Below are 112503 nucleotides of genomic sequence, written 5' to 3' on the forward strand. Positions count from 1 at the left end.
CATCATGGTTTCCACCTTTGTAAATCTATAGCAATAATTCCTTTGCGCGTATTCGTCCTGGTATCAAATTGAAAAAAATCTATGTAGGCTGTACCAGAATCATTAGCTGGATAATTTGACGGAAAGATTTCACCCTTGTACTTAATTTTTTGTTCGGCACGCCGCAGCGCAAAATTAAATAAAGTAGGAGCAATAGATTCTAGGTAATTTATATCAACTCCATTGTCCTCCCAACAGGCATCGAAGTCTCCAGGTTTTTGTTTACTGGTGACGAAACTACCATCAATATAAATAGTTCTACAGCCAGCTGCTTTTAGTTGCGTCATTGCCAGTTCCAGACCGTCTATCATGCGCTGTCTAGTCAAATTTGTACCAAATATTTCTTGAAATTCTGACCATTCTGCCCAATGCACCCCTGGTGGTAAAATACCACTTTCGTCAAATTCTGGAATCATTTCTCACACCCTAACACAGCTTAATTATCGATAGGACTTACGCACGAGTTACGGAATAAGGAACCGCAGAGGCACAAAGAAGCCAGTGCGTTGCGGGGGTGGAGGAGTTTGTAGCAACTGGCGCGGCACGGAGAAATCAGAGTTTGAGAGATATTTTGCGTAAGTCCTAAAAGCCTTAGAGAATGTAGAAAAAGGTAACTTAATTTTTGTTAATTTAATTGTATTTGAACCACAAAGTTATAAAATTGAAATTGATTATTTTCACTTGTAAATACCATTAGGAGTAGTAAATTTTATTGAAGTGGAGATATTTTTTTAATTGAAGCGATCGCACTTTTTTAACTAGAGGATGGGAAGCAAAAGAAGAGAGCGATCGCAGATACAATCATAAGTAAAAAGCAATCTGGTAGAAAATGGCTGAAATTGTCACCCTTCAACTCCCTGAAACACTGGCACAAAAAGCAAAGGAAATCGCAGCTTTCACGCATCGGCGACTTGAAGATGTATTACTAGAATGGATTGACCGCGCTATTACCGAACTACCTATGGAGTCATTACCGGATGATCAGGTTTTGGCTCTATGCGATATACAGATGGAAACTCAGCAGCAAGAGGTTTTTAGTGAATTGTTAGCGCGTCACCGAGAGGGACAGCTTAATGATGCAGAAGTTCGTCAACTAGATGAACTCATGCAGGTCTACCGACGTGGCTTAGTAAGTAAAGCAAGAGCCTTAAAAGTGGCTGTTGAACGCGGCTTGAAACCAGCCCTCAATTAACAGCAATGGTCCGCTTTTATATTTCTGTAGAAATAGAACGTCGTGTCCGCACAGATGCTCAAAACCGTTGTGGCTATTGTTTAAGTCCTCAGCGTTTGGTAATGGCACGTTTGGAAATTGAACACATTATTCCCATCTCTAAAGGTGGTAGCAATGATGAATCAAACTTATGGCTAGCTTGTCCCTTGTGTAATCGCTACAAAAGTGATAAAACTACAGGGGTTGATCCAGAGACGAGCGAAACTGTAAGGCTATTTAACCCTCGTATTCAAGTCTGGTTAGAGCATTTTGGCTGGAGTGAAGATGGTCTACGTATTGTTGGCAAAACGGCGACTGGTAGAGCAACTGTTGTAGTTCTACATTTGAGTGATGATCCAGATGCACTGGAAGTTCGTAGTTATTGGGTACTTGCGGGTTGGCATCCTCCAGAAGATTGAACAAACCGCAGATCAGAGAGCAATCGCTATTTTTAATAAATTCAATTAACTAACAGCAAAATCTGTATATTTACGCACAGATGGTAACTGAAAACCTAAAACAATATCTTCTTTTGGGACACCTAATTCCACCAATTCATTAGCAATTCCTACCTCTGTTCCATCTTGCTGAATCCAGATTTTCTCGTCAATAATATCTAGATGAAGAACAGGCCCATATATGCGGTCTTGATCACGCCAACCTACATAAACTAATTGATAATGATCGTGTTCTGGATCAAAAATTGTCTGTGCTTGAATGCGATTATCCCAAACAGTGCTAGCGTGTTGTTGAAGCAAGTTCTTAATATATTGTCGATATTCATCTAGCTTTGCCATTCTGATATCGCCTCCTGTTCAATATTATAAATTAGTAAACAGAGTTGATTAATTTTAATAACAGATTGTATAAATGGAAGTATAAAAAACTCATTCTAAACAGTACTAGGAACTGCTAAATATAAAGTGCGATTTGCTTCTTGTTTTTGTAAAGCAATTCGGTAAATGATAAATTGTCCTAATGCAGCATAAAGCTCTGTGATTTTTGACGGACTCAGAAAACTTTTAATTTCAACAGCTATTTTTTGTCCTTGTTTTTCGGCGGCAATAACTTTTTCTGCTCCTAAATCAACATATAGCTCAAGGGTTCCCGCCTGGAGAGCATAAGGATCATGAGTGATTAACCACCCTTCTTTTTCAAGTGCTGTTTTGACAACTGTATGAAAAGCATCTTTAGCAGACACAGGTTTAATTCCAATTTATGGCGGTGCTTGATTTAAGAATTCCATTTCAAGAATACATTGACAACCTAGCGAAACAACCATTTGAAGTGCGCTTCTTTAATAATGAGCAAAAGTCATAAAAGAAAATATCATTCACAGCGCCGAACAATCATCTGTTTTTCCTATCTTCAATGCCCAATGACGCCAGTCGCTCATGGGGGAAACCCCCAAGACCGCGCTGGCTCCCCAATGCCCCATGCCCTAATTGCATACTTCTATGTGATGAGAAGTATCTACACCAACCCAAACAACTGTCACTAGCAGGTTAAACTAGGTCTGTTAACAGCTGCTCCACGTTCCTTATGAGGCTTTTATGGGAGCTAACCTCAAACAGATTGCCAACTATTTAGATAACCTTGGTTGGGACTACCGTTTAGATGATGAAGAAGAACGAATTATAACAGGTGTGGAGGCTGATAACCTAGAAGATTTTCTAATAGTTGTCCAACTGGATGAAGAGGGAAAATTTTTTCGGGTATTTGCCCCTCAAGTTCTGGCAGGAATCCAAGACCATCCTCACAAGGCGGCTATCCTACAGACAATGCTTGCCATTTCCTGGGAAACCAAAATGCTGCAATGGGAGTATGACCCATCAGATGGCGAAATCCGTGCCATTATTGAGTTCCCCTTGGAAGACTCGATTCTCACAGAAAGACAATTTCACCGTTGTCTGAGTGGGTTAATTCAGATTGTGGATGGCATAGCGATACCTCGCCTGAAAGAAGTGATGGACACAGGTCTTGATCCGGGGAATATAGAACTTGGGGAAAGACTGTTACTCAGCATCCAAGAAGAAGCCCCAGGATTGCTAGATTTACTGGAAAAAGCAATGGAAGCGCGAAAAAAGCGAGGAAGTTTTAAGAGCGAGTGAGCCGGATCATCACTTAAATAGCTATACTCCAAAGTGATACCCTCACTATATACACTGAAATTTTCTGGGGCTGGATATTATGACATCATATGCAACCTCCTCTGCCAAAGCGGAAATGAGTGAACTTCGGCGGTTGAAAGGCTTACTACCGCCAGAATTGCAAAGCTGGGTCACGGTTGAAGGCACAACTGAGGTCAATCCACCCCTGGTCCGCTGCGAAGAAATTGGTAAAGACCAGGTAGAAATTCAAATTGACTTGGTGAAATGGGATGCCCTCGCAATGGATCAGCGTAATCTGCTGTTCTGGCATGAAGTTGCTCGCGTTCAAAATGACACAATTCCTAAAGATGGTTGGGAAATGGCAGCACTAGCCATCGGTTTAGGTGGTGCTGTAGGCGAATTATGGGTACAAGATGGATTGCTGCTGGTGTTAGCTTTGTCGCTGTGTGGTGTGTCAGGCTGGCGACTGTACCAAAAGAATAATGGGGAAAAGCAACTAAAAGAATTGCTCAATGCTGATGAGAAAGCGATCGCTTTGGCAACTCGTTTTGGTTATAGCCTCCCCAATGCCTACAAGAGTCTTGGTAGCGCCTTGAAAACCCTGATTGACAATACTCCTGGTAAGCGCCAACGGTCGAGATACGAAGCAAGGCTCTCTGCCCTCAAACGCAGTGCGAATAAGGCAAAAGCTAAATCCAAAACCACAGATGAGGACTCACTGTAGAAACCAGAAATTAGGTTGGGTGGGTATTGCCCACCCCACAAAATACCTAAATTAGTTTTAAATAGACTTGAAACGCCGCTTTAATTAGAAGATACCCAAACCAAAAAGTATTAGTCCAGCCTTTGCCGTTGATTCTGGTACTTTTTTTGGTGGCACAAATCCCTTCAGACTTTCACCTCAAACGTTTTCCTCCTTCTCAGTCGCAGACTGGGAATGCCTACTGAGGGGGCTGCTGCCTCCCAGATTAGCAGCATCCCAATGACCTCATAAAATCTTACTTTTTTCTTGATGACATCTTTGTAAAACTGAAATTTTACAGTTGGTTCAGCATTTTATGCGTCTGGGGGATCACACGCACATGCTTGATAAACCGCTTCATTAAAGCTTGCCATGTCAAAACTTGATCGCTCGAAGGCGCAAGCACAGGGATTGGGGAAAATTGTTCAGATACTGCCAAAGGCGTAACAGGTTGTAAAAATACTGAGATATCTGGACTAACCTCTGCCACCAGCAAAGCTGAACGTTCCAACTCGGCGGGATCTGTGTTTTGAGACACAATTATCTTGACAAAAACATTTAAATATGAGTCATGACATAATTGGAGAAATTTAGCATGTTCTTGCCAATGACTTTCCCCGCTAACACTGGGCAATTTGAAGTCCATACCAACAGAGTCTAAGTAGGGGAGAATCATCGCTAGTTGTTCTGGGCGATGTCCGCCAGTTTCTAAGTATATAGGTAGATCTGTTATGGCTCTGACTTGGGGTAGAAACTGCGTTAAAAATGGGGCATGAAGAAGTGGTTCACCTCCCGTTAAGCTAATGCTATCGTGTAGACAAGGTAGATTTTGTCGTTCCACCCATTCCATTAATATTGGTAATGGGACAGGGTTAGAGTGGATTTCAAAGTCGCGCAATCCAGGCGATCGCTCTATCCGACAAGTCGCAGGTACATTCCAAGTCTGGGCACTATCACAAAAGTGACAGCGCAAATCACACAAAGCAAAACGAATAAAAATCTGACGTGTCCCTACATTCAGTCCTTCTCCTTGAATGGCAGAAAAGACCTCAATCAGGCGTGCAGTAGGTGTAACGGTAGTTTTAGCAATCATTTTGATCAAAACAACGCGATCGCGCTGCGTCGGCACAACAGCAAGGATGTTTTTTGGCTTCTTGTTCTATTGTGAATCGTCGCTAGCGATCTCCAATCTCAGCCCCGGTAAATAGCAATTAGTCCTTATTACTACTGATTCTGATATTAGATTAAGTAATTTTCGAGGACAAATAATGTTTGGCAGATTACATTATACATGGCAACGAAAGTGCAGAGCTTCATGACTAGCCAACCGACAGAGGTCGATTTTCCAGTTAATTCCCTAAACGACACGGCTATAGTGCAGATGCCGAAGCGGTTGAGCGTGCTGGAGGCTTTAGGCTTTAAGCAAACTTGTCAAGGCTTAATCCAGCCGAATTCACATCCTAAGCAAATCATCATTGACTTTCACCAAACTACTTTTATGGATAGTAGTGGTTTAGGTGCCCTGGTCAGTAATTTTAAATACGCCCAGGCGAAAGGGATTACATTCACACTGCGGAATGTAACACCTCAAGTAATGGCAGTCCTAAAACTCACCGGATTGGATCAAGTTTTTCCCCTTGAGTCTGTGGACGATGGGTCGCTAATAGAACAAGAAGACTTAGTAGATAATCGGAAGACAACTTCCCGTAGAGTAGAGCAGTTACCCACTACTCACCCTTCTGTGGCATCTTGGATGAAACGGTTATTAGACATTGTCGGGTCAGTAATTGGTTTATTAATTACAGGAGTTTTGTTTATTCCGATTGCGATCGCTATTCAAATTAATGATCCTGGTCCCATTTTCTTTAGTCAAACCCGTTGTGGTTGGATGGGGAAGCAGTTTAAGATTTGGAAATTCCGCTCCATGTGTGTGGATGCGGAAGCGAAGAAATCCGAAGTTAAAAACCAAGTGCAAGGTGCTTTTTTCAAGAATGAGAATGACCCCAGAGTTACTAAGATCGGGCGCTTTTTACGGCGAACTAGTTTCGATGAACTACCCCAATTTTGGAATGTCCTCAAAGGAGAAATGAGTTTAGTAGGCACTCGACCACCCACACCTGATGAAGTGGAACGCTACGAAGTACCGGAGTGGCAACGTTTCGATGTTAAACCGGGTATGACTGGCGAATGGCAAGTAAATGGACGTTCTACAGTCCGTAGTTTTGAAGATGTAATTCGCCTGGATTTGCAGTATCAAAAAAATTGGAGTTTGGTGTACGATTTAAAGCTAATTTTCAAAACTATAGCTATTCTATTTAATAGAAACAGTGGCGCTGTTTAGCTAATTACCCTTATTCACAATTTTTTGGTAACTCGCAATCACGATAATTATTGGATGTACCCAAGCCTAAAATAGGCTTGGGTACATTTTAGTGGCATGAATTGTAAGAAGATGTCTTTGACATAAACAATGTTAAAATCGCTGATTTCAAAATCTAAATCTAGGAAACCTGAATCACCAAAAAAGGAGAAAATACAAAGGCGATCGCGCATTCTAAATTAAAGACTGGATAATTGTTTAATATATTCAATAACTTGGTCTTTATTGATGATTCTTTCAACTGGCACACAATAAGATGGATAAATGTAATAAATTTCACCTGATATATAACTTTTACGCTGATCTTTGATGATCCCCTATCTATCAGGATAAATAAACCACTCAGTACTAGGACGTTTTGGTGTTATTGCTCCCCAAGCTACATTAGACTTTAAACAATACCAAATAATTAGGGGTTGCTGAAAAAGAAAGAGAAGCTTACAGTATATAGATTATCTGACCAAAGAAGTATATTTAGGTGCAAGACTTGAGGGTAGAATAGCCCAAAATGCTTGCATCACCGCGACCATCAGTACAAAAGTGTGCTGTTTGTAACTATGTACCGCAAACAGGGGCAAAATCCAATCTCACCAGAGAGCTTTGAACTGACTTTTGAAGGCAAGTTATCATCAGATAATCGTTGGGTAGTTCTGGCATCTTTAATACCCTGGGCAGAATTTGAAGACGAATATTCTGACGAATTCTCTATAAAGATGCGAGCGCCAGCAAAGCCATTTAGGATGGCATTAGGAGCATTAATAATTAAAGAATTAAACGTGGGATAAGCGACAGAGAAACAGTAGAACAAATTAAGGAGAACCCTTATCTACAGTATTTCATAGGGATGTCTTCTTATAGTAATGAAACTCCATTTGATCCATCAATGTTAGTTCATTTTCGTGAAAGAATCAGTGCCGAGCTAGTCAATAAATTGAATCAAACAATGGTGACGAAGATGCTAGAGTCAACCTCTTCGACTTTAGCAACTGAAAAAAAACATCAGAACCAGTAAAAGAAGGTAGTCCGCCAAAAAATCGTGGAAAATTGATATTAGATGCCACTTGTGCGCCAGGTGATATCAGCTATCCAACAGATTTAGGGCTACTAAATCAAGCCAGAAAACAGACAGAAAAAATTATAGACTTTCTGTTTGAGCTGGTGTTGGGAGAATTAAATAAAAAACCAAGAACCTATAGAGAAAAAGCGAGAAAAGACTACCTAGAAGTAGCGAATAAGCGTCGCGTATCACAACAAGAAAGAAGGAAAGCCATAAAAAAACAGCTTCAATATATTAAAAGAAACTTATCTCATATTGACCAGCTAATCAGATCAGGTGCAACTCTTTCAAGTTTAAGTAATAGGCAATATAAGATGTTGCTAGTAGTCGCAGAAGTTTCTCGTCAACAACTATGGTTGTATGAAAATAAAAAGCAGAGTATTGATGACCGTATTGTAAGTTTAAGCCAACCACATATCCGTCCAATTGTTCGAGGAAAAGCTGGTAAAGCTGTGGAATTTGGCGCAAAATTGTCGGCTAGCTGCTTTGATGGATTTGTATTTTTAGACCATATTAGTTGGGATAATTTTAATGAATCAGGAGACTTAAAAGCACAAGTAGAATCATTTAAAAGCTACACTGGTTATTATCCAGAATCCGTTCATGTTGATAAAATTTATCGCACAAGGGAGAATCGAGCTTGGTGCAAAGAACGAGGTATTAGAATTAGTGGTTCCCCTTTAGGTAGACCGCCAGCTAATATTAGTAAACAAAAAAAGAAGCAAGCTTTAGAAGATGAAAGAATTCGTAATTCTATTGAGGGAAAGTTCGGACAAGGGAAAAGAAGATTCAGCCTGGGTAGAGTGATGGCTAAACTTTCTCATACTTCTGAAACTGCAATTGCTATGACTTTTTTAGTGATGAATCTGTCTATTTATCTGTCACGCTTGTTGAGTGCTTTTTTATGTCTATTTTTGAAAAACACACCTTTTTTGCGACTTAATATTATCAAAAATTATAGTTTTGCTGCTTGCAGTCAATAAAAACTTATGTCTGCTCCTTGCTTGAATAACTAATTAATCCTTCTCTGGCTTTTTTATCACTTTTTCAGCAACCCCTACCTATCATCAAGACAGGAGTCGCAACGATTATCATATATATTTTTCAGCCTAATGCAAAGGCGCAAAGAAAAACTCTGCGCCTCTGCGTGAACTTAACCCACAACCTTACTCAACACCAACTAATTCAACCTGCTGTGCTTCTGGCAACAAACGCTTCATGCCTTGCTTAACAAACCCTTGCAGAAAAGCCATTTGCTGATTTTGCCCAAACACCTTTTGCAAGGTTTGCCGCAAATTCTCCAAATTTAAACCAGTCCCAGAATCTATTGCTATTTCCTGCTGTTGGAAATACTCAACTAGACTTAACCCTGCTACTCTAGTCAGATAAGCTGCACTTACTCCCTGCACTACCCCACCAGCAACAAAGGTAACGGCATTACTTTTCAGAACAGTACTAATCGCCTTTGTAGAAAGTTCAACTAAACCCAATTTCAGCATCAAACTTCCCATTGTTCCAGCGACAGTTTGTGCCTGTTCTAGGGAAAATTTCTGCTGATAGATATTACCCAAATCCATTACCATTTGAGCATTAATTGCCGCAGTCGCTAGAATATCAAGGGCTGGTACTGGGTTAGCAAAGGCCGCGGCAGCAGCTATCCACTGATATTGTTCAATAATTGGGGTGGCGCGATCGCATCTAGTTCCATTCAGCCAGTTTTTCGCCTCAGCTTTCAACAACCCGGCTTTCCTCATGGTAGTTACCCAAACTAGCCGTTGTCCTTGCTGTGCCAAAACTTCACCCAACTGCTGCGTCAACTGCTGGATATCCGGTGCTGGTTGTTCCATCCACTCTTGCACAGCACCATCAGCCTCATGCTTTCGGACTTTGATAGCAATGGGAGAGGCCGCAGTTGCAACTACATTTCCCTGCATTCGCTGTTTCAATGACAGCAAGACGCTGGCGCTTTCATCGGCTAAATACTGGTCTTGTTTGTTGAAAACCAGCATTGTGGCCTGATTTGCTGCCTTTAGCTGCTGTAAGGTTTGAAATTCTGAGTCCGTCAAATCACCATTTGTCAGGAATAGAACAAAATCTGATTTTGCTACTTCTGCTAAAACAGCTGCATCTGAATTCTCACTCGCTTCTCTAAACAAAGGTGCTGTCTCTTGTAAAGACACTAAATTTTGTGTCTCGACATTTGGCTTTAGGACTTGAATTAAAGTGCTTTTACCCACGGATTTACCGCCAGTCACAGCCACTTTAATTTCTTGTCTGTCTAATTCCAACAACAATTGGGCAACTTGTTCTCTGAGTGTCTCTAACGCCCGATGGTTTTCTGCTTCTTGTGCTAGTTGATTTATTACAGTTTCAGCAATAGCGATCGCACTTTCCACAGTCGCCCGATCAACGAGCATACCATCTAGCTGCTCTAAACTGTTTTTCGGGCGATTTTGTTGGAATAACCACAAACCCCCACCAACCGCTAAAGCACTCAACAAACCAAACTCACCCACCTGCACTATAGAATCGTGCCAACTGTCCAACATCCACAGGGAAAAGGACAGTCCCAATCCTCCCACTAAAATTGGTCGCTGCAACTTCACAACCATTATTCTCCGCGCTTTTTGGATGGCTATATCTTCCAGAATAGATCAAAAATCTGCTTCTCCGAATTGAACAGGCGATCGAACACAACTTTCTTTACCTAATAGATGCTTGTGAGATTAACTCCCAACCATCACAATGATCAGTAGGTCAACCTAATTCAACATAAAACGCTACAATTCTACGTAAATCTTTACTAAGCTAATATTGAGTTATCCCAAGAGTTTAAGATATACAGGAGAAATAAATATGAATATAAAACTGGTTGAATGTATAGCTGAGATTATTTTATCCTTATCTGAAGAAGAACGCCAACTTTTAGAAACAAAAATTACTGCCGCAACGCCATCTTTTAAAGTTCCTCAGTCAATTCATAAAAATATATCAGACTTAGAGAACCGCTTAAAAACATTTGAAGCACAATATAATATGTCATCAAGCAGTTTTTATCAGCAATTTAAAGCTGGTAAATTAGGAGATACAATGGACTTTTTTGAAATTCTGAATTCTGACTCCTGAGTTCTGAATTCTTGTTATAAAATAGGTCAAGATTTTCTATATAAACTAAAGCAAAATTAAAGTCTGCTGGCTTATACGCTTCTCGAAGCATTTGTCGCCGATTGGTTTTAGTGCGGCGATTATCTACAACATAATTAAGAGAAGCTTCATCAAACCAAGCATATTTGACTTGAATTTTAACTAGAGTTCCCTCAACATCAAATACTAAGTCATAAGGTAGTCTATCACCAACAGGTTTCAAAACTCCCCAACCACGCTTTAAGGCATGAAGAATAGCTGCTTGTTCTGCGATGTCTCCTCTAAGCTTTGTATCCATATGCAAAATAAAAATAATTAATTAAAACAAAACCCCGGAATCCTTTCAAATTCCGGGGTTTTGTTTTAATTTGGTGGCGGGAAGTGGATTTGAACCACTGACCTTCGGGTTATGCTTACCAACTACAACTTTCGTTGCCTGGATTAACCAGTTTGTGGTCTGGACTGTCCCTTCACCCTCGGCGTTACCGTTAGGGTGTCTGCCTTCCAGTCTCTACACCTTCTCCATTTCTGGAGCTTGGTTCGGGATTACCGCGCTATTGGCTTCCCCGAGTTTGACAGATAAACGCATATCAGTTTCTTTATATGCCGCCCATAGCAAACTTAACTAATAAGCGTCTAGTTAACTTTGCCCGTTGAGCCCGACGAGCTACCAGGCTGCTCTATCCCGCGTCGCTCTTGACTTTTATAGCATAACCTATATTCAAGAGTTTGGCAACTACAAAAATGATAATTCTCCAATTACTTCTAAACGCTTGTATTTTCCCAAGGTGACAAACTTTTCTGAGAGGCTTTGTGCGGCACTGGGACTAATCCAACCCATTTGCTGGAGTAAGTGAATAGCAACCGCATGTTTTGCCCGTTTTGCCCCATCCATGACTTTGATTGCCAATCCCATACCTTCACCGAGTCTACCAATGCACTGCACTCCTTCTGCACCAGATTTGCTGACCAGTTCTCCTGGAGCTAAACGCATCAGTTCCGTATCAAATTCTCCATCTCCTGCTACCATCGAGGGGTGATGAGTCATAGCACGGACAATGCGCTCCAGATCCAAATTTGTACTAGAGGCTAACAGCGCATACAAAGATGCCATGTGACCGAGTTGCATCAGATAAGTTGGTGCGCCACAGTCATCATGAGCGCTGATAAACTCCTCAGCTGGCATTCGCAGCAACTCTGCTACTTTGCCCAAAATTAATTGCTGTATTGGGTGCTTGCGTTCCAAGTAGTTATTCAAGGGCCAATGGCGTTGCTGACAAACAGCTAACATTCCCGCATGTTTACCAGAGCAATTGTATTCCAGAGGACTCCGCTTGCCTTCAGTAATTGGACATTGGAGTACAGTTGGGTCGAGATCAGCCCGCCAAAGGATGTTAAATACTTGTCGGACTTGCTCTATTGTTCCTTTGTGGGAACTCGTGATAATTGCTAAGTCGCGATCGCTGAGGTGATAGCGTTCTAGTGTACCTGTGGTGGTGACTGCGAGTGCCTGAAATGGTTTGAGGGCTGAACGGATAAATGCAGCAGTTTCAGAATTTCCGGCAACGGTTAGAACCCGTCCTCGTTCGTCGCATACAACAGCTTGGACTATATGCCTGGATTCAATAATACCTTCCCGCAGCAGCCGGACTTCCAGTGCTGTGGCTTGAGTTCGTTTTCCCATTGTCATGGGTTAATATTTATTACCTTTTTTAATTAATTGGTCATTGGTCATTAGTCCTTAGCTAATGACTAATGACCAATGACTCTTTAAAACAAATGCCAAACTATAGTACCAGTAACGTACATTCCCGCCAAGCCAGCAAAGGTAAATTGTAACCGCCGCAGAATGGGTTTGATTTCGTATGCAACAATTAAGCGATCGCGGTTGAGGAGTTCCTGTGGCTTCGTCCAAGTTTGACCATCATACCAGCCTGACTCTTCATAAAAGACTGTGGGACTGCAAAGGCGATCGCACACGTAGAACCAGCCTAAGTATAACCTTACCAGTGCTAGTACTACCCCAACACTCGCTCCGGCTGCACCACAGAGGATAAAATGTGCAATATACTTGTGAGGAGGAAAACTTGCCGCAGCTATCGGTGCTGCTAACAGCCAAGATAAACCCCAAATCCAAACAATTTTCGTGATATACTCGCGCCAATTTAGAGTGCTATCACGAAAAAGCCAGGAAGTTTTTAACTCTTCGTATTCATTCAGGGGTTGTTGGTCTGTAGGAACTGGGCAATTTGAAACCGAAGACCTAATCATGTTGGCTTACTTTCACCCTCATCAGATTCTGGAAGGGAAATACGCTCTGCATGAATCCAGAACGCTTCTAAATTATAAAACTCCCGTTCCTTGGGCGTCATGATGTGAACGATCACATCACCGTAGTCTTGTAGTACCCAACTCCCCTCGGCTTTTCCTTCTGTCCTTAAGGGACGCCGTTGCAACTCAGTTTCGACTTTTCCTTCAATTGCTTGAGTGATCGCCCTTACTTGTACCCTAGAATAGCCAGTCATGATCACAAAGTAATCAGCCAGGTAAGATACCTCTGCTACTTTGAGCAATACAATCTCACCCGCTTTGCGGTCTGATGCCGCTTCTGCGATCGTTGCAGCTAATTTTTCGCTCGCTTCTTCGGTTTGGGCGTAGCTCTTGACCACACTCTTCGTCAGTGGGACAGATTGTAATGGGAAATTTCCTTGGAAATAATCAGTCATTAAACCTCAGGTGCTTTCTTTTGAAACAATTGTTTACATTTACTGACAAACAACAAACAATTGATCTGAAAATGTGTCAATAGGTTTTTTTGAATACTAACAAAAAAACAGGTGTCTATGGGGCTAGTACCGCAAGGCTGAATTCAAAATTCACTCATTCAAAATTCAAACAGGTATACAGCGTAAGCATTTTATTGATTTGGAATGGGTGGTTTATTTACGCCGTGCTGTACTAATTTGATAATTGGCTGTTTAGATTTCGACATCCTCAATCAACAGTCGCAAATGTTATTGTGCAGCCATAAATCAATTAACTAATTACCCACGAATTGAATGAAGTGAAGCCGTGGGATTTTTAGTCTCAAAATCTCCTACTACCTAGATTTGACGGCATAATTGCCATTATTGTGTACGCAATTATACCTAGATTTAGGCATAGGATGTAACTCTGCTGTGGAGATTAAACTTCTTGTTTTGTAACTCTTGTGGACTGAATTGCTCCACGATTTGCCGTCAATGAGTAACACAACGACTCATACTGATTTAAAGCTTGCTCAAAAGCATAGTGTTCAACCGCATATTGGCGACTTTTATAACCCAGAGTTTTGACTTTTTCGGGGTTTTGGGACAAATCTAAAATTGCCATTGCTAAAGCTTGGGGATCTTCTGGAGGAACAACAACTCCGCCGCCACTTTGTCTGATGGCTTTTGCTGCTGTACCATTGTCAGGGACAGAGGCAACCAAAGCCCGACCACTGGCAAGTAGCACTTGAATTTTTGACGGCATATTGAAGGATACAATATTTTTCTTTTGCACTACCAAGCCAACATCGGCAGCTGCCAACATTTGTGGCAAATATTTGCGGGGTTGAAATGGCAGTAGCAAAACATTATCTGCGCCGCAGTCTAGACATTCCTGTTGCAATCGCTGTAAACCTTTTGCCTCTCCAACGATCACAAAAACAATATCTGGGATATGGCGCAACAAAGAAGCAGCTTTAACGACGCTTTCTAAGCCTTGGGTTAGGGCAATGTTACCAGAATAAAGTACTACAAATTTCCCATTGAGATTATGTGCTACGCGGAAAGGGTTATCTTTTTTAGGCAAAGGGCGGATAAAATTTACATCAACCCAGTTGGGAATTTGCACAATTTTGTCAGCTTTTACGCCCTTAGAGCGCAAATTGTCTACAAACCCATCGGCGATGACGCTAATTTTGCTGGCACTATGGTAGGCAAATTTTTCTAATAATGTAAACAACTGGATGAGCAATTTATTTTTCAATAGACCGACATGGACGGCTGCTTCTGGTAATATATCTTGTAGATTTAAGATCACAGGACAAGCACGTAACCATGCTAAAAGAGCAACTGGTACACAACTTGGCAAGGATGGCGATGTTGAGAGAATAACATCTGGACGCCAACCGATGAGGGCGGGCACAAAACTAGTGACAACAAAACTAGCATCTAGTAATACTCGATCTAATAGGTTGGGTTGTGGACGAATCCAAACGTAACTGCGTTGAATTTGAACGCCATTTTTGTATTCGTTGAGATACCACTTGCCCCGATATTCCTGGTAAATTTGACGCTCAGGGTAGTTGGGCATGGCGGTGACTACGCGGACTTCATGCCCACGCTTCACTAGTCCCTCTGCTAGTTCAGTCATCAGTGGGGCAATACCAATTGGCTCTGGATAGTAGTTGTAGGAGTAAATTAAAATTCGCATATAAATTAGTCCGAAGTACCCCGGTTTTTTATTTAATGACAAATATTTGTCTTAAACATGATTTGGAGCTTGGAAACCTCTATATCTAATTGTCGCTTCAGACTGTTTTTATGTCAGGTATTTTCCTTAAAGATTGAGTAAACTTTAATATTAGATACTTAGAGAAACTGTGAATTTTTTTGACTATTTAAGCAGCATTTCAAATGTACATTTATGATTGGTACGTAAGTAGAAACTCTAAGTCTTCCGATATTAATTAAGACTATTTGACAAGATAGCGGTTATTGATTGGATGAAAACACCAAAGTCCTTGCTGTAAAATCATTTCAGCAAAGTTTTTGTGTCTCACTCAACTGCACACCGCTATAGTAGTTATTGAATGAGCGATCGCTCTCGTATTTTCTTCTTTTTTACTGGTTCAGGATTCCTATATTTAGGTTTTAAAACCATTATGTTAATGAAATTTTTCCTCATTCATGGCATAGCTGCATACCGCTATTTACGGCAGGTTATCAATCTAGTGTTGCCAGAATACGCGTATGATGATGGAGGTATATCCCAGATAGAGAAAGAATTCTTATCATTGTTTCCGAAACAATTTTCTCAAGGATATACGAATAATAGTTGGTAATCAAAAGTTACTAACTGAGGTATATTTTCCTTGGAAAAATCATATTTTACGTGTTGCTTGATGCGAGGAAGAAAAACTAAACTGCACTTGATGCATCTGGAGAACAGGGATAAGCGTAAAAATCCGTAGGCGCAGCCCAACCTAGACATCGCACTTCTTCCCTTTGCCTACGCTCTACGACTTAGTGGTAGAGGTCGCTGTGCTAAAACTTCTTTATAAAGTTCTTCCAGCAGAGTAATATTTTTACTAAGGGTATAGCGTTCTAATACGCGCTGTCTGGCTTTTTGCCCCAGTAAGGTTGTTAACTCTGGATGGTCTTGGAACACTGGCAAGAGGGTTCTTAATTGCGATCGCGCCGTTTTGGTATTAATAACTACACCTGCGCCCTTTTCCAATACTTCTCCATCTGCACCCACATCTGTGGCCAAACAAGCCAACCCACACGCCATTGCTTCTAACAGAGATAGGGACAAACCCTCTACCAATGAAGGTAAAACAAATACATCTGCGCCCCGCAAAATTTCGATGCGTCGGTCTTCATCGGCGACAAATCCCAACCAGATAATGCCGTATTCTGAACCAAAAAACGGCTCTAAAGAAGACTTCAAAGGGCCGTCGCCAACAATCAATAACTTAGTACCAGGTTCCATTGCAGACTGCTTCCAAGCCCGGAGGAGGGCTTCGACATTTTTCTCTGGGGCTATGCGACCCTGGTAGACAAACAAGCGTTCGGCTTTAAATTCTGTTTTGACTTGAGAAAGTCCTGGAGAATACTTAGCGGTATCAACACCGTTGGGAATTACGGCAATATTTTCTTTCCTCACACCCATCCCTGCCAATAATTCTCGCTGAATCTGGGAAAATACAATCACGCGATCGTAGTTAACTAAAAAAGGTGCATAGAGCTGATATGCCAAAAGTTGTGTTCCCGATATCAGCTTTGCCCCTTTGCCAGCAAAGGGTGTGTGAAAAGTGGCAATTAGGGGCAACCTCAGTTCCTCACAGATTTCCGGTAGAAAAAAGTCTAGAGGAGATAGCGTCAAGGAAGCATGAACTATATCTGGCTTGATTTTCCGCAGCGAATCGGTTAAAACTTTGGTCGCTTTAAAAGTGGGAATTGTGTAAACCTGCGACTTGTAAATGAAAGGCAGGGAAACCTCTCGAAGATTTGGCCAGTTGTCAGGTTCAGACTCTTCTTGGGCGAAGTGAAGAAAGCTAACTTGATGTCCCCTATCTAGCAAGGCATTTGTAATTTCTCGACTGTAGGTGACATTGCCGCAAAAGGGCGATTTTTTTCCAATCCAGGCTATACGCATTCTTTATTTAGCTGTAAGAAAAGCGGGTTTGATATATTACTTGTGTATTTTTTGTGATTTTTATTTTATCTAGCTATACTTGCTGGTTTTTTTAGTTATTACAGATTCCCACCAGGATGTAGTTTAAAAAGCCTATTTAAAGCTGATTAAACCAGTGGATTTATGGATTTATTTATTCTACTTATAAGCTGTTAATTTCTGATATTTAAACAACTTATTCTGACTAATGTCAGATTGATATCCCGCAAGTATGTGATAAATTTTCACTGACGACAGTTTACCATGAACACAAAAGCTTTAAGGAAATTAGTAATTACTTCCTGGTAATGAATAATAACTAACTACTTAAGTAGGTCGGCGCAATTAAAGCTAACTGGTGAAGGCTGTCATTTGTCCTTTGTCATTGGTGAGCCACTGCGTTGGACGGGTTCCCCGGCTTAAAGCAAGTGGCGTCATTAGTAAGGGCTTTAAGCCTATTTACGTTTCGTAACATACTTGGGTTTTTTCGCGCCAACTTACTTGTGTGAGTTGTACCAGGTTAATATACCTCCTGAAAAGACGATCGCTGCTAATCCCAAAAAAACTACCTGTAATCCCAGAAAGGTTTCTGCTACACCAGCTAAGGCCAAAGGTAAGGAGAGGGCAATATTAATTACATTGTTCTGCAAGCCAAAAACTTTACCACGCATTTCTGGAGGTGTTTCTGTTTGGATTGCGGTTTGCATGGGAATTCCCACTAACGCTCCAAAGATACCTAATAGCGCCACCAGTAATAAGACTAGCCACAGTTGGGTTGTAAATACTGATAGACCAATCAGGGATGCTGCCATGCCCATAGAACCATACAGACTTAGTTGGGTATAGGAGAAGCGTTGACCAAATTGACCGAGAATTGTGGCTCCCGCAGCGATACCAACACCGCCGGCTGCTAGTAAAAAGCCGAACTGGGAGGCTTTCATGTTGGGAATTATTTCTGCCATGCGAACGGCTAGAACAGTTAATGCTGCAAAGACAGAAAACAAGATAATCAGCTGAAGCAAAGCATTGCGGATGGGATGATTTGCTTTCAGGTAGGCAAAACCATCCCGCAAGTCAGAGAATACGTGAGGGAATTCTGTATCGGGGTCGTGGTGTTTTTCCTTAGTTGCCAGGAGGAATAAAATTAGTCCAGCGATCGCATAACTGCCACCTACCAAAAGTTCCTTACCCAAACTACCATTACCACCAATGTGCAGCCAAAGTCCATCAGCGATCGCTAACAACGGTTCCCCAACGGCAAACCCAACAATCACCGATGCCATCATCGTTGTCGTGTAAAGCGAATTTGCCGAGAGTAAATGCTGTTCTTCTACGATCAAAGGAATTGCCGCCTGTTCTGCCGGGGCAAAAAACTGCGTCAGTGTGGAAACTAAAAAAGTTACGCCCAGGATGATTATAAAACCTACTGGCAGCACTCCTATGGGTTTCCAATCATGAGTTAACCACAGCAGGAAGGGAATTGATAAAACCAGGATGCCGCGCCAAACATTCGTTGCCACCAGCACAGCTTTTTTCGACCAGCGATCGACATACACGCCAGCAACGGAACCAAACAATACGGCTGGAATAGTAAAAGCCATCATCAAGACTGATACCCAACCACTAATACTCTGATTGCTTGCTTGAAACTGAGTATTAATCAAGGCAATCATCAGCACCAAATAAACTTTATCTGCTAGTTGGGAAAAAACTTGACCGCCCCAAAGAGCCAGGAAATTAGGGTTTTTTAATACAGGCAAAAACCCCAGTTGTGTTACATTCCCTGTAACTGCTTCTTCACCTGAACCAGACCCATCTAAGTTCGGTGGTTCTTTTTCTGGGATAGTAGCTACTGGCAAACTCTGCCCGTTGCGAGTGCCGTTGCTATCTACCTCAGCAACGGTTAATTTGTCCTCATATTGTGTTTCCGATTGACTTGGAACATCAATTTTTGGGATCTCCTCTGTCCAACTTTGATCGTTTTCAGAAACGTCTTTTGGAGACATTTCTTGGCCATTGATTTCACTAGGTGTAGACTTGGAAACGGCACTCAAGTGATTTTTAACTGTAGGATCTAATTCCCTATTCTGTTTTTTGACGAGGCTTGGTGACAAAGGCAGGATTTTTTTATCCAAATCAGACGGTTGCATCATGGTTGGCAGCAAAATAAGAGTCGATCAAAGTAGCAGAGCGAATAGGGCGACCTAATTGATATTGAGCATACTGGCGCAAAATCTGCTCAACAGATAACCAGTTATAATCTCTAGCACCATCAATTTGCATTATCTCTGGTTGTGACAGATGTTGGAGCAAAGCCAATTCCATAGCACCCAGACGACTAGAAATCACAGGTATTTCTTGCCGATGCACAACAACTGTTTGGGCATGGGGGAGCCAGTGCGTTGCGGAGGTTCCCTCCGTTGAAGCAACTGGCGTCATTGGGAATGGGGCATGGGGCATTGGAAATTTGTCTCTCGCCATCTCCCTCATCTCCCTCATCTCCCTCATCTCCCTGTCCCCCTCTGTTCGTAAACGTTTCCAAGTTTCTAAGCAAACCGTTCCACCCGCAGGGATGCTAAATCCTATTTGCCAGTTGGGGTCTGTAAAGTCTGGTTTGAGGGGACGCTCAGATAAGCAGCAAACCTGCACTTGCGGGGTCAGTCCTGCTAAAGCTAAAAGGTGAAACACCCCATGAGCCAGATGAGCTAAAACTCCAGATGGATTTGCACTAGATATCGCCTCCAACCGATGGAGATGTTCATTGAACAACTCATAAAGTTCTTCTTGGGGTTGTTCGCTCAAAGCTTGACACAGGACTATTTCTGCTAAATACTGACTGGCAGCCAATTTTCCCAAATCTTTAGCTAAACCAGGATAAGTTTTTAACGTCTGTGCTTGAGTAATTTTATCAAGCGATCGCCCTTTGGCAATCAATAGTTCATTCACAACGAACATCCCACTCCTACCGCCCAGGCTGGAGTTGTGCTTACGTGCCCCTGGAGCCACTGCTCGAATTAGACCGAATTCGCGTGTCAAAATCGTCACTATTTTATCCGATTCTCCCAACACCTGGGTTTTAAGATTAATTCCGGTTGCTTTGTAGGTTCTACTCATTAGTCATTAGTCATTGGTAGTTATTAGTCATTAGTCATTGATCAAGGGTCATTAGCTTAGGACAAATGACAAATGACTAAGGACAAATGACTATTCACCCTTCCCCAGGTTATCGCGCTGGCGGAGCAAATCGATGCCGCGAGATGTACCTAATCTAGTAGCACCCGCTACGATTAAGTCTAGGGCTTGATTGATAGTACGGATACCACCCGAAGCTTTAATTCCCACCCTTTCTTTGGCCAATTCCTGCAAAAATCGCACATCTGCCACTGTTGCACCACCATTCCAACCTGTACTAGTTTTTAAGAATGCCGCTCCCGCCTCCATAGCTATTTCAGCAGCTATTTTTTTCTCCGCATCTGTCAACAGGTTGGTTTCCAAAATTACCTTGACAGTTTGCCCAGTCTCTTCACAAATTTCGGCAATTTCTCGGTGGACTTCTTCAGTTTTACCAGCTTTCAACCAGCCCAAGTTCATTACCACGTCCAACTCAGTAGCCCCACTATCCGCCGCTTCTTGAGCCTCATATAGTTTCACTGCTGAAGTCGTCGCGCCAGATGGAAAACCAATCACCGTACAGACTTTCGGGTTCTTGCCGTGGAGGAGTTCCACTGCTTGTTTGACATAGGCGGGGTATAAGCAAACCGCCGCAAAATTGAATCTGTATGCTTCTTCACACCACTGCTCAACCTGCTCTGGAGTAGCCGTTGGCGTTAGCAGGGCATGATCGATAAATGGCGCAATATCAATGTCTGGATAGTCTGCTGCCATCGTGTCTTTTGCCGGTAATTGATTATTAAACTTTATAAAAAATCAAAACACTTCTTATATATGTATTAAACCATATTTATTACTAGTTTACCTGGAAAACAAGCTGCTGACTTCTCTTGGATGTCGGCTTTGTAGATGTCGCAAAATTACTGTAAGTATTTAAGTCCATCCATGAAGACACTTGAAAGATAAAAACATTATATAAATCCAATTACCTTGCAATGGTTACAGGAGACTATTAAATGTCTCAAAACTTTTTAAACAGCAATTAGCAGAAGTTGACTAAGAAAACTTAATAGATGAACTAGAAGATTTGGCGAAAAACGAGAAAACGCGAGTAAGAAGTCTGTGAAAACAGATGATTAGATATTTAACTCAGCAACACCATCAAATTAAGCCGCTATAATTTATCATATTCCTTTGGTTCTACATTAGGCACTTTATTCAAAATTTGCTGGAATTTTTCCCAACTACCGCTTTTGGCTTTTTCTTCCAAATAGTCTTTGGTCATCCATGCGGAAACTTGTGCAGATAAGGCAATGGTTGCAAGTTGTTCAATGGAAATATTTTCACTAGCTGCTAAAGCTTCAATTTGTTTATATAAAGATTCGGGTAGCTGTACATTTAAGTTAGTCATGGGATTTCTCCTACTATCTATTTGCAAGAATTGCTTGGGTGAAACTACCCTCAGTCCAAATATTTTGTGCGTCTTGTAAATCTTTTTGATTGTAAGTGATGATAAAGTCGGCTTGACATTCAACAGCTAAATCGATGAGAAAATCATTATCAGGGTCGCCTACTATTGACTGCCATAAATAGAAAATACTACATCTATTAGCGATTCTACAAATATCTTCATCGCTCAATCCAAGCTGCTCTTTTTCTTGTTTGAGAATTTCTTCATACTCGAATACTAAGGTGCTAGATACATTTAACTGCCAACGCCTATTATTAAGAATTGTTAACAGTTTGTAAGATCACTAGGGTTAGATCATAAACCAGTAAACAGTACATTAGTATTAAGGTGATTTCTGATTAAAAAAATACCATGTTGACGAGTTTCGAATTCGCTCAACTCTCGGCCACTCAGTTGGTTGAGCGAAGCGATGCCCTGAGCCTGTCGAAGGGTCGAAACCAACAGCTATGGTAAATTTATTACTGGAATTCACGTAAGTAGAATTTGGTACGGATTTGTTATTATTTCGCTATTAGTAGCATTTTTGCAGTAGTGACGAGCTTATAGTCTACCTATCGATCAATTCATCTTTGAGTTATCCACTAAAGACCATCCTAAACTGGTTGGCTGTTCATAAACCCGCTTTAGAGTATTCACATCTCTTGCAGAAATAGGCGATGGGTTACGAACTTGGGAAAAGTATAAAGCATCAGTTTGTAGCGGACTATGACCCCAAATTCCCAAGGCGTGACCGAATTCGTGGCGGGCTGCGGCTTGGATATACTCACCTGTTTGACTGGGACTTAGCAAGATGCTGAAGCGGTGGGATAAAACATTGTTGCTGGTGTATAACTCGTAAGTAGTTTGTGCCGATCGCGCCCGAGGTATATTACTACCAGGGGAAATTTGTAGAGGTGGCGCTTTTGGCACAATCGTAATATCAGCAATTTTTGGCTGTTCGACTACTATCAAAGGCAAATAAGTACTCCACTCCTGTACACCATGCAAGACACCGTTAACCCATGCTTGAGCTTGTTTTTCGCTGACAGCTTTTGGTGATTCTACGTAAACTCGAACCGGAAATTGCGACCAGACTAAATAACCAACTGGGGTTGTTCTGACTTGGGAAAAGTAGTCACCACTGTTGGTACTATCTCGCCAGCGTGCAAGTGTGGGCGGTAAGGGATGGGGTTTTGGCGAAGATGAAGTGGGGAGAGAAATTATTAAGTCTGAATATACATCTTTTGGTATTTTTGTCAAACCATAACTCGACTGGAGATTAGTAAGAATGATTAACAGCCCTGTGCCAATAAATAAGGCAAGGGCTGTAATTAACCGCCGTGAAGTTAAATTTATTAAGGTGTTAAGTATTGGGTGTTCGGTTCTTCTCCCCATTTACCTATCCTTATTTAGGGAGCCAACCAGCACTTAAAACTACTGTTAAACCGAGAAAAATTACTGTCAATGCCCAAGTAATTCGGTTTAAGGTATTTTCTGCACTTTTGGCGCTGCTAAATAGCTGGGCTTGTCCGCCAATGGCCCCAATGCCATCACCTTTGGGACTATGCAGTAAAACTAAGATTATCAAACCAGTAGCGGAAAATGCCCAAATGCCTTGCACGATATTAGTAGCTGTCATGGTAGGAATCTCTATAACAAGTTTTAAAAAACAGAATTCAGGAGTCAGAATTCAGAATTCAGAATTCAGAAGTTAGGAGTTTACTAAAAACTCCTAACTCAGCACTCGGTATTCTTTTACAGTCCTATTTGCACGGGGGTGCGAGTGCGTTGCAGATCATATTCTGCTGTTTTCAGCAGCGATCGCCCTGTCATTTCTGGCGGCTGAGGCAGCTGTAAAATCTCTAGAATTGTGGGGGCGATGTCGGATAGCTTGCCATCGCTTCGCAGCTCGACATTTGTACCATATCCAGGGATTTTGACTTTCTCTCCTTCCACCAAGATCAAGGGGACTGGGTTAGTGGTGTGGGCTGTCCAGGGATTACCGCCATGATCTAGCATATACTCAGCGTTGCCGTGATCAGCAGTAATAATTGTTGTACCGCCGGCTTTGATCACGCTCTCTAACAAGCGTCCCAAACAGCGATCAACTGTTTCAACTGCTGTAATGGTAGCGTCGATTTGACCAGTATGCCCTACCATGTCTGGGTTAGCATAGTTAATCACAACTAGGGAATACGTACCCTTTTGAATCGCAGCGATCGCTACATCTGTAACTGCTACTGCTGACATCGCTGGGGCGTGATCGTAAGTCGCTACCATCGGGCTACTTACCAGTTCCCGATCTTCTCCAGGAAAAGGTTCCTCCAGACCCCCATTGAAGAAATAGGTGACGTGGGCGTATTTTTCTGTTTCGGCGGTGCGAAACTGATTCAGATTGTGATTAGCTATGACTTCTCCCAGAATGTTACTGAGATTCTGAGGTTCAAAGGCTACAGCCACGGGTAAATCTGAATCATACTGTGTAAAGGTAACAAAAGATAGCGGTGTGATTTGCTGTCTTTCAAAACCGTTAAATTTGGGACTGACCAAAGCTTGAGTCAGTTGTCTGGAGCGATCGGGGCGGAAGTTGAAAAATATCACCCCATCCCCTGGTTCGATTGCGCCGGGAGCAATTCTGATTGGGTTGACAAATTCATCTTTTACCCCTTCGGCGTAAGATGCTTGTAAGATTTCCACAGCATTGCGATCGTCACCCACACCATCTTGGGTCATCACATCGTAGGCGCGTTTGACCCGATCCCAGCGGTGATCGCGATCCATCGCGTAGTAGCGACCGCTGAGGGTGACTATGCGCCCAATTCCGGTGCGGTCTATATAATCTTGCAGCAGTGTGATTGCTTTTACACCCTCTGTTGGGGCGGTGTCACGACCATCAGTGATGGCGTGGATACAAACTTCTGGAATTCGCTGGTCTTTGGCTAAGTCAAGTAGTCCGAATAGATGGGTGATATGCGAATGTACCCCTCCCTCAGAACAAAGCCCGACTAGATGCAGCTTGCTATTCCGAGAACGAACTTCCTGGCAAATTTTGACAAGTGCTGGGTTGAAGGCTATAGAACCGTCTTCGACTGCATCAGAGATGCGTACAAGTTCTTGCGGTACAACTCGCCCAGCACCAATATTCAAATGACCAACTTCCGAGTTGCCCATTTGACCCTCTGGCAACCCTACGGCTTTTCCTGATGTGTGGATAAGGGTATGCGGGTAAGCTGCCCATAAACTGTCCACGATAGGAGTTTTAGCAGCAATAATAGCGTTTCCTCGCTTTTCCTCACAGTAGCCCCATCCGTCTAAAATGACTAGCACCACAGGAGCAACAGGTGCTTTGGTCATAGTAAAATTGCCCTTTACTGTTTGTAATACCCGAATGATACCACTGCTAATCCCCGCCGCAAGTGAATTTTTGCTTATTAACTTCTTTTATGAAGGACTTACAGTTTTTTGAAATACTTTTAAATTTTAGCAATTTTCCTGTGATGTTTTTGAAAGCTAATCAGGAGTGATTACTTAGTAGTAGCACTTCCGCACTACTACTAAGCCGGTATCCAACCCCTCATTTCCTTTTTGTGGCAGCTTTAGCAGCTTTCTTAGCAGCTTTTTCGGCTTCTATTGCAGCTAACTTTGCTTGTTCTTTTTCTTCGGCAATTTTCTGGAGATAGTAATGATAATCTCCTAAGTAAACGCGGAATTCACCATCACGAATTTCGACGATTTTGTTAGCTACCTCAGAAATAAAGTAGCGATCGTGGGAAACTACAATTGCCGTACCATCATAATTTTTGAGCGCTTCTTCCAGCATTTCTTTAGCTGGAATATCTAGGTGGTTTGTCGGCTCATCTAAAATTAGTAAGTTCGCGGGACGTAAGAGCATTTTTGCCAACGCCAGACGAGCTTTTTCTCCTCCACTTAATGCCCCGACTGCCTTAAATACAGTGTCACCACTGAATAAAAATCGTCCCAAAAGTGTTCGGACTTCTTGATTATCCCAATCGGGAACTTCATCATGGATAGTTTCCATGACAGTTTTCTTCAAATCCAAGGCTTCAGCTTGATTTTGCTCAAAGTAGCCAGGAAGAACGTTGTGATCGCCTAATTTAACAATACCTTCTGTGGGTGGTTCCATACCCATAATTACGCGCAGAAGGGTAGATTTTCCAGCACCGTTAGGGCCAAGAAATGCAATGCGATCGCCCCTTTCAATCAGGAGATTTGCTGCCAAAAACAGGATTTTATCACCATAAAGATGAGTTAAATCTTTAATTTCCACTACCTCGCGTCCACTGCGGGGTGCAGGGGGAAAACGGAAGTGTAGAGTTCTCATACCACCAACGGGTGCTTCAATGCGCTCGATTTTGTCGAGTTGCTTTTCCCGGCTTTTTGCCTGGGTACTGCGGGTAGCACTAGCGCGAAATCTATCAACAAAGGTTTGCTGTTTCTCTAATTCTTTCTGCTGGCGTTCGTAGGCGCTAAGTTGTGCTGATTGATTTTCGGCTTTTTGTAACAAATATGCCGAGTAGTTACCAAGGTAGGTTGCGGAAACGCCACGTTCAGTTTCCACAACTTGGGTGCAGAGGCGGTCAAGGAACTCCCGGTCATGGGAGACTATTACCATTGGCGTAACTAGCCCTTTAAGGTAATTTTCCAACCACTCAATGGTTTCTAAATCCAGGTGGTTAGTCGGTTCATCCAGCAGCAACAAGTCGGGTTTTTGCAGAAGAATTTTACCTAAACTCATCCGCATTTGCCAACCACCACTGAAGGCGCTGACGAGGCGATCGCCATCTTCTAGCCCAAACCCCATCTCTGGTAAGATTTTCCCGATGCGTGCATCTAAGTTGTAACCATCCAAGGCTTCAAATTTGCGCTGCAAGCGATCTAACTTGTCGATCAGTCGATCCAGTTCCTCTGGGGTAGCTGTTTCCATCTCTTGTGGCACATGCGCCAGAGATAACTGTACTTCGTTAGCTTCTTTGAAGACAGTCCAAAATTCTTCTCTAACGGTGCGGGTGGGGTCTACTTCAAATTCTTGGTTGAGGTAGGCTATGTGTAAGCTATTAGGACGAATGATTTCGCCAGCAGTGGGTTCAATTTCCCCTGAGATGATTTTGAGTTGGGTGGATTTTCCAGCACCGTTGACACCGACTAAGCCAATGCGATCGCCTGGTTTAACTTCCCAGTTGATATCTTTGAGAACTTCGCCTGTGGGATAAATTTTACTTATATGTTCTAATCGCAGCATTAAGTTTCTCTCAGGTAGGGAGTGGGTGGTTGAAGACGAAGTACTAACACCGCTTCTAATATTAACAAAAATTAACTATAAATTCGTCGTGATCAAGGTGGGGAGCAGCAAACTAAATTTGGCTTGAGTCACGCAGAAAAATTACCACATCCCTCTCAAGGGTGACTTTGTGTTACTTGTCTGACTTCTTCGACACTGAAATCAAATGCCTCAGCCACTTTTTCCACTGTCACCCCTAATTTCAATAAGGTGGGTATTAATTTTAATTTGGCTCTATGCTCCCCTTTTTGCATGGCATCATAATATATTTTTGCCTTTTGAACTTGGTTTATGGTAAGATGTAGCTCCTCCGCAACTTGCTCAATAGTTAACCCTAAATCAAATAGGTGAGGTACTGTTTGGACTAAACGTAAACCTTCCAAACGCCCTTCTTCAAATGCTTCTTGATAAACTTTTGTATCTTTGAAACTCATAGTTCCTATTGTTGTAGTCCACCAATTCCTCTACTCCTTGATTCAGAAGAATCCTACTGCACGGCTTGTCTGACTTCTTCAACACTCAAATCTAACGCCTGTGCTACTTGTTCTACAGTCAACCCTGCTGCCTACATTGCTGGTACTGCTTTTAGTTTCCCTTGAACCTTACCTTGTTCAATGCCTTGAACCTTACCCTGTTCAACACCTTCCTGAAAGGCTTCCTGATAAAATCTGGTTTGCTTTAACTCACTTAAGCTAAAGATTTGCTCGATCTCCTCCCTACTCATTGTGGGAAACTTGTAAGCCAAAATAGTCTCTATAAATTGTAATAATTGCTGCTGTTTTTGTGGTGAGCTTATCTCTGACTGTTTGAGTCGATGGCGGGTATTATCCCGCGCACCTCTCAGTTAAATCTGGGCGTGCGACTTTCACCGCACCCAGCTTCCGATGTTCTCAGCTTGCGCTTTTGCTCATGTGTTTGTAACCGTGGCAACTCTCATGAATTGCTTCCAGATTATTTTTCTTCCAGTTGGCGTGATTTTCATCGATGTGATGCAGATGAATCCGTTCTTCATCGATGAATTTTAAGCCGCAGGAAGCACATCTATGGTTTTGCTTTTTAAGAGCAATAGAAGTTTCGCCGTTGTAGAGCTTACTATTACGTTCACTCCAGTAGGCTGTATCTCCGTCGTAAGGTGATTTAGTTCCCTTGACAGAAGTGTGTTTGTTTTCGGAGTAAGGAACCTTTGGGAATGCTTTGTCTAGTAATTTCTTGCTAGAGTCGCGGTTTTGCTTGGTTTCCTTGTTGAATACCGTGTAAGCTCTTTTTTGGATGTGGTATAACGAGTTTCTAGACCCGTCCATCTTGCAGAACTTATGGTAATTTCTCCAACCTCTAACTACCGGGGCTAATTTCTCAGCTTTTGTGGTAGCACCATAATTCGAGTTGTTGACGATGTGTTTTACTTTCTTACGGAATGCTTTGAAGTTGTCCACTGAGGGAGTACTTCTGAACTTTCCATTGCTCTGCACTTTAAAGTGCCAGCCGAGGAAATCAAACCCGTCTGTCGCGGCGGTGACTTTGGTTTTCTTTTGGCTTACATTCATTCCGCGTTTGCGGAGAAACTCGCTGATTCTTTCAAGTATCTCTGTCGCATCATCTTCGGGTCGGAGTATAATAACCATGTCATCCGCGTATCGGATTGATGGCTCGACAATTTTTTCTGCCGATGTTTTAGGTGTAATCCTTTTACCCTCACAATATTGAGAGTGGTATCTGTAAATACTTTCGATTCCGTTGAGCGCGATGTTAGCTAGTAAGGGGCTGACCACTCCTCCTTGAGGTGTTCCCTGTTCAGGGAACTCTGGATTTACACCTGCCTTGAGGCATCGGAAAATACCGAGTTTTAAGCCTTTGGGGGCGATGAGTTCGTCCATTATTGCTGAGTGATTAATCCTGTCGAAACATTTCTCGATATCGAGTTCTATAACTCGTTTTTCTATTCCGTTGCAGGTAGAACGGAGGTTATTAGAGATGTATTTTTGTGCATCGTGAGCAGAGCGCCCAGTTCTAAACCCGTAACTCCTAGCGTGGAAAGTGGCTTCGTGTGCTGGTTCGAGTGCATATTTTGCGAGGCATTGCCAAGCTCTGTCCGCGATGGTTGGTATCTTAAGCATTCTGGTAGTCCCATCCTTTTTGGGTATAGGGATTTCCCGTAATCCTTGATGCTTCCAATTTCCACTATTCATTTTCAGTAATTCTTCAAGGTTGAAGCGTTCTTCAAATGAGAGGGATTTTTTACCATCGATACCAGCCGTCTTTTTACCAGCGTTTAGCTGAGATACTTGTCTTATTGCAAGAAATCGAGCCGAGGTGGATTTTAGAATAAGCTTTTGGAGTGACCTAGCTTTCCGCTTGTCTCTAACTTGAACCGCTTTATACACGCGCTTTTGAAGGCGGAAAAGGTTTCGGCGGAATTTCTTCCACGGTAGTACTTTCCAAGATTCACTGGTTTTGTAACTGTGTCTAATCATTTTCTCTTCTAGAGTGAGTGTATTCTGAACACCTCAGACCAATTACGGTCTGTCCTACCCGAATTGTGGGGATTCCTCCGCTCGTCTGGGCTACTTGGGGTTCGACCGTCCCTAGACCCACAACTCGTTTTTATTCGTTCCCTCGGAGAGATTGATTGTTCCGTTAGGTGTGGTCAATTCAACCACTGGATTCCCAGGACTCTTGCCGCTTATGAGCCAAACGGTGCGGCGGGAATTGATTCTCCAGTGAAGTCAGGGTTTTTAGTGTTACGCCCTGCTTAAGACTAGGTTGCTTTTATAGACCCGGTTTCACCGTAGGAACTCCCTGTTAGCGCCAGTGTCAACCCGTAACGGTCATCTGATTGCGCCCTGTTCCCAGCTTCACTCTACAAGAACCGAGCTTGTTCGGTGTGGGCAGGTAAGGAGTCAATTCTGAGTCTGAATGGCAGGACTTGCACCTGCATCTGACCGAGAGTTCAGCCTTTAATGACAGTAATCTGCTGTCGGGCTGGCTTAGTTATGTACGGACTGATTACCGTGATTCACTAAACAACGAATCGCACTGGTTCTGTCTATCTACTCCCTTGCTTGTGCGATCGCTATATCGTCGGTTGCAATTACTAATTTAGCAGTTGCAATGCCAATTGGAAGCGATGCAGCCTCACCTAATTCATCCAAATAAATGCGCCTGACGCGCCCACTTGTGAAAAACTCACGGTAATGTTTGATATCTCCTGTATCTACATTCCTGTTTGGGTATAAAACCACAGCACCCCAGTCATTTAATGGTTGATTCTGACGCAGGTATAAACATATTTCTGCAATTAGCCGTGAATAAATTTCCCCATCGGCTTGAAATTGCACTTCAACAAAGTAAATCTGGTTCTCGCTTCCTTGTGTAGGCAGAAACACACCATCGATTCGGAAGGCTGTTTGTTTGATTTCAACTGATGAAAATTGATAAAGGCTAGCTGATTCTGGAGGATTACCAATAAGTTCAAAGAAGATATCAGGGAATTCTTGAAACAGCCGATAAAAGATGATGTCTGTTTTCACAATTTTATATCAACTGAAAATTTTGATTTGCTGCTTATATGTTACTTGATTCTTCAGAACCATCCCGCACTTCCAGCAACCGCTCTTTTGCAATCCCTAATATACGTGATATGGGCGCTAATAAACTATCATCAAATGCTTCTCCAGCATAAATATTATTCAGTTCAGTAGGGGATAATTTAAAGCTATCGCAGAATTTAGTAACCTCCTGGTTACTCAAGTCAAGTTCTTTTTGTCGATCAGCAAGTAGAATAGCGAACGCTCTAGTTCCATGCTTCGGACGCTCACTATTTATTATATATTTACCCATTAAATAATTGACTTTATTCGTATCGCCGCCCATTTTTTTAATTAAATCAGTACAAGCCATTTTTAATGCTTTCTTTAAAACTTCTTGCTCATTTAGAAATTTAATAACTTCACTGGCATAATCTGGTTTAAAAAATCCCACTAAATCACCTTGATGATAAACTGGTATATAAGGATCATTTGATTCAACTTGCCAATCTAAAGGCTCATTGCGTAGCGACATAACTGCACCCATAAATATTTTCAGATTTCACCATTTTCAAACTAATTACTCACTACCCGCTAGGGGTTATATTGGAAGCATCTCACTTTTGTAAAAATACCATAGGCGATTAGAAATCGCAGCTACACAGACAAAACCCACCTTCGTGGGTTTCAACTTGCTGAAGTCAGCGCATCTGTTATGTATTTCTACCAGAACCTCTAACTCAACCAAAATTAGCGATCGCCTTGCTCATAACCAAGTAACTGAAGGGTTCCCAGAGAGGTGTTTGGTGGTGTTATCTGTTGTTAGAAAGATAGCCCCAGCCTAGTCTCTGTAGACAATTGACAATTAAGTAAAGTAGTATTCAGATACAAATCTAGATTGAAGTATTTAATAACATGAATCTAATGTCAAATGTTCGACGGACTAGTGTTTTTGCTAGTATAGTACTGAGTAGTCTTTTGATATACAGTTTTCCAGCGCAATCGCAACAACGAGTTTGTGTCATTACCGACGAAGGTGCGACTGTGTGCGGTAAACCCACAAAACAACCTAAGAACACTAACTCACATTCTGAGCAACGAAAACTGATTAATGGATATGTCTTTTTATTAAAAGGCTGTAGAAGGTCGGATACAACTATAAAATGTAATCTTTTAATCACAAGAGAAAGCACAGAAGATAATTTTGGAATAGACGCATCTAAATTAACAATCGTTGATTCTGTCGGAAAATCTTATAATGGATCTGCCGTAGAAATGGGTGGTAAAAGCGGAAACTCCGTCTCCCTAAGAATATCCCCAGGAATTAATTATGTAACAGATATCACCTTTGAGAATATACCAGAAAACATAACACAAGCTCCAGTTTTAAAGCTTCCAGTATTTGCTAATAATGGGGCTAACAATATTGAGTTTCGCAATGTTCCTTTCTTAAACTGAGGAAGTTTAACTAAGTAGGTGTGTGCAGTTAAATTTTAGTAGCTTGTCAGTCACTACAACGGTTTCATGTCAATCTATTTATATATTTAATTCAGCCCACTTACTTACAAATATTGGGCATCATCTCTTAGATTCAAGCGATAACGTGTCTCCAAATCACAAATGAGCGTCAGAAAAATGGCAGGAATTATCCTTCCCAGTCTTGATGAGTATCGCACAGAAAATTGTCTGCGATCGCATCATCAAATAAATAGGGGCAATGCTCTGGAAAAGTTCGTAATGGTAAGTTAGTTTCTCGTAGCGCCAAATCCACTCCCGCTTCAAAGCCATCTAACAAGGCTTCTTCAATTCGAGACTTTAAGCTAGGGTTCTGTCGCAAATGTCTGTGGATGGCGCGACGCTGTTCTCGAATTGTTAAAAACCAACTGCGAGAGCGTTGTTCGGGTAGATACTCCCAGTTCAAGAGATGACCGAGTAATACACTCAGACGACTCACGAGTTCCCGATACTCCTGTCTGCCCAAAGCTTGAATTTCCTCTTGCAGGTGTTGCCAGTCTAGTTCCATAACTAGCCTCTGCTCTAACGCTTTAGCCTGCTGCTGTGTCCAGCCATAGAAGTCTTCGTCATACAAAAAAGGTTTGTCTATATCCATAGAGTTGAATCTTGACAGCAAGAAACCACGAGCTAGTTTGATGATTTAAATTCAATCCTGAACAAATATTCAACTTGCTTTTGCTTCATCCTCGGATGCTTCAGCCACAGCCGCCAATCTATCTGCCGCAGCTTGGACGATTTGAGCCACTTGGGACAGAGGCATGTGCTGGATTTGTCTGAGAATTAGACTCAAATCTGAGGTTTCTTGTATTGGCTTACCATCCAGGCAACTGAGTAACTCTTGGAGTGTGTAACCCGCTCTCGCTGCGATTTTTGCTAAATATTCGGTATCTGGCACATTCACACCCTTTTCCCACAACTGAACAGCAGTAGCAGAAACTCCCAAAAGCTTGCCAAACCCTCGCTGGCTCATTGAACCACGAGCTAGTTTGATGATTTCAATCAGTTTTTCTCTGCTTTCGATGTTCACTGCTTATATAGCTAGCCAACTGTATTTACAAGTTTAGTGAACAAACCCTCAAACTTTACTTTTATGTTGACAAGGTTCATTGTTAATGATAATCTAAAATGATTGTTGCAATACTGCAATTAAACTTGCAGTATTGATATAGCAATTTTAATCAGGTTATCGGTAGTAATGCCGATAAGATAAAGGGTGCATCATGTTTCACAAGCCACGCAAAAGTAATCAATATCGCCGCAAAGGTAAAAACCTAATAGCCACTAATAAAATTAAACCAGAACAGTGGCACATTTCGGAGGCTGAAGCGAAAGAAGCTTTAAAACTTAAAGGCTACGATGTTAAGCAAATCAAAAAAATCCACCATCTAAAGCATCAAGTGTGTATTTCCTACTGGGATGCAAAAGGTAACGTGTGCAGCAGCTTTTTTAGCTACCGGATTTTTGCGCGTTGGCAAGAAGAAGCGGAAAAGTTAATTTATACCTGTCAAACCCTGAAGGAATGGGCGAAGCTAAATTACGTCATGAAGTACGAATTTGCCTATTACCATTATCCCAGTGAAATAGAAGATACACTCCACGCGATATTAGAAAACCACCTGTGTGTGTTAAAAGCAACAAAACAACAAGTGGTTTTACAGAGTTTTTAACCGTAAAAATTAGTTAGCGGCAGAAGTCGCTAACTCCGCGAGACGTTCTTGCTGGTCTAGAGATATACAAGATTGGATAAGCGTCTCTAAATCACCTTCCAAAACAGGGTTAAGGGAATAATTCTGACCTAACCGGTGATCAGTAGCGCGGTTATCTTTATAATTGTAAGTGCGAATTTTTTCCGATCGCGATCCTGTACCAACCTGCGATCGCCGCATGGAAGTTACAGCTTCTTGTTGTTCGCGTAACTTCATCTCATACAACTTCGCCCGCAGAATTTGCATCGCCCGTTCTTTATTTTGCAACTGGCTGCGTTCTTCTGTACAGAAAATCCGAATTCCTGTCGGTTTGTGCATCAAGTCGGCGGCTGTTTCCACCTTGTTGACGTTTTGCCCACCAGCACCACCAGAACGGGCTGTAGTCATTTCAATATCTTTCGGGTCAATGTGAATTTCCACATCATCCACCTCTGGCATAATCGCCACCGTAGCTGTGGAAGTATGAACCCGTCCCCCAGATTCAGTTGCCGGCACGCGCTGCACACGATGTACTCCAGCTTCAAACTTTAACTGGCTGTAAACGTCATTACCTTTAATTTCTAGAATGACCTCTTTCCAGCCACCCATTTCTCCTCGAGATTCGCTCACTAGAGAAACTTTCCAACCTTGAGTCTGGGCATAGCGGGTGTACATCTGCATCAAATCGCCAGCCCAAATACTTGCTTCATCGCCACCAGTACCAGCGCGAATTTCCAACATGATATTCTTTTCATCATTGGGGTCGCGTGGTAGCAGTAAGACTTTCAAGCGAGTCTCTAAATATTCTATTTTTTGTTCAAGTTCCTTTACTTCCAGTGCTGCCATTTCTTGCAACTCTGGGTCACTTGCAGATTCCTTATAAACCTGACGCGCTCCGATCAAGTCTTCTTGGGCTGCTTTCCAAATTTCATAGGTATTAACTACCTCTTCCAAAGAAGAACGAGACTTAGCGATTTCTTGATACTCATCAGGGTTGCTAGCGGTATCAGGGTCGCCAAGACGACGTGTTAATTCATTAAAGGTTTGTTCAACAGATTTGAGTTTATCCAGTAAGTATGATTCAGCCATGACGAGTGCGATCGCTCCTTAAAAAAATAACAAATTGGCTCGAGCATATAAATGACAATCGACCCCGAAGAATGCAGGGCCGTCGTTAACAGCAGAGCCAACTCGCTACTTTTTGTTTTGGTCGTCGCCAGATGCTTGAGTGCTGCTCATACCGTACTTACGGAGGAAGCGCTCTACTCGACCCTCAGTGTCAATAATCTTCTGAGTACCGGTGTAAAATGGGTGATTTCCAGACCAAACATCTACGTGCAATTCTGGCTTGGTAGAGCCAATGGTCATAACAACTTGACCGTTGCAGTAAACTTTAGCGTCTGGATACCACTTGGGGTGAATATCAGATTTAGCCATTGTTCCTTTTGTGGTGAATCTATATCAATTATAACTTTCAGCGTTCAATTGAAGCTAGGGATTGGAGAGTGGGAGAGATGCCCCATGCCCAATGCCCCATGCCCCATGCCCTAACGTTTAGAGTACTGAGGCGCTTTCCGGGCTTTATGTAAACCATATTTCTTACGCTCTTTTGCCCTGGGATCGCGAGTCAAATAACCTTCGGTTTTCAAAGGTGGGCGGTTGTCTGGGTCTAGTTGGCACAAAGCACGAGCAACTCCCAAGCGAACAGAATCAGCCTGTCCGGTCAAGCCGCCACCTTCTGCTTTCACCAAAATGTCATATTCGTTTTCTAGTCCCAGAGTTTCCAAGGGTGCTTTGATGACTCCCAGGTAGTTGGCGTTAAATTGGAAATACAAATTTCCATCTTTACCGTTCACAGTCAGTTGACCAGTGCCTGGAACCAGGCGTACCCGCGCTACTGAGGTCTTACGACGACCAGTACCCCAGTATACGGCGCGACCGCTATTGGCGTCTGCTACTACCATTAATTTTCTTCTCCAGGAATTGTACTAATTTGTAGTTCTTTAGGTCTTTGAGCATCATGGGGATGCGTCGGACCCGCGTAGACTTTCAGCTTGGTGAACAACTGCTTACCCAGGCTATTTTTAGGTAGCATACCTTTAACAGCCTGTTCTAAAATCCGCTCTGGTATGCGCTGTTGCAGTTTAGCGAAAGTTTCCGTTTTCATCCCACCGGGACGACCAGAATGGCGACGGTACAGCTTTTGAGTGCGCTTTTTGCCTGTGACTGCGACTTTCTCGGCATTGATGACGATTACGAAGTCACCTGTATCTAGGTGGGGTGTATATTCGGGTTTCTTTTTGCCTCTCAAAATCTGGGCGATTTCGCTGGCGAGGCGACCGAGGCGTTGATCGGTGGCATCTACTATGTACCACTCACGCTCAAGGGATGCTTGAGAAGGAAGGTATGTTTTACTCGTTGTCATTTGTCATTTATCCTTTGTCATTTTTAATTTGTCATTAGTCATTTGTTATTTGTCCTTTGTCATTTGTTATTCACTAATGACCATTGTACAGACGCGATTAACCGCGTCTCTACTAACCAATGACTAATGACTCTTGACTAGTGACGAACTTTGGCAAGGTGTCGTACCAAATCTCTTTGGGAAAAGGAAAATCTGGATAGCCGACTCGCAACAAGCACAAGCCTTGGGGCGGTGCGGCGTATTTTACTTCTTCCCGGCGTTCTTCTTTCCAGAGTTCGGTGAAGCTAGAAAGTGTGCGTTGTCCAGAACCTACTTGTACCAACATCCCTACCAACAGCCGTACCATGCCATACAAAAATCCATCTGCCTGTATTTCAATATGGATAAATGGCCCACTGCGACGACACTCTACTGCTTGCACCTCTACCCAGGAATGCGATCGCTTCGAGCCTGCACGGTGAAAAGCAGCTAAGTGATGCTTTCCCAACAGAGGTTTCAAGGCAGCTTGGATTAAAGATTCATCCAGGGGTGCATAATAATAATGCCAACTGAAGGGTCTTACAAACAAGTTAAGTCGATCTTCAGTATATATTGTGTAGCGATACCGTCGATAGGCTGCACTAAAGCGAGCGTGCCAACGGTTATCTACACTAGCTGAAGCCCTGATTAATATATCTGACGGCAGATAGCTGTTGAGGATTGTTGCCCACTTGTGAGGCGGAATTAAACCTGTTGTTTCAAAATGGGCGACTTGAGCAGCAGCGTGAACTCCAGAATCAGTTCGCCCGGCACCGTGTAATGTTACATGATGCCCAAGAATAGTAGCGATCGCAATTTCGATCTCTTCTTGAACTGTCCTCTGTTGTTTTTGCCGTTGCCAGCCATGAAAATGAGTGCCCAGGTATTGGATTACCAAGGCTACTCGATGAATTTGTCTAGGCTGGTGGCTTTCTAACATACAGATTTTGTCCTTTGTCATTTGTCCTTTGTTATTCACTAATGACCAATGACTAATGACTAATGACTAAATGACTTAAACCAATTCAATTATGGCCATTTTTGCATTATCACCCCGACGCGGTACGGTATGCAGGATGCGGGTATAACCGCCCTGGCGATCGCCATATCGAGTTGGAGCTTGCTCAAATAGAGCGTGAACCAGTTGTTTGTCGAAGATATAGCCAAGGGCTTCCCGGCGTGCTGCCAAGGAGCCGTTTTTGGCTAGGGTAATCATTTTTTCCACTTTACTTCGCAGAACTTTCGCTCTAATTAAAGTGGTGGTGATCTTACCATGACGGATCAGCTCGGTGGCGAGCGATCGCAGTAAAGCACGGCGTTGATCGGCGGGTTTACTGAGTTTTTTGACGCGACAACGGTGACGCATAATTATGCACTATGAATTATGAACGGTTTTTCTTAAGGGTGTTTAGAGCCTCTTTCCATTGGCAGGGTGATGCCCAAGCGTCGCTGCAAAGCTTCCACGACTTCTTCTGCTGACTTCTGCCCAAAGTTCTTAATTTCTAAGAGGTCTTCTTGGGTATAATCCAACAAATCTGCCACAGAGTTAACTTGTGCCCGTTTGAGACAGTTATATGCCCGCACAGAAAGTTGCAACTCTTCGATAGGTATCTGGGCAGTTGGATCGTCTGGAATGTCCGAACCTGTGTCTGTTGGTTCCAGGGAGATGTCTTTCAACGGGTTGAATAAATCTACCAAGATCCCAGCAGCCGAAGATAGTGCTTCTTGGGGGGAAATACTACCATTTGTCCAAACTTCCAACAGTAGTCGGTCTTTTGGAATCAAGCCTTCCCCACGAGATTCTTCAACACTGTAGTTGACTTTTCGCACCGGCATAAATATTGAGTCGATTTGGAGAAAATCCAACGATGTGGCTTCCTCACGTCCTCGCTCTACGGTGCGATAGCCTTTGCCTCTCTCGATCCGAAATTCCATTTCCAGTTTTCCACCCTCAGCGACGGTGGCTACATACTGGGTCGGATCGATGACTTCTACTTCACTGGGCAAGTCAAAATGTGCCGCAGTGATTGTTGCTGGACCGTTAACCAATAATCTACCAATCTGGGGTTGCGAAGAATAGTTTTTCAGGATAACTTCCTTCATTTTCATGAGGATTTCCAGCACATCTTCCCGCACGCCCGGAACTGTGGCGAACTCATGTGAGACTTTTTCAATCCTCACTGCTGTAACTGCCGTACCCTCTAGATTAGACAGTAAAACCCGCCGCAGTGCGTTGCCAACAGTTATTCCTTGACCGCGTTCTAGAGGTTCCAAAACAAATTTACTGTAATGGTTCCGACTTTCTTCGGTATTCGACTCTACACATTCAATTTGAAACTGCGCCACGGATGAGCCTCCCTTTTTCTAAGGTGCTGCTAGCAGACAAATCAATTGCCTCCTGAATTGACTACCAATTTTCGATTTTGGATTTTGGATTTTGGATTGTGCTTCTTTGGTTCATGCTCCGCTTCTTGTAAGCGCAACAAATCTTAAATCATCAACTTAAAATCCACGAAGCCCAGCACTCTTGTAGTCGGCTTCAATCTAAAATCGCCAATCTAAAATCCAAAATTGATTAATAATATTTTGGGTAGCCGGAAGTTTAACAGCTTTCCCGGCAGGAAAATCTGACACGCTTCTGGTCGCCCAAGCTTTGACTCAATGACAGTTTGCACGTTAGACGCTCAAGCGGTCATTGCTGGCTGTAACTTTTGTCCTCACTGCCCAAGTCTTGGTGTTTAAACTCGACGGCGCTTGGGTGGACGACAACCATTGTGAGGAATGGGGGTAATATCCCGAATCAGTGTAATTTCCAGTCCTGCTCCTTGAAGTGCCCGGATAGCGGTTTCTCTACCTGCTCCTGGCCCACTGACCATTACCTCAATTTGGCGCATTCCTTGATCAATGGCTCGACGGGCTGCACTTTCAGCAGCAGTTTGCGCTGCAAAGGGAGTTCCCTTTTTTGCTCCCTTAAAACCGCTAGAACCAGCACTAGCCCAGGAGATGACATCTCCATTTTGATCGGTAATGGTGACAATGCTATTGTTGAAAGTAGACTGGATGTAGGCCATCCCACTGGGTACATTCCGTTTCTGCTTCTTGCTCCCGGATTTTTTAGTTGGTTGTCTCGCCATACTTGTTTAGGTGATTTAAGGTAAAACTTGCTCGGATTAGCAAGCGGTGCAAAATTATTTCCCTGGAGCCTTCTTCTTACCAGCCACTGTCTGCCTTCTGCCTCGACGGGTTCTGGCATTTGTGCGAGTTCTTTGGCCTCTGACTGGTAAGCCCATACGATGACGACGCCCTCTGTAGGTACCAATATCAACTAAGCGCTTGATGTTCAAAGATTCCCAGCGCCTCAAGTCCCCTTCAACTTGATAGTTGCTTTCTATTTCCCCTCGCAGGACTGTCACATCGGCATCACTTAAGTCCTTAACGCGGGTGTCTGGGTTCACACCAGTAGCCGCTATAATTTCTTGAGAGCGCGATAATCCAATTCCGTAGATGTAAGTTAGACCGATCTCGACGCGCTTATCGCGTGGAAGGTCTACTCCGGCAATACGTGCCACAATGAACTCTCCCTATTGTTCTCGCAATTACTGTTGGTTGGAAAAACGTGATTAATCGCGTCTTTTCGTTTTAATGATGATATGCGTGTTACAACTGGCTCTGTTGGTAAGAGCGTTATCCTTGACGTTGTTTGTGCTTGGGGTTCACGCAGATCACCATAACGCGACCACGACGTTTGATCACGTTACACTTTTCACAGATTTTCTTGACTGAGGCTCTAACTTTCATGCCTTTTATTCTTTGACTCCAAATATAAAATTATAGCATTTCTAGGGAAATTAATCCAGTTAATTGACTAGTAAACAGCCAAAAAAATGGTTTTATGGTAAAATCGTCTACATATAGTTACTTCTTTCGTAGTCGATAGGTAATTCTGCCTTTGGTCAAGTCGTAAGGAGTTAGCTCTACCTTGACGCGATCGCCGGGCAAAATCTTGATATAATTTCGGCGAATCTTACCGGAAATATGTGCCAGCACGTTAAAGCCATTGTCCAAGTCAACGCGAAACATCGCATTGGGCAAGGACTCTGTAACCGTGCCTTCCATCTCAATTAAATCTTGTTTAGACAATTTGTTTTTTCCTCAACTCAACAATTTCGTGTTCAGTTGCAGCGCTTCATCTGCAAAGAAACACATTTTAAGAAATATATCAACAGTTTATTAATATATCTTAGCTAAAATTGATCTTCTTCTTGGTCGGGGGAGTGGTGAGTGATAAGTGTTGAATTCCCTACTCCCTACTCCCCACTCCCTATTCCCCTACTTTTCAAGAAGCGATTACCTTTTGGAGTTCACCAGTGACATCTTCTTGGGACTGATTGCCATTGACTGTTAAAAGTTTTTGGCGATCGCCATAATAATCAATTAAAGGTGCAGTTTCAGCGCGGTACACTTCTAACCGACGACGAATCACCTCTTCGGTATCATCTTTTCGTCCTCTAGCTAGCAAACGTGCGATCACAACTTCATCTGGTGCATCTAGATTGACTACCCTTTCGCCACTCTGATGTATTTTTTCCAGCAATTCTTCTAGAAAAGCCGCTTGTGTCACTTTCCGGGGAAAACCATCCAGAATCCAACCATTTTTTGCATCTGGTTGACTGAGGCGCTCTTGTACCAAGTCCTGCACTAGCTGATCGGGTACTAACTCACCGCTATTTACATAGTTTTGAGCCTTGATTCCCAAAAGAGTTTGCTCTTTCATGGCTTGTCTTAATATTTCACCTGTAGAAACATGGCGAATATTCAAGTGTTCAGCCAACGTTTGAGCTTGTGTTCCTTTGCCAGCTCCAGGTGGTCCCAAGAAGATTAGTCGCGTCACTATTGTTTCACCATTCCTTCATAGCGCTGAGAGATCACGTAAGTTTGGATTTGTCTTGCCGTATCAATCGCCACACCAACTAGAATTAACAAAGAGGTAGCACCCAGTCCTTTAAAGGTGGGTACTCCTAAAGCACTTTCCACACCGGTTGGGATAATAGCAACCAGTCCCAAAAAGATCGCACCCAAAAAAGTTAGTCGGTTTGACACACGCTCAATATACTCGCTGGTTGCCTTACCCGGACGAATGCCAGGAATACTAGAACCCATTTTCTTCAAGTTCTGCGCCACATCTACCGGGTTGAGAATCAACGAAGAATAGAAGTAGCTGAAGAAAATGATGGAAATCATGTAGACCAAGGCATAGACCCAGGAGCTAGAACCGCTTGGACTGAGATAAGTGTTAACTATATTTGCCAATTCGGCATTCTTGGCGAAATTGGCGATCAGCAGTGGCAAACTGAGGATGGCAGCAGCAAAAATAATTGGCATTACGCCGCCTTGATTTAGCCGCAAGGGTAGGAAGCTACGTTGCTCTGCCAAAACTCGACGACCTACTTGGCGACGAGCCGAAATAATCGGGATGCGGCGCATTCCTTCCTGCACAATCACAATACCAACAATGGTTGCCAGGAAAACTAAGATCAGTACGATCACGCGACCCACTGTTTCCCGACCGCCGACTTGCACCAAATCGATAGTATCGCCTAAAGCTTTTGGTAATGACGCGACAATGTTGACAAAAATCAACAATGATGCTCCATTTCCAATCCCACGTTCTGTAATTAGTTCTGATGTCCACATGACGAACATGGAACCAGCAGTCAGAGCGATCGCAGTTTCAGCTACAAAGATGGGACCTGGCTTTAAGGCGAATTGCTGGAGGAATAATGCCGAAAAAGCTGTACTTTGAAGAATCGCCCAACATACAGTTACATAGCGGGTAATTTGGGATATTTTCCGCCGCCCCGCTTCGCCTTCATTTTTCTGTAAATTTTCTAAAGATGGAATCGCAGCGGTGAGCAATTGGATGATAATAGACGCATTAATGAAGGGTAAAATCCCTAAAGCAAAGACGCCCAAAGTTGAAAGTCCGCGTCCTGAAAATATATCCAATAAACCGAATACGGAATTACTTCCCGATATGGCTTCATGAAATCGTTGTCGATCAATTCCTGGTATGGGCAAGAAGATGCCCAGGCGAACTAAAATTAAAATACCGACAGTGACAAGCAGCCTACCTCTCAGCCCGGCTGCTTGTGCCATCTGCATAAAAGTTTCTTGAGCCGTTGGGGCTTTATCTCGACTGATCATAGAGTGCTACCTTTATAGTGAACCAGGCGCTGACAGCGAGTTGGCTTGCATTTAAGTGCGCTGTTCCGGCTCACTCATAAGACTTCACAACTACCACCAGCTGCCTCAATTTTGCTACGAGCTGTACCTGTGAAAGCTGCCGCTTGTACCTTGAGCGGAGTGTTCAATTCCCCATTACCTAAAATTTTCAATGGTCCCTTGACAGCAGTCAGAATACCTGCTGCTTTTAAGGAGGTCAAAGTTACTTCCGTATTAGCGGGAAGGGAGGCTAGCTTCTCTACATTAATCGTAGTGTAAATCTTCTGATTCACAATCGGAAAGCCCTTCAGTTTAGGCAAGCGGCGGTACAATGGCTGTTGACCACCTTCAAAACCTGGTCTAGTACCACTACCAGAACGAGATTTTTGACCCCGCATACCTAGACCAGCACTGGCACCTTGACCGGCAGAAATACCTCTGGCTACACGCTTCTTACGTTTCTTTGAGCCTTTTTGCGGCTTAACATCATGGAGTCTCATAAGTTATCAAGTTCTCATTTGTCGTTTGTCATTTGTCGTCTGTTACAAAGTTCCAATGGTCGGAAACCGACCCTCAGACTTTGCGCTTTGTCATTTGTCATTTGTCCTTTGTTATTCACTAATGACTAATGACCAATGACTAATGACTAAATTAGATGTAGAGATTTTGAATAGGAATACCGCGATCTTCGGCGACCTCAGAAAGGGTACGCAGTGTAGATAAGGCGTTAACTGCGGCTCTAGCATTATTGAGCGGATTGTTGGAGCCAAGTTGCTTGGCTAGGACGTTACGAACTCCTGCCAATTCCAACACAGTTCGCACGGCACCACCAGCAATTACCCCAGTACCAGGTGAGGCTGGACGCATAATTACTTTTGCACCGCCACCGACACCATCAATGGGATGGGGAATGGAGTTGGATTTAGTGATTGGGATATCAATCAGGTGTTTTTTGCCGTCGGCTACGCCTTTTTTGACCGCGCCAATTACATCTGAGGCTTTACCTACTCCGACACCAACTTGACCGCGTTCGTTACCGACGACCACGATCGCGCGGAAGCTGAGTTTTTTACCACCTTTGACCACTTTACTCACGCGTCGGATTTGAATAACCCGCTCTTGCCAAGTGGTTTCTTCTTTTTTGGCACGCTTTGTTCTACTTTTACGCTCTGTTGCCATAATTTATGCTCTTTTAACGTCATTTGTCAGTTGTCATTTGTCAGTTGTCATTTGTCTTTTGTCATTTGTCCAATAACTAATGACCAATGACTAATGACCAATGACTTTAGAAATCTAAACCAGCTTCGCGTGCTGCATCAGCTAATGCTTTGACACGACCATGATATAAGTTACCACCGCGATCAAAGACTACTTTGGTGATGCCTTTTTCTAGCGATCGCACTGCGATCAACTTACCAACTTGCACCGATGCGTCGCGGTTTGCACATGACGCTAAACTAGATTTCAACTCTGGTTCTACAGTCGATGCTGCCACTATGGTTTGATGCTGAGTATCATCAATTAATTGGGCATAAATATGCTCATTAGAACGAAACACCGCTAAACGCGGACGTTCTGGGGAGCCAATAACTTTGCCCCGAACGCGTCGATGACGACGGTTTTTTGATTCTCTACGAGTAAGTTTCATTTTTACTTCTTACCACCCTTACCAGTCTTACCAGCTTTCCGTCTGACCACTTCACCGGCATAGCGAATGCCTTTACCTTTGTAAGGTTCTGGTGGACGAACGGCACGAATTTTTGCGGCTGTATTACCTACGATTTCTTTGTCATAGCCACTGACAATGACGTTAGTAGTACCTTCTACGGCAAACTGAATTCCATCTGGGGGAACAATTTGCACCTGATGGCTGTAACCCATATTTAAAACTAGGTTACGCCCTTGAAGTTGTGCCCTGTAACCAACACCTTGAATTTCCAGACGGCGCTGAAAACCTTGGGAAACTCCCTCGACCATGTTGGCAACTAAAGTGCGGCTTAAGCCGTGCAGTTGCTTTGAGGTACGAGTTTCATCCCGACGGGTTACGTGTAATATTTCTCCCTCTTGAGAGACTGAGACATTAGCTGTGAGAGTGCGAGAAAGTTCTCCTTTCGGGCCTTTCACCACAACATTCGCACCATCGATCGCCACTTGGACTTTGGCGGGAATGGTAATTGGACGTTTACCAATACGAGACATGACTTTTTGTCCTTTGTTATTTGTCCTTTGTCCTTTGTCTTTCACTAATGACAAATGACTAATGACCAATGACTACCAAACGTAACAAAGCACTTCCCCACCCAAGTTCTGACGCCGCGCTTCGCGGTCAGTCATAATGCCACTGGATGTAGAAATAATGGCAATGCCAATGCCGCCTAGTACTCTTGGTAATTCTTTTCGATTGGAGTAAACACGCAAGCCAGGCTTACTCACTCGCTTTAAGGCGGTGATCAGTGGCTGACGATTTTTACCCTTATATTTCAGGGAAATCACCAGATTGTGTTTTACCCCTTCTTCTGCTTCTTCTATTTCAGCAATAAAGCCTTCCTCCCGTAGTACTTTGGCAATACTCCGGGTCATTTTTGTAGCTGGCACTTGTGTAGTTTGATGCCGCGCCAGGTTGGCATTGCGGATGCGCGTCAGCATATCTGCAATTGTGTCGTTAGCCGCCATCGTTCCCTCTATTGATGAACTTATTGATCGCGAAAGGGCATTCCTAATTCTTTAAGTAAGGCGCGACCCTCTTCGTCGTTTTTTGCTGTGGTGATGATGGAAATATCCATCCCACGCACTTGATCAACGCTGTCGTACTCGACTTCTGGAAAAATTAGCTGTTCTCTTACACCCAAAGTATAATTCCCGCGTCCGTCAAAGCTTTTAGGGCTAACGCCACGAAAATCTCGAATTCTGGGTAGTGACAAGCTAACTAGTCGGTCGAAAAAGGCATACATCCGTTCGGCTCTGAGAGTAACCATGATCCCCACAGGCATACCTTGACGAATCTTAAAGCCTGCGATCGCCTTTTTCGCCCGTGTCACCACTGGTTTTTGACCTGTTACCAAGGCAATTTCGTTGATCGATGCCTCTAGTGACTTCGCATTTTGAGCTGCTTCACCCAAACCTCGGTTAATCGTAACCTTTACCAACTTCGGTACTTGATGAACGTTGGTATATTGAAACTGATTGATCAGTTTGGGGACGATTGTCTCTTGATATAAGCTTTTGAGTCTTGTTGTCGGCATAGTTTTTTGTCCTGATATCCCTGGGCTTGGTCAGGGAACCTTTAATTTTGGATTTTAGATTTTGGATTTTGGATTAAAATTAAAATCTAAAATCTCAAGTTGGCTAATTCTTATTTATCCAGAATCTCGCCAGTTTTCTTGAGTTTTCTGACTTTTTTGCCTTCTGAGGTAAAGGTATAACAAACACGACTGGCAACGTTTTGCTTGGTGGAATAAAGCATCACGTTGGAGCTATGAATCGGGAATTCTTGGGTGACAATCCGCCCTGATTCACCTTCTTGCTGGGGTTTGACGTGCTTGGTTTTAATGTTGACACCTTTGACGATAACTTTACTCAGCTGGGGAAGTGCCTGAGTAATTTCGCCGACTTTTCCTTTGTCTTTGCCAGCAATCACTTGTACGGTGTCGCCAGTTTTGACGTGCATTTTGTGGAATACTTTGGGCGTACCCTGTTTGGTTGCCATTAAAGCACCTCCGGAGCCAGAGAAACAATTTTGGTAAAGTTTTTATCGCGCAGTTCCCGTGCAACTGGGCCAAAAACCCGTGTGCCTCTGGGATTACCGTCTTTGTTGATGATCACAGCAGCGTTATCATCAAAGCGAATACTCATGCCGCTATCACGACTTACAGCTTTACGAGTTCGGACAATTACTGCTTCCACGACATCAGACTTTTTTACAGCCATGTTGGGTGTAGCATCTTTGACAACTGCGATAATTTTATCGCCGATAAAACCATAACGGCGGTTGCCTCCACCTAAGATGCGGATGCACATTAGTTTGCGGGCGCCGCTATTATCTGCGACATTCAGGTAAGTCTGGGGTTGAATCACAATTATTCTCCCTTGTAATGTTGTTAGAAACTAACAACGATGAGGTTTAAGTGGGTTTGACGTTCAGGACTTCTGTGATTTTCCAGCGCTTGGTTTTACTCAGGGGTCTAGTTTCCTGAATGCGAACGCGATCGCCTACTTTACACTTATTTTCTTCGTCGTGAACTTTATATCGTTGGGTGTTAACTACAATCTTGCCGTACTTGGGGTGAGGAGCGCGGTTTTCTATGGCTACTACCACAGTTTTTTGCATTTTATCGCTCACTACCAAGCCAACTCGTTCTTTGACTGCCATAATCTCCTACTTTTCTTCTTGAGCCGATTGACTTGCTGCCCGTTTGCGTTCTGTTTCTACCGTCAGCAATTGGGCTAGGCGGTGTCGGATCTGTCGGAACTGGTGGGGCTTTTCTAGTTGTCTTGTAGCTTTTTGCAAGCGCAACTGAAATAGTTGTCTTTTGATCGCGACAATTTCATCAGAGAGTTTCTCGTCACTTAATTCTCTCGCTTCTGAAATCTTGGGAAGAGGCATAAGCTACTCCTGCTCCTGTGGTTGAGAGCGCACAATAAACTTGGTTTTTATAGGCAGTTTAAATGAAGCCAAGCGCATAGCTTCACGGGCGATTTCTTCAGAAACCCCGCCGATTTCAAACAAAATTCGCCCTGGTTTGACTACCGCTACCCAAAACTCTGGATTACCTTTACCGGAACCCATCCGGGTTTCAGCAGGACGCATGGTTACAGGTTTATCAGGGAAAATCCGAATCCAGATTTGTCCACCCCGACGAATATAACGGGTCATTGCCCGACGAGAAGCCTCGATTTGACGCGAGGTAATCCAAGCAGGTTCTTGCGCTTGCAGTGCAAAATCACCGAAGTTGAGGGTGCTACCACGGGTGGCTAGTCCCTCCATTCGTCCGCGCTGTTGTTTGCGGAATTTAGTTCTTCTAGGGCTTAACATGGTTTGTCACTTGTCGTTTGTCATTTGTCATTTGTCATTTGTCATTTACTAATGACTAATGACTAATGACGATTTATCCTTCATTTGAGCGGTCTTCAAATTGCTGGCGACGACGTTGTTGTTGACGACGACGGGGTTCACGATCGCGATCGCCGCGATCGCGGGGATCACGGGTTGCGGGTGGTAGCGGAGTTTCTTCCTGTCCAGGAATAATTTCTCCCTTAAACACCCATACTTTGATACCCAGAATGCCGTAAACAGTTTTTGCCGTGCAATAAGAGTAGTCAATGTCAGCCCGTAAGGTATGTAAAGGCACTCTACCTTCACGAGTCCACTCTGTCCGGGCAATTTCCGCACCGTTGAGCCGACCGCTGACTTGGATTTTAATGCCTTGGACGCCAGCACGTTGGGCACGCTGAATCGATTGCCGCACTACCCGCCGAAAGGAAACCCGGCGTTCCAATTGTTGAGCAATGTATTCGGCAATCAGATAGGCATCAGCATCAACTCGTTGGACTTCAACTACGTTAATGCGAATTTGGCGATTACTACCCAACAGTCCTTGGAGTCCGGTACGCAAAGATTCAATGCCTTGCCCACCACGACCTACTACTACACCTGGTCTAGCTGTGCGTACTTCTAAGTCGATTTGGTCAGCTTTGCGCTCAATCCGCACCTCGGAAATTCCGGCGTTGTTTTGAGCGAGTCTACCCAGTTTTTGTTCTATGTATTGACGCAGTTTGTAGTCTTCTTGTAAAAGTTCTGGATAGCGATGAGGAACAGCAAACCAACGGGATTGATGTTCATGTGTAATACCCAGGCGAAAACCAACTGGATGAATCTTCTGTCCCACGAATACTTCCTCTAAAATTTCTTACTTTACGCAATTTATTCGTGTAAAAAAGCTTATTTTTCTGGGGCGGCTGCAACAGCCACAGTAATATGACACGTCGGCTTGCGAATTTGGTAAGCTCGACCTTGCGCCCTTGGCTGGAACCGCTTCAACGGCGGTCCTTGATCAGCATAAGCCTGAGTAATCACTAGTTGAGTCCGATCTAACCCAGCGTTGTGTTCGGCATTAGCAGCAGCGCTTCTGAGAACCTTCAATATGGGTTCAGTGGCGCGATAGGGCATGAATTCTAGGATGATTAGCGCTTCTCGGTACGATCGCCCCCGGATTTGATCGAGTACCCGACGCACTTTGTAGGCCGAGATGCGGATAAAACGAGCGATCGCTTTTACTTCAGTAGTATCAGTAGCCATAATTTTCTCCAATTTTGTCATTTGTCACTCATCATTTGTCACTTGTCTTTAGCTAATGACTAATGACTTCATGACTAATAACTACCTACCTGCTTTTTTGTCGCTTTTTCCATGACCCCTGTAGGTGCGTGTTGGGGCAAATTCACCCAACTTGTGTCCTACCATCTGCTCATTTACAAAAACTGGAACGTGTTGGCGTCCGTTGTGAACAGCTATGGTATGACCTACCATTAGGGGCAAAATTGTCGAAGCTCGTGACCAAGTTTTAATAACTTCTTTTCTGTTGTTGTCGTTGAGCTTTTCAATTTTCTTTAGTAGATGATCCGCAACGAAAGGACCTTTTTTTAGAGAACGACCCATAGTTCAATTTTGGATTTAGGATTTTGGATTTAGGATTTAGAATTTCCGATTTTGGATAATTAGGTGTCTGAATCAAGTTTCACAAATTTTCAATGTTCACAAGTAGACCCCAATCTAAAATCCAAAATCGTTCGACTGAGCGCTCACGCCGAAGTCTAAAATCTAAAATTCTATGATTCACGACCACCGCGACCGCGTTTGGAAGACTTACGGCGACGACGTATAATCAATTTGCTGCTGAGTTTCTTGCGATTGCGTGTCTTCGCACCCAATGTGGGTTTACCCCAAGGTGTTACAGGCCCTGATCTACCGATAGGTGCCCTACCTTCACCACCACCATGTGGGTGATCCACTGGGTTCATGACGCTACCTCTAACCTTAGGACGGCGACCTTTCCAGCGATTTCGTCCGGCTTTACCTGCACTCAGGTTTCTCGCATCGGTGTTGCCTACTTGCCCAATGGTGGCGTAGGACTCGCGTCGAATCAAGCGGACTTCTCCTGAAGGCAACTTGAGAGTTACATAATTACCTTCTTTTGCCACGACTTGGGCGCTAGCACCAGCAGCACGAACAATTTGACCACCTTTACCAGGAGTCAATTCTACGTTGTGAACACTAGTACCTAAGGGAATCTTCCAGAGCGGTAAGGCATTACCATCTTCAAAGGGAGACTCAGGGCCAGAAATAATTATTGTTCCAACTTTCAACCCGTTGGGGTGGAGGATGTACCTTTTTTCGCCGTCTTGGTAATACAAAAGGGCAATTCGGGCATTCCGGTTAGGATCGTATTCAATCGCTGCGACTTTGGCAGGAATATTATGTTTATCCCTTTTAAAATCGATGATCCGGTAAAGCTGTTTGTGTCCGCCACCCCGACGACGACTAGTAATCCGCCCGTGATTATTCCGACCTTTGGCGCGATGCTTCGAGGTTGTTAGGGATTTCTCTGGCTCGGTTTTGGTAATTTCCGCAAAGTCAGAGATTGTAACTTGGCGAGTGCTGGGGGTATAAGGGCGATAAGAACGAGTACCCATAATCTATTTTGGATTTTGGATTTTGGATTTTGGATTTACTTAATTTTGGATTTTGGATTTTGGATTTAATGAGTGTTTAACTAATTGCGACCATTTTTGGTACTTATTCAGTAAACTCCTCAATCTCAAACCTAAAATCGTTCGACTGAGCGTAGTCGAAGTCTAAAATCTAAAATTCCTAGACTTCTGGGAATAGAACTTGTCTAATCTTGTCTTCATCCCCAGGTGCGACGGTAACAATGGCTCGCTTATATTGGGGCTTATAACCAATAAATTTACCAACGCGCCGTTTTTTACGTGGTGGTAGGATGGTGTTGACTTTTACAACCTTGACCTGAAACAAGTCTTCGATCGCAGCCTTGATTTCTGGCTTAGATGCCTTTGGAATTACTTCAAAGGTATACTTGTTCTGCTCCATCAAAATGGTCGCTTTCTCGGTGACAATTGGGCGACGTACTAAGTCGGCAAGGTCGCGGGGGTCAAAGCTAGGCACTGTAGACCTCCTGAATTTTTTCTAGGGCTGATGCCGTAACTACAATTTTGTCAGCGTGCAGTAAATCAAAAACATTTAGCTGGTCGGCTGCAATTAGTTTTAAATTTTCAATGTTGCGGGCTGACAAATAAACGTTATCTGTATCCGCAATCTCAGACAAAATTAACAGTGACTTGCTTTCTGGTACTACTCCCCAACGGGCAAGGGCTGCCACTAATTCTTTAGTCTTGGGGCGAGATAGCTCGGTGCTAAATTCTTCTACCACAATCAAATCGTCAATGCGACCGACAAATGCTGTTCGCAGTGCTAAACGTCGCTCTTTGCGGTTCAACTTCAGGTTGAAGTCTCTAGGCTTTGGCCCAAAGATCACACCACCACCACGCCATAGTGGTGAACGAATCGACCCGGCACGAGCGCGACCGGTACCTTTTTGTCGCCAAGGTTTACGGCCACCACCTCTGACTTCAGCGCGAGTTTTTGTACTGGCGTTTCCTTGACGAGCATTGGTCAATTGCCGTACTAAGGCGCGATGCACAATATGAGACGCTGTTTCTTCCTTGGCAACGCGCAACTCGAAGGTCGTCTCACCGACCTGTTCTCCTTGCCAATTTTTAACTACGCTTTCAACCATCTTTGTTATTTGTCCTTTGTCATTTGTCATTTGTCATTGGTCTTTTGCCATTTGTCCTTAGCCAATGACTACTGACTAATGACTTTTGACTAATGACTTTTGACTATCCCACTATTTTTGCAGGCACAACACTTACTAGAGCGCCTGGTTTACCAGGAATGGCTCCCTTAATTAGTAATAAGTTGCGTTCTGGGTCAACTCGCACTATGGTCAGCTTGCGGATTGTGATGCGTTTACCACCTAAACGCCCTGCCATCCGCTTACCTGGATAGACACGACCTGGTGTTGTCCCAGCACCAATAGAACCGGGCGCTCTGTGGTTTTTGGAACCGTGTGACATCGGACCACGAGCAAAGTTGTTGCGCTTCTGGTTTCCCGCAAAGCCGCGACCGATGCTTGTGCCGACTACATCGACAATTTGACCTGCACTAAAAATATCTGCTTTAATCTGTTGACCTAAAGCATAATCACTAGAGCTATCAGTGTGATATTCATTTAGGTGACGCAATGCTGGGGCAGATGATTTAGCCAAATGACCCAGTAGTGGTCTGTTCAGTGCCTTTGGTTTAACTTCGCCATAACCAACTTGAATGGCAAAGTAACCGTCGGTTTGTTTCGTTTTAACTTGTGTAACGGTGCATGGACCTGCTTGAATGACAGTCACAGGAATAGCTACTCCTGCTTCGTCAAATATTTGGGTCATGCCCAGCTTGGTGCCGAGAATACCTACAGACACAGTAACTGGTTCTCCTTTCTACTTGCTGACCTTGGAATTGGACTCTAGAGGACACGTTTTGTACGCATCAGTTTAGGCTGGGTTAGCCTGGGAAATTTGGAATGGCTGAAAATAAACCGCTCCAAATGCTTTGGGACACAACAAACCGTGTCCGTACTGCTTGGTGAATCTGTTTAGCTTCACTCACTAGATCACCAGAACAGCCACAAGTATCCTCCCATTGGGAAGAGTAACTTCTGGAATCAATGCAAGGCGCTACAGCTTTAGGCTGTGTGCAGCAATGCTTTCGTCCAAGCAATTGCTCTGGCACTTTCTGGAGGCAGCTCTGTCGGCGGGTTTTCCGATTTATACACGCCCATAAGACGGATTCCCGGAGGTTGGCTACTGCCTTGTTGCAGTTGGACTTAAGCGGTTTTTACCGCCCAGTATCCATTAACTGAGACTAACGTAATGCCATAAACCAACATTGCTGCTCAGTTTTTACTTCCTTAAACACCTTAAACTATTGTTTAAGATTTTGCCTGCTTTTTCAGAGGCACAGGAGTAAATGTACTCTGGAGCTTAGGATTAGCTTTGGTTGTTCCTCCATAAGCTCCAATTTTGACCGGAAAGCTTTCTTAGTTTACCAGTCTATGATCAATCTAAGTTAGATTATTCTATTTAGATTAAGTCATCAGCTTTTGATGCTAACACTACCTCAGAATGACAGTAAGAAGGCTGCCTAATTTGCGCGATTGGTCACAATCTAATAATATAAATTATTTATTTATATTTGTCCAGTAATTTATAGAGTTATTTTTAGAAGGTAGGGAGTGGGGAGTGGGGAGTGGGGGATGAGGGAGATGGGGGAGATGGGGGGGATGGGGGAGATGAGGGAGACAAAGAGAATAACCAATGCCCAATGCCCAATGCCCAATGCCCAATGCCCAATGCCCAATGCCCAATGCCCAAAAAAATGCTTTAATCTATCGGTTCAAGGTAAATAATAGAGATATCTAAGTGGGATAAGACGAAAATCTATGGCACTAATTACCACTGGCAACGGTTTAATCCGCGATTTGGAAAAATTTGGCGCTCTTGGGGTGTATGTACCTCTGGAAGGGGGTTATGAAGGTCGATATCAGCGCCGACTACGCGCTGCTGGCTATACCACCCTCCACATTACGGCTAAAGGACTAGGCGACGTAGCTGCATATCTCACAAGAGTTCATGGAATCAGACCTCCTCATCTTGGTAAAAAAAGTACTGGTAGTGGTGCAGCAGTAGGTTATATATACTATGTGCCACCAATTATCGGTTCTCATTTAGAACAGCTACCACCAAAGTCAAAGGGGCTGGTCTTGTGGATTATTGAAGGGCATATTCTTTCCAATGAGGAACTTGAGTATTTAGCGAATTTGCCTCAGCTAGAACCACGAGTCAGAGTAATTATTGAGAGAGGTGGCGATCGCGCTTTCCGTTGGACTTCTCTAGAAAAGACTCTGTTAGCTAGTTAGTCCTTTGTCATTAGTCATTAGTCATTAGTCATTTGCTCATAACTAATGACTAATGACTCAATTCAATCAGCATTTCAATAACGCTGAGTCGAAAACCACAAGATGCAAATAACTGCCGTGAAGCCTCGTTAGCAACTGCTGTATCTAGACGAATTTGCTTGAGGTTATGTCTAACTGGATGTCTGAAATGGTTATAAGATTTAGAGACTATGGCAAACGGCTTTCTGATTTTGAGGAAGAAATTTTAGTTCGTTGTCCACAATGCGATGCCTACGGCGGGCTGCGCCTACGCACTGCCAAAATATTGACTGTAAACCCTGAGCAATCAAGTCTGGGTTCAATCAAAAGAATTACCTGTCAGCACTGTAGCTATACAAAACAACAGTCAAATGCTGCCAAAGCAAAACCTGCACTGTTATTGTGGCAAAACAATTACATAGCTCAAAGAAGTTCCAACTATGGAATATTAGATCATTTTTTTGGCTTGCCTCTGTGGTTACAAACCTCTTGTTGCGGTCAAGTGCTTTGGGCGTATAATGAAACACATTTAAACTTCCTAGAAACCTATGTTCAATCAAGGTTGCGAGAACGCTTGCCAGATGACACATTAGGTTGGCACAATGGCAGTCTTGCCAGTCGCCTGCCCCGATGGTTCAAGCTGACCCAGCATCGCGAAAAAGTTTTACAGAAAATTCAACAGTTAAAGCACAGGTTGTAATGAAGGCTTTAACTAATTACGAATTACGAATTACTTTAATCTTGTTGGTGAGCGAATTTATAACCACCCCACAGAGAAAGAGCGATCGCGATCACTAGCAAAATCGGTATGCTATACCAAGGAAACTGGGACAAGGGTAAATGGGCAGATGCACGTAATCCAATGCTGGCATAGGTCAACGGTAACAGGTAAACTACGACTTTCAGGGCAACTGGTAATGTACCAGGGTCAAAGAAGGTCGCTCCTAAGAATGACATGGGGATAATTATAAAATTGTTGTAGAGTCCGACTGATTCGAGCGATCGCACACTCAACCCCACAATCACCCCTAACCCAGCAAATACTGAACAGTTCAGCACCACCACCAGTAGAAATAGTGGGTTGAGAAAATTCCAGTTTCCAGTCAACAGCAGCGCTACCAAAATCACAGAACCGGATGTCATCAACCCCCGCACGACTCCCGCCAGCATTTTACCGATGTGCAACGCTAAGGGGTGTATGGGAGTTAACAACAATTCCTCGAAGGTTTTGGTAAATAATCTGTCTCCACAAATTGAAAATGTCGTTCCACCAAAGCTAATCGTCATCGACGATAGCGCCACCATCCCCGGTAATATGAATTCTAAATAGTTGTTATAGTTACCACTAATTCCTGAGCATTGGTTAGTCAGCAAATAAATAAAAAATACTCACCAATATATTCTAGATATAAACAATAAGCGACTCGTAGGGCTTGGCATAAATTCAGCTATCATTTCAATTAGCCAGACAAGTTGCTTAGAGCAACTGGTTAAATGTAGGCAAACTTTCCCCACAGCGTACTATGTTGAAATTCTGTCCAGATATCTAGATAAGTTCCTATTTTTCTTATTTAACAAGAATATCGCCCAGAAACTCACAGGCAATTACAGTCAAGAATAGGCATACTGAAAGAGGGAGACAACTTTAGACTACTCCCTCCCAAATCGGCGTGAAGGTGATTAAGCAACAATGAGACGTAAACCCACTGGTAAATCGGCAACTACTTCTAAACCCTCTATTTTCCAATCCCCGATGTTTAACCTCTTCACCATCGCAATTATGGGAGGGGTGTTGATTTTGGGAATTGGGATTGGTATTGCTTTTAGTTCTACAACCACATTGGCTCCATCAAATGTGGCTTCGCGTGAATTTATTGACACCAAAGCACCAAACCCGGAAATTTGTGTGCAGTATGGAGCCAGTGCGATGGTGATGGACGCTAGACTGTTCGTCACTCTCAACCCCTTCAATGTCTATGTTGCCCAGCCCAGTATGCGTCCTGGATGTGTGATCCGACAAAATAACTGGGCGCTTTTAGAGCAACGTAAGTTGGTGACATCTGATCAGGTAAATGAGTGCAAAAATCGCCTGAACACCTTTGGTTTCACTGGTAACTTGGACAGTGACAAACCTGATATTAGGTGCATATATCAGAATGAAGCGGCTCAAAACTTCTTCACGGCTCAACCAGGAGCAGTTGGAACACCTCAAGAAACGGACAGATTTTAGATTTGGGCATGGGGCATTGGGCATTGGGCATTGGGCATTGGAGAAATTCTTTCCTTGTGTCCCCAGTCCCCAGCGATCGCATCTGCCAAATAGATCATTCGTACTCATCACGTATAATCGTCAAACCTAAAGCTTTGTAGGCACTCAGCATATTATTAGATACTATAGGTGCAGTTACTAGGTAAGTCAGGGCACGAATGGACTCCACTAGATAAGGAGCAGCCGTGTCCAATTTTTCTGCTGTTACTAATCCTACTACCTCAGCCGAGCCAGCAATCATGGCTCGTTTGACGTGGGCTTCGTCTAGGTTAGGTACACTAATCCCAATCTCTGGATGCAAACTGCAAACCCCCAACATGCACAAATCTGCACGAATCATCCGTAATGTCTCAATCGTGACAGTACCCACGTTTACCAAGGCTTTTTTGTAGAGTTGTCCACCTAACATCACAACCTCTATATGGGGATGTTCTGCTAAGGCAAGAGCGATTGGCGGACTATTTGTAATGACTGTTGCTTGCAAATCTAGGGGCAAATGACGGGTTACTTGGAGAGTTGTCGTACCTCCATCTAAAATCACCACCTGTCCTGTACAAACTAATTTTGCTGCTGTCCGAGCGATCGCTTCCTTTTCTTTTGGCGCTTGCTTTTGGCGATCGGCATAACTGGCGGTGGCTGGAGATTTAAGGAGCGCTCCTCCATGAACGCGTTGCAATAGTCCAGTTTCTGCTAGTTCTCGCAAGTCCCGGCGAATCGTATCCTCAGAAACCTTGAGAACAGCACTAAGTTCTGTTGAAAGTACCTTTTTATCACGACGCAGGATTTCTAAGATGAATTGTCGTCGTTCAGCAGTTAGCATAATTAATTTTCCTGAAAATGCGTTTTTGAACTTGAAATTGCACGTTTGTGAGTTTATACTTATTTATATGCAGGTCTTTGTACGGTAATCCGTACTTCAATTGAATTCAAGCACTGTTGAATGTGTTGATTTTGTCCACTGAAGCCAGATGGTTCCACAATGGTTCCTAGTGTTGACTTTAGATTGGGAAACGGTTGGATAATTGTTGCCCAATCTGGGTTTTCACAGTTTTTTTGTAGTGCGATCATGCGTCCCGTCTGTTCAAATTGCTTTTTATTCAATAAATAAGCCATGACTATTATTAATACCCAATTTCCAATTGATCTCGGTGCTTACAAACCTTTAGCGCTGAATCCAGCAAATTCGAGCCTCACAGCTGAACAGCGAGAGACTCTAAAAGCGAATATTCAACTCTGCCGAGATGCGATCGTCTTTTTTACAGCGACTGGCGCTGCTAGTGGAGTGGGTGGTCATACTGGTGGGCCATACGATACAGTACCAGAGGTGATGATTCTGGATGCCTTTTTCCGGGGGGCATCGGAGCAATTTGTGCCGATTTTCTTTGATGAAGCAGGACATCGAGTAGCCACCCAATATCTGATGGCCACGTTGCATGGTGACTTACCTGCCGAGCAACTTTTACGTTATCGCCAAGCACATTCCCATTTGCCAGGACACCCCGAACTAGGACTAACTCCTGGTGTGAAATTTAGTTCTGGGCGGCTGGGGCATGTTTGGCCTTACATTAATGGTGTGGCGATCGCAAATCCAGGCAAGGTTGTTTTCTGTCTCGGTTCTGATGGCTCTCAGCAAGAAGGTAACGATGCAGAAGCTGCTCGCTTGGCTGTTGCTCAACATCTCAACGTCAAGCTGATCATTGATGACAATGATGTAACGATCGCTGGACATCCTTCTAAATATTTACCTGGTTTCAGTGTCGCCAAAACCTTAGAAGGTCACGGTTTGAAGGTACTTCAAGGAGACGGGGAAGACTTAGACGATTTATACCATCGGATAAGCGAAGCTGTGAATACTCCCGGAGCGATCGCCGTCATCAATAAACGCCCGATGTGTCCTGGTATTGAAGGTTTAGAAGGCTCCACTCATGGTCATGATGTAATTCCTGTAGATTTAGCAGTTAAGTATCTAGAATCTCGTGGACAAACTGCCGCGATCGAATACCTTAAAAGTATTGAGAAACCCAAGCAAACCTATACATTTCTGGGTTCCAGTGACAAATGGGGCGCGAACCGCAATGTGTTTGGTGAAGCAGTGGTGGCTGTCCTGGGTCGGATGAGTGAGGCAGAGCGTAAAGAAAAAGTTAAGGTCATTGATAGTGACCTTGAAGGCTCCTGCGGTTTAAAGAAAATTCACGATACATACCCGGAAATATTTATTTCCTCTGGCATCATGGAACGGAGCAACTTCTCTGCTGCTGCTGGATTTGGGATGGAGAAGGGCAAGCAAGGTATTTTTGCGACTTTCAGTGCCTTCTTAGAAATGTGTATCTCAGAAATCACGATGGCACGGCTGAACTATTCCAATGTTCTGTGCCACTTTTCCCATGCGGGTATAGATGACATGGCAGATAACACCTGTCACTTCGGTTTAAACAATATGTTTGCCGACAATGGCTTGGATGATGGCTACGAAACACAGTTGTATTTCCCGGCAGATGTTAATCAAATGACAGCTTGTGTAGAAGCTGTCTTCTTTCAGCCTGGACTACGGTTTATTTTCTCCACCCGTTCCAAAGTGCCCAATATTAAGGACAGCAACGGCAATGAATTGTTTGGAAGTGGCTACAAATTTGTTCCCGGTAAAGATGAGGTTGTACGAGAGGGGACGCAAGGCTACATTGTTACTTTTGGCGATGCTTTGTACCGTGCAGTTGATGCCGTTGAGCGTCTTCAGCAAGAAGGGATAGACGTTGGTTTGATTAACAAACCAACTTTGAACGTCATTGATGAAGAAATGATTACCAAAATTGGTAACGCTCCTTTTGTCCTTGTAGTAGAAGCCTTCAACCGTCGAACAGGCTTAGGCAGCCGTTTCGGTTCCTGGCTGCTAGAGCGGGGGTTGACTCCCAAATATGCTCATCTTGGAACTCATAAAGAAGGTTGCGGTGGTTTATGGGAACAGTACCCATATCAAGGTATCGATCCAGTGAGCATCATCAACAAGGTGAAGGAGTTAGTTGGAAGCAAGTAATATCATTTTGCTTTCATCAAGCTACATATAGCGGTTCTCAGTTGAGTCGAATACAGACCTAACTCCCAGCCCCTTCCCTTGTAGGGCAGGGCTGATTCATTCCCCAAAGAGCTTTAAAAATCAAGGGTTCACAATTCCCCATAGCGATCGCACCAAACCCCAAAAGCAAACCCCCGTGCTACGATTTTGGGTGCGATCGCATTCAACCATAAAAAAAACACCCATTAACCTAGTTTTTGTTTTGGGTGTTTATATTTATTTATCTTGACAGAAGCAGGTATTAAAGAAGCGGAGACTGAAAATGATGAAATATAAAGGATATGAGGCAATTGTAGAATTTGATGCTGAGGCATAAATTTTGCACGGTGAGGTAATTAATATTCGGGACGTGATTACTTTTCAAGGTAGTAGTGTAGCCGAACTAAAGCAAGCTTTTGCTGATTCAGTGGAAGATTATTTAGATTTTTGTAGAGAACGTGGGGAGGAGCCTGATAAGCCATTCCAGAGGATGTCTGAGAAGTTTCTGATAGGTGATTTTGATCACGCAAGTTGCTTGAGCATTAAACGAATCATGGCAATATAAATGAATGTTTCTGTCGTCTCAGGTAAGGTTTCATAATCTTTACTTAATCGTCGGCACCAATTAAACCAACCAAAAGTTCTCTCAACAAGCCAACGTTTAGGTAAAACTACAAAACCTTTCTGTTCCTCATGGCGTGTCACAACACTCCAGAGCCAGCGATAAACATCAATCACCCAGTGCGTAAAATCCTTTCCACGATATCCCCCATCGACCCAAATTTTAATCAACCGATTCATGCGATGCCTACGGCGGGCTACGCCTACGCGTACTTGATTAAGTTTAAACAAAACTTGTTTCGCGCCTGCTTGTTCACTTACATTTGCGGCAGTGATTACGACAACTATAAGCAAGCCCAAGGTATCAATAAGTATGTGCCGCTTACGTCCCTTGATCTTCTTCCCTGAGTCATAGCCGACTTCCTTGGACACCATTGTTGCCGTTTCGACCGAAAGACTCGTGCCATAATTACTTCAGATGGTGATGGTTCTCGGTTTTGGCTAACACGTACCCATAAACGTAAGCGTTCATGAATTTGTTGCCATGTGCCGTCTTTGCGCCACTGCCGGAAATAATGGTAAACGGTTTTCCAGTTTGGGAAGTCGTGGGGGAGCATACGCCACGCACAACCTGCACACAAGATGTAAAAGATTGCATTCACTACTGCTTCCATATCAACACTGCGTTTTCTACCGCCTTTTTTCGCTGCTGGAATTAGCCCTGATAGCAGTTTCCACTGCTCCGAAGTCAAGTTACTTGGGTAGGATGGACTCATGGCTCTCGTAACGCTGTCATACTTAAGTATTTTTTCTAATGACAGGATACCGCTACGTGGGCTTTCTTACTTTTCAGACATCCTCTCAGGTAAATTCATGGTAAGAATCAACCCTGATTTGCACAAAAAAATTGTATTTATTGCAAAGAAAGAGGGACAAAGCCTTAATTCGTTAGTTGAAAAAAGCTTGTGCTTGTATGCTAAGTAAACTGCCCCACCCAGCATAAAGCTGAGGGTGGGTGGCAGACTACTAGAGGCACAACATTATGAGGATATGGCGCATAGCGGATGGGGCATTGGTTCGATTTTCCATGCCCAATCCCCAATGCCCCATGCCCTATTTGAATTTGGTTTTGGGTAAAGGTTGACCAAACTCTATCACCTGGGGATTGGGAACATTCGGGATTGTTGGAACTGGAAATTCCGACATCCCAAAAGAAGGAATGCTATTTAAATTACCGGGTTGATTTGGGAAAGAAGGAGGAGGAAGAATCAAAGCAGGTTGTTGAGAGGATGTATTCGGAGTTAGGGGAGGTACAGAGACAAAAGGCTGCTCTGAGTTAGTAGTAATTGTTGAAGGCAGTTGATTGGATGGAGGCCCAACTGTGAGTAAGGGCGGTTGTGGATTAGTAGTTACGGGTAGGTTACTAGGCGGCTGTGATTTATAGGGTGTTTGAGGTTGTTTATTGGCTGAAGGTGGGGAGTTTCCTGGTTTCACGGCAGTAGTTTTACCAGAAATAACCGGACGTAATACCCAGCGAGTGGGGTTTTTTCGGGAAACGGGGTGCAGTTGTACCTGTTTGGGATTTAAAAGAGTCCCTGGTGCTAAATCTAGGACAATGCGTGTGGCGTTTGCGTTCAGTTGAGAAACGCGAATGCTTTTGATTGATCCAGAATAATTTTGTTGCGTGGTAACTTTGCCCAACTTAGTATTCGGTATATCTACCACAAGACGAGGGGGTTGTGCCAGGTAGAAATAACGGGGGGTTGTTCCTACCGAGAGAGTGATTTCGAGTTGCTGTGTTTTGGGGGAAAAACGCCAATTATCTAGCTTTGCTACTGGTGTAGCGGCAGTGCTGCAAGTTTCGAGGGCGATCGCTGCATAAAAGCCAAGTAAGCTTAAGCTAAATAGCTGCTTGCACCGTGCGAACAATTGCCTAGTCTCTAGTCTTTGATTCATTCTTTTTACTGCTCCATAAAACCCATCAATGCTGAACATTGCTGTTTAATTGGCGCTTTCAATTGCTATCCCCACTCCCCAGTACAGACGTGATTAATCGCGTCTCTCTCCACTTCCCACTCTCCAAATCAATGATTATTGGACTTCTGAGATTTTTCCTGAACTTTTTGTGGCACAGCCGTAAATTTTAGAGTTTGTGGAATGCCAATAACGCTTAATTGCCCTGTCATACTACCTTTGTCCACAAGTTGCATTTGAATTGTGACTGAGTTTAGAGGATCATTTTGGGGGCGAGGAATATTACAAAGGATTGATCTGCCAACTTTTCCAGATAAATTTAATTGTTGATTTCTCAAGATGCCTGTGAGCGAGTGCCTTTCGTCAATATCGGCGTCGGCCATCGCTGGTAATACAGAGGCATTTAAGTAAATACCCGATTGTTCAATGTTTAAGGTTAGGGTATCCGATTTTTCACAGTTCGGCAAATTCTCCGCTAGAGTTAGACGATACCGGCCGTTAACTGGTGGAGGAGCCTTGAGACTGTTTTCGCCATAAATGCTGACAGTTTTAAACAACAGTAGCACTGAAATTATTGCTACTCCGTAAAAAGCTAAAGATTTGAAGTTGAAATGATTCATGATCTCAACTCCTCAATGTTGGCTTTTGACTACTAACCTCAGTAAGTACAGAAGCCAGATGAGCGGTGACTTGACTGTAGCGGCGGGTAATCAGCAGGGAGGAGCAACATTGGATGGCTAGTTGATCTGTATATCTTCCCAAGGTTTGACGCTCGATCCCCCAAGTGCGGCTGGTGCCAGCAATTGTCAGGTCTACATTTTTTGAGGCTTCGACTACAGCTTGGATTGGCTCTGGAGCTTGGACAATTTTGATTTCGATGCGATCGCGTACACTACTCGGTAATTGCTCTATCATCATGTTCAACTCATAACTCAATTCATCCTTGTGGCGATTTTCTGGTAATACGTGTAAAATCTGCAACATACAAGTTTCATGATTGATTAGCAGTCTCAGCGCCAGTATCAGTGCCAAATCATCATGGATATTTGCAGAATAAGGTACTAACAAGCTTTCTAAGCGATCGCTTCCCCGATCTACAAATACTGCAACATCAACTGGCGCAGTGCTGAGAAGTTGACCGACTCTTCCACCTAAGCGATTGCTACTAAAAGCTGGGCGATGCCATCCCACGAGAATTAAATCAACTTGGTCTAGTACGGCAATCTGTGCTGTTTCCCGTGCGACATTACTGGATATGCGAACGATGGGATGCACACAAGAGCGTGTTTCTAGGGGTTCGAGAGTTTTAATCAATTCTTCTAGCTGCTGGCGGCGCTGGGCGATTAATCGGTCTGCTTCAACTGGCGTACTTTCAAAGGCATAATCTTCTTCAAATTCAATCAGGCTAAGAGGGTTAACAACGGCGGGATGTCGGTAGTTGAGAGCGATGCTTACTGCCAACTGTACCAAACCTTTTTGGGTACTCGGATTAGCCACTGGCACTAAAATTCGGTAGGGGCGAATGTAAGTTTCACTTGCAGCAGTGGCAGTTTCTGTTTCCGACTCCGGTTCCACGACATCTAACCTAATCAGCCGCTTCGGATATGTCCATTCCAGCAGTGGCGAAGTCATGAATGTAGTTACCAATGCCATAATTACCAGCATGGTAAATATTAAGGGGGAAATTACCCCTAACTCTAAACCAATGTTTAGCACTATCAATTCGGTCAAGCCGCGAGTATTCATTAACCAACCGAGTGCCGAGGCTTCCCGTTTATTAATGCCACTAACACGGGCTGCTACATAGGTGCCAATATATTTACCTGCGATCGCCACTCCTAAAACCAACGCACACAAAAGCCACAATTCTGGACGGTTGAGTAAGCCAATCTCCGTCCGTAAACCACTGTAGGCAAAAAATATTGGCAGCAAGAAAATCAGCACAAAATCTTCGGTTTTTACTGCCAATTCCCGCACTAAATCTTCATTTTTGGGCATGGCTGCACCCAGTAAAAATGCCCCAAAAATTAAGTGAATACCAATTAGTTCGGTGATTAGTGCTGACGCAACTACTGCCATATAAATCCCAGCTAGTAGCAATTGGCTGAGGCGTCCTGCCCGCAGGTAGTGTTTGGCAAGGCGTTGCAGGAACCAACGTCCCGCCGTCAACATCAAGCCGATGTAAACTATGCTGGCAATAATTGTGGGTATGGCATCAGCAAAGTCGCCAGTTCGAGCGACTGCGATCGCAACTGCCAAGAGACACCAAGCTGTCACATCATCCACTGCGGCACAAGTTAACGCCAACGTTCCTAAACGCGTTCCTTGTAAATTGTTTTCAGTAATGATTCGCGCCAACACTGGAAAGGCAGTAATCGACATCGCCGCCCCCAAAAACAAGGCGAAGGCAGTGAAGGATACACTTGCATTGGAAACTAGGGGATAAAGTAGCACCGCTAGCAATGTTCCTAAGGAAAACGGTACCAAAATGCTGACATGAGAAGTTAAAACTGCTACTTCTAATTGTCCGCTCAGATATTTGGGATTTAGTTCTAGCCCAATCAGAAACATGAAAAATATTAGTCCCACCTGAGACAAAACATTTAGAAAAGGAAAAGTTTCTGGGGGAAACAAGGTAACTGCTAGATGGGGAGCAACTAAACCAAATAAAGATGGGCCGAGCATAATCCCGGCGACAATCTCACCAATTACCAGAGGTTGCTTAATGGAACGGAATCCTAGACCTACTAGCCTTGAAAGTCCAATAACAATCAGCACCTCAACCAGAACGAGAATAACTATGTGCATGGTTTCCTCAAAATTAACTATCTGGTTTCTCTAAGATGATTCTTTAAAAGACTGGGGAATGTCAAGCTTGTTAAATATACCCAAGAGTAATTTGTGCTTCGTTGTTATGTCAATTGCTGTTATGATGCAGTTGCAGCCGTGAAACATGAATTCTGATGATTTTCGGAGCTAAATCTAGAAGAACTTACGAATTAACAATAGCAATAAAAACAGGTAATAGGTAGTCAGTTTGTAATAGCGCTTAAAAGCCACTACAAATAAATTAGTGGTTCTAACCAGAGTAAAGCCAGATAATTTTACCCAATTACTAGGTAATTAGTTTTATATTTAAATTTTATTAAGTGGAAGATTTATCATACCTTGTACCTTGCAATATAAAGGCAAGCAGTGGTGATGCCATGAGTGTAGTAATGACTGCTATAATAATTATTATATAGGACTAGTATTTGATTTTTGAAATGCACGTAGTAGACCCTCTTGGCTAAAATAGTGCATTAGACGTGAACCTATCCCACTATTATAAAAATCCCTACTTATTTTCGTAAAATGTGCTGGAAAACCTTGATTTTTCGTTTTTAGTTATCAATCAGCTTAAGCTTTGTAGCACAAATCTTATTAGTGGGATAGGTTCGTAGACGTAGTAGACGTAGGTTGGGTGGAGCGGAGCGCAACCCAACATATATTATCAGGATGTTGGGTTACGCAAGCCTCCACCCAACCTACAATTTTTTTGCAACATTTTAGCCAAGAGGGTTTACTACAAGACTTAAGTTAAGTGTAAAAAATTTCAGGTTTCGAGAATTTCAGGTCTTACAACCACTCGCCACCCCGGAAACGCCAACGGATAAAGATAATTCGCATTAAGCTTTGTGAACTAATAAAAACTGCTAGCCATACGACACTATAGTGCAATAGAAAAGCTGCTGGCGAAAGTTCCTCTTTCGGTAAAGGTATTGGTAAGAAGCCAAACAGTTTGACTCCACAAAACACAAACACCAATTCCCATATGCCAGCTAATAGTTGATAAAGTGCAGGCCAATCTCTATCCCATCGGTATTTTTGCAGATAGTCATAAAGCACATCCCAGCCTAAGCCAAAGATGGCGATATAACCAAGTATCCAAAAATAAACTGAGTTAGCACTAAAACCAATCCAACCAATTGCAAATGGCAAAGATACGAGTACGCCGACAGTTGCAAGTAATAATAATCGAGTTTGCCAACGACCTAATAAAGTTGGTGTCATAAGAGTTCGGAGAGACGCGATTAATCGCGTCTGTACAGGAGTTAGGAGTAATGAACAAGAGAAAAATTAGAGTTTTTATAGATGGATTTTGAAATGGATGTTACACCTGACTTTCATTGAAAATTCGGTAAGATTATGGTGCTTTTTGTGAGGATGGCAAATACAAGAATATCGGCTAACCTCAAAGCACCAACACATCTATAGGACTCCTATTTGATTTTTGAATAAATTAAGTACTAATCGAAAAGGCTTATTCCCTGCCTACGCAAGCCAGTTCAATAATCAAAGCGGATTAGTATATATTATTAGGATGGTTTAAGGTGATAATCAAAGTTAGAATGGTAAGCTGTGTTGGCAAAGCCCACTGAATGTATCGCATTCCAATTGATTACATCTTCTAACAAAGCTTGATAACCTAGTGTATTGGGATGAAGACCATCTTCACTCAAGCGTTTGAGCCGCCAACTTTCATCGCGTTCCATCCATTGCTCAAAAATATCCAAATAAGGAATCTGCCGTTTATTACAAGCAATTCGAGTTGCTTCTTTGTAGCGGTACTGATCGGTATGATTATAGTAAAAGCAATCTAGAAAAGGCATCTTGGCTTCATCCACTGGCACCATGCCCACAAATAACACAGGACATAGTTGCTGTGCTAAATCTAGCAGAGAAGCAATTTCTTTTTCAAACAATGTAAAATCTGTATAACTTCGGCCATCGGGACGCGCCAACCGCGCTGAGTCATTCACGCCTACTGATAAAATAATCAAGTCGGGAACACGATTTCGCAGTTCACCCCGGTGGCGAAATTCAACTTCTAGCCTTTGTGCTACTTGTTGCGTGCGATCGCCTCTTACCCCTAAATTATAAAGAACATGACCGGCACTATCCGGCAACATCCACCATCGCCGTAGTTGCTCAATCCAGCCTCCTTTTTCTGGATCGCCGAATCCATAAATTAAGCTGTCCCCCAGTGCGACAATCTTCATAGGCTGAAAGTGATTTGGTGGTACAGACACCTGCATTGAGGAAGAAGCTAAAAATGTGTGCATTTAACAACTATATTTTATATTTTTACAAGAATCTATACATTTCTATACCATAGATGGCTATCTTTAGTGTCCAAGCATCTATAGAGTTTCTACTTGTTGAGATGCTTGCAAGGTGAATATTGCCGCAATTGAGCGTCTGAGGGTGAATGTTGAGCTAATAACTCGGTAAATGCCGCCGTCACTCCCAATGGACAGCAGGTGATTTCCGCATCCGATGACAAGACCCTCAAAGTCTGGAATCTGGCGGCTGGGGAGGTCATTACCACTTTTACGGGGCAAAGTTACATCTCTTGCTGCGCCGTTGCACGCGATCGCGTGACAATTGTGGCAGGGTAGAAATCAGGTAGAGTGCATTTTTTGCGTCTTGATGAGATTAGCAAAGAAGTAATTTTATTTGCCAAAGATTTCGTTGACTCTAATATTTACGTCGGGGAAGGCTTGAATTGATAAAGTTTGACCGCTAGTGAACTTTTGCATTAGCTGATATCCTGCGGCTGTTGGTTGTTGATAAACTTCGACAATTTGCTCGTTAATATCTACTAACCAAACTTCAATTATGTTTGCTGCTGCATATAAAGGAATTTTCTCTTCCCTGTCATACATGACAGTCGAATCTGATACTTCAATTAGTAACAAAATATCTTGTGGTTCGGGGTGTGCAGTGGCGTAGAAATCATCACGGGGTTTAAGTAATGCTACATCTGGCTGAGGTTCTGAGTTATTGTTCAATGCAACTGGATTTTGAGCAGCAAGGATGATGCGTTTTCCCAACAGTAGAATCAACAGATTAAGTAGTCGATTTACGCAAGCAGCGTGTTTTGTCCTAATAGGCGACATTTCAATAATCTCTCCTCGTATCAGTTGCACCCGGTCATCCTCTGTGAGAATCCCCGACTCAACCATTTTGTGATACTGTTCAACTGTAAATTTTCGTCTTAGCAATTGTACAGACATCGCTACCTCCACTGTTGCCTCATCTTTTTATTATTCTCCAAAATAGAGAGTAGGAATAAATATTTTCGTGAACGGTGGTGAGATTTTTTCCTTTTGACTGTCTTCTACTTCTCTGCTAATTGAACATACTTAGACAAATAAGTAACTAAGTTATTATCAGCCACCTATGCCAGCAAAAAATTATCTTTTTCAAGAGTAGACGTAGCGTTTACTAAAAACGCTAAAAGAGCATAAAAATCCATCTGTAAAAGAAAAAGTTCTGATTTTATTATTTCTTCATCGCTATTAACAACTTTCTCCACTACCATAACCAGGGTTACTTCACCATCATTGACGCACCTGGTAGAGTCTCTATCATTCCAACTTTCGAGACTGGCTAGGTAGATAGCAAATAAAACCCTCTAAAAAATTTCCCTAACCCTCTCCGTTAATGGAGAGGGTTAAGGTTTTAAGAATGGAGCTAAGCGGATTCGAACCGCTGACCCCCTCAATGCCATTGAGGTGCGCTACCAACTGCGCTATAACCCCTTGAAATCCATTATATATAATCCCTTAATTATGAGTACTTTGTCAACCTTTTTATCGAAACTAAATTTTAAATATCTCCTCTAGCACTCAGCACTCTCTATGACACTCGCAATAAATAGGTCATACAGTGCCCCATCAAAAAATAAACTACCAGCATGGCAGCAGCAGCCAGAGCAACCAATGTACCAGCCAACATGAGAGAAAATTCTTTACTCTCATAGGCTCTTTCCATTAAGTGTAGCGACCACGCCACCAAGGCTACATCAAAAAGTAAAATAGGAATCAACATATTTCTTAATATTAGTTAATACTTGTAAAATAATATTAACACCCTTTTAAGGAAGTGTGTCTAACCTCAGATGGATGTCATTAACTGGTAAATAGGGGTTTAAGAGATCAAACGTACTGGGACGTTGCGATCGCGCAAATAATTTTTGATTTCTGCTACGCTTAGTTGTCCGTAATGTAACAGAGATGCGAGTAATGCGGCTTCAGCTTTGCCTTCAGTTAGGGCTGTGTAGATATGTTCACAATTACCTGCACCACCAGAAGCAATGACTGGAATTTCGACAGCAGCGGCAATTGCCCGTGTAATCTCGATGTCATACCCGGCTTGGGTTCCATCAGCATCCATACTTGTGACTAGCAGTTCTCCGGCCCCCCGTTTTTCAACTTCTTGTGCCCAAAGTAGGGCATCTAAGCCTGTATTTTCCCTGCCACCTCGCACATACACATCCCAACCTGGATTCTCCGGGTTATTTCTGCGTCTGGCATCAATTGCAACAACTATGCACTGATTACCAAAGCGATCGCTAGCCCGATTAATCAAGTCTGGATCACGTACCGCCGCAGAATTAATACTAACCTTATCTGCGCCGGCTCGTAACAAATCTTTAACATTTTCTAAGGATTGAATGCCACCACCCACAGTCAATGGAATGAAGACCTGTTCAGCAGTTCGGTAGACCACATCTAAAATAGTAGCTCGGTCTTCATGAGTAGCTGTAATATCCAGAAATACTAACTCATCAGCACCGGCTTCATTGTAAACCTTTGCCAGTTCTACCGGATCGCCTGCATCTTGGAGATTGACAAAGTTAACTCCTTTTACAACCCGTCCCGCCTTCACATCTAAGCACGGTAAGATTCTTTTAGATAACATAATAACTTTTGCACTTCTGGGTAATTGACCGGAATTTAAATTTTAAATTGGCGCGGGTATTCTCAAACGAAAATTTTCACCGGCATTATTCATGGGCATTGGGCATGGGGCATTGGGCATTGGGCATTGGGCATGGGTTATTCTCCTTGTCTCCCTCATCTCCCTCATCTCTCTCATCTCCCTCATCTCCCTCATCTCCCCCTGCCTCCCCCTGCCTCCCCCACTCCCCACTCCCCATTCCCCACTCCCTAGTCCCTTAAAAGATAGCTGAATTATGGCGATAATCTCCTCGAAAAAACAGCCTCCAGAACCCAACGGAGAACCAAAGCAGCGTCGAGAGTCGGCGAAAGCACCATCCACAGACAACATTTTGCAACCTGAAGCTGCTATTGATGAACAAGATAAGCAGGAAGAGGGTATTCGACCGCAACGATTTGCGGATTACATTGGGCAAAAGGATTTAAAGGATGTGCTAGATATTGCCATCAAAGCAGCCAAGTCTCGTGGTGAGGTGTTGGATCACTTGCTGCTGTATGGGCCGCCGGGATTAGGCAAAACCACAATGGCTATGATTTTAGCATCGGAAATGGGGGTAAATTACAAAATTACCAGTGCGCCAGCCCTAGAACGTCCACGAGACATTGTCGGGCTACTGGTGAACCTCAAGCCAGGTGATATTTTATTTGTGGATGAAATTCATCGCCTCTCGCGGATGACGGAGGAAATTCTCTATCCGGCTATGGAAGATTATCGCTTAGATATTACCATTGGTAAGGGTTCCAGCGCTCGGATTAGAAGTTTGCCGCTATCAAAGTTTACCCTAGTGGGAGCTACAACCCGTGTAGGTGCTTTAACTTCACCACTGCGCGATCGCTTTGGTTTGATTCAAAAACTCCGATTTTATGAAGTTGACGAACTGACTAAAATTGTACTGCGAACCGCTCAATTACTCAAAACCCCCGTTACAGAAGATGGTGCCACAGAAATTGCCCGTCGTTCACGCGGAACGCCACGTATTGCTAACAGATTACTCAAACGAGTACGTGATTACGCGGAAGTAAAATTATCTGGCGAGATTAATGAAAGCATTGCATCGGAGGCATTGCAACTATTCCAAGTAGATCCTTGCGGTTTGGATTGGACAGACCGCCAAATGTTGAGTGTAATAATTGAACAATTTAACGGCGGCCCAGTTGGTTTGGAAACAATGGCAGCAACGACGGGTGAAGATACCCAAACCATTGAAGAAGTGTACGAACCTTACCTGATGCAGATTGGGTATTTAACTCGGACTCATCGCGGAAGAATGGCGACTAAAGCAGCATACAAGCATTTGGGATTCACGCCGCCTAATGAACAGTTGTCATTATTGTAATTATGGGAAATTGGGCATTGGGCATTGGGCATTGGGCATTGGGCATGGGGCATGGGGCATAGGGCATGGGGCATTGGTTATTCTCCTTGTCCCCCTCATCTCCCCCTACTCCCCACTCCCTACTCCCCACTCCCATCTTCAGCATAGACAGGTAAACCTAGATGATTAAGTTGATTGGTATTTTTCTTAGTCTGTTACTTATATTTGGCTGGGGTACTCCAGTCATGGCACAATCTCAACCGCTCATTACTCAAGAACAATTAAAACAAGGTGATGAGTGGGCAAATCAAGCGTTTACAGCGACGAATCAAGGTGATTTTGCTACGGCTGAAACTTACTGGACAAAGATTATTGAGCAATTTCCTACTAATGCGGGGGCGTGGAGTAACCGAGGAAATTCACGGGTGAGTCAGAACAAATTGGCAGAGGCGTTGAAAGATTATAACAAAGCTATAGAACTAGCGCCGAATGTCACCGATCCATATTTGAATCGAGGTGCGGCGTTGGAAGGGTTAGGAAAATGGGACGATGCGATCGCAGATTATAATCATGTCTTAGAACTCGATCCTAATGATGCGATGGCATATAATAATCGCGGTAATGCCACAGCTGGTTTAGGGAAATGGTCAGATGCGATCGCAGATTACAAAAAATCTAATGAGATAGCCCCGAATTTTGCCTTCGCCCGTGCTAACTACGCCCTCGCTCTTTATGAAACTGGTCAAAAAGAGCAAGCAATCCGTGAAATGCGAAATATTGTCCGTAAATACCCCCAATTTGCTGATGTGCGTGCTGCCCTTACAGCAGCCTACTGGGTAAATGGAGAACAAGGGGAAGCTGAAAGTAACTGGGTAGCAGCTTATGGACTCGATAGCCGTTATAAGGACATCAACTGGGTAACAAATATCCGCCGTTGGCCGCCCAGCCTAGTTACAGCTTTAGATAAGTTCTTGAAAATCAAGTAAGTACATCTGCAAATTTTTCCTATAGCTGTAGGACAGGTGTTTCACCTGTCTGTTTCAACTCTCGGCAGCAAGCATCCACAATATAGGAAATAGCATTGTTTGCCAGTTCTTCTACAAGAACTTCTTGCCATTGCTCCTTGTAAAGATTATTAACAACACGTAGAGGAAGTTTGCTCGATCCCATTTCAAAGCGAAGATTATCCAATGTACCAATAATACGAGAATTCAGACGTGGGTGATGATACTGGATTAAATCGATAGCTTGTCTGAGAATTTCTTCATTAAGAGGACCGATAATCCGACTAATTGTCGCTATATTGAAAGAGTTAGCACTCTGATTTAAGATTTCCAACGCTTGTTCAATAGGAACAAGTTTTCTATTTCCTGTCATAAGTAACTCTGATTGCCTTTGCTATTGATCTAGTTCCACAGAGTACCATGTTCTAAGATGTATTAATTAAAATGTTGATTATTAAGTAAATAAAAATATTTTTCTTTAGACATCCAAGTTTTACCTTAGCTCAGGCTTGAATAGGTAACTTCTGAAGTCAGCAATGGATAAGGCTCCTACAAGTAATAAAATGCTATTAACTTAGCTTTCGCCCAGGGCTATTTCATTTTCATCTAGCCCGCCTCAGAATAAATTCTGAGTCTAATAACGAAAGTCGTCTAAAGACGACTGAGAAAAGGCTAAAGTCTGTTAAAACGAATTTTAGCTATAAGAGAGGAACTTTAGTTCTGGGCGGTTTATGTATAGAACGAAATAGCCCTCGCTTTCGCCCAAAGAGCGAAAGCGCCAAATGATCGTAATTTTGGCAACTATTTCCTGGGAACGGCTAGGCATTTTATTTTTTAGATTTCCCTAATTGCAGTCAACCCATTAGCTGATCAAAAATTTCATCACTCAAGTTTTACTATTTTAACTGTAATAGTTCCTGTATTTTAACTGGACTTAACTGCTCGACATTACGCAAAACTACTGCTGCTCCTGCTGCTATTAGTGTCTCACTGTATGCATCACCACGCGCTGCTGTTTCCTGGACATGCGGCGGTAAAACCCCTACACTAATCCAAGTGCGAGAAGAATCCAGACCCCGCGCTTTCTCGACGGTATACATATCTGCTACCGTATCTCCTACGTATACGATCGCTAATCTTTGCTCAATTCCATTTTCTAACTCACGAACTGTAGCGAAAAGTCCAGTGGGGTCAGGTTTTCCTGGCGCATCCTCCATCGCAATCAACACCGGAGATTCCAAACCCAAGCGTTTTTCTAATACATAGTTAGCGGAAGCACGAGTTGCACCGCTAAAAAATCCCCAAGCAATCCCCGCTTGGGTAAGTTGCTCTAAATAGCTAGGTTGTAATAATAAAGGTTCATTACAGATATACCCAGTAAAATTTTTTGGGTCTGAGCCTCGGTAACGAGATTGAAAAAAAGCAACGATCGCATCATAATCTAGTTGCAGTTGTGCGCGGCTCTGTCCTTGGGTTTCAAAGTAGCGATAAATTAATTCTTGGGATGCTTCCCAATCGTTATTCCATACACCTTCAGACTTAAGTTGGTCAATATCTAGTGGGGTTGGCCGATATGTTTGGGTAGTAAAATATTCTACGGTATCTGCGATCGCACGGCGATAGGAACCGCTAACATCGCGCACAACGCCATCAATATCGAAAACAACAATCGCTTTTGCAGAAGTTTCTTGAGTCATGGGGTAGAGAGCAAAAGAGTTTTACCTGATCATAAGGGGTACAATCATCACTCAGGTAAAAAATCAGAGTCGAGGACTTGCTCTAGTGTAAAAGGAGATTGTTCAGGGAAGGTAGCGATGTCTAATCCAGTTTCAATTACAGCCAGTCGCCTAGCCGTTTGATAGCTTTCGTGAAAAACCTGATCAAAGTGAGGCTTCAAGCTTGGACTTTCCTTGAGTGCTTTTTGGACTCGCCTACGGTGTTCTAAAATTGTATATTGCCAACTTTTTGAGCGCCTTTCAGTTTGAATTTGGTATTTGAGCAGATGCATCAGCAACACTTCCAGATTGCTCTCCAATGCCCGCTTTTCACTTCTGCCCATCGTTTCAATTTCTTCAATCAAATTCTCTAAGTCCAGTTCTGTGAGCCGACCTTGTTTGAGCAGTTCTGCCGTGGTTTGAATCCACAGGTAAAAGTCTTGCTCATACAAATCTGAACTAGATGTTGTTTGAGATTGGGGCAGTTGAGCAGTCACGTCGCTTCGCTCCGAATTCAAAATTAACAGCAAAATCTTTTAGCGAAGGTGAGATTATGACTCAGGTAAGAAATCAGGGTTGAGGGCTTGCTCTGGCGTGAAAGGGGACTGTTCTGGGAAGATAGCCAGATGCAATTCAGTTTCATCAGCAGCCAAGAGTCTAGCATCGTTATAACACTGGCCGAAAACCTCACAAAAATAAGGTTTGAGGCTAGGACTTTCTTCTAGAGCCTGTCTGAGGCGTTTACGATGCTCCCGAATTGTGGCTCGCCAGCTACCAGAGCGCTTCTCGGCTTGATATTTATACTTTAATAGGTGCATTAGCACCACTTCCAAATTGCTTCTGAGCGCTTTCTTTTCACTCCTGCCCATCGTTTCAATTTCATCAATCAAATTCTCTAAGTCCAGTTCTGTGAGCCGACCTTGTTTGAGCAGTTCTGCCGTGGTTTGAATCCACAGGTAAAAATCTTGCTCATACAAAGAAGAACCAGATGTTGTTTGAGATTGGGGCAGTTGGGCAGTCATAAGCATCTGTAGTTAGCGCCGACTACACCTTATCCTAGCCCAATCCAATTACTGTTTGGTCATTTGATAAGGTATTGCGTTAAAATAAGCGATCGCTATCCTAGTTAAGTAATGCCCGGAAATTCCCGGAGGTGTGATTGACCAAGTTTATTTTGAAAATTTTGTGGTTAGACGAAAACGTTGCTCTAGCAGTCGATCAAATTGTCGGCAAAGGCACCAGTCCTTTGACTAAGTACTTTTTCTGGCCTAGAAATGATGCCTGGGAAGAGTTAAAAAAGGAACTAGAATCCAAACATTGGATTACTGACCTAGATCGTGTCGAGTTGCTTAACAAAGCGACAGAAGTGATTAACTACTGGCAAGAGGAAGGCAGAAACCGTCCAATGGCAGAAGCTCAGTTGAAATTTCCAGAAGTTGCCTTCACAGGTAGCGCCTGATATTATCAAAATTAGCGATTGTGCTATTCTACAAGCTGCCACAGTTTGATAGTCTTGTCTCGGCTGCCACTTGCAATTAATTGTGTAACTTTGCTCATAGCTACAGCAGATACTGAGTCTACATGACCAGAGAGAGTAACAATCTCTTCTGCTGTGCTTACCCTCCAAAGTTTAACTGTTTTGTCGCAACTTGCACTTAGGAGCGTTTCGCCATCGGCACTAAAAGCCACAGCCACCACAGACCAGGAATGGCCTACTAGTGTGCAAATTAGCTGACCAGTGTTTACCTCCCACAATTTAATGGTGTTATCATCACTACCCGTCGCCAAAATTTGACCATCGGGACTAAAAGCGACTGTCAAAACCGCCCATGCATGACCCGAAAGGGTGCTTAACAAGCTATAGCATGGGCGGTTTTGAAGTTCTCTCTGGGAACTTTCTAATGCAGATATCTGCCACAAGCGAATTGTTCGGTCATAACTAGCGCTGGCTAAAAGCTGTCCTTGGGGACTAAATGCTACTGAATTTACCTGTAATTGGTGTCCAGTCATCGAGCAAATTTCTCTGCCAGTATTTATATCCCAGAGTTTGATAGTCTTATCCCAGCTACCACTAGCGAGAATTTGCCCATCTGGACTGAAAGCAACTGATTTTACAGCGTGTGAGTGTCCCAATAAAGTGCAGATTTCCTCTAATGTCTCAACCTGCCACAATTTGATCGTTTTATCATCGCTAGCAGTTGCCAGAATTTGACCATCAGGACTGAAGGTAACTGATTTTACAGCTTGGGAATGTCCTGATAAGCTAGCTAGGACTTTTTGGGTATTTAAATCCCACAATTTAATAATTTTGTCATCACTACCACTGGCTAAAGTGTAGCCGTCAGGACTGATAGCAAGGGCATTCACACTACTCAATGTCCCAGAATGCCCAGTTAGGGTATGCAAGCATCGCCAAGGAGGATTTTGAATTGAATTTTGGATTTTGGATTTTGGGTCGCACCTTTGGTGCGCTTTCAGCGCAACTTGGATTTTGGATTCCATGCCCATTGCTTGCATAACTTCATCGGCTGATTGAAAGCGACGGTTAATAGCATTTTGCAGCAGCTTATCGAGAATTTGCGCCAAGCGATCGCTTATCCTACTAGTAAGATAATCTCGCCAAACCCAACAATCGTTAGCAATATCAAATAAATCAAAGGGAGGAATCTGAGTAAGTAGGTAAATACAAGTTACACCCAAGCTATATAAGTCACTAGCAAAAACCGCTTTTCCCCTCGCTTGTTCTGGTGCAGCGTATTCTGGACTGCCGATACTGGTTTCAGATGTTAGCCGATCAATTTCTGTAACGATTTTCGCAGTGGTAAAATCGACTATGACTAAATTCCCCGTGTTGGTAATTGGGGATCTACGGATGATATTTTGGGGTTTAATATCGCGGTGGATGATGTTGCGATCGCTAATTAACTGCAAGACTGGCAACACATCTTCTAAAAGTTGCCAAATCTGAGTTTCATTAAAAGTGCCTTCCTCTTCAATCACCTGAGCTAAATTAGTGCCTGCAATAAACTCCTGCACTAAATAAAAATGCCCCTTCTGCTGGAAATAAGCCAACAAAGCCGGAATTTGGGGATGCTTTCCTAATTCTTCTAGCTGTTGCGCCTTTTGCTTAAAAGTAATAGAAGTTTCGGATTCTGGCGAGAATTCTTGAACGACGCAAGGAATTGGAGGAAACTGACCCTCATCTACAGCGAGGAAGGTTTTAGAGAATCCCCCTTGATCAATCTGCTTGAGTAAACGATAACGTTCTTCTAAAAGCAAAATTTTTTGCCTACAGCGCATCCACAATCAAATATAGCTGTTTTTAGTTACTCAGAACTTCAGTTTCATATCCGGTTGAAAACTGATCATTACGACTGACGCGGCGACGCGGAGAGATTTTAATAAATTTGGCAGATGGACGACAGAAAGATTATCAACATATTTAAACAAAGAAAGAAAGAAAGAAAGAAAGAAAGAAAGAAAGAAAGAAAGAAAGAAAGAAAAAAACAGGACTAATAAGTAGTTATCAAGTGAGGATAATCTTAAAAATCAAAAAGTATGCACAGACATTGTATATCTAAGAGCTATAGCTTATATTAAATCGCTAGGGGGAATCTCCTATTTAGACCTTTGATAGATATTGTATCTTTATAAAAGAGTATGCAACTATCAATAGTCATAAACATACTTTAAACTCCTGATTGTGTAAAAAAATATCAAATCTGAATGCAACTTTTTAACTAATGTTATTATGTAATAACCTCATGAGATATTGTCATTAAGATCAATTATGAAATTAGCCACACAACCCACGGTAAAAACTCTAGGGGACTACGCCTACCAAGCGATTGAAAAACACTTTAAGAAAACCTTGAAGTGGGAAAAATCAGTGAAGAAAGATGAAGATCCAGAAGCGTTGCACCAAATGCGAGTGGGAATGCGACGCTTACGCACGGCTGTAACTCGGTTTGGGCAAGCGGTGGATGTGTCGAAACCAGTCAGCGATAAAAACATCGGTAAAATAGCCCGTCGTCTTGGTAATCTGCGAGATTTAGACGTACTCAAAGAAAGTTTGGAAAACGATTATAAACCAAAGTTACCCCGCAAAGAGCAGGAATCTTTGCAAACAGCTTTCACAGCTTTGGCTAAACAGCGTGAAGATGTACTATCGAGTGTACAGAAAACGTTAAAGCATAAATCTTACAAGTCTCTAAAACATTCATTGGATAAATGGTTAGATAAACCCAGTTATGAACCTTCGGCATCTTTAAGCATTCAGCAGGTGTTACCAGACTTACTTTTACCAGAAGTGAGTAACTTGTTATTGCATCCGGGTTGGCTAGTTGGCACCCAATTTGTGGATTCAGAAGTGAAAACCCAGAAAAATTGGAAACCAGAAAAGATAGAGAAACAATTGACAATAGAAGGTGAAATTCTTCATAGTTTGCGAAAAGAAGCTAAACGTGTACGCTACCAGATGGAATTATTTAGTGATTTATATGGTGAGTCTTACGCAGCTTATCTTGCAGAAGTGAAAAGTATCCAAGAAATTTTAGGTACGATGCAAGATAGTGCGGTCTTGAGTGACTGGCTTGCAGATGTCTTCAAGTCAGAAATTCAGACTGAGTTGCCCACCCTTGCTACTTTGTTAACTAAAAATCGTTACCAGTCGTGGCAGCAGTGGCAACCCTTGCAAGAACGGTATCTGAAAGCTGAAACCAGGCATAGTTTTCATTTAACAATACTGCACCCGCTTTCAGGAGTAATAAGTTAAAGCAGGACTTATATAGCGTTTACTAATCATATGAGGTACATCATAGCCCCCTCCTCGCTTGCTTTTAGAGAGTTGGGGTTTTTGTACCTCACAAAGGCTGAGAACCGCTATATCATGTCCGCTTGATTACTTATTAAACCCGAAGAACCCCACCCCGCCTGCGGGGAGGGGATTAAGGGGAGCATCTGGCGTGTGGGGTGCAATGACTATGGAATCATAACTAAGGAATAAGAATTAAATAACATACAATTTATGCCCTGGCTTACCTCACCCTCAATCCCTCTCCTTGTAAAGGAGAGGGAGGCTAGAGACAAGATGAAGTTTTGCATTTTCATTTTATTTAATCCACGTTCCTAATTACTCGGACATGATATAAAACCTCGTTTCCAGCCAGAGGCTGGAAATGCACATCGTTGCGGCTCTGCCGCAAGTCTTGAGGCGGCAGCCCTCTCGGAATGCATTCCCAGCCGGAGACTGGGAACGAGACAATCTCTAAAAGCTGGTTTTAGACTGGCTTTTACCTGAAGTTGACACCAATGAGCAATGTTCCCTACCAACGTCTTTGTATCATTATTAAAGTGAAACGGTATTAGTGATCGCATAATGCAGCATTTTAATCTGATGCAATGCCAATGCATCCCCCTACAATGCCAATGCATCCCGATGCAATGTTAATGCGTCCCCTTGCAATGCCAATGCATCCCAATGCAATGTTAATGCGTTCCCCTGCAATGTCAATGCATCCCCCTGCAATGCCAATGCATCCCGATACAATGTTAATGCGTTCCTCTACATTAAAAACGCTACACTTTTACGCAAAACTGTACTAAGTGACCATGCCAGCCGATAATTTGGAGATTAATGAAACAACTGCGGCACAATTTGCTCAATTAGTGCTGGATTGTATCGGGCGGGAGTATCCCAACAGTAATCTGTATTGGGCTGATAGCGACGAGGATATAAAACCACCGCGTGAATTGACTCCTGCTTTTTATGGCTGCTTAGATTGGCATTCAGCCGTACATGGCCACTGGTTGCTGGTACGTCTGGTGCGTCACTTTCCTGAAGCCTCTTTCAATGCAGCGTCAAAGCAAGCACTTGATCAAAGCCTAACACCTGAGAAGATTCAAGGAGAGATTGCCCATTTTCAACGGCTACCCTTTTATGAATTTCCTTATGGGGTGGCATGGCTTCTGCAACTGGCTGCGGAACTTCACGAGTGGAATCATCCTCAAGCGAAAGAATGGCGGATTGTATTGGAACCGTTGGAAAAGTTGATTGCAGCTAACTTACACCGTTGGATTGATGCATTAAAACTTCCAAATCGCACAGGGATGCATAGCCAAACAGCTTTTGCACTTGGTTTGATGCTGGATTGGGCACGGATTACCGAAAATGCTGACTTCACTCAGGTAGTGGAGAACAAAGCACGACAATTCTATTTTAGCGATCGCAACTATTCCTTACAATTCGAGCCGCTTGGCTACGATTTTCTCTCTCCTGGCCTTGCTGAAGCAGACCTGATGCGGCGAGTCCTTTCAACAACAGCTTTCACTGACTGGCTGACCAATTTTCTTCCCCAAATACCGATTGAGAATTCAGCAAATTGGTTAGAACCTGCCAGAGTAGATAATCCTAAAGATTATATGCAATCTCACTTCTGGGGTCTTAATCTCAGTCGCGCTTGGATGCTTGAGGGCATCATCTCTAGATTAGCAAATAGCGATCGCCGCATAGAAACACTTCGCTCTGCTGCCATTCGCCATCGTCAGCATGGACTAGCAAATGTTGTAATTGAACATTATGCAGCTAGTCACTGGCTAGGAACTTTTGCTGTTTACCTCTTAACAAATCGTGGGTTGCAAGGGCAAATTATTTAAACAGTCTGGGCGAACTATAGCAATCCTATTTGATTTGTGAAAATTGCAAGCCATAGATCCCCGACCTGGTAAAAGTTGTTGGGGATCTTGTTTCTCAGGAATGATTCAGGATTGTTATAACAATGTATCAAAACTGTTTACAGCTATTTTCAGGTAAATAGACCACGCGGTAGGGGCACAGCAATGCTGTGCCCCTACGACAGATGTGGTTCAAATACATGGAAACTGCTGTAACTCGGGGTTTTCCCAATGCCCAATGCCCAATGCCTAATGCCCAATGCCCCAATTCTTAAAACATGCCAAGTAAATATGTATTAGCTGACTGAGACTGTCAGGATCAAAGAGTAAAGAGTAAAAGGCAATCTATTTTGACTTTTAACTTTCTCCTTTTGTTCAACTTTCCACAACGGGAGGTTTAATCTTGACTAAATTAAAAGTTGGTATTAATGGCTTCGGTCGAATCGGGCGACTTGTGCTTCGCGCTGGCATCGATAACCCCAACATTGAGTTTGTCGGCATTAACGACCTAGTACCACCAGATAACCTCGCTTATCTATTAAAGTACGATTCAACCCACGGTAAATTAAAGCTCAAGGTTGAAGCCAAGGAAGATGGCATCCTCGTTGACGGGCGCTTCATTCCTTGTGTATCTGTGAGGAATCCAGCAGAGTTACCTTGGGGACAATTAGGTACAGATTATGTCGTGGAATCTACGGGACTCTTCACTGGCTATGAAGGGGCGGCAAACCACCTGAAAGCAGGTGCAAAGCGAGTGATAATTTCCGCTCCCACCAAAGACCCAGATACAGTTCCTACCCTACTAATGGGTGTAAATCATCACTTATTTGACCCCAGCAAAGATATAATTGTCTCCAATGCTAGCTGCACTACAAACTGTCTAGCTCCGATCGCTAAGGTGATCAATGACAATTTTGGATTGAGCGAAGGGTTGATGACCACAGTTCATGCCATGACTGCCACTCAGCCAACTGTAGACGGTCCCAGCAAGAAAGACTGGCGGGGTGGTCGAGGTGCAACTCAGAATATTATTCCCTCCTCTACAGGCGCAGCTAAAGCCGTAGCACTGGTTTTACCAGAATTGAAGGGTAGGTTAACTGGTATGGCATTACGAGTTCCGACTCCCGATGTCTCTGTAGTTGATTTAACTTTCAAAACTGCCAAAGCTACTAGTTATAAGGAAATCTGTGCTGCCATGAAGGAAGCAGCCGCAGGTTCACTAGCGGGTATTCTGGGCTACACAGATGAAGAAGTAGTTTCCACAGATTTTCAAGGCGATACCCATTCCAGTATCTTCGACGCCGGTGCTGGGATTGAGTTGAATTCCAACTTTTTTAAGGTAATTGCCTGGTATGACAACGAGTGGGGCTACTCGAATCGCGTGATTGACTTGATGTTGTCTATGTCACAGAAGGAAAAACTCGCACCGACAGCAGCTGTGGTTTGATTGGTCATTGGTCATTAGTCATTAGTCATTGGTCATTAGCTTTTGACTTTTGACTAAGGACTTTTGGGATTTGGGATGGTAAATACCCTGAGAAAAAGACTAAGTGAAGTAACTTTTTTAGCAAACCACTGATATGAAGCACATGTGGATTTGGATGCTTTGCGCGATGTCTACGACGGGCTACGCCTACGCACAAAGCATCCAAATTTGCAGGTTATTCCTCAACCCCCAATCCCTATGCGTCGAACCAAAATCATTTGTACTGTTGGGCCGGCTTCATCTGCACCTGAAAAGCTACAAGCCTTAGTAGAAGCTGGAATGAATGTGGCGCGGCTGAATTTCTCCCACGGAGCCTATGAATTCCACGCCCAAACAGCTCAGTATCTCAGGCAGATTAGTACTGAGCAGCAAAAGCCGATCGCAATTATGCAAGACCTGTGTGGCCCGAAGATTCGCTTGGGAGTTTTACCACCAGAAGGGTTAAATCTGGAAGCTGGTAGTGAAGTTACCTTTGTTTTGCAACAAAAGGGTGAGAGTATTGACGAACTGCCTCTACCATTGCCAACTTTATTTGCGATGGTGCGACCAGGCGAACCGATTTTGATTAATGATGGTCGCGTCAAGTTAATTGTTACCGATCGCGATGCCGATCGCATTCGCGCACAAGTGAAAATTGGCGGGCTAATTTCCACACACAAAGGAGTAAACCTGCCACAAACTCCTTTACCTGTCAGTTCGATCACCGAAAAAGACTTACTGGATCTGCGCTTTGGGATTCAGTTGGGTGTAGACTGGGTAGCGGTATCCTTCGTGCGATCGCCACAAGACTTAGAACCCGCCCAAAGGATGATTGAAGCAGCTGGCGCTTCCATCCGTTTAATTGCCAAAATCGAAAGAGCAGAGGCAATAGAGAATTTTGATTCCATTCTGAAGATTGCCGACGCGATTATGATTGCCCGTGGCGATTTAGGGGTGGAAGTGCCAATTCACGAAGTACCCCTAATTCAAAAAGATATTATTCGCCGTTGCAATCGTGCTGGCAAGCCGGTGATTACAGCCACCCAAATGCTAGAGTCGATGATTAGCGCTCCCGACCCCACCCGCGCCGAAGCAACCGATGTTGCTAACTCGATTTTGGATGGAACAGACGCGGTAATGCTTTCTGGTGAAACAGCTGTCGGACAATATCCCATCGCCGCCGTCGAGATGATGCACAATATCGCCGTGCGGACAGAACAAGCTTTAGATGAGGGTAGCAAACATTCCTGGTGTCATGAGGCAGGCAGTCTCAGCGTCACCGAATCCGTAGCAGAATCGGTGTGTCGCATCGCCTATGAAACAGGCTCACGGGCAATTCTTTGTAACACTTCTTCAGGGAGTACCGCGAGAATGGTGTCTAAATATCGGCCAACTTCTCCGATTATTGCCCTCACCCCTGACGTGACTGTTTATCGCCAACTAGCGCTTTCTTGGGGTGTGGAAGCTTTGCTGATTCCACCAGTCCACAATGCCGAAGAGATGTTTACCAATGTGGTGAACACAGTTGTAGACATGGGTTTAGCGAATAAGGGCGATAAGGTGGTAATTACCTCTGGTGTTCCAATTGGTAAATCGGGAACAACTAGTCTAATCAAAGTGCATTCCATTGGACAGCCAATTTCGGCATAACCCACTTAGAATAGGGCTGTGGCTGTGGATAGTAAGCAAACTTGGGCAATGATTCCGAAAAATTGCCAGAATCAGAATTGAAGGAACAGTAAAGAGTGTAAAGAACTGGGGAATTAAGTAAATCCTAAACAAACATCACGGAGTATTTTATGTCTCAGAATTTACTGGAACAATTGCGGAAAATGACTGTTGTGGTCTCAGATACAGGGGATATTCAGGCAATTGAAAAGTTCAAACCCCAAGACGCCACCACCAATCCTTCTTTGATTACTGCTGCGGCGCAGATGCCGGAATATCAGGGAATTGTCGATCAAACTTTACTCCAAGCCAAGAAAGATGCTGGAACTGGAGCTACCCAAGCACAGATAGTTTCTCTAGCTTTTGACCGTTTGGCAGTTGCCTTTGGATTAAAGATTTTACAAATTATTCCCGGTCGCGTGTCTACAGAAGTGGATGCTCGGTTGTCCTACGATACCGAAGCTACCCTGACTAAGGCACGGGAATTAATTGCCCAGTATAAAGCCGCCGGAATTGGCCGCGATCGCGTTTTGATTAAAATTGCCTCCACCTGGGAAGGCATTCGCGCTGCGGAAATTCTCGAAAAAGAAGGTATTCACTGTAACCTTACCTTGTTGTTTGGTCTTCACCAAGCGATCGCCTGTGCAGAAGCTGGTGTCACCTTAATTTCTCCCTTCGTCGGTCGGATTCTCGACTGGCACAAAAAAGATACCGGACGCGATAGTTACCCAGCAGCCGAAGACCCAGGAGTTTTGTCTGTCACCAAAATCTACAACTACTACAAGAAATTCGGCTATAAAACCGAAATTATGGGAGCTAGTTTCCGCAATATTGGTGAAATTACTGAACTAGCAGGTAGTGATTTGTTGACAATTTCCCCGGCACTTTTGGGTGAATTGCACGCAACTATTGGAGAACTGCCACGCAAACTCGACCCTGCCAAGGTAGCAAACTTGGAAATTGAAAAGATATCCATTGACAAAGCTACCTATGACAAATTACACGCGGCTGACCGCATGGCAACTGACAAACTAGACGAGGGCATCAAAGGTTTTACCAAGGCATTAGAAGACCTTGAGAAACTTTTGGCAGACCGACTAGTTCGCCTGGAAACAGAGGTAGTAGCAAGCCATTAGGCATTGGTATCAACTTCAGGTGAAAACCAGTCTAGAACCAGCTTTTAGGAGATTATCTCACGATCTCGTTCCCAGTCTCCGACTGGGAATGCCCCTCATTCAGGCTCCGCCTCCGTAACTCGCGGCAGAGCCACCAGTAACTTCATTTCCAGCAAGAGGCTGGAAACGAGATTTTAAAGGAGTTTTGGCATTCCCTGACAACATAACGATCGATAGTTAATGGTTAGTGGTTAATAGAACGACCACTAACCATTAACCATTAGTTAGTTGTCATCAATACCGTCGTCGGATAATCTGGCGTTGTCTTAACGGCTGCCGTCGTCGGATAATCTGGCGCTGTCTTAACTGCTGTCGTCGTTGGATAATCTGCCGTCCTCTTAATGGTCGCCGTCGTTGGATAATCTGTCGTCGTCTTATTAACCGCCGTTGAGCAATTAAAAGCTCTCCGGTTTTATCTCCAACTAGGTTAGCCTCTGGCGCAGCACTTTGTTCATTGCGAACATTATTTAGAGAAATATCCTTCGCTTCAGCTAATGAGGGCGGATACACAAAGGCACATAGCAACATTGCTATTGAGGATAGCTTCTTGAAACCTTTCATGTTTTTGCTTCTACTAGACTTTTGGCAATAACTTTATTAAACACTCTAAAGTCGGCAAATTATCGCTCACACACTTTTTTTTTAACTTAATTTAGTATGAAATTCTGGATTGCAATTTCACCCTTATGGATAATTGTAAATGAGATTAAATTGTGCAAATAAACAATCAATGTCCAGCAAAATGTAATTTTTCCTAATTGAAGATAAAGGCGGATAATTGCTAGCTATCTTAGTTTGAGAGAGCTTTGTTTTGCTATTGACATTCCATACTTCTCAGTACATTGAGTAGGGATAACCAAAGTATCGCAAGATTACCAAAAACAGAAACTAATCCAGAAAATATAGGCTCTCCTAGACTTCGTTTGATAAATTAATACTAAAAAACCCCTAAAATACCTGATATAACTAGGTTTCGCTAAAATAGAATCAAAGATTTAATAAAAATATGCTTTTTGATTCTTGAATCCCCTACCATGTAAGGACTTAACCTGATATCAAGTATTAATTTTCTATAACTAGTCTAGGAGAGCCAAAATATATTATTGGTAATCCCTATTTGAACAATACTAAAAGTTAGATAAGCAAGACTACCAGCTTTGATATCTAATTTTATGGATAGCGAAAATTAATTACTCGTGTCAAAGCATAGTTAAAGAGGAGAATTGATTCTACATTTGACTGAAGAAGAAAAGGATACAGAGCAACTAAATTTATTTATGGATAACGTAGAAACAATTGTGCCGCGATGCATAAGCACAAGGCACTCTAAGTCCTAGTTTCAGAGCAAATAAATTTATTTATGGGGATTTGAATGCAAGAATTTTGAATTCCCCGTTCGCGTAGCGTCTCCAAGAGTTGGGGTTGACATTGTTTACTAAGAAAAAGGGTTTTAAGCAAAGATTCTCTTTTAGTGAAACCAGTACTCAGTAGCAATTGTTAATAAACTACTAGGACTTACGCACTGTACAAATTCATCATGATGTGTACTAACGATGCATAGGTTGTTTCAGGCTTTGATTAATTATCCTTGGATCGTAAATAGACCATATTGTAGGGGTTTAGCAATGCTAAACCCTTACGGAAGATGCGGCTTTTCACCTTATATATATTTACTGTTTCTTGTCAATGTGTAAGCCCTAACTACTTAAGAAAAATTATTATAATTTCAACTTGATATAAGTATTTTTACATAACTAAATATTTTGATTAAAAAAGTTAATACGATCTATACGTATGTATTATGTAATATCATCAAATTCAGTTGTAGTCTAAATTGAAATTCACTTTTCATAGGAGAAAGATTATGTCTGAGATCAAACCAGAAGATTTGAATTCACAAGCAGTACCATTCTTCGCCCGATTCCTAGAAGGGCAAAACGGTGAAGACCTTTCTGATCAACAATCAGAAGCAATTAGCGGCGGACAGACAGCCATGACTCAGAAGTTCCCTTCTGATAGTGAAGACGGCGTTGTAGAAACAAAGAAGTACCCTTCTGATAGTGATGAACAGGCTGTTACTCAGAAGTGCCATTCTGATCATGAACATGGGGGTGCAGTAACTTTGAAGTACCCATCAGACGGCGATGACGCTTTGCCCACACGATAACTGTACTGTCTATTTTCGAGTACACCAGAAATGCGGTTTTGAAAATTAGCAAAAACAAAATGCGATCTCTGCTCTGGACTTTTGAAGAATATCGAGAAATATAACAAAATAGGCAATCAGGGGCAGCCAACGGCTACCCCTGATTGCTCCTGATAGTGATTAATCATTATTTGTTAGGGAATATTTTATAAGAAGAATTCAGAATTCAGGAGTCAGAATTCAGTATGAATAAAGCTTTTATCGAACAGAATAAAGCCGTCAGTCGTCAGAATTAAGTTGGGTATTTTGACCGAAAAAGCGGATGAATAACCTCTTTTTAGACCCCCACCAAATCGTAGATTTGGTGGTAACAGAGCAGCGCCGAAGTGTGGTCAACTTTCGTAGTGGCGGGTCCCAATCCCCGACTGATGGTTACGTAGCTCTGCCGAAGTATTGATTCTGAATTCTGAATTCTGCATTCTGCATTCTTCTTCAATCTCTGTTCTTTCTTATTTGTCCCATGCCCCATTCTCAATTTAAAAATCTACCCCTCGTTTGAGTTCTACACCTTGATTAGCATAGTGTTTATGGCAGTAAACCTCTGAGTGGACGCTAGCCAAGTCGAAGTAGGCGGGTGGATTTTGGCAGCGGCCAGTGATAATAATTTCGGTGTCGCGGGGTTTGCGGAGTAAAGCTTGGACAATGGGTTCAACGGGGAGTAGTTCTAAGTCAACGGTGGGATTAAGTTCATCGAGAATAATAGTTTTATACAGACCAGAGGCGATCGCAACTTTTGCAATTTCCCAACCCCGTTCGGCTTCTACGTAGTCTAATTCTTGCCGGGAATTTCGCCAGACGATCGCATCTCCACCGCAGCGCTGATGATCCACCACTTCTGGATATGATTGCTGCAAGGCGGCGATCGCTGCGTCTTCTGTGTAGCCACTACCACCTTTAAGCCACTGCATAATCAACACACGGGTAGACCCTGGATGATTGATTCCCCTACCAATGGCCTGTAAAGCTTTGCCCAAGGCACTAGTAGACTTGCCTTTACCAGCACCAGTATAAATTTCAATCCCTTCAAGTAACAGGGCTTTGGCTGTTGGGTGGTGATGAGGTTTCATTTCTGAGTGCAAATCTGCAATATCAAGCAACTTTTGCGGTGCGGCGCGTCCGGTAGCGATGATTTCCAACTCCTGGGGTTTGGATTTTAATGTCTGCACAACTTCATCCACTGGTAGCAAACCTAAATCCAGAACGGGGTTAAGTTCATCCAAGACCACAACTGAATATAAACCACTAGCGATCGCACCTTTGGCTACATCCCAACCCCGTTCCGCCTCCTCTCGGTCAAAGGCGGTAATTTCTTCTGGGCCAAAAAATTCGGCTCTCCCAGTGCGAACTTGGTCAATTAAATGGGGAAAACCGCGCTGTAAAGCTGCGATCGCGCCATCTTCGTCATAATCACGTCCCGGTCCTTTTAAAAACCGCAACAGTAAAACGCGGTTAGAATTGCTAGGCATATTTATCCCCAAACCAATGGAGCGCAAAACCACCCCTAAAGCCGCTTGGGACTTACCTTTACCCACGCCATCGTAGATGTGAATTTGACCAATGAGCCGTTCTGAGCGCACTTGCGCCGTGCGAATACCGATACCGTTCCTTGTCATCTCTCGAAAAGCTATAACGTGGCAGTCTTTAATCTTACCTAACGTCTTGTACTCTCATCTGAGAAACTGCCCCTCTAGCGCCTCCGTACAAGTATTAAAATAATTCGTAATTCGTAACTCGTAATAGAGCCTCCGGCACGCACTCGCGTTCGTAATTAAGTTTTGTAATGGGGATTTTACCCCAACACAAAACTTACCGGTTATAGAACCGGGGGACTTAAACCCACGGAACTAGTTAAACAAGAACAATGGATAATTTCCCCCATCATCCTCACTATCCCAGTTATACTCTCTACAGTTAACCCTTACCGTTGACCATTTATGCCCGAAAATTGGATGCTTCCCAGGATTTTTCCCATTGGTGGAATTCTGTTTGACTTTTTATTTGTACTAATTGCCATCCCCATCGAAGCATATGTTTTGCACTCTCGACTAAAATTTGACAAAAAAACCAGTACTTTTTATGCCATTTCTATTAATCTGTTTTCTAGCGTGATTGGCTGGTTTATCTTTTTTGTATCAGAACCCATGTTGCCGATACAAGTAAAATCAGAATTAATTAACTATATGTTTTTTAATAATTTTAAATACCCGAAATCCCAGACTTTAATTATATTAACTGCCTTTATAATTTTCTTTGCTACTTTTTTGCTGAAATTTTTCATTCTCAGGGTATTACTACTATCGTTGAATGAATCATTTGCTAAAAAAGAAGAGGAGCCTCAAACATCTCAACGGCGGCGATGGCGTAGTTTTAGCAATCTTAAATTACAAAGTACTAGTTTAGCTACGACTATATTAATAGCGAATTCTCTGAGTTATAGTGTGATCACAATTATTTTATTATTTCGCTCAAAATAGCAAGAACTGAATTGTTGAATTCAGAGGAAAAATAGTGATTAATTAATCAGGTGAAGTGAAGAATATGAATACGCTATTTAAAGATGTATTTGGGGCTTTTAAATTTGTTGAAGGGCTTTATGCGGGAATTAGAAAGGTATTAGTTCCACCCAAAGCTTATTCTTGGCAGACATTTATTTATTTGAGTGTTTTTTCTTGGATACTTTCATATTTTGCTATCGGCTATATCAAAGATATAATTGCCTTTTTTGGCTGGTTATTTTTAATTGCGGGCACAGCTTGGTATACAACTGAAGATCCTTTGAGGGTTCCTGGTACTTTTATGCCAGTCGGGGCAGTGATTACTGGATTCTTAGTGAGTGTTTTTGCATTTGGAAGTCAAGAGGAGGTAATTACACCAAGAATAATAGTTTTTTGGCCGACAATTTCAGCACTAATTACGGCAATACCAGAATTTATTGAAGGAAATGACACTGACGCTAAAGCTCGCATTCCTAAGCCAGAAGACCGCCAAAGAATCATAATTTTAGTTGCTAGTAGTATGCTGCTAAGTTGCTGGATTATGTTTTACTTTGTGATGGATAATTGGTTACGAGAATATCCTAGTTTGCAGGCAGATAGTTTTAAACGTAGTACCTTTGTTGTCAGAACAATAGAACCAGTAAAAATCCCCCAAAACGGCGTTATAATTCTAGAGAAACTTCAACCAATAGTAATAGAACAAATAGCTGAAAGACCTTGGTCAGAAGTAGAGAAATGGTTGCTAGATGCGAAACAGCGTGTAGGAACTTTGGGTAGGGAAGTAATTAAAATCAACCTAGATCAATATGAAGAGAAGGAACTATGGCGGGTTGAACCGCGTGTAGCTAATACTAAGTCTGGATATATATTAGACTTATTAAGTATTTGGATAGGCCCGAGTTCTAACCCACGGGGCTATTACTTGAAAAAATCTTGTCGCATTGAACCAGTTGCAGCAACCAACAATTCCGAGAATAAGATTACAGTAGCAGAAATTGAATGCGATCGCGCCAGTAAATTAATTCCTGGATCACCGCCTCCGCAGCAGTGAAGAATGGGGAGTGGGGAGTAGGGAGTGGGGTAGGGGAAGCAGAAACAATGCCCAATGCCCAATGCCCAATGCCCAATGCCCAATGCCCAATGCCCAATGCCCAATGCCCAATGCCCAATGCCCAATGCCCAAAGAAAAATGACTATTAACAGAATTTTTGTATTGGCAAAGAATGTGTTTCAGGAAGTGGTACGCGATCGCATCCTATATATTATTGGTTTTTATGCGCTAATACTCGCCACCGCCTTCCGCGTCCTTCCTGAATTTGCAGCTACGACTGAAGACAAAATGTTTTTAGACTTTGGCTTGGCGGCGATGAATGCCATCGGGCTAATTGTGACAATATTTGTTGGTACGGGACTGGTTAATAAAGAAATTGAAAAACGCACCATCTTAATGTTAATTGCTAAACCTGTCAGTCGCACCGAAATTATCGTCGGCAAATACTTGGGTTTATCCGCAGTCCTAGCTGTACTTGTCGCCACGATGACAGTAATTTATCTAGTATTTCTGCAATTTAGTAACATTCCTCATCCAACGGTCAGCATTCTAATTGCGGCAATTTTCTTATTTTTGCAGTTGTCATTAATCACCGCCGTGGCTATTACCTTCGGTGTTTTTACGGCTTCTCTCCTAGCGACTATTTTAACCTTTGCGGTATATTTAATCGGAAATATTACTCCAGATTTAGTACAACTTGGGCGTCTTACCCGCAACCCTGGTATGGAACATCTAACTCAAGGTTTGTTTCTCATCTTGCCAGATTTATCTCGATTAGATTTGAAAAATGATGCCGTTTACGGTCTGCAAGCACTACCTGACACAACTGCACTGATTACAAATGCTGGCTATGGCTTACTTTATAGTGTGATGTTGTTAGCGATCGCTAGTCTTGTTTTTTCACAACGCGAATTTTAGTTCTCCCCCCATTCCCCACTCCCGACTCCCCACTCCCTACTAATAAATCATTATCTGAGGTTGCTCAATTGTGCCATCAGGCATGATAGTATCCCGAAACTTAGCATAAATCAGGTTTGTCTTCCAAAGGTTTGCCTTATTCAAGTTTGCCTTAGTTAAATTTGCCCATGTCAGGTCTGCACCAGTTAAGTTAGCCTCAGTCAAATTAGCTTCTAATAATTTTGCTCCACATAGCTTTGCTCCTGCGAGATTTGCAAAACTTAAGTTAGCTTCAATCAGCGATGCTTCAATTAATTTAGCTTCACTTAAGTCTGCTTCTCTCAAATCCACATCACACAAAGAAGCACCCCAAAGATTACTACCTGTGAGCTTCACCCGCCATAAGAAACTTCCGCACAAATTTGCTCGTGTTAAATCAGCATTAATCAAATTGGCTTCACACAAAGATGCTTCATACAAATTAGCTTCAGACAAATTAGCTTGGATCAAATTTGCCCCACTTAAATTAGCACGAGTCAGAACACAGCCAGACAAATTCGCACCACGCAAATCCGCTCCGATGAAGTTAACACCACTTAAATCAATTCCTTTTAGGTCAATTCCCCTCAAGTCATATCCACTGAAATCTCGGCACTGAAAATATTTATTTGTGATTTGATTTAATATAAATTCCTGCTGATCAGCATAATTTTTCATGGTATTCACCTCTGGGTGTAATTTATCTCAAAGGTCGAGCGTGATAGTTACCGTATATTGAGAGTACACCCCAAAAAGAGATAAGCTCAGTAAATAATCAAAAATTAATTTCGGAAAAATCGTCAATCACCTAAAACTACGCTTTTTTAGTGATCTTTAAAACAATAAATGCTGACATAGGTCAGGAAATGTTGATACAACAGGAGTTGGGAGTCAGTTTTATTAAAACTGAATTGGTATTCTAGACCAGAAACGGCTGAGTTTTGATAGAAGGCGAATATAGCTGGGAATTCTCATGGAAACAAAAACTGCCAAACTCCTTGACGGTAAAGCGATAGCTGCAAAAATTCAGCAAGAACTTTCTGTTGCCATTACACAATTACAACCAAAAATTGGACGACCTCCTGGTTTAGCAGTGCTGATGGTTGGCGATAATCCAGCGTCAGCCGCTTATGTACGTAATAAAGAAAAAGCCTGCGCTAAAGTTGGTATCGCCTCTTTTGGTAAGCATTTTTCCGCCCAAACTACCCTTGAGGAGTTAGAAGAGGCGATCGCTGCACTCAACCACGATGAACGGGTGGATGGCATTCTTGTGCAGCTGCCCTTACCTAACCACTTGGATGCTGTAGCTTTGCTACATCAAATTGATCCCGATAAAGATGCTGATGGATTGCACCCAGTTAACTTGGGGCGACTAGTACGGGGAGAAACCGGTTTACGCAGCTGTACCCCGGCGGGTGTGATGCGACTTTTCCAAGAGTATGAGATTCCCTTGCAGGGAAAACAGGCAGTAGTGGTGGGACGCAGTATTTTAGTGGGTAAACCAATGGCGCTGATGCTACTAGAAGCTGATGCCACAGTCACGATCGCTCACTCGCGATCGCATGACCTCAAAACCATCACCCAAAATGCTGATATTCTAATTGCAGCAGTAGGTCGTCCCGGACTGATCACTGCTGACATGGTGAAACCGGGCGCTGTTGTGGTAGATGTAGGGATGAATCGCGTCACCGATGCTAGTGGTAAGAGTCGCTTAATTGGCGATGTCCACTTTGAATCAACCGCCGATGTCGCAGGATTTATCACCCCCGTTCCTGGTGGTGTTGGCCCGATGACTGTCGCCATATTGTTGCAAAATACATTTGCCAGTTATTCCAAGGCGGCAAGAGAAGAAAGAGAGTGAGGAGCGATCAGTTAAAAGTTAAGAATTATTAATCCTAACTCCCAACTCCTAACTCCTAACTCTTCATTTTTTCAGCCCCACAGCATCTTAAAATTGTGACGTATAAGACAAAAATCCCAAAATGTCAGGAATTAAAGAATGGTAGCAACTGATAACGTTCAAAAGACACCACCAGAGGAAGCCACGTTTAACTTAGCAGTCTATCTGAAAGAGCGACAAAAGCTTTGTGATACTGCTTTAGATCAGGCTATCCCGATCATTTATCCAGAAAAGATTTATGAGGCGATGCGCTACTCGTTATTAGCTGGAGGCAAGCGTGTACGTCCGATTCTTTGCCTTGCTACCTGTGAAATGATGGGTGGAACTATCGAAATGGCCATGCCAACGGCTTGTGCTGTGGAGATGATCCACACAATGTCGTTGATTCATGACGACCTGCCAGCAATGGATAATGACGATTACCGTCGTGGAAAGCTGACGAATCATAAAGTCTATGGCGAAGATGTGGCGATTTTAGCTGGGGATGGCTTGTTGGCTCTCGCTTTTGAGTTTGTTGCCATTCAAACCCCCGAAAGCGTTAAGAGAGAGCTAGTCTTGCAGGTAATTGCCCGTCTTGGTCGGGCGCTAGGGGCAGCTGGTTTGGTCGGCGGTCAAGTTGTCGATTTAGAATCTGAAGGTAAATCCGATATTTCCCTAGAAACGCTAAATTTCATTCATAAACACAAAACAGCCGCTCTTTTGGAAGCTTGCGTAGTTTGTGGCGGGATCATAACTGGGGCATCACCTGAAGATGTGCAGCGACTGACCCGTTATGCTCAAAATATTGGGCTAGCATTCCAAATTATCGATGATATTCTGGATATCACTGCTACTCAAGAGGAATTAGGCAAAACAGCTGGTAAAGACCAAAAAGCGAAGAAAGTGACCTATCCCAGCCTTTGGGGGCTTGAGGAATCGCGCTCAAAAGCCCAAGAGCTAGTTAAAGCAGCTTGTGTGGAATTAGAACCATTTGGAGACAGAGCCAAACCACTCCAAGCGATCGCTCATTTTATTACCAGCCGCAATAACTAGTATCGCTTTGCGGAATTCGTCAATCGTAATTCCTATACCGCAAGCGTTTCATTGATTTGGAATGGGTGGTTTATTGACGCTATGCTGTACTACTACCACCCAGAGGAATTCACTCATTCAAAATTCAAAAAGCTTATCAAGTAAGCTTTTTAGCTGTTTGAATAATTGATCTGTTTCCGCCGTGGTGTACTAAGTTAATTTTGGATTTTGGGTTGAATCTAAATGTTTCCTCAACCAACAACTGCTGCTAATATTTACTAACCGAACCAAAATACCATGCAGGACATAGGCAACATTTTAGACAACCGGGTGCTGCTGGTTGCTCTGCTAGCTTGTTTAATTGCTCAAGCACTAAAGCTCGTAATCGAGATCATCAAAAATCGCAAACTGAATGTGCGTGTTTTGGTGACAACCGGAGGGATGCCCAGTGCCCATTCAGCTTTAGTTACAGCTCTAGCGGCTGGTGTCGGGGAAAAACTTGGTTGGGCATCTCCTGATTTTGCCGTGGCGATTATTTTTGCGATCATCGTCATGTATGATGCAGCCGGAGTTCGCCAAGCAGCTGGTAAGCAAGCTCGTATCCTGAATCAAATGATTGATGAATTATTTGATGAAAAACCAGACTTTAGCCAAGACCGTCTGAAGGAATTACTCGGACATACACCAGTTCAGGTAATAGCTGGGTCGGCTTTGGGTATAACTATCTATTGGTTAGCTAGGTCTGCTTATTAAGCTAGGGCAATAAATCTTTGTTTGAGCGGCTATTGATAATTACTATAGCAACGGACAGGTAGCTTAGGACAGCAATAAAATCACAAAGTACGCTGTTGAAGGCGCGTTTCCCGCCAACTGTCCTAATGGCTTTGGCGACTGCTATAACTGGTAATTTGTCAACAAATTTGGGATTTTGGATTTTAGATTTACCCGATGAATAAATTCAGGGGTTTGAGGATTTTAGATTTATTCCCCAAAGAAATATGTTCGCTTGAAACCTTTTGAAATTTGGAATTTAAAATCCAAAATTTAAAAGCGTTCGACTGAGCGCTCACGCCGAAGTCTAAAATTCGCTGAGTTGACAAATTACCACCCTGATAGATCGCATCAGTATTCCAGAAAACTTAATATCACTATAAGCGCACAGTTGAGCGCAGCAGAATCACTTTACGACTATCTACTATGCTGGCAATAAAACCGCGATCGTTCAACTTCTGCAAGGTGTTGTATGCTTCCGTTTGGTTGGTGGTATAAACTGCCAATAAGTAAGGGCGTTGTCCATAAGAAACAAAACCTACCTTACCTCCCACTAATTGCTGCACACTATTTACTAGTTCTGGACGGTTGTAATAATCTACCAGCACTGCATAACCCTCTCCTAAAGCTTGAGGATTATAACTGACTGTCTGCTGAGGTGGTCGTGGCTGTGGCTGCACATCTGGGGTTGTTGGTCTAGTGGTAATTATGGCAGACAACCCAACAATATTGCTGACATACCTCGCCCAACGATTGGCATCGTCAATTTTGTTAAAGCCCCCGACTCGCGTCACAGTTTCGTTGAGATATTTGCAGGTGATGGTCTTAAGTTCAGACGGTAAGGCACTACGCAACTGCTTTTGATTATTTGCTGTGGGACTGACTACTAATAAAAGATACTCACCTACATTTGGTGGTTGACAAACGGGAATGGCTTGTTGGGCAAAGACAGAACTCATCCCACCAATCAAAAGAGCGTAAGCGAAGCTCGTCGTAGATATCGCTAATCCTAAAACACTTGGTAAAGTCTGAAATCTATGCACAAAAGTTAGATTATGTAAATCAAGGTGTCCTAGAAGATTTTATAAGAAAAAAGCTAAAAACCTAGCTAGTTCAGTATAGGGATTAAAGGAGTGTTAAAAAATATATTTAAGAAGTTAATCGGGTAAGTAGGTAGACTTCAGAAGGCAGAAGGCAGAAGGCAGAAGGGAACCCACGTTTTTAAACGTGGGATTGAAGTAAGGACGCCTTATGTCTCGTGGCACTTTCCGCTCGACACAAATTTTTTTATACTAGTGGGCAATAACCCACAACTAAAGTTTTTATTAGTACTTCTTTCCTTCTCCCTTCTGCCCTCTGCCCTCTGCCTTTCTTTGTAAATATTTGTCGTTGAGATCAAAATATTGACTCTTGACTTTTAACTATTATTGTGCTTCTGTTTGATGTCGTGGCGTTTTTCTCACAGTAAATCCATAATGTTTATTTTCTAATGACTTAATAAAACTGGGGACAAAGCAAACAATGATGCAAAAATTTGCTCAATCGGTGGCTTTCATAGAACAAACGAGAAATTTGTCCCTTTCGTTCTTGTACGGACACAGCATTATTCTCTACCGCCTGGGGTTGATTTTTTTCTTGGTGGTGGGACTTTGTAGTTGTGGTAGTTTGTCTTCGTCTGGCTTGAATGGAGCTAACTTAAAAATTGGCACCAATGTCACCCCAATTGGAGAAATTAAACCAAAACAAGACAATCAGGCTATAGTTTATATCCAAGGTCAGGTAGAAAAGCAAGCTCCTCTGATGAAGCAGTGGGCTTATCAAATTAATGACTCGACGGGCAAAATTTGGGTTGTCACCCATCAAAAGAATCTGGCCGAGGGAGCGCAAGTGGTGATTAAGGGTAAAGTTCGCTACCGAAGTATCCCCTTAGCTGGTAAAGAATTGGGGGAAGTTTATCTAGAAGAAGAATAATTAGCAATTAAAAATCAACATATGAAAATGAATATATGAACAATCAACCAGTGCATGTAGCGATCGCAATTCTCTACCAAAAAAACAAGTTTCTCATGCAACTGCGCGACAACATCCCCGGTATTCTCTACCCTGGTTATTGGGCGCTATTTGGCGGTCATATCGAACCTGATGAGACACCAGAGGTAGCAGTGAAGCGAGAAATTTTAGAAGAAATCGGCTATATACTACCACCTTTTGTTGAATTTGGCTATTATCCCGGCGAAAGAGTTGTCCGTCATGTCTTTCATGCACCGCTTTTGATGGAATTAAATCAACTGGTTTTGAATGAAGGCTGGGATATGGGGTTATTGACCCCAGAAGATATTCGCCAAGGTAACTGTTATTCGCAAAAGGCTGGCGAAGTACGACCTTTAGGGAGTGTGCATCAGCGAATTATGTTGGATTTTATCGAAACAAATCAACAAGGCTAATCAAAGAGAATCACTGTTTGCTAAACGGGTATTAGTTGCCCAATTTAAAGTAAGTAATTGGGCAGGAATAAATTAAACTATGTTACGCAATGTAAAATTAATTAAATTGGCTCGTAGTAAGGGCTTCAGTCTGGAAGATCGGGCTGAAGCCTTTACTACAAACCTTTATCGTAAATTAAAGGGTTTAAATCCCCGTCTGAAAATGTTTTGAATTTTGAATTGTTATAACTCTTGTGGAGTCACCACTAATGGAATCAGCAAACAAACTGCCGCGATGGTTAACTATAGGATTGGCATTTCCCATTGCCATTCTCAACGGCTGGCTATTGCTCCAAGTTGTACAGTATTTTCAACCGTTGGTGAATATTATTGCCGCCGCCATCTTACTGGCTTTTGTCTTGAACTATCCAATCCAGTTTCTCCAGGAACAAAGGGTAAAACGCAACCTAGCGATCGCTGGAGTGTTACTTTTGACTGTGGTAGTTTTAGGAGCTTTAGGCATCACCTTGGTTCCCCTGATTATCCAACAGCTCGTAGAGCTAGCTAATATTTTGCCCAGTTGGATTGATTCTGGTACTGTGCAGCTGCAAGCTTTCCAGGATTGGGCGTTAAGTCAACAACAGCTTCCGATTAATTTAAGTGGTTTATTTACCCAAGTTCTGGAACGATTATCTAACCAACTTCAGTCTTTCACTGGTAGAATTCTTGGTTTTGCTGTTGATACCATTGGTATTGTCCTCAACGTGCTGCTGACGGTAGTACTGACTATTTATTTAATATTAAACGGCGAACGTCTTTGGGACGGAATTTTTCTGTGGTTTCCCCCTAACATTGGGTTAAAAGTGCGGGAATTATTGCGAGAGGATTTCCACAATTACTTCATCGGTCAAGCAACATTGGGTGCTGTGTTAGGAGTAACAATTACACTGGCGTTTTTGGCGCTGCAAGTTCCCTTGGCTTTACTTTTTGGCATCGGTATTGGTTTGTTTTCTCTCTTCCCCTTTGGTACAGGAGTAGGTATCGCCATAGTAAGTTTATTGGTGGCATTGCAAAACTTTTGGTTAGGAGTTGAAGTCTTAGGTGTAGCTGTTGCGATCGACCAAGTTAATTCTAATTTTATTGCACCTCGAATTCTTGGTAATTTGACTGGTCTAAATCCCGTCTGGGTAGTGATTTCTTTGCTGTTGGGGGCAAAGTTAGGAGGAGTGCTGGGTTTGTTAATTGCGATCCCAATTGCCAGTTTTATCAAGGATATAACAGATAGCTGGCGGGCTGGAGAGTTTAAGAAGCTAGATGATATCGAGTCAGAACCTGTTACGGTAAAAAGTGAGCCAGCACGAACTTATACTTAAAGTTGAATATGTAAGTGAACTTTAACTAACAGTGTTGACTATTTATTTTTGAATTTTGAATTGTTATTGGCTTGGTTTTTCTGGACTTGTTCAGAATTAAGTGTAACTGGAATTTTAATCATAAACTCAGTTCCTTCGCCAACAGCCGATATACATTGTAGTTGACCACCGTGTTTTTCCACAACAATTTGATGGCTAATAGATAGACCTAATCCAGTTCCTTTGCCAACGGGTTTAGTAGTGAAAAATGGATCAAACAACTGCTTTTGCAAACTCTCTGGAATTCCTGGGCCATTATCGGAAATGCGAATAATTACTTGCTTGTCATCAGTAAGTTCAGTATGAATGCAAATTTGTCCTTTATCCCTTAATAATGACGGATGACTAATGACCCTTACGGCTGATGCCTCCGGCACGCCAAGGCGAACGCCCCTCACGTCATGGGGGAAACCCCCAAGACCGTGCTGGCTCACTAATGAATCTTGTATAGCATCAATAGCATTCGCCAAAATATTCATAAATACCTGATTGAGTAAGCCAGCGTAGCACTGAATTTTGGGAAGATCACCATATTCCTTAACTATCTTTATAGTCCCATTGGTTTCGTGATTTTTGAGACGACTTTGTAAAATTACCAAAGTGCTATCAATACCTTCATGGATATCAACTGATTTATTCTCCGATTCATCAAGACGAGAAAAATTTCGTAAGGAAAGAATGATTTGCTCAATTCGCTTAGTACCAACCTGCATAGAGGTGAGAAGATTGGGGAGATCGGTACTTAAAAAATCTAGTTCAATTTCTGCGATCGCAGTTTGAATTTCCGCTTCTGGTTTAGGATAACATTGTTGGTACAATCTAATCAGATCGAGTAAATTTTGACTGTATTTGATGGCGTGGACAAGGTTGCCAGCAATAAAGTTGATGGGGTTATTGATTTCATGGGCAATACCAGCAACCAGTTGTCCCAATGCAGCCATTTTTTCATTCTGAACTAATCGCGTATAGTTATGTTGAAGATCATTAAAGCCTGCTTTAGCGACTCTAGATTGTTCCTCTACCTGCTGTAGATCAATAAGTGTTAAAACATGAATTTTGGAGTAGGCTAAGAGTAATTGATGAAAATCAACCAGCTTATATTTTCCAGACATAGTTTTAACTAAAATCGGCTCATAAGCAACTTCAGGCGATCGTTCCAAAGTTGCCTGAGTCGCATTTACAATGAGCGTATCCTCAGAAAATGCTAATATCTTTGGCTCAAAAAACTTGTAAAGAATTTTAATCGGTCTTTTAGAAAATAGTGCCAAACTATAAGGGTGGGTCATCTGCTCAAAAAATTTCCGCCGCGAAATCATCCCCACGTACTGTTGATGATTATTTAGGATAATTCCCGGTAGTAAAGGCTCTTGGTTAAAGAGTATAGCTAAATCATTACTCGGACACTCTACTTCGATGTCAACCTGCCAAAATGGTAATTCTTGTAAAGTTGACTTTAATCGCAGGTTGGATTCATTACCATTTGTCATGTCATCCATAGTCAGCAGACTCTCAAGCCTTGGGTGCTGAGATAATATTTCTGGTAACATCTTGGATATCCGTCCCGATAATTTCAAAGTTTATCAATCGTTATAAACTTATCTTTCCCAGATTGCTACCCAAAATTCACAGTGTGGATGTGGGAATATAGAGTACTTCAGCGAATCTAATCTTTTAATATTTTATTAACCGTTAGATAACTTACTCTTTACTTATCGTTCTAACAGAATGTGTTAAACACTTATCCTGTAACACTTCTTTAGTTTGCGATTATTTAGTATGGAATCTAATCACTCATTGAAGCTAAACCGCCGCCAGTTTTTGATGCGTTCAACGATCGCAGCAGGTGGAATTATTGCCACAAATATTGTATCCAAATCACAAGTTTTTGCTCAAGCACCTGGAATTATCACCTCTGATAAAATGCGTCCTGGTATACCTTATGGTGTAGCTAGCGGAGATATCTGCAATGATAGCATTGTCATTTGGAGTCGGAGCGATCGCCCGGCCAAAATGATCGTAGAATATTCTACCAGCGAATCTTTTAAAAATGTGCAGCGAGTTGTGGGGCCTAATGCTTTAAAAAATAGCGACTTTACAGCCCGACTTTATCTGAAGAACCTGCCACCAGACCAAAAATTATTTTATCGGGTAATCTTCCAAGATTTAGATTATCAAGGCACCTACAGCGCTCCTGTTCATGGCACTTTCCGAACTCCCTCCAAATCTGGGCGAGATGTATTCTTTGTTTGGGGTGGAGACACTGCTGGTCAGGGATGGGGGATTAATCCTGATTTCGGTGGGATGAAAATTTACGAAAGTATGCGTAAACTTAATCCCGACTTTTTCATCCATTCCGGCGATAATATTTATGCCGATGGACCCATTCAAGCAGAAGTAACTTTAGACGACGGCACTATTTGGAAAAACATCACCACACCAGAAAAATCCAAAGTAGCAGAGACTCTCACAGAATTTCGTGGCAACTATATTTACAATTTGCTGGATGAAAACATCAAGCGTTTCAACGCTGAAGTTCCCATATTGGCACAGTGGGACGACCACGAAACAAGGAACAATTGGTATCCTGGGCAAATTATCCTCAACGATGACCGTTATACAGTTAAGGATGTTAACTTGCTAGCCGAAAGGTCAAGACAAGCGTTTTTAGAATATCTGCCTATTGGATATACAACCGAGAATCCAGACAAAACGAAAATTTATCGCTCCTTTAAGCATGGGCCATTACTAGACATTTTCATGCTGGATGAACGCACCTATCGGGGGCCAAATAGCCCGAATAATCAGCCAGTACCAAGTAAAAAAACAGATTTTTTGAGCAAAGAACAAGTGCAATGGTTGAAAAAGCAATTGCTATCATCAAAAGCAACATGGAAAGTGATTGCTAGTGATATGCCTTTGGGATTGATAGTTACAGACGGTACTACGGACTTTGAAGCTTGGGCTAACGGAAATGGCCCAACTTTAGGAAGAGAACTAGAACTTGCCGATTTGCTACGATTTATCAAAAACAAGAACATCAAGAATGTTGTTTGGTTAACTGCTGACGTACATTACGCAGCAGCGCATTATTACGACCCCGCAAAAGCGCAGTTTACTGACTTTAAGCCTTTTTGGGAATTCGTCGCTGGGCCTCTTAACTCTGGCACATTTGGGCCAAACGAGTTGGATAATACCTTTGGGCCACAATTAATATTTCAAAGTCTTCCTCCAGGTACAAAAGCAAATCGACCCCCAAGTGAAGGTTTGCAATTCTTTGGAGGAATCAAGATTGATGCTGATACAAAGGTGATGACGGTAACACTGCGTAACTTAGTAGGGAAAACTCTTTACAGTGTAGATTTGCCACCAGAAGCATAAATCTCTAAAAGCGCAGCGAAATTTAGCCAGTTAGATAGAGTAATTACGCAATTTTTTACTCTGTCTGCTGGCTTTGTTGTTTTTACTGAGATTTTGAAGGATGAAAAACCTTGTGCGATGCCCTTCGGCGCAGGCTCAGGGTAAGACCTGCGGTGGGCTTTGCCTACGCCACTGGTAGGAGCTAAATTTAGATAGGTACTGGATTTTTTAATTGCTATGCTGGCAAGCTACATTGACCAAGCAATGGAACTAGCGGTTTATGAGATCATTGAAGATGATCAAACTTATTGGGGTGAAATTCCAAGTTTACAAGGAGTCTGGGCAAATCATCAAACGCTGGAAGGATGTAGGCGGGAATTAAGAGAAGCTTTAAGTGATTGGCTGGCGCTACGGTTACATTTGGGGTTAACGATTCCTGTAATTGCTGGTATCAACCTCAATGAACTGACCAAACCTGTATAAAAATGTCTAGATTAACCCCTGTTTCTTGGCATGATTTAGTAAAACGTCTGCAAGAGTTGGGTTTTGAAGGCCCCTATGCGGGAGGAAAGCACCCACAAATGCGGCGAGGTGATGTTACTGTAATTATTACCAATCCTCATGAGGGTGATATTAGTGGGGGTCTATTATCGCGGCTATTACGACAAGCTGGAGTTTCTCGTGAAGAATGGTTGGGTGAGTGAAGTTTTAAAGGTGTATTAAACTCTGTGATTTGCACCCTAAATTATTATCAAGAGTATTAGTAAAAATAGAATTTTAGCATTTTTGAAGTTGATCATGCTTAAGCAACTCATCTTAGAAAACTGGAAAAGTTTCCGTTATGCCGAGCTTCCACTTGACCCGTTGACGGTTCTGATTGGGACAAATGCTAGTGGTAAGTCTAATGTAGTTGAAGCTTTGGAATTTTTACAAATAACTTTTACAAGGCAGGATGTTAAACCAGCTTTAGTAGGTGATTCAATACTCCCTTCAATTCGAGGAGGTGTAGAATGGGCTGCATTTAAACCTGGAAAAAAATTTACATTAAAGGCTGTTATACAAGGTCAAGATATTAATACTGATTATATTTACGCTATCACAGTAAAGACAAAACCTTCCCTTCAAGTTTTAGAAGAATCTATAATTTGTCAAGAAGCTCAAAATGATTATAATGAAAAGCCTATCCAGATAGACAATATAAGAGCTTCGTTTTTAAATGAAAACGAAACATATATTCATACTAAAAACGAAACATATATTCTTCAAAATGATTTATTGCCTACTCAACCAAAACTTGCCAATGCTCTATCTGTTGACAGTGACTCAACTTCTAAGATGACGAGATATGAAAATATATATACTTTTTATGAATATCTTAAAAATATTTTTATTTTAAACCCCATTCCCTCTAAAATGCGGTCTTACTCACCAATTGGGGAAAAGCTAGAAACTGATGCCTCAAATATAGCTGGTATACTAGCCGGACTATCTAAGAAACGGAAAGCAGAAGTTGAAGCAGCTCTATCCAACTACATTAAAGAGCTACCAGAAGGTGATATACAAAAAGTCTGGGCGCAAAAAGTAGGTAGATTTCGTACTGATGCCATGCTCTACTCTCAAGAAGAATGGAAACCTGGTCACATTACAGAAATAGATGCTAGAAGTATGTCAGATGGAACTTTACGCTTTCTAGCAATTATCACAGCACTACTTACTCGGCCAGAAGGTAGTCAAATAGTAATTGAAGAAATAGATAACGGGCTTCATCCCTCGCGTGCAGGATTGCTGGTAAGAATACTACGAGAGATTGGCAGCAAAAGAAAAATCGATATTTTACTAACTACCCATAACCCAGCTTTACTCGATGCTTTAGGCCCAGAGATAGTTCCTTTTGTAGTTGTTGCACACCGCGATTCTGAAACCGGAGAAAGCAAACTTACACTTTTAGAAGATATTGATAATTTTTCTAAGTTATTCGCATCATATTCTTTGGGTGATATGACAACTAAGGGTGCAATTGAAAGAAGTCTTTCTCATAATGAATAGTTACTAATATGAGAAAGGTGCTACTCATCGATACATCGCTTTTATGCGTTTGGTTACAAGTTCCAGGTAGAGAAACTGCTGGTAATAATCAATGGAATTTTGAGCGTGTAAATCAGAAAATTCAAGCAGAAATCGCCAAATCAACAACCCTAGTACTTCCTTTAGCTAGTGTTATTGAAACAGGTAATCACATTGCACAAGCTAAAACAACAAATTCAGAAAGTAAACGTATAACCGCTCAAAAATTTGCCGAAATCATAACTTATGCAGCCGATGAAACAACACCTTGGGCTAAGTTTCGTGAGCAAATTTTTCTTTGGGATGCGGAAGCATTGAAAGATTTAGCGGCTAAATTCCCCAATCAAGCTGTAGAAAAAACTTCTATGGGTGATGCTAGTATTGTAATCTTGGGTTGGCACTACCAGCAAAAGGGTTTCCATGTGGAGTTTCTGACTGATGATGACAAGCTAAAATCACAAGAACCACCTCCGCCACAGCCACCTAAACGCCGAAGCGATCGCACCAAGTAAAATATCCTTAACCAACGTTTAACTCTTCCGTAAATCAGTTGTTGCTGATTGCGTTATTTCCTTAATTGCCCCTAAATCAGGTGGTAGTGTTTCACTTTCCATTCCCAACCACAAAAGATATTCAATATTCCCCGCAGGGCCAGTGATTGGCGACCAAGTTAAGCCTTTGTATTTCCATCCTAATTCGTGGGCTGCTTGCAACACCTGGAAAATTGCATCAGCTTGGTCATTTGGATCGCGCACAACGCCTTTTTTACCCACACGCGATCTACCGACTTCAAACTGTGGCTTGACTAACAACACAGCTTCCCGATTAGCTTGAGTTAATTGCCACAAGGCTGGCAGAATCTTCGTTAAAGAAATAAACGATACATCGACCACCGCCAAATCAGGAATCGCATCATTCTCGCTATATAACTCATCTGGTCGTAGTTGCCGTAAATTGGTGCGTTCCCGCAAAATCACCCGCGAATCATTTCGCAACCGCCAGTCAACTTGCCCGTAACCGACATCAATACCGTAAACTTGTTTGGCTCCAGCTTGCAAGAGACAATCAGTAAAACCACCAGTAGAAATCCCACCATCTAAACAAATGCGCTCTGCTACGGGAATGGCAAATACTGACAAAGCTTTCGAGAGTTTTTCACCGCCTCTAGAAACAAAAGGCGATCGCACCTTAATATTTATTTGAGCCGAAATATCAACTTCTGTACCAGCCTTATCAACTAACTGCTGATTAACAGTAACTTCCCCCGCCTGAATTAGCCGTTGTGCCAAGGCGCGAGAAGAACATAAATTTAACTCTACTAATAGTGTGTCGAGTCGCTGTTTAGCCAATTAACTAGACTCTCCTGGTAAGATTAAAGTCAAAGCACGATTGATGATTTCTTCTCGGTTAACCAGCTTTTCTAATTCTTCTGGCTCATAACGACCTTCTTCTACTTCTAGGGAAGCTTCATTACTGGCATTTAAATAGGCTTCTGCTAAGATTTCTAACAATTCTTCTGGCACGAGATAATAGCCTCCAGCTTTACGCCGCTTATTTTCCCGCTGAATTTCCAGAACCGAATTCCGAATTGAGACTTCCCAAGAGCGAGTCGTGCGATTTTCAGCTTGTTGTTTAATCAGATGCAACAGCAAAATCACTGCATAGCTACGAATCGTCTTGATTATGTCATTTCGGCTCATTTCTGTTAATTCTTCAACTATAATCAATGCTCCTTGAACATCGCCTTTAACAAGCAAGTCTTTCAAACTTAATAATTCTTCCATAATCAGCGCCTCAAACATCGGCAACTTCTATTGTGGCTCTATAAGATAAGCTAATGCGTTTCATCTATGAGCGATCGCATTCCTTAGCCAGTCTAATTCAACTGTCCAGCTTACAATAAACGCTAGAGGAGTTTTTCTTTCCTTACCAGTGGTTTAAGACTACGAAAGATTTATTATGCCATTACGACAACCTCGTTACAGCAAAGAAGAATTTGCTCGTCGCGGTGATGAGATATATGACTCTCAAGTGCGTCCACAAGTCGAAGCAAATAATTATGGCAAAATTGTTGCAATCGACATCGAGACAGGTGGCTGGGAAATGGATACTGATGAAATCAATGCCTCGAAGCGTCTTGAGACTCGCTACCCAGATGCACAAATCTGGTTTGTGCGTGTTGGCGATCGCTATGTCCGTCGGTTCGGGGCTGGGCGCATCCCCAAAACAAAATGATTATTGGAAGTGTGAATGCTGACTACGAGCCAATTATCATTCTACGTATTTGTGGTGCTGACGCTAAAGTACATGAGCAAACCGCCATTGTTGATACAGGTTTTAACGGTTGGTTATCCTTACCGCCAGATTTCATTGCTGCATTAGAGCTACCCTGGAAAAGGCGAGGACGAGCAATTCTAGGAGATGGTAGTGAATGTGTATTTGATGTGTATGAAGCTATTGTTGTCTGGGATGAGCAATTACTAACCATTCCGATTGATGAAGCTGAGTCAGATCCACTTGTCGGTATGTCACTGATGGAAGGTTACAGATTAACGGTAGAGGCAATCGAAAGCGGTGTTGTAAAACTTGAGAAATTATGAGCATTATAATGAGCAAATAAGCGATTGGGAGCGATATCTACGATGGGCTACGCCTACGCAATTACAGAGGCGCGATGTTGCCCTTTGGCGGCGAAAACTTGGATAAAGCCCTTCTGTAGGGTTCATAAAAAAGCGATCGCTCTATAAAATCAAAGTGCGATCGCTATATTTTATACTTGTTGTTGAATGACTAAATATCCTGTTCGCTCAACTCGCGTGTGATGTGATCAAACGGTTCATCCACAAAAGCAGCATTAACCACACCTGCGCCTGCTACTTGTTCCTTAATCAGATCCTTGAGAATCTGGATACCGCGAACCGTCGGACCAATAGGCACTCCTAGAGAATTGTAGGTTTCCCGTAGCCCTTGTAGCACACGCTCATCCAACACATTCGTGTTCCCAGCAACCAGCGCATAGGTGGCGTAGCGCAAGTAGTAGTCTAAATCCCGAAGACAAGCCGCATAACGACGAGTCGTATAGGAATTTCCACCAGGACGAATCAATTCTGGTAGTTCTTCATATAACTTCAAACCAGCTTGCTTGACAAGGGCAGCCGCATTAGAATTTATCGCCGCCGCCGCTTGGACTCTTGCTGTACCACTGTCAAAGTAAGATTTCAGGCTATCGATCGCATTCCGATCAAAATACCGGCCAGCTAAGTCATAATTCTTAATTAAACTTGTTACCGCATCGCGCATTCCTTTTTCTCCCAATCCTTGCTATTTATGGTTTGATATTTATTTGGCTGCACTTATGCACCAGTAAATTTTTGTGCTATTTAAAATAGATTTGGCACAAAAACAATTTATCCGCTATTTAAGGATTTTATGCCAAAGTTGACCCCTAGATGATGAACTTTCCAGTTTTGTATAGATGATCGCTGAAAGGTTAATATAACCTGTAATCCAGATATCTGTAACATAGGCTACAAAATCCGCCAATGTCTAGTATTTAAGATATTTCAGGTGTGTCACGGCTTGATTGAGATCAGCAGGGTTAGGATGCTTTGGAAGGTTCTGGTATTACTTTAGGAAATTGGTAGAGAAGGAGTAACAATGACAACACCACAAGAAGTCTTGAAGAGAATTCAAGATGAAAAAATTCAGCTGATTGATCTCAAATTCATCGATACAGTAGGGACTTGGCAGCACCTGACACTGTACCAAAATCAAATCGATGAGACTGCATTCACTGATGGCGTACCTTTTGACGGTTCCAGCATCCGAGGTTGGAAAGCGATCAACGAATCGGACATGACGATGGTACTCGACCCCAACACTGCTTGGATCGACCCATTCATGGAAGTCCCAACGCTAAGTATAATTTGTAGCATCAAAGAACCCCGCACAGGCGAATGGTACAACCGTTGCCCACGGGTTATTGCCCAAAAAGCAGTAGACTACTTAGTTTCCACTGGTCTTGGTGATACAGCCTTCTTTGGCCCGGAAGCTGAGTTCTTTATCTTTGACAGTGCTAGATTTGCCCAAACTGCCAACGAAGGCTACTACTTCTTAGACTCCGAAGAAGGTGCTTGGAATTCCGGTAAAGCTGGTACAGATAACAAACCCAACTTGGGTTACAAACCACGCTTCAAAGAAGGTTACTTCCCAGTTTCACCGACGGATTCTTTCCAAGATATCCGCACAGAAATGCTATTGACGATGGCGCAATTAGGCGTACCCATTGAAAAGCATCACCACGAAGTTGCTACTGGTGGTCAGTGCGAACTGGGTTTCAAGTTTGGGAAGTTGATCGAAGCGGCTGACTGGTTGATGATTTATAAATATGTCATCAAGAACGTTGCCAAGAAATATGGCAAAACCGTCACCTTCATGCCAAAACCGATTTTTGGCGATAACGGTTCTGGAATGCACTGTCACCAGTCCATCTGGAAAGGTGGCCAACCTCTGTTCGCAGGTGATAAGTATGCTGATTTAAGTGAAATGGCGTTGTACTACATTGGTGGTCTTCTCAAACACGCACCAGCGCTATTGGCAATTACCAACCCCAGTACAAACTCATACAAGCGCCTAGTACCTGGTTATGAAGCACCTGTTAACTTGGCTTACTCCCAAGGGAACCGTTCTGCTTCTATCCGTATTCCTCTATCTGGCACAAACCCCAAAGCCAAGCGTTTAGAATTCCGTTGTCCAGATGCTACTTCTAACCCTTACTTGGCATTTGCTGCAATGCTTTGTGCTGGTATCGATGGCATTAAGAACAAAATCCATCCTGGTGAACCCTTAGATAAAAACATCTATGAACTCTCTCCAGAAGAACTGGCGAAGGTTCCTTCAACTCCAGGTTCTTTAGAACTGGCGTTGCAAGCACTGGAAAAAGATCACGCCTTCTTGACAGAATCAGGCGTCTTCACGGAAGACTTTATCGAAAATTGGATTGATTACAAGCTAAGTAACGAAGTTAAGCAGTTACAGCTACGCCCTCATCCCTACGAGTTTTACCTCTACTACGATGCTTAATTAAGTACCGTATCTAACTCAAAGTCATAAGTCTTGCCACCCTAGAGTAGAGGGTGGCTTTTTTTTTCTAGAGTTATCAGTTGAGACATGCACTCAAAAATCAACCTTAAAACTATTGAAACTTAGCTCATGGAAGCATGGCTTGGCCCATAAATCATCCGAGCGCCAGCATCTACCTTCCCTTGAATCGGGTTCCAGTAGTAGGATGCTTCTTCAGGAAGACCAAGTTCTTGTGCAGCCCGCATCAGCATTGATTGTTGACGATTCTTGACTTGCTGATGTTCACGCACCATTAACGCACGAGATTTATCTGCAATAGACATAACCATAGCCTCTCTATTTTCTGAATATATAATTTTTGGTTTTCTTACAAACAAATATAGCAAAAATTCTGTAACAATAGCTACTTTTTACAAAAATTTATATTTGCTCCAGAGTCCAAAGATTTTTGACAGAAGCCCCTGACTTGATTGCTCTTTTCAATCTAAAATCCTTGGATTGTGTGACCTCGGAGCCTGTAGCTTTGCCAACTTTCATGCTGTAACATCTGTTTTTCTCTTTCATGAGTTACCAGCGATCGCACGTCAAAGTATCATTGAGCAATGCTTCCGGGTGACAAAACCAGGAGGAGTCTTTATTATCTGTGACTCAATTCAGTTGAGTGATTCACCTGAGTTCGAGCATATGATCGATTCTTTCCCCGAAACTTACCATGAACCCTACTACAGGCATTACACCACTGATGACTTAGTAGAACGCTTGCACAGAGCCGGCTTTGAGAATATTAAGACGCAAGTCCATTTTATGAGCAAGTATTTCATTGCTCATAAGCCAGCTTGAGATGCCCCATTTCCTTTTCTTTAACTAAAATTCATCTAAAAAGACCAGATGCAAAATGGGAGCATCTGGTCTTGGGTGTACAATCATTAAAAATGACTAAGATGATCTAGCAGATCCTTCTTAATATTTATTTCGTCGGGAGCCATCTGCGAGGAGAACGAACCAGGGTGCAAGAGTAAGTCAGAAGTGGAATAAACCTATACTACTTGTGCGAATCCATGCCCTAGATCAGCTCAGATGAAACGAAAGGGATTTTATGCTTCGGCAAAGGACGCTAAACAGGTGTCGCAGTGAAGATCAATTAGTTGCTGATGTAGATAACCAGCTACTCAATCTATGAGAACAAAACCTATTGGGGAATAAAGTGAAGTTGCCTGAAGACTGTTTCCTCAACAAGCAAAATGTCTGAATTAGATGTGCTTTAGATTAACTGATAGCCTAATTTACATCTATTTCTAGAGCAGTTGAGGATTGAGACGCAGAGCTTCCCAGCAATATAAGCAACAGTTGTGTAGCTTTTGAGGAGTTGGGGATGCTGTTGATCAAGGCACTTAATTTGATTTGCGTTTTGATCGCCAGGATTGACGCCAACTATATATACAAAGCTTGCAGTTGAAATACCAAGCGATCGCTGAAGATTTTCGGGTGTCAACTGTATATATCTTTACCAGAAAAGCTGTGTAAAAGATGTTAGCACAACAGCCGGTTTTCTGATACTTTGGTTCTTTTGGGAAAAGAGGCATTACCCGAAGGTAATTAAACCACAGCATAGATATTTCCGAATTTTTACGTTATTTCTCTACGCCCACTACCGCGATGACGTGGCGCATCATCTGGATTTTGTTCAGATGCTGCCGACAGCCACTGTTCCGAAGCAGGCGTGGAAGGCAGCCCATAGGATGAGTGATTGACCATTGCTTGGCAGTTATAAGCTAAGGGGCCGAACACCAGACTCGATACTAAAAGTGAAATGGCAGCACGCATAGAAGATGTCTATTTTGGAACTCTCCACTTCACTGATACTTAGCTTTTTAATGAATATCCGGACAAATCATCAAAAAGTATTCTGTTTTACTGAAAATAAACTCTTCTTATCCTTCGTTTAAATGTTCGACTAATAACCAATTAGCAAAGTGATTCTGACGACCCCACAATGTGACTAATTGTTCATGGTGATAAGCGCCTAATTGCTGGTCGATATGCGATCGCAAAGTCACAAGCTGCCAATTTTGCCCTTGATATGCGGCTGGTGCTGTGACAGTGAATCTGTATTCCTGCTGTGACAAGCGGTAAAAAATGCCTTTGAAACAGTTACTTTCCCGAATTAATGCCTTGGAGTCAGGGTACTCATTCCCCGATGGTAAAGCGCAATCGCCACTAACTGGATAGGCTTGTGGGTTATTTAAGTAATACAGTTGCCAGTGCCGCCAATCCGAATGATTGGGTGGAAGATTAAACAAAGGAATAATTAGCGCTTTTGAGCGATTATCTTCTAATAAAGCCGTTTGCAGCGCCCTGACAGGTAAATCCCTCGGCTGGCAGTTTAACTCAACACACATCGCTGCTGCCATCCCTGCTGCTTGACCAATGCCCATAACCACAGGTTGTAATCTGGTGGCGCCATTGGCAATGTGGGAGACAGAAATATTCTTTTCACAGACTAAAAAACCATCTGTTGTGGCTGGAATGAGACAACTGTATGGAATTGTAAAGGGAGTCCCAGTCCAACGTCCTCCCCAGCGAATAGATTTAGGTTGCAGTGGGAATTGAACACCAGGATAATGATGGTCATTGGCGTAGTTACCAACTGCGATCGCTTCCCGAACACAAAAACTCGCATCATTAAATATAGATGCAACTCTACCTCCAGCGATCGGCAAAATATCCTGTTCTCGGACAGTAGTTAGCCCCACTAAGCGGCGGCTTTCCCGGTAATAGGGATGCAGTGCAAAAGCTGTAGGGGTGTGAGGAAATACTTTTTTTGCTAAACCATAACGACGACCAAGCTGTTTTTGGATAAAATGGGCAAAATTTTGGCTGTGCCAGCGAGATTCCTGGATGAATTCACCTCTGGATACATCTGACTCTATCAGTCGCCCTACTCCTTCGGCGTAGTCATTGCCACAGATTGGCCAATTAATCATAAATAGACCACCAGGCAAGCGTCCGTAATTCAAAAATGTCTCTGCTCCATAGCCATCCCAAGCACCTGTAAACTGGGATGGATTATAGTTAGGGGCAGCCGGAATTTCTGGGGCAACGGCTTCACCAAAGTCCTGCATAATCACTACCGAAGTGGGCGCTTGCACAGGATATCTCTGGGTTAAAGAGTTAAAAGTGACTGGGGCGCTGGGTTCTCCCCACTCAGATTGCAATTCCCAGCCCCATCGGTAAGGTATGTCAGCTAAAGCCAATAAATCTCCTAATTCTGTGCCATCGAGAATAATTTTGGCTGTGACAGCAAAATCAGCAAAGCGGACATCAGTAATAGAATCACCCTGCCGGAACACTTCTAAAGGCACTTCCCCTGTAATCCAGTGCAGATTAGGCAATTCCTGCACCAAATCTGCAAAAATCTCTGCTCCAATCCGAGGATCGTAACTAAAAAAGCTTACCCAGCTGTTATCTAACCCTCCGGGCTGTCGCTGTCGCAATTCCTGCAAAAACGCACCCCATAACCCCGTTTGAAAGGCTTCTAATTCGTTGCCATCGGGTACAGATACTCCAGCCGAAGTTAGCATCCCCCCCAACCAAGGAAATTCACTCACCAGAATGGTTTTGGCTCCCCGTCGCGCCGCTTGGATAGCAGCCGCAGTGCCTCCGGTTCCCCCACCGACAACTAAGACATCAGCTGTGTATGTCTGATTAACCATTGCTTCACC

The 112503-nt window shown here is 42.9% G+C and carries 130 protein-coding genes, 1 tRNA gene and 4 pseudogenes; 46 read left to right on the forward strand and 89 right to left on the reverse strand.

The genetic code is table 11. From position 1 onward, the window contains the following. Positions 1-2: 2 nt before the first annotated feature. On the reverse strand, positions 3-455 hold the full coding sequence (locus V7L05_RS22195; protein WP_335167174.1) for a DUF6932 family protein: 453 nt from the start codon (positions 453-455) through the stop codon (positions 3-5). 413 nt (positions 456-868) lie between these two features. Between V7L05_RS22195 and V7L05_RS22200 the strand changes: the two genes are divergently transcribed. Further along, the gene (locus V7L05_RS22200; protein WP_335167176.1) at positions 869-1231 is read left to right on the forward strand and encodes a hypothetical protein; all 363 of its coding nucleotides are present in this window, start codon (positions 869-871) and stop codon (positions 1229-1231) included. Positions 1232-1236: 5 nt separating this feature from the next. After that, the gene (locus V7L05_RS22205) at positions 1237-1668 is read left to right on the forward strand and encodes an HNH endonuclease (protein WP_335167178.1); all 432 of its coding nucleotides are present in this window, start codon (positions 1237-1239) and stop codon (positions 1666-1668) included. Between the two features lie 45 nt (positions 1669-1713). Here V7L05_RS22205 and V7L05_RS22210 read toward each other — a convergent pair whose 3' ends face one another. Both V7L05_RS22210 and V7L05_RS22215 read right to left on the reverse strand, forming a co-directional pair. Next, complete coding sequence (locus V7L05_RS22210) at positions 1714-2046, reverse strand: XisI protein (RefSeq protein ID WP_335167180.1); 333 nt, start codon at positions 2044-2046, stop codon at positions 1714-1716. A gap of 95 nt (positions 2047-2141) precedes the next feature. Further along, complete coding sequence (locus V7L05_RS22215) at positions 2142-2450, reverse strand: XisH family protein (RefSeq protein WP_335167182.1); 309 nt, start codon at positions 2448-2450, stop codon at positions 2142-2144. A gap of 102 nt (positions 2451-2552) precedes the next feature. Here V7L05_RS22215 and V7L05_RS22220 point away from each other — a divergent pair, with 102 nt between their 5' ends. The 3 genes from V7L05_RS22220 to V7L05_RS22230 all read left to right on the forward strand — a co-directional run bounded on the left by V7L05_RS22220 (position 2553) and on the right by V7L05_RS22230 (position 4084). Further along, on the forward strand, positions 2553-2750 hold the full coding sequence (locus tag V7L05_RS22220; protein WP_335167184.1) for a hypothetical protein: 198 nt from the start codon (positions 2553-2555) through the stop codon (positions 2748-2750). A 52-nt stretch (positions 2751-2802) separates the two neighbouring features. Further along, the gene (locus V7L05_RS22225) at positions 2803-3360 is read left to right on the forward strand and encodes a hypothetical protein (RefSeq protein WP_335167186.1); all 558 of its coding nucleotides are present in this window, start codon (positions 2803-2805) and stop codon (positions 3358-3360) included. 79 nt (positions 3361-3439) lie between these two features. Then, positions 3440-4084, forward strand: a complete 645-nt coding sequence (locus V7L05_RS22230) for a DUF3318 domain-containing protein (RefSeq protein ID WP_335167188.1) — start codon at positions 3440-3442, stop codon at positions 4082-4084. Positions 4085-4397: 313 nt separating this feature from the next. On the opposite strand, the gene V7L05_RS22235 is transcribed toward V7L05_RS22230, so the two are convergent. Next, on the reverse strand, positions 4398-5195 hold the full coding sequence (locus tag V7L05_RS22235) for a 7-carboxy-7-deazaguanine synthase QueE (protein WP_335167405.1): 798 nt from the start codon (positions 5193-5195) through the stop codon (positions 4398-4400). Between the two features lie 198 nt (positions 5196-5393). Between V7L05_RS22235 and V7L05_RS22240 the strand changes: the two genes are divergently transcribed. Together V7L05_RS22240 and V7L05_RS22250 are read left to right on the forward strand one after the other, a co-directional pair. Further along, positions 5394-6443 (forward strand): anti-sigma factor antagonist, encoded by a 1050-nt coding sequence (locus tag V7L05_RS22240; RefSeq protein WP_335167191.1) that lies wholly within the window; start codon positions 5394-5396, stop codon positions 6441-6443. Between the two features lie 596 nt (positions 6444-7039). Beyond that, positions 7040-8522, forward strand: a pseudogene (locus V7L05_RS22250) (IS5 family transposase). A 183-nt stretch (positions 8523-8705) separates the two neighbouring features. On the opposite strand, the gene V7L05_RS22255 reads toward V7L05_RS22250, so the two are convergent. Then, positions 8706-10151, reverse strand: coding sequence for a YcjF family protein (locus V7L05_RS22255; protein WP_335167193.1), 1446 nt, complete (start codon positions 10149-10151; stop codon positions 8706-8708). Between the two features lie 244 nt (positions 10152-10395). Between V7L05_RS22255 and V7L05_RS22260 the strand changes: the two genes are divergently transcribed. Continuing rightward, complete coding sequence (locus V7L05_RS22260; RefSeq protein WP_335167195.1) at positions 10396-10665, forward strand: hypothetical protein; 270 nt, start codon at positions 10396-10398, stop codon at positions 10663-10665. On the opposite strand, the gene V7L05_RS22265 is transcribed toward V7L05_RS22260, so the two are convergent. The 20 genes and pseudogenes from V7L05_RS22265 to V7L05_RS22360 all read right to left on the reverse strand — a co-directional run bounded on the left by V7L05_RS22265 (position 10604) and on the right by V7L05_RS22360 (position 31037). Continuing rightward, positions 10604-10981: a group I intron-associated PD-(D/E)XK endonuclease gene (locus tag V7L05_RS22265; RefSeq protein WP_335167197.1), complete on the reverse strand. Its 378-nt coding sequence runs from the start codon at positions 10979-10981 to the stop codon at positions 10604-10606. The genes V7L05_RS22260 and V7L05_RS22265 overlap by 62 nt on opposite strands. Before the next feature lie 438 nt (positions 10982-11419). Beyond that, entirely contained in the window at positions 11420-12373 is a 954-nt protein-coding gene (locus V7L05_RS22270; protein ID WP_335167199.1) for an asparaginase, read from the reverse strand. A gap of 80 nt (positions 12374-12453) precedes the next feature. Further along, positions 12454-12954 (reverse strand): CGLD27 family protein, encoded by a 501-nt coding sequence (locus tag V7L05_RS22275; RefSeq protein WP_335167201.1) that lies wholly within the window; start codon positions 12952-12954, stop codon positions 12454-12456. Continuing rightward, a complete protein-coding gene (gene rsfS / locus V7L05_RS22280; protein WP_335167203.1) occupies positions 12951-13409 on the reverse strand; it encodes a ribosome silencing factor in 459 nt (152 codons plus the stop codon). Before rsfS ends, V7L05_RS22275 begins: the two co-directional genes overlap by 4 nt. Positions 13410-13869: 460 nt before the next feature. Beyond that, a complete protein-coding gene (locus V7L05_RS22285; protein ID WP_335167205.1) occupies positions 13870-15141 on the reverse strand; it encodes a glycosyltransferase family 4 protein in 1272 nt (423 codons plus the stop codon). Between the two features lie 798 nt (positions 15142-15939). Further along, the gene (locus V7L05_RS22290; RefSeq protein ID WP_334952318.1) at positions 15940-17088 is read right to left on the reverse strand and encodes a glycosyltransferase family 4 protein; all 1149 of its coding nucleotides are present in this window, start codon (positions 17086-17088) and stop codon (positions 15940-15942) included. A gap of 515 nt (positions 17089-17603) precedes the next feature. Further along, a complete protein-coding gene (locus V7L05_RS22295) occupies positions 17604-19256 on the reverse strand; it encodes an MFS transporter (protein ID WP_335167407.1) in 1653 nt (550 codons plus the stop codon). Next, positions 19243-20220: a DNA repair protein RecO gene (gene recO, locus V7L05_RS22300; protein ID WP_335167207.1), complete on the reverse strand. Its 978-nt coding sequence runs from the start codon at positions 20218-20220 to the stop codon at positions 19243-19245. The genes V7L05_RS22295 and recO overlap by 14 nt, the downstream gene beginning before the upstream one ends. A 90-nt stretch (positions 20221-20310) precedes the next feature. Beyond that, positions 20311-20991 carry a deoxyribose-phosphate aldolase gene (gene deoC, locus V7L05_RS22305; protein ID WP_335167209.1) on the reverse strand — a complete coding sequence of 227 codons (681 nt, stop codon included), beginning with the start codon at positions 20989-20991 and terminating at the stop codon, positions 20311-20313. 400 nt (positions 20992-21391) lie between these two features. Further along, complete coding sequence (locus V7L05_RS22310; RefSeq protein WP_335167211.1) at positions 21392-21628, reverse strand: hypothetical protein; 237 nt, start codon at positions 21626-21628, stop codon at positions 21392-21394. Between the two features lie 13 nt (positions 21629-21641). Next, on the reverse strand, positions 21642-21959 hold the full coding sequence (locus tag V7L05_RS22315; protein WP_335167409.1) for a PIN domain-containing protein: 318 nt from the start codon (positions 21957-21959) through the stop codon (positions 21642-21644). A gap of 287 nt (positions 21960-22246) precedes the next feature. Then, the gene (locus V7L05_RS22320) at positions 22247-23062 is read right to left on the reverse strand and encodes a peptidase (RefSeq protein ID WP_335167213.1); all 816 of its coding nucleotides are present in this window, start codon (positions 23060-23062) and stop codon (positions 22247-22249) included. Between the two features lie 10 nt (positions 23063-23072). Beyond that, positions 23073-23306, reverse strand: a complete 234-nt coding sequence (gene secG, locus V7L05_RS22325; protein WP_334825494.1) for a preprotein translocase subunit SecG — start codon at positions 23304-23306, stop codon at positions 23073-23075. A gap of 116 nt (positions 23307-23422) precedes the next feature. Continuing rightward, positions 23423-25021 (reverse strand): 2,3-bisphosphoglycerate-independent phosphoglycerate mutase, encoded by a 1599-nt coding sequence (gene gpmI / locus V7L05_RS22330; protein WP_335167215.1) that lies wholly within the window; start codon positions 25019-25021, stop codon positions 23423-23425. Positions 25022-25241: 220 nt separating this feature from the next. After that, positions 25242-26927, reverse strand: coding sequence for an ABC-F family ATP-binding cassette domain-containing protein (locus tag V7L05_RS22335; RefSeq protein ID WP_335167217.1), 1686 nt, complete (start codon positions 26925-26927; stop codon positions 25242-25244). A gap of 155 nt (positions 26928-27082) precedes the next feature. Next, entirely contained in the window at positions 27083-27400 is a 318-nt protein-coding gene (locus V7L05_RS22340; RefSeq protein WP_335167219.1) for a hypothetical protein, read from the reverse strand. Positions 27401-27453: 53 nt separating this feature from the next. After that, positions 27454-27771: pseudogene (locus V7L05_RS22345) on the reverse strand (Rpn family recombination-promoting nuclease/putative transposase); the annotation flags it as partial. Between the two features lie 85 nt (positions 27772-27856). Continuing rightward, entirely contained in the window at positions 27857-29437 is a 1581-nt protein-coding gene (locus tag V7L05_RS22350) for a group II intron reverse transcriptase/maturase (protein WP_335167222.1), read from the reverse strand. Between the two features lie 579 nt (positions 29438-30016). After that, positions 30017-30493 (reverse strand): annotated as a pseudogene (locus tag V7L05_RS22355) (Rpn family recombination-promoting nuclease/putative transposase); the annotation flags it as partial. A gap of 34 nt (positions 30494-30527) precedes the next feature. Then, positions 30528-31037, reverse strand: coding sequence for a hypothetical protein (locus V7L05_RS22360; protein WP_335167224.1), 510 nt, complete (start codon positions 31035-31037; stop codon positions 30528-30530). A gap of 377 nt (positions 31038-31414) precedes the next feature. On the opposite strand from V7L05_RS22360, the gene V7L05_RS22365 reads away from it, so the two are divergent. After that, on the forward strand, positions 31415-31948 hold the full coding sequence (locus V7L05_RS22365) for a hypothetical protein (RefSeq protein WP_335167226.1): 534 nt from the start codon (positions 31415-31417) through the stop codon (positions 31946-31948). 187 nt (positions 31949-32135) lie between these two features. On the opposite strand, the gene V7L05_RS22370 is transcribed toward V7L05_RS22365, so the two are convergent. Together V7L05_RS22370 and V7L05_RS22375 are read right to left on the reverse strand one after the other, a co-directional pair. After that, a complete protein-coding gene (locus V7L05_RS22370) occupies positions 32136-32594 on the reverse strand; it encodes a DUF29 domain-containing protein (RefSeq protein WP_442937035.1) in 459 nt (152 codons plus the stop codon). A gap of 75 nt (positions 32595-32669) precedes the next feature. After that, positions 32670-33032 (reverse strand): helix-turn-helix domain-containing protein, encoded by a 363-nt coding sequence (locus V7L05_RS22375; protein WP_334949259.1) that lies wholly within the window; start codon positions 33030-33032, stop codon positions 32670-32672. Positions 33033-33225: 193 nt separating this feature from the next. Between V7L05_RS22375 and V7L05_RS22380 the strand changes: the two genes are divergently transcribed. Beyond that, positions 33226-33672 carry a hypothetical protein gene (locus V7L05_RS22380; protein WP_335167229.1) on the forward strand — a complete coding sequence of 149 codons (447 nt, stop codon included), beginning with the start codon at positions 33226-33228 and terminating at the stop codon, positions 33670-33672. Between the two features lie 9 nt (positions 33673-33681). Here V7L05_RS22380 and prfA read toward each other — a convergent pair whose 3' ends face one another. The 31 genes from prfA to rplC all read right to left on the reverse strand — a co-directional run bounded on the left by prfA (position 33682) and on the right by rplC (position 51904). After that, a complete protein-coding gene (prfA, locus tag V7L05_RS22385; protein ID WP_292799346.1) occupies positions 33682-34779 on the reverse strand; it encodes a peptide chain release factor 1 in 1098 nt (365 codons plus the stop codon). Positions 34780-34884: 105 nt separating this feature from the next. Continuing rightward, entirely contained in the window at positions 34885-35127 is a 243-nt protein-coding gene (gene rpmE / locus V7L05_RS22390) for a 50S ribosomal protein L31 (protein ID WP_335167232.1), read from the reverse strand. A gap of 110 nt (positions 35128-35237) precedes the next feature. After that, the gene (gene rpsI / locus V7L05_RS22395) at positions 35238-35654 is read right to left on the reverse strand and encodes a 30S ribosomal protein S9 (protein WP_300420156.1); all 417 of its coding nucleotides are present in this window, start codon (positions 35652-35654) and stop codon (positions 35238-35240) included. Next, complete coding sequence (gene rplM, locus V7L05_RS22400; RefSeq protein WP_300420154.1) at positions 35654-36115, reverse strand: 50S ribosomal protein L13; 462 nt, start codon at positions 36113-36115, stop codon at positions 35654-35656. The genes rpsI and rplM overlap by 1 nt, the downstream gene beginning before the upstream one ends. A 112-nt stretch (positions 36116-36227) precedes the next feature. Further along, a complete protein-coding gene (gene truA / locus V7L05_RS22405) occupies positions 36228-37073 on the reverse strand; it encodes a tRNA pseudouridine(38-40) synthase TruA (RefSeq protein WP_335167412.1) in 846 nt (281 codons plus the stop codon). A 75-nt stretch (positions 37074-37148) separates the two neighbouring features. Continuing rightward, positions 37149-37499, reverse strand: coding sequence for a 50S ribosomal protein L17 (gene rplQ / locus V7L05_RS22410; protein WP_300420150.1), 351 nt, complete (start codon positions 37497-37499; stop codon positions 37149-37151). 32 nt (positions 37500-37531) lie between these two features. Continuing rightward, positions 37532-38479: a DNA-directed RNA polymerase subunit alpha gene (locus V7L05_RS22415; RefSeq protein ID WP_334949249.1), complete on the reverse strand. Its 948-nt coding sequence runs from the start codon at positions 38477-38479 to the stop codon at positions 37532-37534. A 392-nt stretch (positions 38480-38871) separates the two neighbouring features. Next, positions 38872-39267 (reverse strand): 30S ribosomal protein S11, encoded by a 396-nt coding sequence (rpsK, locus tag V7L05_RS22420; protein WP_012410703.1) that lies wholly within the window; start codon positions 39265-39267, stop codon positions 38872-38874. 54 nt (positions 39268-39321) lie between these two features. Then, positions 39322-39702, reverse strand: coding sequence for a 30S ribosomal protein S13 (gene rpsM / locus V7L05_RS22425; RefSeq protein WP_335167234.1), 381 nt, complete (start codon positions 39700-39702; stop codon positions 39322-39324). Positions 39703-39817: 115 nt separating this feature from the next. Beyond that, positions 39818-39931, reverse strand: a complete 114-nt coding sequence (rpmJ, locus tag V7L05_RS22430) for a 50S ribosomal protein L36 (protein ID WP_015129703.1) — start codon at positions 39929-39931, stop codon at positions 39818-39820. A 117-nt stretch (positions 39932-40048) separates the two neighbouring features. After that, positions 40049-40273, reverse strand: coding sequence for a translation initiation factor IF-1 (infA, locus tag V7L05_RS22435; RefSeq protein ID WP_006276978.1), 225 nt, complete (start codon positions 40271-40273; stop codon positions 40049-40051). 196 nt (positions 40274-40469) lie between these two features. Continuing rightward, positions 40470-41024 carry an adenylate kinase gene (locus tag V7L05_RS22440; protein ID WP_335167236.1) on the reverse strand — a complete coding sequence of 185 codons (555 nt, stop codon included), beginning with the start codon at positions 41022-41024 and terminating at the stop codon, positions 40470-40472. Further along, a complete protein-coding gene (gene secY, locus V7L05_RS22445; RefSeq protein ID WP_335167238.1) occupies positions 41024-42337 on the reverse strand; it encodes a preprotein translocase subunit SecY in 1314 nt (437 codons plus the stop codon). The genes V7L05_RS22440 and secY overlap by 1 nt, the downstream gene beginning before the upstream one ends. 74 nt (positions 42338-42411) lie before the next feature. Next, positions 42412-42855, reverse strand: coding sequence for a 50S ribosomal protein L15 (gene rplO / locus V7L05_RS22450; RefSeq protein WP_335167240.1), 444 nt, complete (start codon positions 42853-42855; stop codon positions 42412-42414). Positions 42856-43006: 151 nt separating this feature from the next. Continuing rightward, positions 43007-43534, reverse strand: coding sequence for a 30S ribosomal protein S5 (rpsE, locus tag V7L05_RS22455; protein ID WP_094328453.1), 528 nt, complete (start codon positions 43532-43534; stop codon positions 43007-43009). Between the two features lie 106 nt (positions 43535-43640). Continuing rightward, positions 43641-44003, reverse strand: a complete 363-nt coding sequence (gene rplR / locus V7L05_RS22460; RefSeq protein ID WP_094349098.1) for a 50S ribosomal protein L18 — start codon at positions 44001-44003, stop codon at positions 43641-43643. Positions 44004-44005: 2 nt separating this feature from the next. Beyond that, a complete protein-coding gene (gene rplF, locus V7L05_RS22465; protein ID WP_292759691.1) occupies positions 44006-44554 on the reverse strand; it encodes a 50S ribosomal protein L6 in 549 nt (182 codons plus the stop codon). Positions 44555-44626: 72 nt separating this feature from the next. Next, positions 44627-45028: a 30S ribosomal protein S8 gene (rpsH, locus tag V7L05_RS22470; RefSeq protein ID WP_012410712.1), complete on the reverse strand. Its 402-nt coding sequence runs from the start codon at positions 45026-45028 to the stop codon at positions 44627-44629. Between the two features lie 20 nt (positions 45029-45048). Further along, positions 45049-45597: a 50S ribosomal protein L5 gene (rplE, locus tag V7L05_RS22475; RefSeq protein ID WP_300420127.1), complete on the reverse strand. Its 549-nt coding sequence runs from the start codon at positions 45595-45597 to the stop codon at positions 45049-45051. A 110-nt stretch (positions 45598-45707) separates the two neighbouring features. Next, positions 45708-46061 (reverse strand): 50S ribosomal protein L24, encoded by a 354-nt coding sequence (rplX, locus tag V7L05_RS22480; protein ID WP_292799317.1) that lies wholly within the window; start codon positions 46059-46061, stop codon positions 45708-45710. Then, entirely contained in the window at positions 46061-46429 is a 369-nt protein-coding gene (gene rplN / locus V7L05_RS22485) for a 50S ribosomal protein L14 (RefSeq protein WP_069070772.1), read from the reverse strand. The genes rplX and rplN overlap by 1 nt, the downstream gene beginning before the upstream one ends. Positions 46430-46475: 46 nt before the next feature. Further along, complete coding sequence (gene rpsQ, locus V7L05_RS22490) at positions 46476-46724, reverse strand: 30S ribosomal protein S17 (protein ID WP_100901244.1); 249 nt, start codon at positions 46722-46724, stop codon at positions 46476-46478. A gap of 6 nt (positions 46725-46730) precedes the next feature. Continuing rightward, a complete protein-coding gene (gene rpmC, locus V7L05_RS22495; RefSeq protein WP_334949235.1) occupies positions 46731-46958 on the reverse strand; it encodes a 50S ribosomal protein L29 in 228 nt (75 codons plus the stop codon). Positions 46959-46961: 3 nt separating this feature from the next. Further along, entirely contained in the window at positions 46962-47387 is a 426-nt protein-coding gene (gene rplP / locus V7L05_RS22500) for a 50S ribosomal protein L16 (protein ID WP_012410718.1), read from the reverse strand. Positions 47388-47460: 73 nt separating this feature from the next. Then, positions 47461-48240, reverse strand: coding sequence for a 30S ribosomal protein S3 (gene rpsC, locus V7L05_RS22505; RefSeq protein ID WP_334825531.1), 780 nt, complete (start codon positions 48238-48240; stop codon positions 47461-47463). Between the two features lie 53 nt (positions 48241-48293). Continuing rightward, positions 48294-48650 (reverse strand): 50S ribosomal protein L22, encoded by a 357-nt coding sequence (gene rplV, locus V7L05_RS22510; RefSeq protein ID WP_335167243.1) that lies wholly within the window; start codon positions 48648-48650, stop codon positions 48294-48296. An 81-nt stretch (positions 48651-48731) separates the two neighbouring features. Then, positions 48732-49010 carry a 30S ribosomal protein S19 gene (gene rpsS / locus V7L05_RS22515; RefSeq protein ID WP_012410721.1) on the reverse strand — a complete coding sequence of 93 codons (279 nt, stop codon included), beginning with the start codon at positions 49008-49010 and terminating at the stop codon, positions 48732-48734. 170 nt (positions 49011-49180) lie between these two features. Then, the gene (gene rplB / locus V7L05_RS22520) at positions 49181-50044 is read right to left on the reverse strand and encodes a 50S ribosomal protein L2 (RefSeq protein WP_335167244.1); all 864 of its coding nucleotides are present in this window, start codon (positions 50042-50044) and stop codon (positions 49181-49183) included. Between the two features lie 178 nt (positions 50045-50222). Further along, entirely contained in the window at positions 50223-50537 is a 315-nt protein-coding gene (locus V7L05_RS22525) for a 50S ribosomal protein L23 (RefSeq protein WP_094349089.1), read from the reverse strand. Continuing rightward, on the reverse strand, positions 50530-51168 hold the full coding sequence (rplD, locus tag V7L05_RS22530) for a 50S ribosomal protein L4 (protein WP_300420191.1): 639 nt from the start codon (positions 51166-51168) through the stop codon (positions 50530-50532). The genes V7L05_RS22525 and rplD overlap by 8 nt, the downstream gene beginning before the upstream one ends. Positions 51169-51271: 103 nt before the next feature. Next, on the reverse strand, positions 51272-51904 hold the full coding sequence (rplC, locus tag V7L05_RS22535) for a 50S ribosomal protein L3 (protein WP_292725311.1): 633 nt from the start codon (positions 51902-51904) through the stop codon (positions 51272-51274). An 826-nt stretch (positions 51905-52730) separates the two neighbouring features. Here rplC and V7L05_RS22540 point away from each other — a divergent pair. From V7L05_RS22540 to V7L05_RS22550, 3 genes are all read left to right on the forward strand, one after another. Further along, the gene (locus tag V7L05_RS22540; protein WP_335167246.1) at positions 52731-52868 is read left to right on the forward strand and encodes a histidine kinase; all 138 of its coding nucleotides are present in this window, start codon (positions 52731-52733) and stop codon (positions 52866-52868) included. Between the two features lie 55 nt (positions 52869-52923). Further along, positions 52924-53400 (forward strand): NAD(P)H-quinone oxidoreductase subunit N, encoded by a 477-nt coding sequence (locus tag V7L05_RS22545; protein WP_335167248.1) that lies wholly within the window; start codon positions 52924-52926, stop codon positions 53398-53400. Positions 53401-53587: 187 nt separating this feature from the next. Further along, positions 53588-54118: a hypothetical protein gene (locus V7L05_RS22550; RefSeq protein WP_335167250.1), complete on the forward strand. Its 531-nt coding sequence runs from the start codon at positions 53588-53590 to the stop codon at positions 54116-54118. Between the two features lie 35 nt (positions 54119-54153). On the opposite strand, the gene V7L05_RS22555 is transcribed toward V7L05_RS22550, so the two are convergent. Continuing rightward, positions 54154-54792 (reverse strand): ABC transporter permease, encoded by a 639-nt coding sequence (locus V7L05_RS22555; RefSeq protein ID WP_335167252.1) that lies wholly within the window; start codon positions 54790-54792, stop codon positions 54154-54156. Between the two features lie 316 nt (positions 54793-55108). Between V7L05_RS22555 and V7L05_RS22560 the strand changes: the two genes are divergently transcribed. Beyond that, on the forward strand, positions 55109-55648 hold the full coding sequence (locus tag V7L05_RS22560) for a DUF3172 domain-containing protein (protein WP_334865894.1): 540 nt from the start codon (positions 55109-55111) through the stop codon (positions 55646-55648). 94 nt (positions 55649-55742) lie between these two features. On the opposite strand, the gene V7L05_RS22565 is transcribed toward V7L05_RS22560, so the two are convergent. Continuing rightward, positions 55743-56507 carry a DeoR/GlpR family DNA-binding transcription regulator gene (locus V7L05_RS22565; protein WP_335167253.1) on the reverse strand — a complete coding sequence of 255 codons (765 nt, stop codon included), beginning with the start codon at positions 56505-56507 and terminating at the stop codon, positions 55743-55745. Between the two features lie 59 nt (positions 56508-56566). Next, positions 56567-56800, reverse strand: a complete 234-nt coding sequence (locus V7L05_RS22570) for a hypothetical protein (protein WP_335167255.1) — start codon at positions 56798-56800, stop codon at positions 56567-56569. Here V7L05_RS22570 and V7L05_RS22575 point away from each other — a divergent pair. After that, entirely contained in the window at positions 56799-58718 is a 1920-nt protein-coding gene (locus V7L05_RS22575; protein ID WP_335167257.1) for a transketolase C-terminal domain-containing protein, read from the forward strand. The genes V7L05_RS22570 and V7L05_RS22575 overlap by 2 nt on opposite strands. 540 nt (positions 58719-59258) lie before the next feature. On the opposite strand, the gene V7L05_RS22580 is transcribed toward V7L05_RS22575, so the two are convergent. After that, a protein-coding gene (locus tag V7L05_RS22580; protein WP_335167258.1) for an IS5 family transposase occupies positions 59259-60073 on the reverse strand; the annotation gives its coding sequence in 2 pieces (ribosomal slippage) (positions 59259-59759 and positions 59762-60073; 813 coding nt in all). 97 nt (positions 60074-60170) lie between these two features. Between V7L05_RS22580 and V7L05_RS22585 the strand changes: the two genes are divergently transcribed. Next, a complete protein-coding gene (locus tag V7L05_RS22585) occupies positions 60171-60281 on the forward strand; it encodes a toxin-antitoxin system HicB family antitoxin (protein WP_335167414.1) in 111 nt (36 codons plus the stop codon). A 27-nt stretch (positions 60282-60308) separates the two neighbouring features. Further along, the gene (locus tag V7L05_RS22590; protein WP_335167259.1) at positions 60309-60434 is read left to right on the forward strand and encodes a hypothetical protein; all 126 of its coding nucleotides are present in this window, start codon (positions 60309-60311) and stop codon (positions 60432-60434) included. Here V7L05_RS22590 and V7L05_RS22595 read toward each other — a convergent pair. The 5 genes from V7L05_RS22595 to V7L05_RS22615 all read right to left on the reverse strand — a co-directional run bounded on the left by V7L05_RS22595 (position 60411) and on the right by V7L05_RS22615 (position 66376). Further along, positions 60411-61253 carry an AMIN domain-containing protein gene (locus V7L05_RS22595; protein ID WP_335167261.1) on the reverse strand — a complete coding sequence of 281 codons (843 nt, stop codon included), beginning with the start codon at positions 61251-61253 and terminating at the stop codon, positions 60411-60413. The genes V7L05_RS22590 and V7L05_RS22595 overlap by 24 nt on opposite strands. Before the next feature lie 128 nt (positions 61254-61381). After that, on the reverse strand, positions 61382-61891 hold the full coding sequence (locus V7L05_RS22600) for a hypothetical protein (protein WP_335167262.1): 510 nt from the start codon (positions 61889-61891) through the stop codon (positions 61382-61384). Positions 61892-61895: 4 nt separating this feature from the next. After that, positions 61896-64079: a cation:proton antiporter gene (locus V7L05_RS22605; RefSeq protein WP_335167264.1), complete on the reverse strand. Its 2184-nt coding sequence runs from the start codon at positions 64077-64079 to the stop codon at positions 61896-61898. Positions 64080-64889: 810 nt separating this feature from the next. Next, positions 64890-65324 carry a hypothetical protein gene (locus V7L05_RS22610; protein WP_335167267.1) on the reverse strand — a complete coding sequence of 145 codons (435 nt, stop codon included), beginning with the start codon at positions 65322-65324 and terminating at the stop codon, positions 64890-64892. A 305-nt stretch (positions 65325-65629) separates the two neighbouring features. Then, positions 65630-66376, reverse strand: a complete 747-nt coding sequence (locus V7L05_RS22615) for a GDSL-type esterase/lipase family protein (protein ID WP_335167268.1) — start codon at positions 66374-66376, stop codon at positions 65630-65632. Between the two features lie 198 nt (positions 66377-66574). Between V7L05_RS22615 and V7L05_RS22620 the strand changes: the two genes are divergently transcribed. Beyond that, entirely contained in the window at positions 66575-66712 is a 138-nt protein-coding gene (locus V7L05_RS22620) for a hypothetical protein (protein ID WP_335167270.1), read from the forward strand. Between the two features lie 54 nt (positions 66713-66766). Here the strand turns inward: V7L05_RS22620 and V7L05_RS22625 are convergent, their stop codons facing one another. The 5 genes from V7L05_RS22625 to V7L05_RS22645 form a co-directional block, all read right to left on the reverse strand. Next, a complete protein-coding gene (locus V7L05_RS22625; protein ID WP_335167272.1) occupies positions 66767-67330 on the reverse strand; it encodes a Uma2 family endonuclease in 564 nt (187 codons plus the stop codon). Positions 67331-67785: 455 nt separating this feature from the next. Beyond that, positions 67786-67858, reverse strand: a tRNA-Ala gene (locus V7L05_RS22630). A 97-nt stretch (positions 67859-67955) separates the two neighbouring features. Next, positions 67956-68147: a hypothetical protein gene (locus tag V7L05_RS22635; protein ID WP_292790028.1), complete on the reverse strand. Its 192-nt coding sequence runs from the start codon at positions 68145-68147 to the stop codon at positions 67956-67958. A 99-nt stretch (positions 68148-68246) separates the two neighbouring features. Further along, on the reverse strand, positions 68247-69020 hold the full coding sequence (hisF, locus tag V7L05_RS22640; protein WP_335167273.1) for an imidazole glycerol phosphate synthase subunit HisF: 774 nt from the start codon (positions 69018-69020) through the stop codon (positions 68247-68249). Between the two features lie 85 nt (positions 69021-69105). Continuing rightward, a complete protein-coding gene (locus V7L05_RS22645) occupies positions 69106-69258 on the reverse strand; it encodes a hypothetical protein (RefSeq protein ID WP_335167276.1) in 153 nt (50 codons plus the stop codon). Between the two features lie 36 nt (positions 69259-69294). On the opposite strand from V7L05_RS22645, the gene ruvB reads away from it, so the two are divergent. Beyond that, on the forward strand, positions 69295-70395 hold the full coding sequence (ruvB, locus tag V7L05_RS22650) for a Holliday junction branch migration DNA helicase RuvB (protein WP_335167277.1): 1101 nt from the start codon (positions 69295-69297) through the stop codon (positions 70393-70395). Here ruvB and V7L05_RS22655 read toward each other — a convergent pair. Beyond that, complete coding sequence (locus V7L05_RS22655; RefSeq protein WP_335167280.1) at positions 70370-70525, reverse strand: hypothetical protein; 156 nt, start codon at positions 70523-70525, stop codon at positions 70370-70372. The two genes, ruvB and V7L05_RS22655, sit on opposite strands and share 26 nt — an antisense overlap. A 31-nt stretch (positions 70526-70556) precedes the next feature. Here V7L05_RS22655 and V7L05_RS22660 point away from each other — a divergent pair, with 31 nt between their 5' ends. Beyond that, a complete protein-coding gene (locus V7L05_RS22660) occupies positions 70557-71360 on the forward strand; it encodes a tetratricopeptide repeat protein (protein WP_335167281.1) in 804 nt (267 codons plus the stop codon). Positions 71361-71379: 19 nt separating this feature from the next. Here V7L05_RS22660 and V7L05_RS22665 read toward each other — a convergent pair whose 3' ends face one another. The 4 genes from V7L05_RS22665 to V7L05_RS22680 all read right to left on the reverse strand — a co-directional run bounded on the left by V7L05_RS22665 (position 71380) and on the right by V7L05_RS22680 (position 74115). Beyond that, positions 71380-71751, reverse strand: coding sequence for a hypothetical protein (locus V7L05_RS22665; RefSeq protein ID WP_335167282.1), 372 nt, complete (start codon positions 71749-71751; stop codon positions 71380-71382). Between the two features lie 523 nt (positions 71752-72274). Further along, on the reverse strand, positions 72275-73075 hold the full coding sequence (locus tag V7L05_RS22670; RefSeq protein ID WP_335167284.1) for a TIGR01548 family HAD-type hydrolase: 801 nt from the start codon (positions 73073-73075) through the stop codon (positions 72275-72277). 47 nt (positions 73076-73122) lie between these two features. Further along, positions 73123-73590 (reverse strand): DUF29 domain-containing protein, encoded by a 468-nt coding sequence (locus V7L05_RS22675; protein ID WP_335167286.1) that lies wholly within the window; start codon positions 73588-73590, stop codon positions 73123-73125. 54 nt (positions 73591-73644) lie between these two features. Then, positions 73645-74115 carry a DUF29 domain-containing protein gene (locus tag V7L05_RS22680; RefSeq protein WP_335167287.1) on the reverse strand — a complete coding sequence of 157 codons (471 nt, stop codon included), beginning with the start codon at positions 74113-74115 and terminating at the stop codon, positions 73645-73647. A 137-nt stretch (positions 74116-74252) separates the two neighbouring features. On the opposite strand from V7L05_RS22680, the gene V7L05_RS22685 reads away from it, so the two are divergent. Further along, entirely contained in the window at positions 74253-74552 is a 300-nt protein-coding gene (locus tag V7L05_RS22685) for a 30S ribosomal protein PSRP-3 (RefSeq protein ID WP_012410744.1), read from the forward strand. A gap of 23 nt (positions 74553-74575) precedes the next feature. Here V7L05_RS22685 and V7L05_RS22690 read toward each other — a convergent pair whose 3' ends face one another. Then, positions 74576-76393 (reverse strand): serine/threonine-protein kinase, encoded by a 1818-nt coding sequence (locus tag V7L05_RS22690; RefSeq protein ID WP_335167289.1) that lies wholly within the window; start codon positions 76391-76393, stop codon positions 74576-74578. 490 nt (positions 76394-76883) lie between these two features. Between V7L05_RS22690 and V7L05_RS22695 the strand changes: the two genes are divergently transcribed. The 5 genes from V7L05_RS22695 to V7L05_RS22715 all read left to right on the forward strand — a co-directional run bounded on the left by V7L05_RS22695 (position 76884) and on the right by V7L05_RS22715 (position 84034). Further along, positions 76884-77867, forward strand: a complete 984-nt coding sequence (locus tag V7L05_RS22695; protein WP_335167292.1) for a CHAD domain-containing protein — start codon at positions 76884-76886, stop codon at positions 77865-77867. 836 nt (positions 77868-78703) lie between these two features. Next, positions 78704-79747: a DUF2891 domain-containing protein gene (locus V7L05_RS22700; RefSeq protein WP_335167294.1), complete on the forward strand. Its 1044-nt coding sequence runs from the start codon at positions 78704-78706 to the stop codon at positions 79745-79747. 421 nt (positions 79748-80168) lie between these two features. Further along, positions 80169-81212: a type I glyceraldehyde-3-phosphate dehydrogenase gene (gene gap / locus V7L05_RS22705; protein ID WP_335167295.1), complete on the forward strand. Its 1044-nt coding sequence runs from the start codon at positions 80169-80171 to the stop codon at positions 81210-81212. Positions 81213-81449: 237 nt separating this feature from the next. Then, positions 81450-82880, forward strand: a complete 1431-nt coding sequence (gene pyk, locus V7L05_RS22710) for a pyruvate kinase (protein WP_335167416.1) — start codon at positions 81450-81452, stop codon at positions 82878-82880. Positions 82881-83029: 149 nt separating this feature from the next. Next, positions 83030-84034: a transaldolase gene (locus V7L05_RS22715; RefSeq protein WP_335167297.1), complete on the forward strand. Its 1005-nt coding sequence runs from the start codon at positions 83030-83032 to the stop codon at positions 84032-84034. Between the two features lie 273 nt (positions 84035-84307). Here the strand turns inward: V7L05_RS22715 and V7L05_RS22720 are convergent, their stop codons facing one another. After that, positions 84308-84634, reverse strand: coding sequence for a hypothetical protein (locus V7L05_RS22720; protein ID WP_335167299.1), 327 nt, complete (start codon positions 84632-84634; stop codon positions 84308-84310). Positions 84635-85937: 1303 nt separating this feature from the next. Between V7L05_RS22720 and V7L05_RS22725 the strand changes: the two genes are divergently transcribed. Next, a complete protein-coding gene (locus V7L05_RS22725; protein WP_335167301.1) occupies positions 85938-86240 on the forward strand; it encodes a microviridin/marinostatin family tricyclic proteinase inhibitor in 303 nt (100 codons plus the stop codon). A 515-nt stretch (positions 86241-86755) separates the two neighbouring features. On the opposite strand, the gene V7L05_RS22730 is transcribed toward V7L05_RS22725, so the two are convergent. Then, the gene (locus V7L05_RS22730; RefSeq protein WP_335167303.1) at positions 86756-87892 is read right to left on the reverse strand and encodes a cob(I)yrinic acid a,c-diamide adenosyltransferase; all 1137 of its coding nucleotides are present in this window, start codon (positions 87890-87892) and stop codon (positions 86756-86758) included. 321 nt (positions 87893-88213) lie between these two features. Between V7L05_RS22730 and fraC the strand changes: the two genes are divergently transcribed. From fraC to V7L05_RS22750, 4 genes are all read left to right on the forward strand, one after another. Continuing rightward, on the forward strand, positions 88214-88753 hold the full coding sequence (fraC, locus tag V7L05_RS22735) for a filament integrity protein FraC (protein ID WP_335167305.1): 540 nt from the start codon (positions 88214-88216) through the stop codon (positions 88751-88753). 64 nt (positions 88754-88817) lie between these two features. Next, positions 88818-89825 carry a septal junction protein FraD gene (fraD, locus tag V7L05_RS22740; RefSeq protein ID WP_335167307.1) on the forward strand — a complete coding sequence of 336 codons (1008 nt, stop codon included), beginning with the start codon at positions 88818-88820 and terminating at the stop codon, positions 89823-89825. Then, positions 89822-89974 carry a hypothetical protein gene (locus tag V7L05_RS22745; RefSeq protein ID WP_335167308.1) on the forward strand — a complete coding sequence of 51 codons (153 nt, stop codon included), beginning with the start codon at positions 89822-89824 and terminating at the stop codon, positions 89972-89974. Before fraD ends, V7L05_RS22745 begins: the two co-directional genes overlap by 4 nt. Beyond that, positions 89964-90743, forward strand: coding sequence for an ABC transporter permease (locus tag V7L05_RS22750; protein WP_335167418.1), 780 nt, complete (start codon positions 89964-89966; stop codon positions 90741-90743). The genes V7L05_RS22745 and V7L05_RS22750 overlap by 11 nt, the downstream gene beginning before the upstream one ends. A gap of 39 nt (positions 90744-90782) precedes the next feature. On the opposite strand, the gene V7L05_RS22755 is transcribed toward V7L05_RS22750, so the two are convergent. Beyond that, a complete protein-coding gene (locus V7L05_RS22755; RefSeq protein WP_335167310.1) occupies positions 90783-91439 on the reverse strand; it encodes a pentapeptide repeat-containing protein in 657 nt (218 codons plus the stop codon). Positions 91440-91734: 295 nt separating this feature from the next. Between V7L05_RS22755 and folD the strand changes: the two genes are divergently transcribed. The 3 genes from folD to V7L05_RS22770 all read left to right on the forward strand — a co-directional run bounded on the left by folD (position 91735) and on the right by V7L05_RS22770 (position 94425). Continuing rightward, a complete protein-coding gene (folD, locus tag V7L05_RS22760; protein ID WP_335167311.1) occupies positions 91735-92622 on the forward strand; it encodes a bifunctional methylenetetrahydrofolate dehydrogenase/methenyltetrahydrofolate cyclohydrolase FolD in 888 nt (295 codons plus the stop codon). A 138-nt stretch (positions 92623-92760) separates the two neighbouring features. Next, on the forward strand, positions 92761-93693 hold the full coding sequence (gene crtE / locus V7L05_RS22765; protein WP_335167313.1) for a geranylgeranyl diphosphate synthase CrtE: 933 nt from the start codon (positions 92761-92763) through the stop codon (positions 93691-93693). Between the two features lie 276 nt (positions 93694-93969). Next, a complete protein-coding gene (locus tag V7L05_RS22770) occupies positions 93970-94425 on the forward strand; it encodes a divergent PAP2 family protein (RefSeq protein WP_335167315.1) in 456 nt (151 codons plus the stop codon). 395 nt (positions 94426-94820) lie between these two features. On the opposite strand, the gene V7L05_RS22775 is transcribed toward V7L05_RS22770, so the two are convergent. After that, positions 94821-95486 (reverse strand): hypothetical protein, encoded by a 666-nt coding sequence (locus V7L05_RS22775; protein WP_335167316.1) that lies wholly within the window; start codon positions 95484-95486, stop codon positions 94821-94823. A 481-nt stretch (positions 95487-95967) separates the two neighbouring features. On the opposite strand from V7L05_RS22775, the gene V7L05_RS22780 reads away from it, so the two are divergent. From V7L05_RS22780 to V7L05_RS22790, 3 genes are all read left to right on the forward strand, one after another. Further along, positions 95968-96414 (forward strand): hypothetical protein, encoded by a 447-nt coding sequence (locus tag V7L05_RS22780; RefSeq protein WP_335167420.1) that lies wholly within the window; start codon positions 95968-95970, stop codon positions 96412-96414. Between the two features lie 35 nt (positions 96415-96449). Next, a complete protein-coding gene (locus V7L05_RS22785) occupies positions 96450-96887 on the forward strand; it encodes an NUDIX hydrolase (protein WP_335167318.1) in 438 nt (145 codons plus the stop codon). A gap of 248 nt (positions 96888-97135) precedes the next feature. Continuing rightward, the gene (locus tag V7L05_RS22790; RefSeq protein WP_335167319.1) at positions 97136-98239 is read left to right on the forward strand and encodes an AI-2E family transporter; all 1104 of its coding nucleotides are present in this window, start codon (positions 97136-97138) and stop codon (positions 98237-98239) included. Positions 98240-98277: 38 nt separating this feature from the next. Here the strand turns inward: V7L05_RS22790 and V7L05_RS22795 are convergent, their stop codons facing one another. Beyond that, entirely contained in the window at positions 98278-99825 is a 1548-nt protein-coding gene (locus V7L05_RS22795; RefSeq protein ID WP_335167322.1) for an ATP-binding protein, read from the reverse strand. 229 nt (positions 99826-100054) lie between these two features. On the opposite strand from V7L05_RS22795, the gene V7L05_RS22800 reads away from it, so the two are divergent. The 5 genes from V7L05_RS22800 (at position 100055) to V7L05_RS22820 (ending at position 104211) form a co-directional block, all read left to right on the forward strand. Then, positions 100055-101656 carry an alkaline phosphatase D family protein gene (locus tag V7L05_RS22800; RefSeq protein WP_335167324.1) on the forward strand — a complete coding sequence of 534 codons (1602 nt, stop codon included), beginning with the start codon at positions 100055-100057 and terminating at the stop codon, positions 101654-101656. Positions 101657-101872: 216 nt separating this feature from the next. Next, complete coding sequence (locus tag V7L05_RS22805; protein WP_334862896.1) at positions 101873-102118, forward strand: type II toxin-antitoxin system HicB family antitoxin; 246 nt, start codon at positions 101873-101875, stop codon at positions 102116-102118. 2 nt (positions 102119-102120) lie between these two features. Continuing rightward, complete coding sequence (locus tag V7L05_RS22810) at positions 102121-102339, forward strand: type II toxin-antitoxin system HicA family toxin (RefSeq protein WP_335167325.1); 219 nt, start codon at positions 102121-102123, stop codon at positions 102337-102339. Positions 102340-102433: 94 nt separating this feature from the next. Beyond that, complete coding sequence (locus V7L05_RS22815) at positions 102434-103681, forward strand: AAA family ATPase (protein ID WP_335167327.1); 1248 nt, start codon at positions 102434-102436, stop codon at positions 103679-103681. 8 nt (positions 103682-103689) lie between these two features. Next, positions 103690-104211, forward strand: a complete 522-nt coding sequence (locus V7L05_RS22820) for a hypothetical protein (protein WP_335167330.1) — start codon at positions 103690-103692, stop codon at positions 104209-104211. An 18-nt stretch (positions 104212-104229) separates the two neighbouring features. On the opposite strand, the gene V7L05_RS22825 is transcribed toward V7L05_RS22820, so the two are convergent. Both V7L05_RS22825 and V7L05_RS22830 read right to left on the reverse strand, forming a co-directional pair. Then, the gene (locus V7L05_RS22825) at positions 104230-105048 is read right to left on the reverse strand and encodes a TlyA family RNA methyltransferase (RefSeq protein ID WP_335167332.1); all 819 of its coding nucleotides are present in this window, start codon (positions 105046-105048) and stop codon (positions 104230-104232) included. Continuing rightward, on the reverse strand, positions 105049-105483 hold the full coding sequence (locus V7L05_RS22830; RefSeq protein ID WP_335167422.1) for a DUF29 family protein: 435 nt from the start codon (positions 105481-105483) through the stop codon (positions 105049-105051). Between the two features lie 175 nt (positions 105484-105658). On the opposite strand from V7L05_RS22830, the gene V7L05_RS22835 reads away from it, so the two are divergent. After that, a complete protein-coding gene (locus V7L05_RS22835; RefSeq protein ID WP_335167334.1) occupies positions 105659-105934 on the forward strand; it encodes a hypothetical protein in 276 nt (91 codons plus the stop codon). Next, on the forward strand, positions 105931-106299 hold the full coding sequence (locus V7L05_RS22840; RefSeq protein WP_335167336.1) for a clan AA aspartic protease: 369 nt from the start codon (positions 105931-105933) through the stop codon (positions 106297-106299). The genes V7L05_RS22835 and V7L05_RS22840 overlap by 4 nt, the downstream gene beginning before the upstream one ends. A 190-nt stretch (positions 106300-106489) precedes the next feature. Here V7L05_RS22840 and apcB read toward each other — a convergent pair whose 3' ends face one another. Next, positions 106490-106999, reverse strand: a complete 510-nt coding sequence (gene apcB, locus V7L05_RS22845) for an allophycocyanin subunit beta (RefSeq protein ID WP_335167338.1) — start codon at positions 106997-106999, stop codon at positions 106490-106492. Between the two features lie 357 nt (positions 107000-107356). Between apcB and glnA the strand changes: the two genes are divergently transcribed. Continuing rightward, positions 107357-108781 carry a type I glutamate--ammonia ligase gene (gene glnA / locus V7L05_RS22850; protein ID WP_335167340.1) on the forward strand — a complete coding sequence of 475 codons (1425 nt, stop codon included), beginning with the start codon at positions 107357-107359 and terminating at the stop codon, positions 108779-108781. A 122-nt stretch (positions 108782-108903) separates the two neighbouring features. On the opposite strand, the gene V7L05_RS22855 is transcribed toward glnA, so the two are convergent. Then, entirely contained in the window at positions 108904-109104 is a 201-nt protein-coding gene (locus V7L05_RS22855; RefSeq protein ID WP_335167342.1) for a hypothetical protein, read from the reverse strand. Between the two features lie 208 nt (positions 109105-109312). On the opposite strand from V7L05_RS22855, the pseudogene V7L05_RS22860 reads away from it, so the two are divergent. Continuing rightward, positions 109313-109621, forward strand: a pseudogene (locus V7L05_RS22860) (class I SAM-dependent methyltransferase); the annotation flags it as partial. A 786-nt stretch (positions 109622-110407) separates the two neighbouring features. Here V7L05_RS22860 and patX read toward each other — a convergent pair. Both patX and V7L05_RS22870 read right to left on the reverse strand, forming a co-directional pair. After that, positions 110408-110605, reverse strand: coding sequence for a heterocyst-inhibiting protein PatX (patX, locus tag V7L05_RS22865; RefSeq protein WP_334949112.1), 198 nt, complete (start codon positions 110603-110605; stop codon positions 110408-110410). Between the two features lie 107 nt (positions 110606-110712). Then, positions 110713-112494 carry an FAD-dependent oxidoreductase gene (locus V7L05_RS22870; protein WP_335167344.1) on the reverse strand — a complete coding sequence of 594 codons (1782 nt, stop codon included), beginning with the start codon at positions 112492-112494 and terminating at the stop codon, positions 110713-110715. Positions 112495-112503: the final 9 nt, after the last annotated feature.

Source organism: Nostoc sp., assembly GCF_036917755.1.
In the GTDB taxonomy this organism is placed as follows: Bacteria; Cyanobacteriota; Cyanobacteriia; order Cyanobacteriales; family Nostocaceae; genus Nostoc.

Excerpts from the sequence above, each read along its gene's own strand:
- truA (WP_335167412.1), bottom strand. The coding sequence starts at position 37,073 with ATGTTAGAAAGCCACCAGCCTAGACAAATTCATCGAGTAGCCTTGGTA.
- rpsE (WP_094328453.1), bottom strand. The coding sequence starts at position 43,534 with ATGGCAACAGAGCGTAAAAGTAGAACAAAGCGTGCCAAAAAAGAAGAA.
- V7L05_RS22595 (WP_335167261.1), bottom strand. The coding sequence starts at position 61,253 with ATGAATCAAAGACTAGAGACTAGGCAATTGTTCGCACGGTGCAAGCAG.
- glnA (WP_335167340.1), top strand. The coding sequence starts at position 107,357 with ATGACAACACCACAAGAAGTCTTGAAGAGAATTCAAGATGAAAAAATT.
- rplQ (WP_300420150.1), bottom strand. The coding sequence starts at position 37,499 with ATGCGTCACCGTTGTCGCGTCAAAAAACTCAGTAAACCCGCCGATCAA.
- V7L05_RS22550 (WP_335167250.1), top strand. The coding sequence starts at position 53,588 with ATGGTTATAAGATTTAGAGACTATGGCAAACGGCTTTCTGATTTTGAG.
- ruvB (WP_335167277.1), top strand. The coding sequence starts at position 69,295 with ATGGCGATAATCTCCTCGAAAAAACAGCCTCCAGAACCCAACGGAGAA.
- rpsS (WP_012410721.1), bottom strand. The coding sequence starts at position 49,010 with ATGGGTCGTTCTCTAAAAAAAGGTCCTTTCGTTGCGGATCATCTACTA.
- V7L05_RS22830 (WP_335167422.1), bottom strand. The coding sequence starts at position 105,483 with ATGGAAGAATTATTAAGTTTGAAAGACTTGCTTGTTAAAGGCGATGTT.
- crtE (WP_335167313.1), top strand. The coding sequence starts at position 92,761 with ATGGTAGCAACTGATAACGTTCAAAAGACACCACCAGAGGAAGCCACG.
- rplF (WP_292759691.1), bottom strand. The coding sequence starts at position 44,554 with ATGTCTCGTATTGGTAAACGTCCAATTACCATTCCCGCCAAAGTCCAA.
- rpmJ (WP_015129703.1), bottom strand. The coding sequence starts at position 39,931 with ATGAAAGTTAGAGCCTCAGTCAAGAAAATCTGTGAAAAGTGTAACGTG.
- V7L05_RS22230 (WP_335167188.1), top strand. The coding sequence starts at position 3,440 with ATGACATCATATGCAACCTCCTCTGCCAAAGCGGAAATGAGTGAACTT.
- rpmC (WP_334949235.1), bottom strand. The coding sequence starts at position 46,958 with ATGCCTCTTCCCAAGATTTCAGAAGCGAGAGAATTAAGTGACGAGAAA.
- V7L05_RS22560 (WP_334865894.1), top strand. The coding sequence starts at position 55,109 with ATGAGACGTAAACCCACTGGTAAATCGGCAACTACTTCTAAACCCTCT.
- fraD (WP_335167307.1), top strand. The coding sequence starts at position 88,818 with ATGAATACGCTATTTAAAGATGTATTTGGGGCTTTTAAATTTGTTGAA.
- V7L05_RS22295 (WP_335167407.1), bottom strand. The coding sequence starts at position 19,256 with ATGCAACCGTCTGATTTGGATAAAAAAATCCTGCCTTTGTCACCAAGC.
- rplB (WP_335167244.1), bottom strand. The coding sequence starts at position 50,044 with ATGGGTACTCGTTCTTATCGCCCTTATACCCCCAGCACTCGCCAAGTT.
- V7L05_RS22835 (WP_335167334.1), top strand. The coding sequence starts at position 105,659 with ATGCCATTACGACAACCTCGTTACAGCAAAGAAGAATTTGCTCGTCGC.
- fraC (WP_335167305.1), top strand. The coding sequence starts at position 88,214 with ATGCCCGAAAATTGGATGCTTCCCAGGATTTTTCCCATTGGTGGAATT.
- V7L05_RS22575 (WP_335167257.1), top strand. The coding sequence starts at position 56,799 with ATGACTATTATTAATACCCAATTTCCAATTGATCTCGGTGCTTACAAA.
- V7L05_RS22585 (WP_335167414.1), top strand. The coding sequence starts at position 60,171 with ATGGTAAGAATCAACCCTGATTTGCACAAAAAAATTGTATTTATTGCA.
- rsfS (WP_335167203.1), bottom strand. The coding sequence starts at position 13,409 with ATGACTGATTATTTCCAAGGAAATTTCCCATTACAATCTGTCCCACTG.
- V7L05_RS22780 (WP_335167420.1), top strand. The coding sequence starts at position 95,968 with ATGCAAAAATTTGCTCAATCGGTGGCTTTCATAGAACAAACGAGAAAT.
- V7L05_RS22695 (WP_335167292.1), top strand. The coding sequence starts at position 76,884 with ATGAAATTAGCCACACAACCCACGGTAAAAACTCTAGGGGACTACGCC.
- rplR (WP_094349098.1), bottom strand. The coding sequence starts at position 44,003 with ATGAAACTTACTCGTAGAGAATCAAAAAACCGTCGTCATCGACGCGTT.
- patX (WP_334949112.1), bottom strand. The coding sequence starts at position 110,605 with ATGCGTGCTGCCATTTCACTTTTAGTATCGAGTCTGGTGTTCGGCCCC.
- secY (WP_335167238.1), bottom strand. The coding sequence starts at position 42,337 with ATGATCAGTCGAGATAAAGCCCCAACGGCTCAAGAAACTTTTATGCAG.
- V7L05_RS22610 (WP_335167267.1), bottom strand. The coding sequence starts at position 65,324 with ATGACACCAACTTTATTAGGTCGTTGGCAAACTCGATTATTATTACTT.
- apcB (WP_335167338.1), bottom strand. The coding sequence starts at position 106,999 with ATGCGCGATGCGGTAACAAGTTTAATTAAGAATTATGACTTAGCTGGC.
- recO (WP_335167207.1), bottom strand. The coding sequence starts at position 20,220 with ATGAGTAGAACCTACAAAGCAACCGGAATTAATCTTAAAACCCAGGTG.
- V7L05_RS22290 (WP_334952318.1), bottom strand. The coding sequence starts at position 17,088 with ATGCGTATAGCCTGGATTGGAAAAAAATCGCCCTTTTGCGGCAATGTC.
- deoC (WP_335167209.1), bottom strand. The coding sequence starts at position 20,991 with ATGGCAGCAGACTATCCAGACATTGATATTGCGCCATTTATCGATCAT.
- V7L05_RS22755 (WP_335167310.1), bottom strand. The coding sequence starts at position 91,439 with ATGAAAAATTATGCTGATCAGCAGGAATTTATATTAAATCAAATCACA.
- V7L05_RS22380 (WP_335167229.1), top strand. The coding sequence starts at position 33,226 with ATGTTTCACAAGCCACGCAAAAGTAATCAATATCGCCGCAAAGGTAAA.
- V7L05_RS22855 (WP_335167342.1), bottom strand. The coding sequence starts at position 109,104 with ATGTCTATTGCAGATAAATCTCGTGCGTTAATGGTGCGTGAACATCAG.
- V7L05_RS22220 (WP_335167184.1), top strand. The coding sequence starts at position 2,553 with ATGAGCAAAAGTCATAAAAGAAAATATCATTCACAGCGCCGAACAATC.
- secG (WP_334825494.1), bottom strand. The coding sequence starts at position 23,306 with ATGACAGCTACTAATATCGTGCAAGGCATTTGGGCATTTTCCGCTACT.
- rpsI (WP_300420156.1), bottom strand. The coding sequence starts at position 35,654 with ATGGTAGTAGCAGACGCCAATAGCGGTCGCGCCGTATACTGGGGTACT.
- V7L05_RS22600 (WP_335167262.1), bottom strand. The coding sequence starts at position 61,891 with ATGAATCATTTCAACTTCAAATCTTTAGCTTTTTACGGAGTAGCAATA.
- V7L05_RS22635 (WP_292790028.1), bottom strand. The coding sequence starts at position 68,147 with ATGTTGATTCCTATTTTACTTTTTGATGTAGCCTTGGTGGCGTGGTCG.
- V7L05_RS22340 (WP_335167219.1), bottom strand. The coding sequence starts at position 27,400 with ATGAGTTTCAAAGATACAAAAGTTTATCAAGAAGCATTTGAAGAAGGG.
- V7L05_RS22195 (WP_335167174.1), bottom strand. The coding sequence starts at position 455 with ATGATTCCAGAATTTGACGAAAGTGGTATTTTACCACCAGGGGTGCAT.
- V7L05_RS22565 (WP_335167253.1), bottom strand. The coding sequence starts at position 56,507 with ATGCTAACTGCTGAACGACGACAATTCATCTTAGAAATCCTGCGTCGT.
- V7L05_RS22275 (WP_335167201.1), bottom strand. The coding sequence starts at position 12,954 with ATGATTAGGTCTTCGGTTTCAAATTGCCCAGTTCCTACAGACCAACAA.
- V7L05_RS22625 (WP_335167272.1), bottom strand. The coding sequence starts at position 67,330 with ATGTCTGTACAATTGCTAAGACGAAAATTTACAGTTGAACAGTATCAC.
- V7L05_RS22205 (WP_335167178.1), top strand. The coding sequence starts at position 1,237 with ATGGTCCGCTTTTATATTTCTGTAGAAATAGAACGTCGTGTCCGCACA.
- V7L05_RS22570 (WP_335167255.1), bottom strand. The coding sequence starts at position 56,800 with ATGGCTTATTTATTGAATAAAAAGCAATTTGAACAGACGGGACGCATG.
- V7L05_RS22615 (WP_335167268.1), bottom strand. The coding sequence starts at position 66,376 with ATGCACACATTTTTAGCTTCTTCCTCAATGCAGGTGTCTGTACCACCA.
- V7L05_RS22670 (WP_335167284.1), bottom strand. The coding sequence starts at position 73,075 with ATGACTCAAGAAACTTCTGCAAAAGCGATTGTTGTTTTCGATATTGAT.
- V7L05_RS22545 (WP_335167248.1), top strand. The coding sequence starts at position 52,924 with ATGGCACTAATTACCACTGGCAACGGTTTAATCCGCGATTTGGAAAAA.
- V7L05_RS22320 (WP_335167213.1), bottom strand. The coding sequence starts at position 23,062 with ATGGGGAGAAGAACCGAACACCCAATACTTAACACCTTAATAAATTTA.
- prfA (WP_292799346.1), bottom strand. The coding sequence starts at position 34,779 with ATGGCTGAATCATACTTACTGGATAAACTCAAATCTGTTGAACAAACC.
- rpmE (WP_335167232.1), bottom strand. The coding sequence starts at position 35,127 with ATGGCTAAATCTGATATTCACCCCAAGTGGTATCCAGACGCTAAAGTT.
- V7L05_RS22785 (WP_335167318.1), top strand. The coding sequence starts at position 96,450 with ATGAACAATCAACCAGTGCATGTAGCGATCGCAATTCTCTACCAAAAA.
- rplV (WP_335167243.1), bottom strand. The coding sequence starts at position 48,650 with ATGGCTACTGATACTACTGAAGTAAAAGCGATCGCTCGTTTTATCCGC.
- V7L05_RS22870 (WP_335167344.1), bottom strand. The coding sequence starts at position 112,494 with ATGGTTAATCAGACATACACAGCTGATGTCTTAGTTGTCGGTGGGGGA.
- gpmI (WP_335167215.1), bottom strand. The coding sequence starts at position 25,021 with ATGACCAAAGCACCTGTTGCTCCTGTGGTGCTAGTCATTTTAGACGGA.
- V7L05_RS22810 (WP_335167325.1), top strand. The coding sequence starts at position 102,121 with ATGTCTAGATTAACCCCTGTTTCTTGGCATGATTTAGTAAAACGTCTG.
- rpsK (WP_012410703.1), bottom strand. The coding sequence starts at position 39,267 with ATGGCGAGACAACCAACTAAAAAATCCGGGAGCAAGAAGCAGAAACGG.
- V7L05_RS22310 (WP_335167211.1), bottom strand. The coding sequence starts at position 21,628 with ATGACTAACTTAAATGTACAGCTACCCGAATCTTTATATAAACAAATT.
- V7L05_RS22200 (WP_335167176.1), top strand. The coding sequence starts at position 869 with ATGGCTGAAATTGTCACCCTTCAACTCCCTGAAACACTGGCACAAAAA.
- rpsQ (WP_100901244.1), bottom strand. The coding sequence starts at position 46,724 with ATGGCAGTCAAAGAACGAGTTGGCTTGGTAGTGAGCGATAAAATGCAA.
- V7L05_RS22265 (WP_335167197.1), bottom strand. The coding sequence starts at position 10,981 with ATGGATACAAAGCTTAGAGGAGACATCGCAGAACAAGCAGCTATTCTT.
- rplE (WP_300420127.1), bottom strand. The coding sequence starts at position 45,597 with ATGCCGACAACAAGACTCAAAAGCTTATATCAAGAGACAATCGTCCCC.
- V7L05_RS22645 (WP_335167276.1), bottom strand. The coding sequence starts at position 69,258 with ATGGGGAGTGGGGAGTGGGGGAGGCAGGGGGAGGCAGGGGGAGATGAG.
- V7L05_RS22240 (WP_335167191.1), top strand. The coding sequence starts at position 5,394 with ATGGCAACGAAAGTGCAGAGCTTCATGACTAGCCAACCGACAGAGGTC.
- rplM (WP_300420154.1), bottom strand. The coding sequence starts at position 36,115 with ATGACAACGAGTAAAACATACCTTCCTTCTCAAGCATCCCTTGAGCGT.
- V7L05_RS22660 (WP_335167281.1), top strand. The coding sequence starts at position 70,557 with ATGATTAAGTTGATTGGTATTTTTCTTAGTCTGTTACTTATATTTGGC.
- V7L05_RS22235 (WP_335167405.1), bottom strand. The coding sequence starts at position 5,195 with ATGATTGCTAAAACTACCGTTACACCTACTGCACGCCTGATTGAGGTC.
- V7L05_RS22260 (WP_335167195.1), top strand. The coding sequence starts at position 10,396 with ATGAATATAAAACTGGTTGAATGTATAGCTGAGATTATTTTATCCTTA.
- V7L05_RS22360 (WP_335167224.1), bottom strand. The coding sequence starts at position 31,037 with ATGGGTGCAGTTATGTCGCTACGCAATGAGCCTTTAGATTGGCAAGTT.
- V7L05_RS22795 (WP_335167322.1), bottom strand. The coding sequence starts at position 99,825 with ATGTTACCAGAAATATTATCTCAGCACCCAAGGCTTGAGAGTCTGCTG.
- V7L05_RS22805 (WP_334862896.1), top strand. The coding sequence starts at position 101,873 with ATGCTGGCAAGCTACATTGACCAAGCAATGGAACTAGCGGTTTATGAG.
- rplO (WP_335167240.1), bottom strand. The coding sequence starts at position 42,855 with ATGAGACTCCATGATGTTAAGCCGCAAAAAGGCTCAAAGAAACGTAAG.
- V7L05_RS22715 (WP_335167297.1), top strand. The coding sequence starts at position 83,030 with ATGTCTCAGAATTTACTGGAACAATTGCGGAAAATGACTGTTGTGGTC.
- rplP (WP_012410718.1), bottom strand. The coding sequence starts at position 47,387 with ATGTTAAGCCCTAGAAGAACTAAATTCCGCAAACAACAGCGCGGACGA.
- V7L05_RS22790 (WP_335167319.1), top strand. The coding sequence starts at position 97,136 with ATGGAATCAGCAAACAAACTGCCGCGATGGTTAACTATAGGATTGGCA.
- V7L05_RS22210 (WP_335167180.1), bottom strand. The coding sequence starts at position 2,046 with ATGGCAAAGCTAGATGAATATCGACAATATATTAAGAACTTGCTTCAA.
- V7L05_RS22255 (WP_335167193.1), bottom strand. The coding sequence starts at position 10,151 with ATGGTTGTGAAGTTGCAGCGACCAATTTTAGTGGGAGGATTGGGACTG.
- V7L05_RS22820 (WP_335167330.1), top strand. The coding sequence starts at position 103,690 with ATGAGAAAGGTGCTACTCATCGATACATCGCTTTTATGCGTTTGGTTA.
- V7L05_RS22285 (WP_335167205.1), bottom strand. The coding sequence starts at position 15,141 with ATGCGAATTTTAATTTACTCCTACAACTACTATCCAGAGCCAATTGGT.
- V7L05_RS22270 (WP_335167199.1), bottom strand. The coding sequence starts at position 12,373 with ATGACAATGGGAAAACGAACTCAAGCCACAGCACTGGAAGTCCGGCTG.
- V7L05_RS22680 (WP_335167287.1), bottom strand. The coding sequence starts at position 74,115 with ATGACTGCCCAACTGCCCCAATCTCAAACAACATCTGGTTCTTCTTTG.
- V7L05_RS22690 (WP_335167289.1), bottom strand. The coding sequence starts at position 76,393 with ATGCGCTGTAGGCAAAAAATTTTGCTTTTAGAAGAACGTTATCGTTTA.
- V7L05_RS22335 (WP_335167217.1), bottom strand. The coding sequence starts at position 26,927 with ATGCTGCGATTAGAACATATAAGTAAAATTTATCCCACAGGCGAAGTT.
- V7L05_RS22770 (WP_335167315.1), top strand. The coding sequence starts at position 93,970 with ATGCAGGACATAGGCAACATTTTAGACAACCGGGTGCTGCTGGTTGCT.
- V7L05_RS22665 (WP_335167282.1), bottom strand. The coding sequence starts at position 71,751 with ATGACAGGAAATAGAAAACTTGTTCCTATTGAACAAGCGTTGGAAATC.
- V7L05_RS22605 (WP_335167264.1), bottom strand. The coding sequence starts at position 64,079 with ATGCACATAGTTATTCTCGTTCTGGTTGAGGTGCTGATTGTTATTGGA.
- V7L05_RS22800 (WP_335167324.1), top strand. The coding sequence starts at position 100,055 with ATGGAATCTAATCACTCATTGAAGCTAAACCGCCGCCAGTTTTTGATG.
- V7L05_RS22815 (WP_335167327.1), top strand. The coding sequence starts at position 102,434 with ATGCTTAAGCAACTCATCTTAGAAAACTGGAAAAGTTTCCGTTATGCC.
- rpsH (WP_012410712.1), bottom strand. The coding sequence starts at position 45,028 with ATGGCGGCTAACGACACAATTGCAGATATGCTGACGCGCATCCGCAAT.
- folD (WP_335167311.1), top strand. The coding sequence starts at position 91,735 with ATGGAAACAAAAACTGCCAAACTCCTTGACGGTAAAGCGATAGCTGCA.
- V7L05_RS22720 (WP_335167299.1), bottom strand. The coding sequence starts at position 84,634 with ATGAAAGGTTTCAAGAAGCTATCCTCAATAGCAATGTTGCTATGTGCC.
- rplX (WP_292799317.1), bottom strand. The coding sequence starts at position 46,061 with ATGGCAACCAAACAGGGTACGCCCAAAGTATTCCACAAAATGCACGTC.
- hisF (WP_335167273.1), bottom strand. The coding sequence starts at position 69,020 with ATGTTATCTAAAAGAATCTTACCGTGCTTAGATGTGAAGGCGGGACGG.
- V7L05_RS22840 (WP_335167336.1), top strand. The coding sequence starts at position 105,931 with ATGATTATTGGAAGTGTGAATGCTGACTACGAGCCAATTATCATTCTA.
- rplD (WP_300420191.1), bottom strand. The coding sequence starts at position 51,168 with ATGGTTGAAAGCGTAGTTAAAAATTGGCAAGGAGAACAGGTCGGTGAG.
- V7L05_RS22225 (WP_335167186.1), top strand. The coding sequence starts at position 2,803 with ATGGGAGCTAACCTCAAACAGATTGCCAACTATTTAGATAACCTTGGT.
- V7L05_RS22730 (WP_335167303.1), bottom strand. The coding sequence starts at position 87,892 with ATGACAAGGAACGGTATCGGTATTCGCACGGCGCAAGTGCGCTCAGAA.
- V7L05_RS22700 (WP_335167294.1), top strand. The coding sequence starts at position 78,704 with ATGCCAGCCGATAATTTGGAGATTAATGAAACAACTGCGGCACAATTT.
- pyk (WP_335167416.1), top strand. The coding sequence starts at position 81,450 with ATGCGTCGAACCAAAATCATTTGTACTGTTGGGCCGGCTTCATCTGCA.
- V7L05_RS22725 (WP_335167301.1), top strand. The coding sequence starts at position 85,938 with ATGTCTGAGATCAAACCAGAAGATTTGAATTCACAAGCAGTACCATTC.
- V7L05_RS22750 (WP_335167418.1), top strand. The coding sequence starts at position 89,964 with ATGACTATTAACAGAATTTTTGTATTGGCAAAGAATGTGTTTCAGGAA.
- V7L05_RS22350 (WP_335167222.1), bottom strand. The coding sequence starts at position 29,437 with ATGATTAGACACAGTTACAAAACCAGTGAATCTTGGAAAGTACTACCG.
- V7L05_RS22365 (WP_335167226.1), top strand. The coding sequence starts at position 31,415 with ATGTCAAATGTTCGACGGACTAGTGTTTTTGCTAGTATAGTACTGAGT.